Raw genomic sequence first — 115,343 nt, 5'->3', positions numbered from 1 at the left:
TACCTCAAGTATTTCGCGGAGAGCCAGTGGTGTCGCGCTTCTGGCAGCCTTCAACGGTTGCAAAGTTAACTTGCGAATGGTCAGTTTACTGAGTACGCTTTCGGGAATTAAACGCTCAGCGTGTTTTTTTTCGTTGAGCGTTCACTAAATCAACCAGCGAAGAACTTTTGGCTGACCAGTTTCACATGGAGTCCAGGATGACGACTGCTGCTCGAGCACGTGCAGAGAAGCCGATTGTTTCGATTAATCATCAAGTAAGACATGTGCCCAAGCGCATGCCGCTGTCCGCGATAAAAGCCATCGCCGACAACGCCAGCGGCATGTTGGTCGACGTGCGCGAAAGCATGCTCGCGCCGCACCCGCGAAAAAATCCGCCTGTCTTCACGACTGCCCAAGTCGGAACTCTTTGCAGAATCGACCGTCAACGAGCCAATTATTTTCTCCGCGCTGAATCCGAACTTCCGCAAGGAACTTTGCATGGAAGCGGCCGTAGCCGCGAGTTTTCGCTAGCCGAGGCACGCGTCTGGATTGATAAGGTTGCGCCGTTCACAAAACGACCGACGGGAGTCAAAGGGAAAAAGATTGCAATCGGAAACTTCAAAGGTGGCGTGAGCAAGACTACTACCGCTATGACTCTTGCGCAGGGACTTTCGCTTTTCGGGCGTCGAGTGCTAATTATCGACTTGGATCCGCAGGCCTCTTTGTCTGCACTGAACGGGATCCTTGCAGATAGTGAAGTGTCCGACGAACAAACGGTCCTGCCACTTATCTACGGTGACGTTAGTAATTTAGAGTACGCGGTTCAGGCGACTTACTGGGACGGTATTGACCTAATTCCAGCAAGCGCGGCCTTGTTTGGCGCAGAATTTTTCCTTCCATTTAAGCAATCCAAGGATTCTTCATTCCAGTTTTGGGATGTGCTTAATAAAGGAATGGAATCTTTGTTGGATACCTACGATGTAATCATCATCGACACGCCCCCAGCTTTGTCCTACATGACTATAAATGCGTTCATGGCTGCGGACGGCTTGATTGTGCCTACGCCGCCAAGCGCGCTGGATTACGCATCTTCAACACAGTTTTGGAGTTTGCTGTCCGATCTATCCGAGAGCATGAAACAGGTTGCCCCTCACTTGGATAAAAGCTTCGATTTCATTCATGTCCTTCTTGCGAAAGTGGATCACAGCCAAGCTGCAACCCACATTGTTAGGGAATGGATAAACAAGACGTATGAAGGGCTGGTTCTGCCGGTGGAAATTCCCACCACGACGGTTACACAAAGCGCAGCAGCTGAGTTCGGCACGGTCTATGACATCTCAAGATATGAAGGAAGTCTGAAGACGTATCAGCGTGCCCGGGAGGCGTATGACCGTCTGGCTGAGCTGATTGACCAGGAGTTGGTAGCGTTGTGGCTGTCAGATGCGGAGGTCGCATGAGCATTAAGGATAGGTTGGCTGCCAAATCTGCCACGATTGGGTCGAATCCAAAAGTCCTCAAAACATCTGATGAAGGACCGGCCCGCCCAAAGACGGCACCCGGTCAACTGATGTCATCGATTCCCTTCCTCGCGGAGAAGGAGCGTGAACTGAGCGCAATGTCTCAAGAGAACGAAAAGCTTCGCGAACAATTGCGGAGCGGGGGTGTTAGCGAAGTAGCCATTTCGGAACTGCACGAAGTACAGGGACGCCGGCGCAGGCTGACAATGGAGCAGTATTCGGAACTCCGAGAAAATCTCCGCCAAAACGCGCTCGTGCAAGCCATCACCGTTCGCGCAAGGGACACGGGCGGGTATGAAATAGTTTCTGGTCATAACCGGGTCGCGATATTCCGCGAGTTGGGAAGAGAGCGCATCCCGGCTGTCTTCTTCAAGGAACCGGATGACACAGCAACCGAAGCGAGCGCGCTGTACGCCAATCTTTTTCAGCCAGATCTCACCGACTACGAAAAGTATTTGGGATTTAAGAAGTTGCTTGAACAAACCGGAAAGCAACAGAAAGACCTAGCTCGTGAGTCCGGAGCGGACGAAGGTTCGGTCTCTCGGTGGATGTCATTTGGGGACCTTCCGCCCGACGCTATTGCAATCATCGAAACAAAGCCGTCGTGTATTGGGGGGAGGGCCGCGATGGCGCTAGCTTCCCTTTCGCGAGAAGGGAAATCCGACGCGGTCGTGCAAGCGGTAAAAGCCCTCTCTGCAGGGAACATTACTCAGGAAGCGGCGGTTCGACTTGCCAAGGAAAATAAGACCACGCCAGCCAAGCCGGTTCGAGCAGCGCCAGTGACCTTTCGTCAGGGTGCAAAAGTTTATTGCAAAGTAATCGGGGCGAAGGAGACGATTCGAATCGACTTTCATTCGGAAGAGGCGCGAGTTGCAGCAGAAGAGGCAATTCACGCTGTGCTGGCGAATTTCTCAGGGTTGAAGCGATAGTCTCACGGTGAGACTTATTTAAATTCAATCACTTACCGTTTAGAACAAGAGATCGAAATGATTTAACCAGACCTAGAAAAACAGAAGCCTTCGGTTGGCGCCGAAGGCTTCTGAATATGGGCTTGCTGTTGCTCACCCCTGCTGCTTCACTTCCCCGACGGCAAATCGGGTAAGGACTCACATCTCGAAGTGTAGCGGATAGCGATCGGCAGTCAAGCGTTTGCCCTCCATTTTTTCAAATGGATGCATGACTATGCTTATCGCGCAACAATTCGTTGCTGGCGAGGGTTACGATCGCCCCTCCCCTCTCGAAATAGATTCTCCAAACCTCGACAATGAAGCACGAGGGGACTTTGCCTGTGATCGCTCCAACTTGCCCTGGATAGTCTTCCGGGCAGCGCACCGTGCTAATCACATTGCAGCCATCCCTTCACGCTCGCGCGCCCTCCTCGCGGCACTCGCCCGTACCGTTGACGCTCAAAAGCCGTACGCCGCTATTTTCGCCCGTCGAGAGCTACTCACCGGTCGTGCGTTGCAGTCCATGCGCACGTTTTATCGCAGTCTTGATGATCTCGCCGAAGTCGGCCTCATCGTGCGAGCGCCCCAGAGACGTCATGGTGATGCCGGACTCTTCGGACGTGCCTATATCCATCTCACGGAAAAAGCAGCCGAACTGCTCGGATTCGTGGAACAAAAAAATCCACCGGCTTTGGCCGAAACATCAAAACTCACAAGCGAAAGGCCAGCCAATTCAGAAGCTGACGCCCAACACTATCCTTTGCTCATACCTCCGTCTGCCACGGTGGCAGACGGAGGTATATATAAGGATCTATTCCCTAAGAATCAAAAGAGACAACCAGGAACGCTCCCGCTGGACCTTCAACGTTTGCTGAGTTTGGGTTTTCATAAATTTTTGGTTTTCAAACTCATGCGAGAAGCAAAGCAGCACGGCAAGCTTTTGACGGACGTGGTCGAGGTAACTTGGGAACACCTGAGGGCGGCAAAACGTCCCATCAGCTATCTCCGGTCTTTGCTCCGCTCGCCGGTCGATTTTGGACACCAACTTCGCTGTCAACACGCGAAGATTCAAGAACGACGCACACGATTGAATGAGATCAAAGCTATCGACCATCTGGCAGCACATCACGCCGGACAAATCTTTTTCGACGAAGCCATCAACCGCCGCTTTGAAATTTCTGCCGACGGTAGCGAGATCTCTATTCGCGATTACCGTGAGCCCTGCGCTCGCGTGTCCACGGCTGGTTGGAAACTGGATTTCGCTTCGGCCGTTAGAGCCGGTCGCCTTTTAAGCGCTTTGCCGTCTCACGATGCTGCGTTTGCCGAGAAATGCAAGTCTGGACATTCGGTCGCCAGCGCCACTAATCGCGCGGGAAGCAGTCCGAAGGAGGGCGCAAGGGCAATCATTGAACAGGCCCCCGTTGCTGCTATTTCTGCTCGCCTCGCGGACATGAAACAGCTCCTCCGGGCCACATGCGCTGGCGTTCGAAAAGATTTGGCCGCAATCTAATTCCACGAACTGACGGCCGAACCATAGCTTCGAGAAGTTACGCTGAAACTGCTTGCTGCGCCTGTTCGCCATCAAGGCAGTCTTCAAATCGGTCTATCTTTGTACGCCGCCTTGAGGAGATGGCAGAGAAGGCGGGGAGCGAGCAAACACCAACACGAACACTCCGCATCTGCAGGTAACACGTAATCGTAGCTGCTGCCAATAGTCGTGAAGGTCGGACGAAAGAGACGTGGCGTGCACTTCGCTAGTTAAGGCTGCAGATCTGTGATCCCTAGGCTGGACCATTGACATGCAACCCAATACTGTAGGTTCTTGATACCCGTAATGAAAAATAATTGGTCGATAGCATACGATCATGAGCCTCGTTCGGGAGGAAGCACGCAGAGGCGATGGTCCCGGCGGCCCTGTCCGAAGTCAACGCCCGACACTAACGCATTCCCTCACGGAATGAGTACCAACGACAGCAGAAAACAGACCCTGCTGTATGTGCCGTTACCGCAATCAGCAGCAAGTCAGTAGCCGATTCGAATAGCTAGGGTCAAAGGCAATAAATTAGTACCACTAACGATATACGGAGCAACTCCGTCTTAAACAGGATGGAGCTCTCGGCAGGGTATGCCCCTTCAAGACGGCGGAGTTGATAGATTCACGGCGCCTTGCCCGCATTAAAGCGCGACCTGTTCAGAGAGGTCCCCAACGATGAAATGATCAGAATGAGCCGCCGTTCGAGGTCAAGGTCAGGCTACCCGGGCGGGCTCAAAACTGAAGCGCAACACCAAAGCGTATAAGGTGTTGTAATGCACAAAGCGAATCAGTACGAGCAGTTGCAAGCCGAGGAACGTCTAGAGATCGCGAGCCTGCGTCAACGGGGCTCGAGTATCCGGGCCATGGCCCGCATACTCGGACGCTCAGCCTCTACCCTCAGCCGTGAACTGAGGCGCAATAGCTCTGTGCTCGGTTATTTCCCAGCGGCGGCGCACGCGCTCAGTTCGGCCCGACGAGCGGACACGGTCACCACGCCCAAGCTTGGGCCTCACAGCGCCTGCTGGAGGGTCGTCCTCACGCTGCTCGAGTGGCGTTGGTCACCTCAGCAAATCTCTGGAGTTCTCAAGCGTATGTTTCCGACCGATCCAACTTTGCAGGTCTCGCACGAAACGATTTACACGACCATCTACGCTCACCCAGGCGGAGAATTACGGCGCCAACTCATTGCTTGTTTGCGTCGTGCTCACCGCGCCCGTATGTCGCGCACGCGGGTAATGATCGCCGCTGGCAAATTCCCAATATGGTCAGCATTCACGTGCGCCCACCTGAAGTCGAGGATCGCGTTATGCCCGGGCACTGGGAGGGCGACTTCATCAAAGGCGAAGGCAATCGCTCCTCAGTTGGCGTGTTGGTGGAGAGGACCAGCCGTCTGGTACTGCTGGCCAAGATGCACGATGCCACAGCCGAATCTGCACTGGCCGGCTTCTCGGCCAAGCTCAACTCGATTCCCGAACACTTGCGTCAAAGCTTCACTTACGACCAGGGGCGTGAACTCTCACGACATCAAGAACTTGCCGCTCAAACTGGCGTGAACGTCTATTTTTGCGGTGTGTCACGAACATGAGCGAGAGCTTGTGATGCTGTATCGAAGATGGGAGAAGGCCTCCCGAAGTCGGCTTGCAGGAGCAGGCTTCAAACCGCCCGGTGCTGCTGCGTTTAAGAGGCGTGGTGGTGAGCGACCGTGGAAAAGGCGTCCGGTCAGGACGTCAGGTAAGTGTTGAGAAGATGAGCGAAAGCGAACCGTCCGATGACGCATCGTTATAGACATAAAGTATTGCCAAAACTGGGGTCGCACAGAAGCTCCAGGATCAGTCGGGACGATACCTGTTTACGGACCCGTCGGCATTCGGTGTATAGGCGGCATGAGCTCAACACAGGCTTTGATACGGAACGTGAGAACCTCGCGCTGGATGTAAAGGGAAATGACAAATGGCAAACACCATGAGGAAGAATACCGATGCCAGCGCGAGGGACGGAGTCGCCCGTAGTAGTGATGAAGCCCTTGTAATGAGGGTGGAGCGAAGGGGCGGCGTTAGCCTGTTGACAAGTGTCGCCAACTCGCGATGCGAGGATGAGTGACATGGCATCAGCAAAACCATATTGCATTGCAAAGCGTACGGTGTGGGAAGCCTACCAACTGGTGAAGGCCAACCGAGGTTCTGCTGGGATAGACGATGAGACTATCGCGATGTTCGAGCAGGAGCGGTCCAAGAATTTGTACAAACTGTGGAACCGGATGTCGTCGGGGTCGTACTTCCCGCCGCCGGTCAAGCAGGTAGAAATTCCGAAGGCCAAGGGTGGCACGAGAAAGTTGGGAATTCCCACTGTGTCTGACCGAATTGCGCAAACTATCGTCAAGCTTCTGATCGAACCGATACTCGATCCCGTGTTTCATCCAGACTCATATGGATACCGGCCGGGCAAATCGGCTAAGCAGGCAGTTGCTGTCACGCGAAAGCGGTGTTGGCAATATGACTGGGTCGTGGAATTTGACATCAAGGCGGCATTTGATTAGATCGATCATGCGTTGTTGATGAAGGCGGTGCGACGCCACATCAAGGATGACTGGATCTTGCTATATATCGAGCGGTGGTTAACTGCGCCGTTCGAAACTGCAGACGGTACCCGCTTGCCTCGGCAGAGGGGGACTCCGCAGGGCGGGGTTGTTAGTCCCATCTTGATGAATCTGTTCATGCATTATGCGTTTGACTGCTGGATGTCGCGGACTTACCAACAACTCCCTTTTGCTCGCTATGCCGATGACGCGGTAGTTCACTGCCGAAGTCGCGAGCAGGCGGAAGAAGTGATGCGGGCCATTGCATCGCGGCTGGATGAGTGTGGTTTGACGATGCATCCGGAGAAGTCAAAGATCGTGTATTGCAAGGACGGTAACCGCACCTTAGCTTATCCGAACGTGCAATTTACCTTTCTCGGTTTTACGTTTAGGCCCCGAGAGGCAAGGAGCAGGTACAACCGGCTATTTACCAGTTTCTTGCCGGCAGCGAGTAACGATGCGCTGAAGCGGATGCGGCAAACGGCGCGGAGTTGGCGGATACATCGTCGGACTCCAGCCACGCTCGATGACCTCGCGCAGCAGTGCAATCCAACGATACAAGGGTGGTGGAATTACTATGGGGCGTTCTATCGAACGGCAATGCATGCGATCTTTCAATTTGTGGATCGGAAGCTCGAGTGCTGGGCCCGACGGAAGTTCAAGACACTGTCGCGACACAAACGGCGTAGCGCTGAATGGCTCCGCAAAATGGCGGCTGTCTATCCACGGTTGTTCGTTCACTGGCGTATCGTTGGGGCACCGGTTGGCTGACGGGAGCCGTATGAGGCGAGAGTCTCACGTACGGTTCTGCGAGAGGCTTGAGGTGAAACCCCTCGGGCCTACTTACCATCCACATAGCCTGTGGCAGCGCGGAACTTGTGAAAATACCAATGGCCTGTTGCGCGAGTATTTACCCAAAGGCACCGATCTTTCCGTGCATAGTCAGGCAGACCTCGACATGATTGCCGACAGCTTGAACAATCGACCTCGTGCCACCCATGCGTTTCATTCTCCCTTCGAGGTATTCGCCGCGACGCTACAAGCAGCGGATCTAGCAACGTCATCTAAACATTAACCTAGCTGTTGCACTTCGACTTGAGACCGCCCCGCCTTGGCTTCAAACGATTGTCGCCGAAGTCTCAACTCGAAGGTTGTGCCTCCAATGTTTGGTAGGACTGCTTCGTTTACGCGTTGAGCGTTTAAGGTTGATTAAATAATTTGGGATTTGCGTCCCGACGCCAGCTTATACAGCTGCCGCTTCCGGGTTTCCTGCAAAGCAAAACTGTTAGACCGGTTTGCGAAGCTAAGCGAGTGCGGCGTAGCGATAGGGGAGGGCACTCATTCACCTGGATCTGTAGTGCCTCGCGGACATATTCTCTAACTTCAAAAGAGCAACTGTTAGTCTGGTCTTCCGGTGCGGGCTCTTAGGCCTTCCTCAACGACGGCGTGTATTATTTTGGCGAAGTCGTCGGGTGCTTCGACGCACGACGTATGGCCCGTATCGAGCACCACTAGTCTCGAGCCCAGAATGCCATTGCACAGGCTTTGCGCATGGGACAAGGTGCGAGCGGGGTCACGGTTTCCATGGACCACCGCGGTGGGAATAGCTGATAGTTCATTGAGCATGCTTGTAAGATCCGTTTGTTGCAAACTGCGCAGGCTCTGGACGGTCGCTTCAGCGGTAATGCGGCGTGGATACGTCATAAACGAGTCTACAAGCTCGGCGGGACAGACTCTTCCAAGCGAGCGTTCGGCCATGGCTTTCCACAGCGGTAGACCCCATGTCTGACGGACACGCTCAATGACTGATTCGACGTCGCCATGTCCCTTTGTATTCGCTCCGCTATTGCTTAGCACGAGACCAACCACGTTGGGTTTCGTCGAACGTAAATCAATCGAAGCGGCGAGCGCCGCGATCGGTGTACCAACCGAATGCCCGACCAACACGGTTGGTCCAAGCTCCCCTAGTAGATTAGCTACACGCGCTGCAACTGAGTGAAGGTCGTGTGGGCCCGCACCCTCGAGCCAGCCCACGCCAATCGCTCGAAGTTTCACGATTCTTGTAACGGGCGCCATAGCGTTTGGTGGAATGAGGGCGCCCGGCAAGAAGACGAGGGTCGGTCGGTTTTGGGTCTATGACTAAGATGGAACGTGGATACTGCCTGAGTCATTTATCTACGTCTGTTTTGTTATTCGATGGAGCGGCAACATCTTGACAATCCACGATCCCGCGGTTCAGTGATTCTTCAAATGATACGTCAAACGTTTTTCAGCGAGGCGGTTGCCGCGCGGGCAATCAGCACTTCCGTTGGCTGCTCACCTCCTTAAAAATAGTGTTCTACTCATTTTGATTCGACTAGCCGGCACCCGCATAAATGAGTTTGCACGACGTCGTTTCACTGTCGGTAGCACGAACCATGTACTAACACGGCATTTATGCGCTTATCATTCGCACATCCTGCAGCAGGGGGCAACGCCTATGACGTAGACGTATTCCCTTTGTTAGCGCTTTCGCAACTAACGATCTCTCCACAAACCCTCCACCGGACGGAAGCTAATTCAGTGCGCCAACAGTTTGCACGCGACCTGAACGAAGCTCATGCGGCAGGTAGTGATGTCCTATCCCGAAGCAGAAAAGACATATGGCCGATACGAACCAGATTCTGCGTTTCCGTCAGTGTCCAACACTCGCATTTTTTGCGACAGCGAAAAACGTCAGCTCAGGTAAGGTAGCATTTTGATCGACACGCCAGGAACCAGCAGTGCACAGTGACTACCTAGTTTTTGTGGATGAGAGCGGAGACCACAGTCTCACCTCGATTGACGACGCTTATCCGTTATTCGTCCTGTGCTTTTGCATCATCAAGAAAAGTGACTACGTAAATACGCTTGTTCCGCGGATCAAAACTCTCAAAATCGAGACCTTCGGTCACGACTGCGTGGTACTCCACGAGGCGGACATTCGCAGAAAGCGTGGCGCCTTCTCAATGCTAAGCAAGGAGCCGCGAGAGGCTTTCCTGGAAACCTTGACCACAATCATCGAGGACCTTCCGATGACGGTCGTTGCCGTCGTGATCGATAAGCGCAAGCTTAATGAGAAATACAGCACCCCGTCCAACCCTTACCATCTTGGAACCCAATACGGCCTTGAACGGGTATGGGAATTTCTCAAAATGAACGGGCAGCACGAAACGAAGACCCATGTAGTTTGCGAAGCGCGCGGAGCTAAGGAAGATGACGATCTTGAATTGGCTTTCCGGCGGGTTTGCGACGGTGATAACCGGACCGGCAAGCCGTATCCGTTTGAAATCGTGATTAACGACAAGAAGGCGAATACTGAGGGGTTGCAGATCTGCGATTTGATGGCCAGGCCAATCGGTCTCTCGGTGCTACGGCCCGAGCAAGGCAATAGGGCATTTGCCGTTCTTCGAGGAAAATTCTTCAGCGGAGCAAGCGGCGCGATCGAAGGAAACGGATTGAAAATCGTGCCCTAGAAAAGCGAAAGGCCCCAGTAGTACCTGGAGCCTAGCGCCGGCCGCGTAGTCGCAACCCATTTAGTCAGTGCGTCAACAACCGCTGCTTTTATCATAGTCGACTGGGGTATCTCACGCAAGATTTTTGAGGTCCCGTTAGCATAAGCGGCTGCCCTAGCCGGCAAAAAAGTGTCGATTACCGCAATTTAAATAGATGCGTGTCTCCACCAAATGCTTTGAATTTTCGACCATCAGAAGGGTTCGATCAAAGCCAAACGCTGGCTGCCAAACGTGTGGAAATATATATAATAAACAAAGACTTAGGGGTAAGCGAGGCTGCTAATTGTTATTAGCAGACAAGCGTTTAATGGTTAAAATAGCGTTATTTTGATTTGCGGCTGTGTTTTGGTCGTAAACATCTGCTTTAACCGGGTTTTTAGAGAGGGGAGGGCGCCATCGCCAATCGCGAGCAGCAGCTGGAACTGCCGACGCCGCGTACCTATACGCGAACCGATTTCACGGCGCTGCGCGCGTTCGTTCAGCGCATAGACGCAGCGACCATTGCGCGCCGGTATTTCGATCCCGATTTGACGCCGCACGCGAGGACACCGGACACACTAGACCGGTATCTGCGCACGATGCTCGATGACCTGGTGCAACTCGCGCTTCGCAATGGGTCGGCCGCGCTTGCCACGCACCTGAAAGCGTCGATCAAACAGCACGGCAGCGCCAAGCTCACGGCGGTGACCCTGCGCATGGTCGAGCAGGCGTCGACGCTCGCGGCCGCGGCCCCGTCGCTCGATCATCAGGTCGGCTTGTGGTTCCGGCCGCTCGTGACCAAAAGACTGATCGGGGAGGGGATCGACACTCTCGGTCAGCTGGTTGACTTCTGCAATTCGCACGGCGGCAGTTGGTGGCGTTCGATGCCGCGCATCGGGCCGCACCGCGCCCGCGTGCTCGTCGCCTGGCTGCGCCGTCACGAGAAGCACCTGGGTAAAGGCATCGACGCGGATGTGGATGCACGTGCCCTCACGCCGGCGGTGGGACTGGGCCATATCGTCGTGATCGGTGGGTCGATTGACGCGCCGCAACTGGCGCCGTTCGAGCGACTCGCAATTCCGACCGCGCTCTCCGGCGAGCACGGCACAAACCGCGCGCGTGACTTCGCGTTCATCCGGGCCGAGCACGACCTCGCAGCGGTTCACGCTTATCTGAATCGCTATCGCGACCGGCCGCCGACGCTGCGCGCGTACACGCGTGAGCTCGAGCGGCTGGTTTTGTGGCTCGTGATCGTTCGGGGCGTGGCGCTCTCGTCCATGGCGGTGGAAGACTGCGAGGCATATAAGGATTTTTTGAAGGCCCCGATTGCCAGTTTCGTGGGTCCGAAGCGCCCACGTTCAAGCGGCCGGTGGCGACCCTTCACGCCTGAGGGCTTGTCGTCCGAGAGTCAGGCGTACGCGGTGCGCGCGATCCGAGCGGCGTTCGCGTGGCTTACCACCGTACGGTATCTTGCCGGCAACCCGTGGAGCGCGGTCACGGATCCGGCCACCATCACGCGCGAGGTCGAAGTGCAGGTGGAGCGGGCGTTGTCGACCGATCTCTGGGCCCAGGTGCGTGCCGAGCTGGATGCCCGATGTGAGTGCGAGGACTTGGGCGGCGTTACACCGACGGAGGAAGAAGCACGCCAATGGCGTGCCGCTCGAGCGGCGGTTCTATTGATGGGTGACTCGGGCTTGCGCCGCGACGAAGCGGCCCAAGCCCGACGTGAAAACCTGAGCGTCGCCGTGGTGACGACGGGCGGATCGCGCGGATCTGCTGTCGGGGTTCCTGCGAAGTCCTTGTCGAAGACGTCGCGCAGTAAGGCGTCGCCCGAACAGACCGTGACCGTCTGGGCACTGACCCTGATCGGCAAACGCCGCAAGCAACGCACGGTGCCGGTGAGCGCAGCGACGGTCGCCGCGTTGAGGGCTCACTGGGCCGATCGGGACCGAGACTTTGATGCGCAGTCAGTGGAGGCTCCCCTGATCACGCCGCTCGTGATAAACGGCACCAATGCGTCGCTTGCAAAACACGACGGGGGCTTGGACGGAAACAGCGAGGCGCCGTATTCGGCGGACGCGCTTGCGCGACTCGTTCGCGAGTCGGTGCGACGCATCGCCGGTGATCTGCTGCGCGAAGGCGGTCTTTCGTATGAGGCGCATGCGAAGTTACTCGCGACATCGGCCCATGCCTTTCGGCATACGTTCGGTACCCGGGCAGTGGCCATGAACATGCCAATTGATGTCGTTCAGCGCATTCTTGGTCACGCGTCACTGCAGACTACGTCAATTTACGTGCGCGCGGAACGTCAGCGCATGCTTGACGCCGCCGCCCAATATTATTCAGAAGACGCCGGCTAGTCACTGTCCTCAGACAGACTCAACAAAACCTTGGCAGGCACGCGGGGTGCGTTTCTCCCGTCAATGGGAGAAATTGTGAATTCAAAAAATCGAGCGGAATGCGCAACCTGGACCGCGCGTCATGTCGCCGTGGGCGAAATCCAGCCGCGCGTTTTAGTGGTGGATGACAATGCAAATGCGGCGCAGGCGCTAGCCGCCTATTTGTCATTTGAAAATGTCGAGTGCCGCGTAGCCTTTGGGGGCGTAGAAGCGATCAGTATGGCGACGCATTGGCTCCCCCATGTCATCGTCATGGACATCTCGATGCCTGAATGCAACGGCTTCCAAGTCGCATTCGCGCTACGCAATGACGAGCGCACTTGCGGGATTGCCATCATTGCTTTCACCGCATTGGACGAAAGCGAGGTGCGCCGGCATCTCATTGATAATGAATTCGATGGATATTGCCAAAAAGGGCAACCGCCAACGAAGCTGTTCGGATTGGTCACGAACTTCATGCACTAGCTATAGTTTTCCGGGGATGGGCCGTTGTTGAGCACAATCGTGGATCTGGCATCGTCTCCTATACGGTCAACCTGGAGCGCTCCGCTGAGGCCCCTCGCGATCGCCCAGCGATGTACGACCCGATGCCAAGCCCCTTTTTTTTTCGCGGGTTCTTCGAAGAGGATCCGTTAAAGGGGACTGGTTATTGGCCCGGGTGCGAATCAGGCACCCGCTGGGATGCTGTTTGTAATCGCAATGCTCCGTTCGTCGTCACATCTGCTCGCGCTAGCGACCTCTTCAACCTCTGCAACCTCCTCGGGCGCGCCGAATCGTCCCACAGGAATAAGTTCTTTCTTGATGTTTGGATTTCCAGCGAACATTCCGTTATCAATCAACATCGGCGCGATGGCACTGCCCACGCGCGTTTGGCAGTGGTGACGCGTAGCCGTTAGTCTGGCCGGTAAGTCCAGCTTTGGAAGCAGCATCGCGGGACGACCGACACGCCCTAGCTGGGGGCAGCAGAGGAGACACAAACCTCTTTTTTAGTAAAAGGCCTGTCTTACCAAAAGTCCGTCCCAAAAAGGATTTTTGCTCGAGCGTCCTTGCCTTGTGATCTTGTGGGATGGGAATTGAATAGCTTGCGATCTGGCACAAATCGATCGCTATGAGTCATGCGCTTCGTAAGGCGGGATACTGAGACCCTGGGCTATTGTGTAGACGGTAAGACGCCGCCAAAATTGCCGCGGATCCACCGGTCCGCGCGGCGGCAAGTCTTTTTTTGTCTTATATTTATCGTCACCCACTCCCCGCCTGGCTTTCGCAAAAAAGAGGTTGCGCCGAACGGTGTCATCAATAAACTATCGAAGAATGCCGTCTTGGGAATGGGGTTTGCGGGCCCGACGTTTTAAAGTTCGCCGCTATTTTTTAAGGCAAATAGCACACCTCTAATGATTTCGAGCTGATCTAACGCAGCGCGAACAAATTCCGATGACAGAGACAACGCCGAGCGAAACTCCAGCCAGCAGGCCCATTCAGCCCCTCAAGGGAAGCTCGCTGGATTTCCCTGTGGTGGGAATCGGCGCGTCGGCAGGCGGAATCCCAGCCCTACTTCGATTGTTTGAAAACATGCCCAGCGATACCGGCATGGCCTTTGTGATCGTGCTTCACTTATCTCCAACGCACGAGAGCGTTGCAGACCAAGTTTTACAGCGTTCCACCAAGATGCGAGTTGTTCAGGTGAACGCGGAAACAAGAATTGAGAAGAATTGCATTTACCTCATATCGCCATCAAACAACTTGTCGATGATGGACGGTCATTTGGGAGTCACGCATGCCGAGCGGCCAGTCGGTCGGCCCGTTGCAATCGATTTATTTTTTCGAAGTCTAGCCGAGGCGCACGGCGCCCAGGCGATTAGCGTCATTCTTTCCGGGTCCGGAAGTGACGGTGCGGTTGGCATCGGTCGCATCAAAGAGTTCGCCGGAATCACTATCGCACAGAGTCCTGAGGACGCTGAGTACGACGACATGCCGCGCAATGCAATCGCGACCGGGATGGTGGATATCGTGCTTCCGGTGGGCGATATTCCCCAAAAACTAATTGAACTGTGGAACAACATGCGGGCAATCGAGTTGCCCCCGTCCGATACAGAGCAAGCCGCCTTAACCGTTGATGCGCCTGATCAGACTGTATCTGCTGAGGAAGCACTACATGGGATATTGGCGACCCTTCAAACGCGCACCGGCCATGACTTTCACCACTACAAACGTGCGACGGTACTGCGGCGCATTGAACGACGTCTACAAGTCAACGCCCTTGCCAGTCTCCCGTTGTATCGGAAGTTCCTGGACGATCACCCGGACGAAACGTCGTTGCTGCTCAAGGACATGTTGATCGGAGTCACAAATTTCTTCCGAGATCGCGACGCGTTCGAGGCACTCGAGCGTGAGGTAGTGCCAAAGATTGTCGCCAAAGAGCGAGAACTTGACGAGCCGGTACGTGTGTGGGTGGCGGGTTGTTCGACAGGGGAGGAGGTCTATTCATTAGCAATATTGTTGTCCGAGCGTTTGCCGGAGGACACTGCGTCGCCCGCGATTCACCTGTTCGCGACCGACATCGACCAGCATGCCATCGAAGTTGCCAGAAGAGGCAGCTATCCGGAGTCGATCCTCACGGACGTGCCACCAACTCGACTAGATCGATTTTTCACCCACGCTCGCGAGCGTTACGTGATCAACAAGTCGGTTCGCGAGAAGGTGCTATTCGCGCCTCACAATCTCTTGCGCGACCCTCCCTTCTCGCAAGTCGACCTCGTGTCATGCCGCAACCTGCTGATTTATCTGGACCGCACCGTTCAACGACAGATCTTTCAAACGTTTCACTTCGCACTCAAGCCGGGCGGCTTTTTGTTTCTGGGTAGCTCGGAATCGGCTGAAGTTGCGGATGATTTATTCGTAGCGGTCGATAAGAAAAATCGAATCTACCAAGCGAAGGTGCTCACTTTACGCCCGCGGGCGTCTGCTGTGCCCGTTAGCCGATCGCCCGTCGGCCAACTACAACTGAGCGTCGCGGCGCGGCCAGTCGTCCAACAACCTCGGTTGGCAACGGCTGACCTGCATCGGCGAGCGATTGAACACGCCTCATCCCCAAGTGTCATCGTCGACCGCGACGCCGAGGTCGTGCACATGTCAGGTGAGGTTGGACGGTTCTTTCATTACATGAATGGCGAGCCATCACATAACCTTCTCACACTCATCCACCCTGATTTACGGCTTGAACTACGCACCGCGCTGTTTGGGGCATCACAAAAGGGAGTAGACGTCGCCACACGAGCGGTGCGATTTTCGCGCGACTCAACGCCCGTGTACATAAGCATGTTGGTGCATCCGTACCATGATCGAGAAACAGGCGCAGATGTCCTGCTGATTTCGTTCGTCGAATTTGCAGACGACGCGGTGCGCGCAGGCAGCGCGACCAACCATGACACTTTCGCTATACACGATTCCGTTACCGTACAACTCGAAGCAGAACTGCAACTTGCGAAGGAAAACCTGCAGTCGTCCATTGAACAGTCGAGCGTCTCGACCGAGGAGTTGAAAGCGTCCAACGAGGAGTTACAAGCGATTGTTGAGGAACTCCGTTCAGCGAGCGAGGAGCTGGAAACGAGTAAGGAAGAGCTGCATTCAGTGAATGAAGAGCTAGTGACGGTAAACGCTGAGCTGCAAGCGAAAGTCGAAGAGACCGCCAAGGCCAACGATGATCTCGAGAATCTCATTGCCTCAACGAACATTGCAACCATCTTTGTAGACCGGGCGATGCGCATCAAAAGTTTCACCGCACCGGCAGTTGGCCTGTTTAATTTGCTCAAGTCCGATAAGGGTCGGCCTTTGCTTGATCTCACGCATCATCTGCACTACCCCGAACTTGCCGTCGATGCCGCCGCTGCTTTCGGCAGCCTGAAGATTATCGAACGTGAGGTTGAAACAGACGACGGACGTTGGTTTCTAGCTCGATTGTTGCCGTACCGCACCGCCGACGATCGCATCGACGGGGCCGTCCTCACGTTGATTGATGTCACTTCTCAACGTCAGGCCCAGTCCGAAGCGCGAAAAAGTGAAGGAAGGCTGACGCTTGCGGCGCTAAGCACCGACGACTACGGCATCATCGTGAAGGACATGGACGGCGTAATCGTCAGTTGGAACAAAGGCGCGGAGAAAGTATTCGGATACAAGGAAGCCGATGCGATCGGAAAGTCCATCGAGATGATTTTCCTGCCCGAGGACCGTGCACAAGGCATTCCACAGGCTGAGCGGATACAAGCAGCCAACACGGGGCGCGCGGAGGACGAGCGGTGGCATCTGCGCTGTGATGGTTCGCAGGTCTACTGTAGCGGCGTCGTGACATTAATCGACACGCCCAACTTCAGGGGTTATGCGAAGATCGTTCGTGATGTGACGGACAAAAAAGGGATCGAAAATAAGCAGCAGTCGCAGTTGACATTCGAGCGCGAAGTGCGTCTGCAGGCCGAAGCCGCCAACCGCTTGAAAGATGAATTCTTCGCTGTGTTGTCGCACGAACTCAAGAACCCACTGAACCTGATTCACGTGAAAGCGGAGTTGCTTACGCGTGCCGTTGAAGCCAGGGGTATCGCAATCGTTCAAGAGGCAGCCGAGGCAATCCAGCGCTCGGTCATCGGCCAGGCAAAAATCATCGACGATTTGCTTGATCTGTCGCGCGTTCGTACAGGCAAACTGGCGTTAGATCTTGGATCGGTTAACTTAGCGATGGGAGTACGCTCGGTCGTAGAGGCGAGCGCGGCTGACGCGGCGATGAGCGGCATTGATCTATCGATGTCAGGAGTTGACGACCCTATTGTTATTTGGGCAGACGCTGTCCGCGTCGAGCAGATGCTGTGGAATCTCGTGCGCAATGCGTTGAAGTTCACGCCGCGCGGGGGACAAGTCACAATTGCGCTCTCCCGGGATGACGGGCATGCATGCATCGAAGTCGCGGACACAGGTCGCGGCATAGCGCCAGATTTTCTGCCGAGAATCTTTGACATGTTCAGTCAAGCGGAAGCGGCAGGAAACCGCGAGCGCGGAGGGCTAGGAATAGGCCTCTCTCTGGTCAAGCAATTGTCAGAGATGCACGGCGGCCGGATCGAGGCCCATTCTGCCGGCGCCGGGAAGGGCGCGCGTTTCCGTCTTTGGCTACCGGAAAGCCCGACGGCGCGTCGATTAGAACCCCCGAGCGGGTCTCGCGATTCGAGCACGCTCAAGGAGTTGAGAGTTCTGTTGGTCGACGATTCGCTTGAAGCACTCGACGCATTCCAGATGCTCTTGGAACTCGAAGGGGCGCACGTGCAAGCAGCGACGAGTGCAGAGCAAGCCTTGGCAACTGCGGGCAATATTGATTTCGATTTGATTTTGTCAGATATCGGAATGCCGGAGATGAACGGCTATGAGTTCATAGCCGCTTTGCGAAAGCTTCCGAGGATGGCGAAAACACCTGCGATCGCCGTCACCGGGTTCGGACGCAAACAGGATATTGCGAAAGCGCTGCGTGTTGGCTTTGATGCCCATCTAGGAAAGCCCGTCTCTTTACCTCTTTTACTTGGTGCGATCGAACGGATTAGAAGGGCAAAATCTCTCTAGGAGCGATGGGCTTCGTCATGCTTCAGCCGGCGCCTTGAACGGAAATGGCTGACGCTATACGGCAGCTCGCTCAAGCTCCCCGATGCGTTGCAAGCATCAACGGAATGCCTCACCTCCTTCTAGGCAAGCTCTGGGGCGGCCGATCCCGACAACTTCGAAGGCTCTCTTGAGGGCCACAAATGTCGAAGTACGGAATAACTGCGAATATGAACGAATAAATTGCGGATATGCCGCTGCACGGGGCAGCACGCAGGCTTCATTACCTATTGGACAAAGCCATTGAACGACCTCCGGGCAGGATAGGCATTCGAAGCATATGGGTTCAGCCTGCAACGCATTCGCAAAATTTGAGTTCGAAATTGAGAGCCTGTTGTAGCGACGCAACTCGCAGTTATCCTGACGAGACATGCTACAAAGCCTTACCAGCGCTCAATCTGGGCACGATTGGCCGTTCGCAGGTTATTCGTTCATATTCGCAATTTATTCGTTCTTCGACATCTGATATCGGTCACGGTAAGCGAGCGTCCTCGGCGGCTCAAGCGGTAGCGCATAGCGTTCCTTCGCCACTGCCCCTAACTGTCGTGCTCGATTACAGATGCGCAGCGGCAGGTGGTCCGGAACGCCTCGAGCTGGTCCGGATCCACGGCAGGGATCCGACCGCCAGTTGAGGAGCAGATATTGCTATGCGGCCCGTTTATCTCCATGTAGAAAGCTGGACTTGGAACGATGGCCTAGATAGAGAAAGTTTAAACTGTCCGGAAGACCGAGGAAAGCGAGCGCGCTCAAACATTTACTCTGCATTCGTAGATTGTTGCCGCAATTCGAGCGCGCTTGGTTATCCAACACTATTTGATTTTTACGTAGGGTGGCGATATGCCAGTGGGAAGCGATGCATCGGAAAGCTATCTAGCTTCGGCAGAAGCTTGGTCCTGCGAAGCCGTATTGAGGAATTACCGCCTGCTTTCAGAGGCAAGCCCAACGATTTCTTGGACAGCAGGACCTGCGGGCCAAATCAATTTTATTAGCGAAGATGCACTTCGGTCTAATCCGGATGATCCGGCCAATCCAACTCTTAGCAACATCCGCTGGGAAGACCTCCTGCATCCAGATGACGTCGAAATGACTGCCGCCGCTTGGCGCCGCTCAGCTAATAGCGGACAGAATTATTGCGCCAGGCATCGCATGAAGATCGGCGGCATATATCGCTGGGTGTTGTCCCAAGCTAAAGCGGTCATAGCGCCAGACGCGAGCATTCATGGCTGGCTAGGGAGCACCGTCAATATCGACGAAACCATCGCCGAAGAGAGCGGGCAGTTGCAGGCCGAGTCACGCTACCGCTCGCTCGTGGCCGCCGCTAGCGCTGTTGTATATCAATGTAGTGCGGACGGACAGTTTGCATCGCCTCAGTCCTCGTGGCAGCGATTTACAGGGCAGCCCTGGGAGGAACATCAAGGCTTCGGGTGGAGTCGAATGATTCACCCGGACGATCGGACCAAGGTAGAAGCCGCTCTTTCAAAGTCCGTTGAGACCGACGCGCCGTACCGTGTCGATGTGAGACTGTGGTGCTCGGCCGCCGGCGATTACCATCGTTGTCGCATTAGTGCGGCAGGCACTAGTGTTCTGTCCCAGAAATAACTTTACATAGTTTCGCCACTTTCTTGAGAATGGAATCGGCTGTTGCAGTCCACACAAACGCTCGCTTGTGCTGGTTGTACTGCTGAACATAGCGCTCGATACTGGTAATCAGTTGGCGCACGTTTCTGAATGACCCGCGTCGGATCGCCTGTTGTGTAACCAGTCCAAACCAGCGCTCCACCTGATTGAGCCAGCTCGAATAGGTGGGTGTGAAATGCATGTGGTACCGCGGATGTTTGGCTAACCAGGCCTTGACCTTCGGATGCTTGTGCGTCGCATAGTTGTCGACCACCAGATGAATCTCGAGATCAGTCGGCACAGCCTGGTCGACGTGATTCAGAAAGGCCAGAAACTCCTGATGCCTATGGCGTGACTTGCATTGGGTGATGACTTCGCCCGTTGCCGTATTGAGCGCAGCGAACAGGGTAGTCGTCCCGTGCCGGATGTAGTCATGCGTTACCCCTTCGAGATAGCCTAACCCCATCGGCAGCACGGGCTGCGTACGCTCCAGTGCCTGACACTGGGTCTTCTCATCGACGCACAGCACGAGTGCATGGGTCGGAGGGCTTAGGTATAGCCCGACAATGTCGCGCACCTTCTCAACAAAGTACGGATCGGTAGACAGCTTGAAGCTCTTTGAACGATGGGGCTGTACGCCGAATAGCGACAGATACCGGGCCACCGAACTCTTAGAAATCCCTGTCTGCGTAGCGGCAGAGCGCACGCTCCAGTGTGTCGCCCCGTCCGGCTTCTCGTGCAGCACCCTGGCCAACAGTTCTGCCACCGCTTCATCGTCATGTGTGCGCGGACGGCCCGGGCGGGCTTCATCATGCAGACCGGCAAGCCCCTGTGCGACAAATCGCTTCTTCCAATGCGTGATCGCCGGCGGGGTCACCTCGCACCGCAAAGCGATTTCCTGGCTCGTATGACCGTCAGCGGCCATCAAAATAATCTTTGCTCGACGGACCAAAGAATGAGGCAGAGAACGCGAGCGACTCATTGTTAGCAATTGCTCCCGCTCCAGCGTCGACACCGAAATCTCGATTCCCTTGCGTCCCATGATCGCCTCCCTGTCGGTCATGGCTTTATCGTAGAACAACAAATATTTATGTAAAGTTATTTCTGGGACAGAACACTAGGGATGAGCGCGGCAGTGTATTTGAGTGGGTAGGCATGATCGCAGACGTTGAAGATAGCCTTCAACAGGCAGAGCGCCTGCGCGAGGACCAGGAGCGCCTCGCGCTTTCGATTGAAGCTGCGGAGATCGGTACGTTTCATTGTCCGATGCCATTGGGCAAGATCATTTGGGACGCGCGTTGCAGGCAACATTTTTGGCTTGCACAGGATGAGGAGGTCGACTTCGACCGCTTTTATTCGATAGTTCACCCAGATGACCGAAAAACCATTCGCGAGGCGGTGACACGAGCCGTTTCGAATACGGAACCGTACGACATCGAATATAGAACCGTGTCGCCGCAGGGCGCGATCCGATGGATCCGCGCCAAGGGGAGTAGCTATCTCGACGCCAGTGGCCGACCGGTTCGATTTGATGGCATTACCATAGACATCTCAGCTCAAAAAGCGCTGCAGGCGCAACGCGACATGCTGTTGGAGCGCGAGCGCATAGAGAAGGCAGCGGCGCAAAACGCCAGCCGCCTGAAAGACTCTTTTCTCGCGACCATTTCCCACGAATTGCGCACGCCATTAAACGCGATGCAGGCATGGATTTATCTTTTGCGTCAAAACCATCGAGATTTTGACCTCGTGTTCAGAGCACTCGATTCTATCGAGCGCAATGTCCGAGTGCAGTCGAAACTCGTCGATGATCTGCTCGACATTAGCAGCATAACCTCGGGCAAGCTGTTTTTAGAAATAGAGACTGTCTCGCTTAAAGACGTTGTCAACGCTGCGATTAGCGACGTCAAAGCGGCCGGCTTGATAAAGGATGTTCAAATCGCCACTGCAACGGAGTATGACGTCTCGGTGGGGGCCGACGTATTACGACTTCGACAAGTTTTCGTAAATGTTTTGGACAACGCAATAAAGCATTCTAAGCCGGGCGGTTTTGTGAAAGTTTCGCTCGATATTCGAGCGAAACATGTCAAGGTCTTGTTTGCCGACAATGGGAGCGGAATCGCGCCCGATTTTATGCAACGTCTCTTCGAGCCGTTCACACAGGCCGACGACGCGATAGGTCGTCACCATGAAGGTCTTGGCATAGGCCTCGCGATCGCTGCAAATATTGTGGACCTTCACGGGGGATCCATTACTGCTCGAAGCGAGGGTATAGGTCGTGGCAGCGAATTTATTGTGACCCTCCCACGTCTGGAATCGGCTGACGTCTTGGAGACAGACTCTATCGGCGAAAACTCGCTACGGGCAATCGAGGCTCCTCGCTTTGATGGGGTTCGGGTTTTAATTATCGAAGACAATCTCGATGCGCTTGAAGCAATGGCGGCGGTTTTCAAGATGGAAGGCGCGCAAGTGTCGACAGCCGAATCGGCCAGCGCAGCTCGTCATCTACTGTCTTCTGGAACCTACGACGCCATTACATCGGACATAGGGATGCCAGGTGAGGATGGCTATTCGTTAATGCGCTGGATCCGTGAACAGAACATTTCCACGCCAGCCGTCGCACTCACCGCTTTCACACGTCCTGAAGATGAAGCCCGGGCTTACCACGCGGGATTTGACCGTTTCCACCCTAAGCCGGTCCATCCGCCTCAACTACTCGCGCTGGTAAGCGATATGCTGTTAAAAAACGCAGGCACGGGGCCACGCGACACGGGCGCAAGCTCAGACGTTGAGGTTTGACGATCAGCACTCATCTCTCTCGCTCAGTTTGAATCTCCAATGTGCTCCGCCATATTGCTCAACAGTGATGCGCCCGGCTTGGTGTGGCTAATTGGCGGGCGCATCCTGGCATTTTTAGCCGGTACAGTTCGACGGTTATTGCCAAAAGGGAAAATCGCCCACGACGCTCGTCGCCTTGATCAATCACTTCCTAGACTGAATCGGCACCTGCCGGAAAACAGGTGCGAAAGCGCGTACCGCCCATCGTTTCGTCGGCGTCGTAAGTTAATGTTCCATTGAGCCCTCGAACCAGCGACACGATCACTTTCATTCCCAGTCCAGACATTTTCTCTGGTGCGAAATCTGCCGGCAGCCCCGGACCATTGTCCGAAACCGACAAACAAAATTCATTCGAATCCAGCCGCGTCAAGCTCACTTTTATCTGAGTGGCGCCGTATTTTCGTGCGTTCGTTGCGAGCTCGTTGACGATTAATCCGATACGCCCGATTTGCTCACTTAGCAGACTAACCGACACGGCCTCGACAATGATGGGGGCGCCCCCCGTTCCCAACACATCTGACAAACCGCTGCACAGCCGCCGCAAATAGTCGGCGCAATCGAGGGTGGTTACCGTCTCGTCCAGGTGCATGTGTTGGTGAACTTGCGCGACGGCGACGATTTTGCCTGCGGCTTTAGAGATCTCTAGCGCTCCTGGCGTGCCGCGTAGTTGCACGCTTTGCAATGTGAGCATGTTTGCAATCAACTGCAAACTATTCATCACGCGATGATCGATCTCCTTCGCCAACAAAGCCGCTTGCCGGTAAGCCGCCTCTTTTTGTTCGATCGCGGCAGATAGATCGGCGATCGCCAGTCGAGCGGAGAGGCGGAGCTCAAGTTGGTCCATCACGACGCTTGCAAGGTCGCTCAAGTGGTCGATCTGATCCTGACTAACCGTGCGAGGTTGAAAGTCGAGAACACACAGGGTCCCCAAGTTGAACCCGTCGTTGGTTTGCAGCGGAATCCCGAGATAGAAGCCAAGGCCAAATTCGCCCGCAACCAGAGGGTTGGTGAGGGTCCGTGGATCGCGCGGAGCGTCGTTCACTAACCATGGGCCATCCTGCATGACCGCCGATGCGCACAGGCCCATATCTCGCGTGATTTGCTGCACATCTAAGCCGTGATGCGATTTGAACCAGATCCGGTCCGTATCGACGATGCTCACAATGGCGACCGGCGTACCCAGCATGCGTGCGGCTACCGCCGTCACGTGGTCGAAAGACCCGTCTGGAGGCGTATCTAAAATATCGTATCGGCGTACCGCCGCCATACGACGGTTTTCATGCGCTTGCGCAGGCGTAGGGGTAATCGGAAAAACATTGGAACTCATAGCCGAGCCCTTTGGTGTGAAGTTCACATGGGCGATGGATATCGTCACATGTCTTGACGCGCATTAAAAAGGAGGGCGAAGGAAGGAGTATACGCGCTTCACTGAGCCTTACTGTGAACCCAAGCACCGCGCGTTGGACATGCATAGCAACTCCTGATACTTCCTCGGAGCACCCCTCATGCCTATTTCAGCACTTTTACGCCCGCGTCGAACTTCTCGACCGCCCGGCAGCGCTTCCGGTGATTAACTCACGAGCTCTCAACTGGTACGCCGGACGATACGTCTGAAGTCACTTAGGTTGCGTAAAAAATATTGCTTTGTCGTGATTCTGTCGTCGAAAACTGTCTTCGAAAACAAACCAAAATCGCGCCAAAAATTTGCACGAGTCCAAAATCCGCGCGGTGGTTCTTCGTACCTAGACGGGCTTAAACATTGTCATTTAAACTATGACCACGAATCATCCAAGGGGAGTTCGTAGCAAATTATTCAATTGAGGATCGAATCCGTGAAAAAGCCTACACGCTATGGCTGGTTGATGGGGCTATGGAAGGATGCGCGGACGAATATTGGCGGCAGGCCCGCGAAGCTGTTGAAAACGAGATCGCGTGCGAGCAGTTAAACGACGGTGGAAGCGGGGTGCAAAGAGACTGACGGGCGTCCGCTGTCAAACGACACAAAGTCGTCCAAAAAGTGTACTAAAGTCGTCCATTTTTCGGTTTTCGCGACGCTACGGCAAAGATTTTCTTTGAAAATCAATGCATTAGAAAATTGACGGAAAGTCGTCCTGTTTGGTTGATACGTAGGCTGCGGAATTTCGCGAGGTTGGCTGAACGTTTTGCAATCCGAACATAGAGTTACGTGGTCACCGATGAATCGCGCGATACGCACCACACGCGCTAAGGCTCGGTTCCAAACGTGCCATCGAGGTGCCCCGGGCTTATTGCACCAGGAGCAACGGCGTCTCTGACAAGAGCGTGCGGAGCAGGCGTGTGGGCGATTGGGACGTCGAGACCAAGCATTCTAAGAAGATATTTTGCAATGCGAACAATCATCGATTGAAGTGTATCGATCCATCTCGAGGGTTAGGCCGCTCGCGATAGGTTGCGGCAGCGAGGGTCGGCGCCCAGCATGAAGGTGAGCAGCACCCGATAGGGAGAAGTCAATACCACTGGACGTAGGAGATGCAGGAGACCGTGCGTGTGCGGCCGCGACATAGCAAAATTTCCGGTTCGCTTCTCGCGCCGATCATTTCGCGCGCCAAACCAGCGGCGCCTCGTAACTAATCTATCGTGTGTCGAAGGAGCTTTCGTGGGGCGAGGGTATTTGCTTGAACGCGGGTTTGGCGAAAAAATATCCCTGCATCAGTGCGACCCCGTATGCAGCGAAGAAGTCGCGCTCGCCGCGCGTCTCGATTCCTTCGGCGATTACCCTGATTCCCAGCGCGTTGCACATTGCAAGCACGCTGCGAACGATAGTCTGCCTGACGCTGTCCGTATCAATGTTCCGTACGAGCTCCATGTCGAGCTTGATGAAGTCCGGCTGAAAATCCGCCAGTAAAGTCAGCCCCGAATATCCCGCGCCGAAATCATCGATCGCAGTCTGGAAGCCGAACGCTTTATACGCCTTGAATATACTAACAAGATGCGGTCGACTTATGATGTTTTCACCCTCGACAGTCTCGAAGATGATTCGCTCGATCGGAAACCCATGCTTCTCTGCTGCGGCAAGGGTGCTTCGAATACATGCTTCAGGCCGGTATACCGCGTTGGGCATAAAATTAATCGAGAGCAGCGACTTCATCTGAAGGCTTGCTGCCTGTCCGATCGCGGTGGTTCGGCAAAGCTGATCAAATTGGTAGCGATTGGTGTCGCTGACCCTCGACAACACCGATGCTGCTGATTCTCCGTTGGGGCCCCGGACCAACGCCTCGCACGCGAAAATCATTTTCGATTCGATGTCGACGATCGGTTGAAATGCGAAAGCGAGTTCGATAGGATCCGCAACTTTGGAGCCGCACCCAGAACAAGAGGATAGCTGTATCGATATCGGAAATGCGGATTTTTCTTCGGGTGACATAGTAATTTTATTCTCGACGCGCGGCTAAATTGAGCCGGGCGTGTGACACGAGCGCGGCAGCATACTTCGCTTAACGGCGGTTTAGAACAAAGGCTTTAGCGTTCTCGCAAACTGAATCAGCCCCTTTTTACAATCTGGAACGGTGGCTGGTGCGCCAAGTCAACAACCGGCCACCCAAGACAGCGCACAGACACACCGTCTCCGTGGAGCAACAAATACCGATGTCGTGTTTGAGTAACGTAAAAAATGCATATTTCGATGGCTTTGGTCTCATGAACTAGGTAAGCTGGTCTCCTCTCAATCGATCTCTTGCCCTCGGTTTCAGGTCGATTTAAGCCGGCTCATGCCGGCTTCTTTTTGAACGTGTTCCGGACTTGGTTCACCCGCCGTCATAGATTTACCATGAACGCTTTCGAACAACCAGCCGTCGAAATCCATGTACGCGAATCTGCCGGGCTCTGGATATGGCATATCCTCGCCACTCAGAGCCATACGTTGTCGGTAATGCAGTCGGGATCGACGGCATATCGTTCATCAGCCGAAGCAAAACGAGACGCCGATCTTGCTCTTACGGCTTTGAGGCGCAGTCGCATCTGTCGCTCTTGATTTGAGGTGTGATCACGAATGGCTCAAATTGCTGCGGCGAATCGGTGGAAGCTCTACTTTTCAACCGCACTGACATCTACTCCGTGAACACCTGCCGTGCGGAGGTTAAGTTATCAACCGGCGTTCCCGCCAAGATTCGCTGCACCCGGTCGAAATCAACCGGCTTGACCAAATGGTGATCAAATCCAGCTTGCGTCGCCAGTTGTCGGTCCGACTCCTGCCCATATCCAGTGATGGCCACCAATACCATTCCTTCAAGACCTGCTTGTTTCCGGATGCGGGTCGCAACCTCATAGCCGTCGATTCCTGGCAAACCGATGTCCAGCAGTGCGACATTGGGTCGATATTGGATAGCGATATCCAGCGCGGTCAGGCCATCGTATGCGGTTCGAACATCATGGTCTAGTAGCTCTACGAGCAACGTCAAACTGTCGGCCGTGTCAACATTGTCATCGACGACCAGCACCTTCAGGCCGCGTGGTGCTACGTCCGCCGTTTGGCCGTGAAGCAGAGGCGGCTTAAGCAAGGGATCTGCAGGCTGCGCTGCCACGGGAAGCCGTACGACGAACTCACTGCCCTTTCCCAAAGCACTGTGAACTTCCACGCGCCCGCCATGCATTTCTACCAAACGCTGAACCAGCGCTAACCCGATCCCTAAGCCACCGCGCGAACGGGCTAACGATCGTTCCGCTTGAGTGAACAGATCGAACACATGCGGTAGAAGTTCTGGGGCAATGCCAACACCGGTATCGCGCAGTCGCATGACGCATTCATCGCCCTCGCGCTTGACGCTCAACCCAATATGACCACCTTCGTCGGTGTACTTGGCGGCGTTAGCGAGCAGATTCACGGCCACCTGTTCCATCCGGTCCGCGTCGGCATATAGCCAGATGGGTTCTAAGGGCACCGACACCTCAAGTTCCTGCTTGCGTTGGTCCATCAGAGGGCGCGTTGTCTCCACCGCATGCTCTACGATGGCGCTCATGGCGACGATTTCACAACGAAGCTGGATCCTTCCGGTAGTGATACGGGAGACCTCCATGAGGTCATCCACCAGACGTGTCAGTTGAATGACCTGACGCTCGATGATGATGCGGGCACGCTGCTGAACGGGATCCTCGTTCCTGTACAGACGAAGCAGACGCACTGCGTTTGAGATGGGCGCGAGCGGGTTACGAAGTTCATGGCTAAGCATCGCTAAAAACTCGTCCTTCCTGTGGTGAAGATCCGCCAACGATTCGGTCTGTGCCTGTAACGTTTGCTCTAGTTTGGACCGCTCACTAATATCGCGGATATTGCATTGCGCAACGGCGCGATTGTCTGCTAGATAGACATTACTGATGAATTCAACGTCGGCCGTTTTTCCATCTTTTGTTTCGAGTGGCAAATGGTCGTAGCGAACATAGCCCTGCTCTTGTAGCTCTTGGTAGACGGCTTGACTACCGCGTTTATCGCGAAAAAATCCTATCTGCCACAGCTCCTTTCCCAGGAGTTCGTCCTGCGAATAACCAAGCAAATCCGTGATGAACCGGTTAGCGTCGATAATCTTCAAGGTGATCGCGTCAAGGATGAGAATCCCGTCCATGGCGCTTTGAAACAATCGCCGGTACTGGACCTCCGAGGCACGCAAAGCACTTTCCGCCTGTCTGCGTTCGGTGATGTCTTCAATCTCGACCAGGATTAAGCCCGGATGGCTGTTGCCTGGCTCCAATCGCCGAGCATTCACACGCATGGTCTTGTCGCCGATTGTCGGAAAATTATGCTTCACGTAACAGTCGCCGATCGCTTGACTACCCGATTTCACATCGTCAAGGAGGGCTCGGAAGTCGGGCTGGTTCCATTGACCATCACCAAGGTCATAAATCGAAACCTTTTCCGTCTCGCCTTGTGTGACGCGAAAGGTTTGATAAAAGGACCGATTAGCCATCTTGACTTGAAGGCTCTCGTTAAGGACGAGAAATGGTTCCCTTATCGTCACGATGATCCGCTCCGCATAGGAAAGCAAATCCCGCGCACGCAGCCCTTGCCTGCTACGGACTGCTTGGAAACTTCTTAGGAGGCGGTTCGGTCGCATGTTAGATATCCAGGTAATCGACGCAGTAATCGTCCCACTCGGGGGTCTTGCGCAATACCCAACCGGCACGATACTGCTGAGCTTCATTGTCGTGATCCCAGTTCAGAGTCCACGCAGGCCAGTGACCATAGCGCAACACCCAGGCCGGTCCTTGTGCAATCAGACTTTGACGAGAAACGAACTGCGACAGCACCCCTCCGGCGAGCAGGCGATTGACCTCCTGAGCTGCTTCATTGTCGTCGACACATGCATAAAGACAGTCGTTCACCGAGAACCAATATTTTCCGTGAGCGCCCCCGGCACGCGCGGCCAGGCCACCAAGCGGGATAGGGCCTCGTACAACGACGCCAATTGGCCCTGGGTCTTCGATCAGGATGTAGTGCGGATAGCTAAACATTGTGGGTTGAGCATGCCGTAAGGGCCGCTTCACCATGAGAAGGCGCAGTAACAGCGCAGATCTTTCGGGGGCAGCCGGATCCACATGCGCCCCCGAAAACATGCGAAGCTCCATGTCACCGTTGGCCTGGCTCACCGCTTCATACCGGGCCAGGGCTGCGCCTACGGCCCTGGCCGAGAGATATACACCCTCGAGAAATCGTGGATTGTCTGATCTCAAATCATGGAGCGCCTGGAACACGCGCTCAATATCGGCATTGTTCATCGCCCACCTTTTCATTTCGTTATGTTTATGGGCCGGGCCTAAATGTACGGCCAAGTTTTTAAAGTATCGGTGCTGACATTTCTGCAACAGATCGCGACATGAGCGCATTGATTTGATTGTGGCGCCTTGTACTAGGAGTTGCTAGCGGTGTTGATAGGTCACATCGTGAGCGCGTGTGGCAGCACATTCGGCGGCATGCTCTGCGAGCAGACGGCGCATCGTCCCCAGCAGTATCGGTACATCGATGGGCTTGCGCAGAAATCCGTCGTATCGTACAAAAGCGGGCGGGCTAGGCTCAGCCGACACCAGGATAAAAATAATTCCGGCCAAACCAGGCGCGTTTCGGATATGGCGGCAAAGCGCACTGCCGGACATCCTCGGCATGCGCCAATCAGCCACCACGATATCGACAGGATGGTCACTCAAAACCTCAAGGGCCGCCTGGCCATCACCTGCGGCTTGTACTTCGTACCCATCGTCTTTGCAGCACATTTCCCAGGCTGCCAAGGCCTCCGGCTCATCGTCCACCAACAATACCGTCGTCATACACCGCTCCTACCTAACACAATGTTCGTCGGGCGCACGGCCCAAGGTGAACATCGAAGGTGATTGGCTGCTTTACCTATGTCCCGCTCTTCGCATCGGTTCGATGTCTATTTGCACCTAACTTTCGCGGTTTCTTAGAGCGCCGCCAGCGGCAAAGACTTGAGGGATAGAGTGGACCGCCAACAAGCCCGACTGACCCGCGCGGGACGATGCCGTAAAACAGCACATCAACGTAGCGCAGATCAATGCATTGCTACATATTAATCAATTTTACGTACGTTTGACGAATTAATTACAATATGGTATTCGATATATGGTTTCGGGAATCGGCGACTCAGCGATTGACTGACTCAATCCCCGTTCCGCAAGGAACATGGTCTAGCTTTTGCGCCGTGAGGTCGCTCTCCGGGAGGAAACATGCTGGTCTTAGCATCCTGACCGACGGCGCCGCCCGGTAACCGGATTTCTTCGTCGATGAATCTTGAGGCACTGATCGAGCCCAATTTCGATGCCTTGTCGATACCATCACCCCGTCGAATCTCGCGTGCGGGAAAACTTAGAACGATCCACCGAAGAACTAGACCGCACTTAATTTTTGATAAACGTTGAAATCAAGGCGTGTTCGCTGCCGGCGCTGTCATCTTTGACAGTTTGTCTCAACCGCTGCCGCCGATATAGTTGGGCGCAATGCGTTGCGTTGCGGCATATCGATTCAACCGAGGTACGTTCAACGATTCTCCTTCCAATAAGGTCCAATGGCGTTGAGACTTACGGGATATCCGATAATCCAGCTAGTAGCCCGATGCGGGAACAAAGTTTCTAGCGCAGCTGGCCTGCGGCCTTCGCCTCACACGATCCACTGAAGGAGCGCGTCTTTCAGGCGAGTGCAGTGTGTCTGATGTGTTGATGTTCGATCAAAGCTGCGGTAGGCGAACGAATGACGTATCGAATCGCGGCATTGTCAAGCTGTCAAGGTGGTCGCTTAGTTGTCGCTGCATTTCTTGCAACATCCCGTCAACGTGACAGTATCGCTTGCCCCAATCGCCGTTAGGCAGTTCATTACTCAAGGTCGAACAATGCTCGATCGGCCCCGCGCGTTAACGACTCATCCATCATGTTTCGGAATTCTACTGTAAGCGCCCGGCAAAGTCAGGGGTGAGCTCAATCATGGGACGGGTGGTACCCAGTTATGCGGAAGCAATTCGGCGATCTGGTCGGCCCGCTGTGTCGGCAGTCGCGTAAGGACGTCTTTTAAGTATGCGTATGGGTCGTGCCCATTGAGCTGAGCGGAACGCACCAGACTCATGATGGCAGCGGCACGTTGACCAGCGCGTAGTGAACCCGCGAATAACCAGTTGGCCCGTCCAATGGCCCACGGCCGAATCAGGTTTTCGATTCGGTTGTTATCAATGGGCACATGAGGATCGTCGAGATAGCGCGTGAGCGCCTGCCAACGCTTGAGGTTGTAGTCCAGTGCTTTGGCGATCGGCGAGCCCTCGGAGACAAGCTTGCGCTGAGCGAGCATCCAGACGTGCAACGCCTGTGCAATTGGCCGGCCTCGTTCCTCACGAATCGCTCGTCGTTGCTCAGGGTCTAAGTCGGCGGCTTCGCGCTCGACGTCGTAGAGCGCCACGAAGAATTTCAATGCCTGCTCGGCGATCTGGCTCTTCTTGCTCGCGTGCAGATCGAAGAATTTTCTCCGCGCGTGCGCCATGCAGCCAATTTCCGTGATGCCCAGTTTGAATCCTGCTTTATAGCCGCTGTAATCGTCGACGACCAGCTTGCCACGCCAGTTGCCCAAGAAGGCGCGGGCATGTTCGCCAGATCTGCCGTCGGCGAACTCGTACACGACAGCGCGCACCTCTGCAAACTGAGTCGACGTGTAGGCCCATAAATAGGCGCTATGCGTCCTCCCTTTGCCGGGGCTCAACATCCGCACCGGCGTTTCGTCTGCATGTAAGACGCTATGGCGCAGCAGTTCCTCCTGAAGTGCGTCGACCAAGGGCTGCAAACGTACACCGCATACGCCCACCCAGCCGCCGAGCGTCGATTGTGGAATTGCTAGGCCAGCCCGGGCGAAGATGCGTTCCTGCCGGTACAGAGGAAGGTGGTCGCCGTATTTGGCAACCAACACCTGCGCGAGCAAGCCATTCGTCGGAATCCCTTTGTCGATTACATGCGGTGGCACCGGCGCCTGGATCAACGTCTCGCACGCTTTACATGCCCACTTCCCACGGATGTGGCGCTCAACAGTGAACACGCCCGGAGTGTAGTCAAGCTTCTCGCTGATATCCTCGCCGATGCGTACGCGCTGGCAGCCACAGGAGCAGCTTAACTCAGTCGGTTCGTGATGGATGTCGGTGCGGGGCAACTGGGGCGGCAACGGCAAGCGTTTGGCCCGCTTGCGAGGTTTCTCCTGCGGCGCGTCCGAGCGCAGTTCATCCAGCTCGGCCTCAAGCGCTGCCAAATCCTCATCAATGGCCTCGTCCAGCAAGCTTAACTGCTCGGCAGTGAACTGTTCGCTACGTCTGCCGAATTGCAGGCGTTTGATGACCGAGAGCTCATGGGTAAGCTGGTCAATGCGCGTTTGGCGGTAGTGCGATTCACGCGTCTTCTCGTCGACCTGGGTCATCAACTGCCGCGCGAGCGCGCGCAGTTGATCGGGGTCCAGGGCATCGAGATCGGTGGGTGAATTCATGCCCCCAAGTTTGCCAGCACCTGCACGCCGGGGGAATCGAAACTGTTTACGTCATTTGCTATACCACCGCGATTACGTGGTCGTGCGCCAACGTCTGCCAGGGCAGCCCGATCACGAGTGCGCGCAGTTGCTCGAGATTCAATGTCTCAGCGATCTCACTATGGCCATTGGCCCAAACGAAATGACCTTTGTTCAAGCGTCGTGCAGCGAGCCAGACGCCAAAACCGTCGTACACCAGGACCTTCATGCGCGTCGAGCGCTGATTGGCAAACAGATATGCATGATGTGGCCTTGCGGACCCAAATACCTTCACCACGCGAGCAAGGATGGTATCGGCGCCGGCACGCATATCGAGGGGTTCGGTCGCAAGCCAAATGGCGTCGATGCGGATCATCGAAGCACCTCCCGAACCCAAGCTGCGCTGTCACTCAAACAAAGCAGCGGCCACAGCACTGACACGGTTGTGCCATTGCGCTGAATGTCGATACGCACGTTCGCGTGCGCCGCATCGGGCGCTTGTGGTGTCGGCACGGTCATTGGCAACGCGACGAAGGCAGGCTTTACGTCGACAACAACCGATTTCGGTGCAGGCGGCGCAGCGTCGCTCGAATCCGCGGCGTCTTTAATCCAACGCCGCAGCACATTGGGGTTCAGACCATGCGAAATCGCCACGGCTGAACATGAGACGCCGACCTGGCGACATTGTTCGATAAGCTCTGACTTGAACGAGGTGCTGTAGGTGCGCCGTGTGCGCCCGGTCGGAATGTCTTGGGAAATAGTGTGCACGTGTCCGCTTCCTGATCGTGGAAACGTATGCTCTTACGCCGAAGAATAGAAAACCAGATGAGATTGCCGGGTGCTTACATTCTACTTCGTCCCATTGACCTTGTTCGACACGTCGCAGAACGGCTTCGCCAACTAAGATCACTTTTCTCTCTCGATCGGCTTTGCTTTGCTTATATGCTTGGCGCCGCACTTTGTCTGCTGCCTTGCGGGCTTCCTTGATAGCGTTCAGCTTTTCGTCCGTTGCCGCGATACGTTTTCTGAGCAGGCTCATTCTGAGGTGCCTCATGGGGTGATCGGTGGTGCCCGAGGCCGGAGTCGAACCGGCATATCATTTTTTGTGGCGACGGATTTTAAGTCCGTTGTGTCTACCTGTTTCACCACTCGGGCTGGTGGGCCTCCCGTGAGTCGAACACGGCACCAATGGATTATGAGTCCACTGCTCTAACCATGCATAAGCTAGAGTCCCTACGGAAGAGTTCAGCAGTCTAACGCAACTGCCATCTCGGACGACCATTCTCGCAGCGGATTATCTTCGTCATTAATGCCGCGTGACCGTTGAGGCAGGCGAGCCGATGACCGACGTAATTCCCTCGCTATCTATGACGTTAAGCGCTTCAGCAAGAGCTTCAACGTCGGTCGCGAACGATTCGTCCCACACGGTTGAGTTGCCAAATTCGTCAACGATTTCCAGCAACCATCCTCCGGTACTGCCACGGTAGATTTCCAGATCGACCCCTGTTGCAACTCGCTCAATGCGCTGACTGAGCGGGGAGTGAATCAACGTCGGTTCCTCGCCCTCACTAGAACGAGGAAATGTCGCAGTCTTACGCCCGGTCGCTTCGAATTCGTTCGATTCAAGCAGCCCGTGGCAGCGTTTATATTTCTTCCCTGAGCCGCATGGACAAGCTTCGTTGCGTCCGGCCTTGGGAGGACGTTTAAGTGGTTCGCGCTTGCCGGTTGGGCCGATTGCCACAGGCATCTCATCGCGCTCGATTCTTAGTTTCCGGTCTTCCACCCAGTATCGGTGAATACGCCTGGCGGAGTCGGCGAGAGAATTGGCAAACGCCTCATGTTGATCAACGCTGTCTTTTCTCGCTTTCAGCTCATCCCACCCGCTTTCCGTGCCGTACAGGGTGATCGCCGTGAACCATTCAGGGTGTTCCGCAAGAAGGGGCGTCCATCCGGCCGCATCGATCGAGAGTCCCTTGTGATAGCCCTCGCACCATTCGTCAATGACAGGCATGGTACGCCCTTCCCACCGGCTTTCCATAATCAACGGCTCGTAGTCGTTAGCCGACGCGTTCAACGTATCATTGATATCGTTCCAGTGTCTCAGGATCAATCCGACAATGCGTTGGTATTCAAGGGCGTCGGAAAACTGAGGGGCTTCGCGTCCGTTGTCCGCATCCCATATCCAGTTGAGCATGGTGCTTGGCATCACCAGATTGGGTCCCGACACGAGCGCGGTTATAAACCCGTCGATCATCGAGACGTCCATCGAACTGTCCGGTACGTGGTCGCTCATCAGGAATTCATCGAGTTCCTCAATCTCAGCCTCGGACAACGGCGGAGCGAAAGGTGCCGCATCGTTCATAAAAAAACTCCAAGTGTGGATTTGGACCACACTGCTCGCACCTCGATGCGTTGACCAAGGGGTATCGGTTGTATCTCGATCATTGCAGTCATGGCGATGTCGAAGCGGTGCTTGATTTGACGCGCGCCTGGACCCTCGTGCATTTGCCGGCCAACTTCGCCGCGGATCCATTCGGCTAGCGCGGCCCCAAGGATCTCAAGCGCGCCTTGGCTCAAGAGCGCATAAAATTCCACCACAGCTTGAACCTGCGCGTTGTCCGCGGACAAGCTGGGGTGTACGAGTTGGCCGCCTTACGCTAATAAAATGCGCAAAAATTGTTGAAGTTCTAGGCTGTATCGACGCTCGAGGGCGGCGAAAGGCTCGTCTTTAGCAGACGAGCGCACAACGAGCTGAAATGCGTCGGGTTTCATTGGGCGGCCCTTCTCGTCGATGAGCGATTTATTAGGCTTACTTTCTCATACCCAACAATCGTGGCCACAGTTAGTGCAGCGCGCGCGTGCCACGACGCAGATTGGCGGTCTCGACTTGCGCGAGGATGTTGGCGCGACATTCCGCTTTGAGCTCGGCGATGGTCGATTCAACCAGCGCATGGCCGCGATACGCTGCCATGCGCTTGTCAATCACGGCGTCGGTCGCCTGAAGGGCGGCTTTCACACTGAGGGGGTTGTCGCAGTCGAACTCCATCGTGAGCACCACCTCTTCGAGCCACTGCAGTGTGGTAAGAACCTCGTCGAGCGATGCGAGCGGGTCTTTCGGGGCGTCGGTCATCGGCTACTCTGCTATATTTGATAGAGGACATTATCGTATATAAACGGAGGAGTAAGTCATCAACGAAACCTCGGCAGGCACGTGCGGTGCTGCATTTAGCTAAAGAGTCTTCCATGCACTTACCTTTTACTAAATCCCGCGCTCATCCCTGGACTCTACGCCGCATCGAACTCGGGGAAGCCACCCTGCGTATCTTGGTCGTCGACGACAATCGCAATGCAGCCGAAGCAATAGCGGCCTACTTATCGTTTGAGAAGATGGACTGTCAGACGGCGTTTGGAGGTGCTCAGGCGATCTCGATGGCCGTTGCCTGGAGTCCGCACGTAATCATCATGGATATTTCAATGCCGGAGTGCAACGGGTTTGAAGCCGCCCCTGCATTGCGTCAGGATCAACGCACTCACGCAATCGCCATCATCGCATTCACCGCACTTGATGAAACAGGAGTGCTCCGGCATCTCACTGATCATGAATTCGATGGATATTGTCAGAAGGGTCAGCCGCCTACGCACCTGCTCGCCTTGATTTCAAAATTTGCCACGTAAGACAGGTTAAGAGTGTCGAGGAAATTTTTGTCGCACCACATTTCGGCGAAATTGCGGGCATAACCGATTGCCTTTAATTCAGTCGCAAACGCTGGGGAACAACTCGTCTCGTGCGAGGTTTGTGGTCCTCTGCTCAACGACACTCGCGAAATCGCCGCGCGACCGACGAGGTTTGTGCCGATCTGTTCGACAATGCATTTGATATTGAAGTCTCGGTAGACAAACTGCATACGCCTCCTTCGTGCAACCTCAGCATGCAGGTACGGTCTTCGGGGATGGTGAGTTAGGAACCTCATTGAATCGACAACTCACTGACGATGGTGCGTTCGTGCGGGCGTCCTGTATGCCTAACCAACTGGTGAGGGCGGGGGCAACAATCTCTCCCCATGAAATTCAAATTCTGATCAAGCATCTGGATCAGATTCTTAATCTCAACCCAACCGAAAAAACAGTAGTTTTTCTCGCGCGTGAAGATTTATTTTTTTGGGCGTTACCGCGAGGCGGCAACGCGCATTAGCGACTTGTTGCTGATTCCTCGACGCTTATAGAACTGGCATTGCATACCGGGGAAGGTCGATCGTAAAAATGCACCCAACGCCCGGTTTGTCCAGGGCGGTGAGCGTGCCGCCATAGGATTCGACACCTTGCCGGGCGATCGATAGGCCCAGTCCCAAGCCGCTCTCGTCGGTCGAGTACCGCTTGAACGGTTGAAACAACAAGGCAACGCTTCCTGGCTGCAACCCCCCACAATGGTCTTCTACGTCGATCAAAATACGGTCCGCAACAGCATGGACCCGCAACATCACTTCGCTATGGGCATACGTAAATTTGAATGCGTTTTGCAGCAGGTTGCCCAGCGCGGCATAGAGCAGATCCCGATCACCCTTAACGGCAAGCTGGGGCTCGACATGGGATACCGAGAACTTGCATCCTCTCACGCGAGCTGCGAGTTCCGCCGCATGCCGCACTTCGACAATAAACTCCGCTATCGAAAACACGTCCGCAAAAGCTGGATTCCCCGTCTTTTCTCGAACCTCATTTAGGGATTGATCAATGAGGTCGCGCAATCCGGTCAAGCTTCGTTTTAACAGCGTTCCCGTCGCGCCTGAGAGAGTTAAATTTCCGGCGTGAGCGGCATCGAAAGCGAGCGAGGCCGTGTTGAGATAATTTTTGAGCTCGTGGGCGAAGAAACCGGCCTGCTCATTGGCTTCTAGGGTTTGTCTCTCAGCAGCCATATTATCGCGTTGGTAACCAAATTCGGTGACTGCGTCGGCAATCGCATTATCCAGGCACCGGTTGAGTGTTCTGAACTCGTCTACCGCAAAGGGCGCATCACGCTCGTAGGCGAGGTCGGTGATGGCTTGGCAAAGGTCGCCGTAGTCGTGCACCACTTGGCTGACGTTAAAGCCCAGGTCAAGCAGCGCGCGACCATGCAGCGCCGCCGACGTACCCATTTCTGAGGCTACGCCGCCGCCTGCCGGTCCGGAAATTGTACGGCTGTCCAGCGGTTCGGTCGTCTGCTCCACGCGCAGCGTTCTAATAAGCTGATCCAAAAATAGCGGCACACCATTTCTGATTTGATCGATGGTCGCCGCTCGCGCCGGTCTTAACGCCACTTTCGCGCGACACCGTGTAATGAGCTCAACGCGGTTATTGAACAAAAAATCATGCATCATTGGCAACACCTCAGTTTTTTGCGGCTGTTCGGCGTAAGGCCGGTCTTCTAGCAAAAAAGGCGCACTGCGGTCGCTGGGCGGCGCAGGAACAGTGCACGCTCAGCTGTCGAATGCTGACGGTAATTGAACGCGCATCCATTCAGTATGAGGCTTCTCAGCGCACACCCTTTGTATTCGTCGTCGATCGCGTGCCTGTAGGAAGAGTATGCTCGTTGCTATGAGGTGCAGCACAGCCGGCAAAAGCAACGCTTACATCTTTCAATGAGATACTCGTCGATATCTCATTACGATACGAACGGACCTCCGCCATGCCGCGCATTTTGATTGCGGACGATCACCCAATCGTAAGAGACGGAATACGGTTTGCGTTGCGAAATGTAAATGGGTGCACCATCGTGGGTGAGGCAAGCGATGGCCCCAGCGCGCTCGCCTTAATCCGTACAGTGAGTGCCGATTTGCTCCTCCTTGATCTTTCAATGCCCGGCCGCAGCGGCATCGAACTAATCACGCAAGTCAAGCTCGCCATGCCGACCCTACGGATTCTCATCGTGACGGCCCATGCAGAGCAACAGTACGCTGTTCGCTCTTTCAAGGCGGGCGCCTCGGGATATGTGACGAAAGATTGCATGGGCGCTGAACTTGTCGCGGCGGTGGCCAAGGTTGCGTCTGGTGGCGTTTACGTCAGCCTTTCGTTGGCGGAAGCTTTAGCGACCAATCTTCATGAGCCATTGGAGCCGCTCGCGCACGATCGACTCTCGGACCGAGAGTTTGACGTTTTCCGGCGTTTGTCAGAAGGGCAGACGCTCACGCAAATTGCTGAAGCGCTTTGCGTGAGCGCAAAGACAGTCAGCACTTACAAGGCACGGATTCTCGAAAAACTGCATTTACCTCATGAGGTTGCGCTCATTCGGTACGCGATTCGTCACGAACTCTTCGATCATAACGAATGATGCGCCCGCAGGCAGTTATGCGCGCGTTGTTGGACACTGCTTGCCGCTAAACATGGTGGTTTAAACGCCACCGGCGCCGTGCGGCTGGCCTTGAAGATATCTTGACATAACACATGTGAGCGCATGTCCGTTATCAGTGTTTTATAATAAAAAAACCTCGCATTTCGAGAGGCTTTTGTTAATTTACCGTTTTTCACTCAAGTTAGTATAAAAATGGGAGGGGTTCGCCACGAGCAATTTATGGAGTTAAGCTACGAGTTGCATAAACCGCCGACTGGCCTACCCCGATCATGTCAAGAAGCCCGTTTCCGTCAATATCACCAAATACTACTGCGTTACGCTGTTTACTCCAGTTAGCATCGTTTTTGTCGACGACGAACTGCGTCCAATTATTTTGGATTTCCGGCAAGCGATCTCCAAAAAACAGCCCTGTGACGGCGTTATTGGCGTTATTTCCCGGTTTCTGATTTAGCGTTGAATAATTGGTCGTTCCCAAATATTCGAAACTGTGTCCCGTTGAGAGCGCAATTCTTAAAGCATAGTCTGCAACAACGACTAAATCGGCCCGACCATTTCCTGTCATATCCAGCACTGTGCGAACGAATTTGCTGTTTGGAAAATTCGGACCGTAATAGGCAAAGCTGTCGCCCTCAGCGCCTGCGCTGGCATCAATCCATTTTGTGAGCGCACCAAAATGGTTGCCCGTGGCATCCGGAGCCTTGGTTTGTAGCGCCACATAAACGCCAGTATCTCCGAACACAACTACGTCTGTTAATCCGTCCCCGTCTACATCTGCCATCACTCTCAGGGCATAACTGTTACTACCCAACGCGAGATCATCAGAAAATGTTCTCGTAGAACCGGGGTCAATGGGTGAATTTAAGCCAAAGCGTAAATCGATCTTTTGCAACGGTCCGAATTTGACTCCGTCGGAATATGCGACATACGTGCCGTCATCTCCGAAGGCAACCAGGTCGGCTTTTTTATCTCCATTAACATCGATCAACTGAAATTGGTGCTTCGTAGCATCCCATCCTTTCGTCGTTGAAAAATCGGTTGACCATAAAGCGTTTGGATTGAACTTACCGTTCCCGGCGGTGGAAACAATTGCGCCTGTATCAGTAAGGCCAACCAAGTCTGCTTTTCCGTCTCCATCAACATCACCGAGGAGCTCGATCATCTGTGGTGTCCACGCACCCCCTTGCGGCAAGAAAGTATTTGTCCACGCAACCGGCGCGTTAAAGGTCTGGCCAGTCGAAGTCGCTACTTCAACTTCGCCGCCTCTAAACGCCACCAAATCAGCTTTTTGATCACCGTTCACATCGGCAGTTTTAACGAATCCGTTCACGTTATCCCAACCACTGCTGACACTGACATCGTGGGACCAGATTTCATCCGGTCCGAAAGCGCTAGAGCTAAAACTGTTCTTTGTTGTAAACGTGCCAGCTCCGAATACTGTATTGTACGAAGTCATCGCTGACGCATCAGCTCCGGTAGTATTCGTTTGACGGTAGACGTGGTACTGACTGGTCACTAACTGTTCGCTATTGACCGTCTTGCCTTGCTGCTTAAGCGCATTTAAGATGATTAACGCTTGCTGGGCATTCTCATTAGTTGTTGTTGAGTTTTGCTCTAAAATAATGCGGTTTTCCGGAATTTTGTAGTCGGTCATTAAAATTTTTGCAATTGTCGCAGCCTCGGTAGGCCCCCCTTTCGCAACACAGGTATTGACCGTCGTCGGGTTTCCTTTGCCCTGTGCAAGGAAAATAGGGTTCTTCAGTGTTTTCGAGATATCGACAGCTCGCTTGATCCGATAACGCAGCAGGTCGCGAGGCGTGCACGAAACATAATTCACTTGCAGGCCGGGCATGAAGATGACATCCATTGCAGAATCCTGCGGGTTCGCGTTGTGTCCCCCGCCGCAAGCGGATAAAACAATCAATGCAGCGGTGGCGGTCAGCGATCCAAATTTGATATTCAATTTCGTCTCCAACATAGAGAAAGCGTTGATATTCGAGATACTTAAAAATCTCGCCGTTAATTACGGAGCATTGACATCGGCTTTACTTGCGCCTTATGAGCTCGACCGGTAACGACAAAGTCGCAATGGGATGTTTTTCCAGTAAATCAACATTAGTTACTTTTATATCAAGCGACCTAATTAACAGGATTTGATTTCATCGTATTAGCTACCGTCCGATTGATTTAATTTCAGATGGATTTTGGGTGTTCTCATTTAATTCGTAAAGCTAAGTAATAGCGATTCGGTTTGTTGCGCTCGACTTCAATACGTAATTTGATAGCCATAGATTGCAAAGCTAGCTCAGTCAAATTGCGTAACGATGACGAAATCAATTATTCGTTAAAGCAAGGCTAGCTTGGCCCACGCAAAAAACAGCATGCACGAAAGCGCTAAGTCTGCGCCCTTAGGCCTTTTGGAAAGCTAACGCCGTCAGCTCGACATCGCCGTTTGAAACCGCTTTTGGAAATGGAAGCCGTGAAGACTTGGAGCCCATTATATAACCACAATAATACCAGTCAACCAGATCTTTTTATGTGCCTGCGAGCTATCGAAAGCTATGCGCAGCAAGCGTCCGGAGGATGGCCATGGGCTTTTCGAGGACTTTTCCAAGACCAAGGGCTTTCCCTGATGAACTTAGGAAAAGCGGAGGTCGCGAAACTGTTTTTTCGAAGAAAAGGTTCATCATCTCTTGACCCGAGTCTCGCCATCGGCAATAACGGCTGGAAGGCTAAACCCATCCAAGGGAGCGGGTTGGCGCATTACCGACAATAATGTTGAGCCCTGCGCTTCACCCTTGTTCAGTTGGCGACTCGACCAGATCGGTGTTCAACTGCGGTGGCCGATTTCGAAGGTTGGGCTCCACGTCAGGTTCGGGTACCGGGCCAATGTCCTCACCGAACCAGGGCACATCTCGCCGCAAAACGCTTATGTATTCGTTCCAACCCGACTGATGGTTTGCAAACAAGTCATGTTGCACAACATGTGCGAGGACCTTACGGTTTAGGTCTTCATCAAGCAACTCTTTGGGCCAAAGGAAAAAAGCGCTTGCTGCGCGCTTGGCAAAGTCATACGGTGTCATTTCGGCATCGATCTGGCGGAGAAAAGTGAAGCTCGCAAGCGTTTCCTCTTGAGCAAAGGCCTCGCCAATGGTGTTGTACCGATGTCCACACTTCATTACGCACGAGATTGCTTCTAGCATATCGCCCAGGTGCAATAGCAAAGCCCGGCGCTGCATTCCATCATCGGTCATCGTCATCTCCTGGATTGTGTCCTGCCGTGATTGGCTTGATAAGCCGAAATGTACAGTAAGACCTAACTCCAATACCTGGCGACACCGCTAAGACTTTGCAAAGCCGGATCCCATTGGCCTTGGTTACCGAAAATCATTGAACGACCTGTCGAGTATTCAAGATGCAATCATCCGCCCAAGCGGCGATACGCGTTGAGGTGTCGTAGAAGCCCCTGCTTGTCCCCGCGGATTTCGCTTAGACGCGCGAGATTGAAATGAGCGTCGGCGTGCGTGTCGTCCAGCGCGAGACTTGTCTCATATGCAGCGGTCGCAGCCTCATACCGTTTCAGCTCTTCAAGTACAACCGCGCGATTGAAATGAAGCAGTGCGTCATTGGGGAAATTTCGCAAAGCTTCATCGAATACGGAAAGCGCGTCCTCGCAACGAGTCTCGGCTTCGCACAGCAAGACACCTAGATTGATATAGGCGAGGTAGTGCGGATCCGGAGACAATTCCAATGCTTTGCGATATGCCTGCTCGGCGCCGAGAACGTCGGTGCTTGTCAATTGTTCCGCAAGCGCTACCCACTCGTTAGCCTGCTGTGCCCGGCTTTTTAAAGTTCGCGGCGTTGCGTCGAGAAACGCTACGTCGCCTTTGACAGGTGCGACCTCGAAATCTAGAAGATGTTGTCCCGATGTCGCATCCCATTGATCGTCGCCTGTTTTGACAGCGATCGCGTCACCGACCGCGGTAATGCGAATCCCCGATAGCGGGAGTTCGTCAGGCAACTCCGCCTTTAATTTTCCAAGCGCGCGCAGTATTTTGCGCGACGGAATTTTGGATGATTGCAGCTGAAAAGCCGTGCGCAGCAGCACTACGTCCTGAAACGTAAATCGCAGCTCGTTGCGTTTGCCGCGCGTGGGCTGAACGAAGCCAGCGTCGATCAATCCCGACAACACGCGTCTCGAGACGCCAAGGATCGATTGCAGGCTGCGTAGCGTGTAGTCATGACCGGCATTGCGTTTAATCACTTGCGAGCCCGCACCTTTGCTGGAGTCGCTTCTTCGACCTTCGGTGCTGCACGCTTGACCGGTCGACGAGGTTTAGCTGCCAACGATTCCACTTCGGCGGGAGGCGCTTTGCGTGCAGTGGACGGTTTCGCCGGTGGAGTTTTCTTGGATTTGTTCGCAGTGAGACTCGCGCGAAGCGCTTCCATGAGATCGATCACCTGGCCACCCGACTGGCCGGCAGGTGCCTCGGGCGACACAATCTGTTTGCCGGCAATCTTTTGATCGATGGCTTCGAGGATCCGCTTTTTTTCCTCGTCCTCGTACGCGGTCGGGTTGTAGGCGTCTTCCGAGACCTGATCGATGATTTGCAGGGCGAGCTGCAGCTCCTTGTCCGTCACGGCCTCGTCTTCGATATGCAAATCGCTCAATGCGCGCACCTCGTCGGCGAATAGCAGCTGCTGGAAAACCATACCGTCTTCGGCAGGGCGTACCTGCACCACTCGGGTTTTCCCCTTATACGACCATTTGGCGAGCGCACAACGCCCGCTTTCACGCATGGCCCGTCGCAGCAGGCTGTACGGTTTGCCGCCGCGTTTGTCCGGAGCGATGAAATACGCCTTGTCGTAAAAGAGCGGGTCGACTGATTTTTCAGGTACGAAGGAAACGATTTCGACCACGTGAGTGGCGCCTTCCTCGAGCGCCTTCAGCTCCTCGGGCGCGAAGACCACGAAGTTGCCTTTTTCAAACTCATAGCCTTTTTTCATATCGGCACGGGCGACGACCTCGCCGGTCGCCTCAGAGATGTATTGCTGCTTAACCCTTCCGCCTTCCGGCGTCAGAAGGTTAAAGCCGACCCCGGAGGCGCTCTCGGTCGCTGAATACAGCTTGACCGGGATGGAAACCAGGCCGAAAGAAAGCGTCAACGAAGCAATCGAGCGCGCTGCCATGGTTTTCTCTCCTGGTCGCCGGCGACAGAGCGCGCGGCTGCGGCATACGAGGGACGGGCGAGCGGCCGAGCCCGTTGGCTGTTTAGTTTCAATTTCCTTGATTATTAGCCGCAACCTGAGAGCATGCAATATGCCCGGCAACGGTCCTGCGCCCTGACGGGCACGGACCGTGCACTTCCCCCGGACCGAGGAGAGCCGCCATGCCAGGACGATGGAGCACGACGCAAAAGCGCGAACGCCCGGTCGCAAACGATCCGCCCGGCTCGATGCCTTCAATCATCGAACCTGAGCTCGCTACGCTGGCGAATCGTCCGCCTGCGTCCGGCGACTGGTCGTACGAAATCAAGTACGACGGTTACAGGATGCTGATCCGCATCGAAGGCGGTTCCGCCAAACTCTTCACCCGGAACGGACACGACTGGACCGATCGGATGCCGAAGCTACGGGCGGCGGTTGAATCGCTTCCTGTTGAAAACGCGTGGCTCGATGGAGAGGCGGTAGTGCTGAACGCGAGCGGAATGCCAGACTTCAATGCGCTGCAAAACGCGTTCGACCGGAGAAGCACCGCCAAAATCATTATTTTCCTCTTCGACATCCTTTGGCTCAATGGGGAAGATGTCCGCAGCGAGCCCTTGCGCGCAAGGCGCCAGTTACTCCACGACCTGCTCGAAGAGGTTCACAATCCGCTTATACGATACTCCGCGGACTTCGCTGAGGACCCGCAGTCTCTGGTCGCATCCGCTTGCAAAATGAACCTTGAAGGAATCATTGGCAAGCGCGGTGATGCGCCGTATCGCTCTGGACGCTCAAACAACTGGGTCAAACTCAAATGCAATCTTCGCCAGGAGTTTGTGATCGCTGGCATCTCGCGCAACAAGGGTGCGAAATCCGGGGTCCGCTCGCTTCTGCTGGGTGTCTATGATTCCAGTGGCGTACTGCACTACGCAGGCAACGTCGCGCCTTCAGTCAAAGCATCGCGTAACGACGCAATCTCGAAGCGTATCGAGCCGTTAAAACAGAAAAAGGCCGCGTTTGCCGTTGCTCCCGAGCCTGACCAGGACCGTGACTACATATGGTTGAAACCCGAGCTCGTATGCGAAGTATCGTTCCTGGAATGGACACCGAGCGGCGAGATCCGGCACGCAGTTTTCTATGCAATGCGCGAGGACAAACCTGCTCGCGCAGTCGTGAAAGAGCAGGGCGCGGTGATACCCGGCGAAGAAGTAGCTCCCGACGACGTGAGATCGTCTCGAGAGCGGGCGGGGCCGAGAGGAGCCGTCTTCATCGCGGATATCAAAGTAACGAACCCGACCCGGATTGTCGACGGCACGTCCGGCAAAACAAAGGTCGAGCTGGCGCGCTACTACGACGACATCTCAGAGTGGGCGCTACCCTATCTTCACAACCGGCCACTCACATTGGTACGGGCGCCCGACGGCATCAATGGCGAGCTGTTCTTCCAAAAGCATTCGGAGCGCGTGCGCATACCGGGTGTCGAAGAACTTCCGGTCGAGCTCCATCCTCGCCATCCGCCGTTGCTCGTTGCAAACAATGCAGAATCGCTTGTGGGACTCGCTCAAATGAGCGTCGTCGAGCTGCATTCTTGGAACGCCGTCGCACCAGACCTAACCCATCCGGATCGCGTCATCTTCGATCTGGATCCTGACCCGTCGCTGCCCTGGTCGGCGATGCTCGACGCCGCCTCGCTCACCAAGCTCGTGCTTGACGAGATCGGACTCAAGTCGTTCGCCAAGACGAGCGGCGGCAAAGGGTTTCATATTGTCGTTCCGCTCACACGTAAGCAGAGCTGGGCGGAAGTTAAGGGGTTCTCGCAAGCGCTTGCGCAACACATGGCGAAGGTCTTGCCCGATCACTTCTCAGCAGTCTTGGGGCCGCGAAACCGGGTTGGCAAAATCTTCATCGACTATCTGCGAAACAGCCGCGGGGCAAGTACGGTTGCGCCGTTCTCTGTTCGCGCGCGGCCCGGTCTGGCGGTGTCGATGCCCATTGCCTGGGACGAGTTAAAAGACGTCACTGGTGGCGATCAATGGTCGATGAGCTCAGCACTTGCCCGGCAACGCTCGCTCAACGCGGACCCTTGGGAAGGTTATTGGAAAACCCGTCAGGGCATCACGGTAGCGATGCGCCGCGCCATCGGCATGCAGCGTTGATGTGTTTGGTCACACTCTTCGGTAAGCAGTTGCGTACGGCTACGAGCGCTGCGCGATCGCGTCCGCGCAGATGGCCAAGACACGCTGAACCATGGTGCTTGATAAGTTCAGCGCCCTATCTCCCGTGAATAACGCTTGAACGTGCGCCTGCCGGACCAAACGCGTGCTCTTAGTTCATAGCAATGCGCTACGGGCCGCTCAAGACGATGCGGAGGTCCCGTCGTCCGGGGCGTCAAGCGCCAGATAGTTGCGAAGCGGCGTTCCGCCGGGTCTGGAGATGTCAATTAAAACGCGTTCTCCCGCCGTTACCGCTTCTGCTTCGGTCTGAAAAGCGGTGTCGCACGAGTGGACCTTAAACACCTGGCCATTAGCGATGTCCACGAGCTTAATGCTCCAGATCCACCCGCCGGATTGATGGCGAATAACAAGCTGAGGTTCGAGACGGGCGCTCATGGTATTTGCGATTTTTACCGGATTTGGAAAGCATATCAATAAGTCTTGCATCATTTTTTGTCCTACTCAACGCTCATGCTTTGTCTAAGTCAGTTAATAACAACCTCGTCAATACCGTGCACCAATATTGCTATTATGAGTGTTGTCTAGGCACAAGCTAGACAGATCTCTCTGCAAGGGTAATGAAACGAACTGGAACACATGTATGAAAGCGACCATCGTTTCTCATGAGGCGTTGCCTGACGGGCACGAAGAGATCCATCGATTTCGTTTTGTCCTTCAAGAAGGTGCAATCACACCGCCGGTTGTAGAAGCCATATCGCTCCGGACGGCCCGTGCCATCGTGTCTCACCTCGATGATGGAAACGCGTTTATCTCGATGCTCCGGGCTATCGTTGCTGCCGACCCGTCCGGATACGGTGCATTAGTCAACACCAGCTATGTAGACCAGTTCGTTATGGACGGTCCAGGCGACCGTTCGCCTGAAGTCGGCATGGGCTTTCAGAATGCTCATCCCTTGGAACCGACCGAAGGGAAACCGGATGAAGAGCCACCCCTGCTCGACGGTGTAAGCCCTGGCTCACCATAACTGACGTCTCTACCTCAAGCGCCTGATATCGCTGAGGCGCTGCCTCTCGTTAGCGAGGAGTAGCGCACTTCATCTACGCAGCTTCCCGCCCGAGATTCGATCGCGCAACCACCTTGCGCGCGATATCTTACGGCCCTCGGCCGGTCATTCGCTGACTGCACCTGATAGCGGTTCCGATGCAACTTCCGTCACACCCGTCGCAGTAGTGACGATCGCGAACGTCCTCGGACGCCTTCCACACGTTGTAGTGGTCGCTTGGCGGCGTTCCGACCGTGCGCCCGTTTTCGCGCGCGTAAAACGTCGGCTCGCCGCTCTTCCCGCGAGACACCGCTTCGTCCACCGAGTCGCCAAAGGCCGCTCGCAGTTCCGCAACGAAGGCTGCCATCTCCGGCATCGGATGCTTTCGCCGAACAAACATATCCATAACAGCCTCCGTAATCGACTAAAAAGGGGCAATTCAGCGTTTCAAAACCCGTTATAGAATACTGTACATCCATACAGTGTTGTCTGTCCATGAGCCGCCCGATCCCGATTACCGACGCCGCCGCAGGCTCATTTCTCATCGAAGTGCTAGCAAAGGTGCCGGCAGGGTTTCCCAGCCCGGCGCAGGATCACACGCAAAAGCGTATTGATCTCAATGACGTGCTGGTGCTCAACCCGATCGCAACGTTCCTGTTCCAGGTTGAAGGGGACTCGATGATTGATGCGAGGATCTTTGACGGCGACCGGCTGATCGTTGACCGCTCGATTGAGCCGGTCCATGGTCGTGTGGTCCTTGCCTGCGTCGACGACGAGTTCACGGTCAAGCGCTTGTACAAACGCTCGGGTGTCGTCCGTTTGCATGCGGCGAACCCCCTCTATCCCCCGATCACGTTTGTCGAAGGGCAGGCGATTAGCGTGTGGGGCGTGGTCACGTGGAATTTGCGTCAGCTGCTGCATCCGCAGAAACGTCGATGACCACCTTTGCCCTTATCGACGGCAATAACTTTTATGTCTCCTGCGAACGATGTTTCAAGCCGTCGCTCGTCGGAAAACCTGTCGTCGTACTCAGCAACAATGATGGGTGCGCAGTCGCGAGATCACAAGAAGCCAAAGATTTGAAAGTGGGAATGGGGCAGCCGTATTTTCAGATTCGCGACCTCGAGCGCACCAACGGCCTTATCGCACTCAGCTCTAACTACGCCCTGTATGCTGATCTCAGCGACCGCATGATGTCATTGATCGGCCAGTATTCGCCCGTCCAAGAGATCTATTCGATCGATGAATGTTTTCTCGACCTGGGCGGATTTCGCTGTGACCTGACGACCTATGGCCTTCAGATACGCGCCCAGGTGCTGCAGTGGATCGGTATTCCCACGCGCATTGGCATCGGTCCCACGAAAACGCTCGCGAAAATGGCGAACCACATCGCGAAGAAGAATGTGGGGCGCCTCTGGCATGGTGTATGTGACATCGGCGTGCTGACGCCCGACGAGCGCGACAACATCTTTGCGAGCGTAGACGTTGGCGAGGTCTGGGGCGTAGGCCGCAAGATCGGCGCGCGTCTGCATGAGATGGGTGTCGAAACGGTGCTGCAATTTAAACGCGTGAGCCCATCGTTCATCCGCAAGCAGTTTTCTGTCGTGCTCGAGCGGACTTTGCTCGAGCTGAACGGCATCGCCTGCTATGGATTTGAAGATGCGGGGCAACCGCAGAAGCAAGTGCTTTGCTCACGCAGCTTCGGTCATGTCGTCTATACACTCGATGAGCTGACGCAGGCCGTCACGCAATTTGTCGCGACCGCGGCCGAGCGATTGCGTCGCCAAGCGTTGCACGCCAATCAGGTTCAGGTTTTCATTCGCACGAGTCCGTTCAAGCGCGACGACCCGCAATACAGCCGTGCCATCAATGTTCCGCTCGTTTCACCGACGTCGGACACCCTGACGCTGGTCGACTCGGCATTGTTCGGGCTGCGTCAGATATATCGGGAGGGTTTTCGGTATGCAAAGGCCGGGGTGCTGCTTCACGAGTTGCAATCGATCTCAATTGAGCAAGGTGAGCTCTTCGGTCGTGATGCCAGCCGGCAGGCGAAGATGATGGTTGCACTTGATGCGATCAACGACAAGTACGGACGTGGGACATTGAAGGTCGGCGCCGTTGAGCAGCGCAGAACATGGCACATGAATCAGGACAGGCGCAGTCCCGCCTACACGTCCGACTGGGCAGCACTTCCGATTGTGCGATAGGTCTTGTCGGTGGAGAAGGGTGATCACCTCTTCGACCAGCGCTGGCCACGCGGGTATCATGGTTCACGAACAAGAGATGGAGAGCATTCGTCATGTGTTACTCGGCTCAGATCACCGCGGACTATCGCAAGTATGTGCACGTGTATGGCGCGGACATCGACATCGATGAATTCTTTCGACTGTTTTGGGACCGTCGAAGCGGCAGCAAGTCGAAAATCCCGAAGGCCATGGAAGCGCCTTTCCTGATGCCGCAAACGGATGCAGAGGCGCGCATCAAAGAAGCGATCGTCGAGTTCTCTGCCGAGCAAACGGCGAAGCTCGAAGAGGACCTGTTCAAACAGCGCACGCGCTTAGCCGACGCCGAGCGTACGCTGCTGACAAAGACCACCAAAGCGGCGACCGAAAGCCAGCGGATTGCGACCGATAAGATCGCTTGGATCCGTGGCAAGCTGGAGGACTTCAACCGGACTGAGCTGAAGGACCGTGACTCACGGATCTTTCCTGGCCAATACGCGCCGGTGATGGTTGTCGAAAATGGTCAGCTTGTGGTGAAGCCAATGCGTTATCAATGTCGTCCCGCCGGCAAGCCGGCGTTCTACGACACCAAGTACCCCGGAACGTACAACGCGAGACGAGACAACCTCGAAGGGTTCTGGAAGGGGCTCTTCGGATACACACATGGCGTGATGCTAGTGAGCGCGTTTTATGAAAACGTACCGCGTCACCGTGTCGAGGCTCGTGAGTTGGCTGAAGGCGAGAAAGAAGAAAACCTCGTCCTCGAGTTCAAGCCAATCCGCCGCAGGACATGTTGATCGCGTGCCTGTGGTCGAACTGGACAGGCAAGGGTAAGCCGGACCTGTTGTCGTTTGCTGCCGTCACCGACGATCCCCCTGCGGAAATCGCGCTCGCTGGACACGACCGCTGTATCGTGCCGATCAAGCCCGATAACATTAAACGCATGGCTCAATCCAGACCCGGCCAACCTGGCGGCTCAGTACGCCATTCTCGACGATCGTCATCAGCCGTATTACGAGTATCGGCTCGCAGCTTGAGCCGAGGAGAACCGCGAATACGTTCGGTGATCGTAGACGCTCTGACCGCCGCCCGAACCTCCATTCAGAAGGCCGACTAGGTTCACCGAGTGAAGTTAACAGCAGCGTGGCTGCGGGATAAGTTCAAGAACGAGCGCGTCTGATTGCTTCCACTGCCGTCGCGCTGGCGAGGTCCGCGTAGAGTTCGGCCCACTTGCCAAGGAGCGATGAATCGTCGGTGAGGAACAGGGGGTGTTCAGCCCATACACTGACCATGGGTCCCTTCCAACCCAGTTCGAAAATACGAAGGTCTTCGTCGTCGCTCACGCCCGAATCGACCAGGTCGACGAAGGACGCGAGGTTGTACAGATAGACTTCGAGCGGCTCGATGTCAAAGAGCGCCGCAAGTACAGATGTTGCCCGCTTGGACGCAGCTTCTCGGCTGCCGGCCATCAGGAAGACGATGCGTTCGTCGTTACTGTTGGGCTTACCGAATATCACACGGTATAGGGATGTCCTGCACCGATTGCTTAGTTGCGTGCTCATTTTAATTTTTGTCCTGACCTAATGTCGAATCGTCCAAGGGTCGATTGCGCTTCGCCGTCACACGGCCTGGTCAAAGTACAATCGGCACAGAGCGGCGCACGTAACTGCTTTGCCGTATCTTCGTTTTTGGAACGGCCGGAGCCATGATCGGTCGAACTCACATCACTAATCATAGAAGAAAACACGACCCACATGACGAACACTGGCTACCGCGCCCTGCTTGCGCAGCGTGAAGCACTGGAAAAGCAGATTGAAGAATTGAGAAACGCGGAGCGGGTGACGCGATCGAATGGATCCGCGAGCAAATGGCCCTATACGAAGTCAAGCCCGAAGACCTCGAGCCACGCAGTAGCCGCGGCCCGCGGAAGCAATCGGCGCCTGTCGCTGCGAAATACCGTGATCCCGTATCAGGCGCGACCTGGAGCGGTCGCGGCAAGCCCCCTCGCTGGATCGCGGGCCAGGATCGCGACACGTACGCAATCACTGACTGACTCTCGCCACGATACCGAGCCCACGATGTTGTCCACACAATTTGTGGACAGCGTTGTGGACAACATCACTTGAAAGCCCATAAGTCGTTGTAGTTCCAACATTTATCGAACCCGCCTCGATGTGCGTCATGGGCCCCCGTCAGTCGACCAATGCAGGTTCGGGCTCGGGTGGCTCAGATGGCTTCGTTCCCTTGGGCGCCGGCTTGATCTCGGCGAGGACGGTCTGCCGCAGGTGCTGCTTGACCAACAAAAGCCGTAATTTTTCGAGCGCGACCAATTCACCTAGATTCTCTTGCCGCCATGCCTGATGAATTGATTTGAAATAACTGTCGACTTCGTTGATCACACCCCGGCTGAACTGAACTTCCAACACGAGCCGCTCGATATCTTCGTTGCCTCGGTACTTCTTCCAAAGCGAACGTAGTTCCTTCAGGCTCAGTGGCGCAAACTCAGGGAGGGCTTTGGCCATGGCATCGATCCCCATCGCGTTATTCAGTGACCGCGGCGTGCTCGACCGCAGGCACGGGCAGTTCGACCGTGCGCCGTTGAACGCGACGATGCTCGCTGATCAAGTTGGGCGACGGAGAGAGTTTGACCATAATCGGCGCCGGCGCAGCGGGGCCTTTCCGCTTAATCAGTTCGACGGCGATGCCTTCAGCGACGCCCCGAACAGCAAGTCTAAGGGGCGCCGGCGACGAGTCCTGGGCACGCGCCAGCGGTCGCATGACGACAAACAGCATCTCGGAACTCTGTGCCGCCAGCAGCAGGCGCCTGAGCGACTCGGCGCGAATATGTTGCTGCCAGAGCACGAGTGCACCGCAGCTGCCTGCTCTCAGGATCTGCTCCGCGCTCCACAGCGCATCGGATGATTTAGCTGCCTTCAGCCACATGAGCTTGCCTGGATCAATGCCCATAAAGGCGTAACCGTGCGCATTGGGGATCTGCTGCGGGGCGATCAGTGCAATCGAGCGCTTATCCGATACCGCCGCCATGGCAGGACCCAGCAGGCGCATTTCGCCGATCCCCGGCTGCTGTAAAAGCAGCTCGGTCATGGTTCCCAACGGCCAGCCGCCGCCAGGCAGCTCGGCTGATAGCGCTGCGTAACCCGTGTCCACGGTACGCCCATGGGCACGCGCCAATTGCGTCCCTCGCCAAAGACTTGGGTGTAGCGATTCGATGTCTTTCGGTAGGGCGTTCATAGCAAGCACTGTATATCCATACAGTATCGTACACCGGATCGCGGATGCCAGAACGCGAAATTTGAAAACGCGAAAATTAGGCTGACGCGGGACCGACCCAGTTACAAACCAATCGCTTTCCGCTCACCCACCCTTGAACAGTGGCGCGATGCGCCAAGTGTGCGAGAGCCTGGCGGCTCCCGCACGCGAGGTTGCATGTGTGGGAACCACGTCGCCGCGCTCCATTTTTTGCCTGTCGTTCAAAGTGAACCGCCCCGGATTTTGAGGAGGCTCCAACCTCTGAGAAGATGGAGCCATGAACAAGTCGAACAAGTTTTCACCTGAGTCCCGTGAGCGCGCCGTGCGCATGGTGCAGGAGCACCGCGGAGAGTACCCGCCGCTTTGGGCTGCGGTGGAGTCAATTGCGCCCAAGATCGGGTGCGTGCCGCAGACCCTGTTGGTAAGGGTCAAGCGCCAGGAGGTTGATACCGGGGTGCGTGAACCTGTTTGCATTCTGTGTGGCTTCGACGCTCGATAGCGTCACCGGCACCGAAGCCGCGCACCCCGTCAACGCACTCGCTGACTTGCTCGAAGTCGATATGACCAAGTGCTGGGCGCCGACGCAGAGTAGCTATTTGAACCACGTATCGAAGGCGCGAATTGCGGAAGTCGTATCGACGGCGGTTTCCCCTGAAGCCGCTACGCTGCTCGCTGCGATGAAGAAGGGCGATGCCGCAGCGACCGCCGAGCTTCACCTTGCCGGTACCGGCAGGCTTCCGGAAGTGCTGGTGAAGCGGGATACGTCGGACGGTGCTCCCGACGAGTACCAGAGCGATGAACTAACGGCCCCGGAAGATGAAGAAATTCTGGATTGAGCGGGGAGTCCAAGCGTAGGGATCACGGGGCGCATCCGAAGAAATTCGGATGCGTCTTATTTTTCGTCAGCCGAGCGTCGATGAGCTTGTGATTTATACCCATTTGTATATAATGAACGGTATGGAAAACATCAAGACTCTGCGCTGGATCGCGTCTTCCAAGAAAGACCTGAAAGCGATGCCCGAAGTCGTACAAGACACTTTTGGATTCGCGCTGCATCAGGCCCAGATAGGTCTTAAACACGTGGACGCGAAGGCGCTCAAGGGATTTGGTTCTGCGGGAGTACTTGAAGTGGTCGAATCGGCGGAAGGCGGGACTTACCGGGCGGTCTACACGGTGCGTTTTGCCGACGCGGTGTATGTGCTGCATTGCTTTCAAAAGAAAGCGACCCACGGAATCGCGACACCGAAGCCGGATATGGACCTGATCAGAGATAGACTCAAGATCGCGGAAGAACTTGCCAAGGAAAGGAAATGACCGACTACGAAGAAAGCAGCGGCAATGTCTATACAGACTTAGGATTGGCCGATGCGGAGGAAATGCTAGTCAAGGCGCAACTCGCCTCAAAGATTGGCGAGATCATCAAGGGCCGCCGATGGACGCAACAGCAAGCAGCGGAAGTGCTGGGCATGACACAACCCAAGCTGTCCAATTTGCTGCGCGGTCAATTCCGTGGTGTTAGTGAAGCGAAGATGCTCGAATGTCTCGCCAAACTTGGGCGTGACGTAAAAATCGTTGTCGGCCCGGCACGCCGTTCGACCAAACCGGGCCATGTTGAAGTGGTGTTTGCTGCATAGCATTAGCTTGACGCTGCAAGTGAATGCAACAAAAAGCGCTGAACCACAAGAGGGTCAGCGCTTTTTTAATTGGCAAAATATTTAAATCCATACTCCATGTTTATACAAGCTTCCATTGCAGACCGCTTTTTAGCGTAGTTATGGGCGCACTGCAATGATGGATTAAGAATCGCCAGCGTTTGGCTTAAATCGATTTGGAAAAAATTGTGCAGTTTCAGCGTCGATTTTTGCTCTACTTTGTTTAGGCGAGAGCAGACGAAACTGAGCAGGCGTCAACTTAGCGGTCATCCAGTCCTCCGGTAGCGTTTCAACGCTAGTTTTGTTTGGCGAAGCGAAGCGTCGCTTTGTTCTTGCGATGTTGTGTGAGCCATGCTTTTTAATTCGGACGTTCTTGTGGCTGTGTATAGAGGAATGGGATCTTTCTTCTCCGTCGGATTAGCAGCCTGTTTTTTTCGAAGTCGGTAAAGGATGTTATCGAAGTTTTTTAGGCTTAACGCAATGCCGTAACGGGTTAGCGTTTCGAGCACGGCGGTTCTCTGAACGCCTGCGCTCAGGGCTCCCTCAATTTCAACGAAATGCTCGGCCACACGCGCGGTGACGGAGCGCTTATCCGACTCGCGCGAGAGTGCGAGAAGTGCGGTTTTCAGGTCGTCTGTCATATCGGCTCTGGATGTTGTCGTTTGAAGCACGAGATAGCGTTATTGCGGTAATTTTGCAGTACTTTTGAGGATAAGAAAAGTAGATGCGCAGTAGTTTGAAGGACTTTGGAGTGCTATTGCGGAATTATGAGTATTAGTTGAAATTTCAGGATTAACGGAGGCACGTTGCATATGTTCGACAAAAAATGCTTCGCACTTTTTCCCGAACATATGGTGCCAAAAGGGGTGTCCCCTTTTGAAACCCCGACGGCTATGCCGTCAGGGTCGCGCCCACTAGGCGCTCCTTGTGCACGATTCATCCCTCCATTGCTCAAACGCATGTGGAGGGCACGCCAGACCGAAAATAGGTTAATACTGGACCGAGCCACGTCCGCGTAACATCCCGCCGGGTTCAGTGCCAAAATTGTCTAATATGGAAACACGCTCGACGAGATCGCCACCGTTCGATCCACGAGTACGAGCAAGTGCATTTAGGCTCTTGTCGACTTGAACGCGAATCACAGTACACGTATTGGCTGAAATTAAAGTCCCAAGAAACGTAAATTTACGTTGTTGCTAGCCGTATTACGAGGAAATAGTCATGCACTTGGATTGGAATGTCATACCAACATTGATACCCGCATTATCGGGACTAGGCGGAGTTTGGTTAGGAGGATCGCTAACTTCCAAACGGGAGCGAATGAAAGAGGTTGCTTTATCGGAAAAAGAAACTACCTATTTGGCAATTCTTGTCGTTTCACATCTAGATCGGTTTGTCGATGGTTGTGTTGCAGTCGTAGGTGATGACGGCACAAGTTATGGGCAACCCGCTGGAGAGGGCGGAATTTATCAAACAACCGTCAAGACGCCTGACTTCGATCCCCTCACGCTTAATGTTAATTGGAAGTCGCTACCATCCAATTTAATGTATGAAATCTTGAGTTTGCCATATCAAATTGAAACACTAAATCGCAAGATCTCAAACGCGGGCGATTATGACGACCCGCCTGAATATGCAAGCTTTTTTTGGGAACGACGGCACGGGTATGCTGCAATGGGTTTGGAATTCGTGCGAATAGCGAAACTACTTCGGCAGCACGCGAACCTTCCTCCGCTACCGTCAATCAACGGTGAATGGAGTCGCGATAAATTTTTGAGTGACCAAAAAATTCGGTTTGAGAAACTGCGGGACGATCACCAGCGAACAATGCAGCCAGTGCCGCTGGCAAGCGCGACGGTAAACGTACCAGGAGCGCCAGCCGGGTAATCTAGTGTGCCAACCAAACCCTTATAACGATGGCGCAAAGGGACTGGGCGGACGTAAGTCGCCATCCGGCACCGGATCCGGGTCTTGAATGGGACCTGGGGCACGATCAGGCGCTACCGGCTGCGATGCTACCGGGATATCGCGCACGCGTGACCGATCTTGCGTTCGCGTCTCAACAGCCGCCGCGCGATCGCCGATCAGCTCGACACGCCGTGCTTGCATGATGTCGTTAAGAGAATTGTCGGAGAACTCGACATACAAGCCCGCTTCTGCCGCGACTTTCGCGGCTTCCCGTTGCATTTCGACCGGCCCTTGCAGCTTGAGTGCCGGTCCGAACTTGGCGTGCGCGAGGCGCAAAGCCGCTTCAACTGCAGCACGATCCGTTTGCAGCACGCGTACCGCGAGGCCGTGATCCCGAACCACGCTGCGCCCGTCGTGCCGATAGGTCACGGCGCCGTCCCGATGCACTTCGTAGCTCAAGTACGGCGCCCGGTAAATGATTTGGTTGTCGTAGCCTGATCCGCTCGGATCTTCTGCGTCCTCTCCTGTGGACGCTTGACGCTTCGGGCGCGCGTGCTCTTCGCCAGCCGATATGATCCAATTCTCTTCAGGTTGAGGTGCTTCCGAGATCGTGGGACGCATCCGGCGCAGCTCGACCAATGCGCGGGTGTCGCCGGCTTGCGCGCGCGCCTGCAGGAACTCACCAAAGGTCGCGCCGTGACGCTGACCATACTTCGCTTTCAACCCTTCGCGCTCGAGTTGGATCTGACCGCGCAACGTCTGTTCTGCGTCTGCCTTGGTCATTCGGGCGATCGACGCCAGCGCGCGCCGGCCGGACGGCCGCAAATCAAGATGGTTGCGTGCCGCGTCGCGAGCGACATTGAAAGTCTGCTTGATTTGAGCGCGGCGTGATTGTTCGCTGGATTGCTGCGTCGCCATGGCGTCCTGGCGCGCGCGCCGGAAAACGTCCCGGTCGATCGTGTACTCGCGCCAGAGTGCGGCACGTGGAAGCTCGCGGGCTAAGGGGAGGGCAGCGCCCGACATCTGACGCTGATACGAACCGCTAAGGATCTCGGATGCGTCGCGCCAGGGCAGGTGCAGTTCCTTGGTCAAGAAATCCGAGACGTTCAAACGCCGGGCACCAGCGCGGATTCGACTCGCACCATCGTGGCCCACCGTGATTCCGTATTTCTCCGGCCGCACGCCGTGGGAGTGCGACAGCTCAGCAAGCAGTCGACGTGGTTCCAGGTTCGCGCGAATGACCGAGTATTCGTCGCCGGCGGAACGCTGCGCGGCCCGTTCGCGCTCGTCGCGCATACGCTGCGACAGCACGCTATCGGCGCGTCGACCGGTTGCCCTTACGCCTGGTCGCTCGCGATGGCGATTCCGTCGCATGCTATCCGTTGGTACGGTGCGTTCGTGCTCCAGCTCGTGAAGTGCATGATCCGGCACCAGCACTGCACGTCGTGGGGCGAAGCGGTCCACAGGGACCCGGACATACCTCGCATACCGTTGAAGGCCGGGGACGGCGTTCCTTCGGAATCTGGGAGAGCGCCATGCTGCCGGTGTTCGGGAATAGTTCCGCGGGATCCGCCGGGGATGTCGCGCCGGGAATCGGGCGGGAGGCCGCCGAGGCTTCCCGATCCGGGGCCGCGTGGGAATCTGGCGTCGAGCCGTGGATCGACTCGAGATCCGACTCCGGCGCTTCTGTCGAATTCATGTAGTCGTCCATCGCCGCGAACACGTCCGTCGCCGGCGTCGCGTTCGCCGAGTGCTCGTGCTTTGCCCGGTGCATATCCACCGGATGCGCCATCTGGTTGTCCGCTTGGTTGTCGTCCTGATCCTGAATCATAATAATCATCCAAATGTTTTGAATAGAACGCGTCACGCCGCTGTTCAAGCATGGCCAGGCGTCCACGCGGTTCGACCGACGCGGATGACACAAGCCCCTCTGTGTCAGCGACATCGTCGAGGATGGACTTGCAACGGGCGTAAAGCGTCTCGCCGCCCTCGGTCAGGGACAGCGTGCGTGACGTGCGATTCAAGAGGCGCGTGCCCAGATGCGCTTCCAGTTCGTTCACGTAACGGGTCACGTTGGCGGGCGAGGTGCCGAGCGCATCCGCTGCGCGCGCAAAGCCACTTCGGCTCACCACCGTGACGAAAACCTCGAAGGCGCGCAGGCGGTCCATGCCACCCTCCAATCATTCGCAAAAACTGACTGATAGGACCATGTTTTAGGCCTTTCCGCCATCAGGACTGAAGCCTATATTGCTTTCACGGCCAAGGCATAGGGCACTGGCCGACCCAATGCATCAGGAGATAAAACATGCAACGCTTGACGGGAAAAGTCGCCATCGTGACGGGTGCCAGTTCGGGAATTGGCCGCGCGACTGCAAAGCTGTTCGCGAAGGAAGGCGCCAAGGTGGTCATTGCGGCGCGCCGCGCGGCGGAACTTGAAACGCTCGCCGCGGAGATAGTCAGCGAAGGCGGCGAAGCCGCATATCTGGCCGGCGATGTGCAATCAGAGGACTTCGCGAAGGCGCTGGTCGCACTCGCCGTAAGCCGCTTCGGCCGTCTGGACATCGCCTACAACAACGCCGGTACCCTGGGCGAGATGGGCCCGACCACCGGCATTTCCGAAGCTGGCTGGAACGCCGCGCTTGCGACCAATCTGACCAGTGCCTTTCTGGGAGCGAAGCATCAGATTCCCGAAATGCTGAAGCACGGTGGCGGATCGATCATCTTCACGTCGACGTTCGTCGGTTATTCGTTCGCGTTCCCTGGCACCGCGGCCTACGCGGCGAGTAAGGCCGGACTCATCGGCTTGACGCAGGCCCTCGCCGCCGAATACGGCGCGCAAGGCGTGCGCGTCAACGCGGTGTTGCCGGGCGCGGTGGACACAGAGATGTATCGCGGCATGAACGACAGCAGCGAATCGCAGGCGTTTGTCACCGGGCTGCATGCACTCAAGCGCGTCGCAAAGCCAGAAGAACTGGCGCGTTCGGTGCTGTATCTCGCATCGGACGATTCGTCTTTCGTGACCGGCACCGCCTCACTGGTCGATGGTGGCGCATCGATTACACGTACGTGAACCTCCTGGCGGCATCCGACGTTCAAGATCCGATGTTGCCATTTTTCATTCATCTATTGAAAGGAAATCACTTGTGGACCTGAATCTGACAGGCAAACTTGCACTGGTGAGCGGAAGCACCGCCGGCATCGGTTTCGCTATCGCCAGCACGTTGGCTCAGGAGGGCGCTCGTGTGATCGTGAACGGCCGCTCCCAGTCATCTGTGAATGACGTGGTCGCGCAGCTGAAAGCGGAGACGGGCAACGACGTGCAGGGATTTGCGGGCGACCTCAGTACGGCAGCTTCAGCAGAAGAGCTCGCGCGACGCTATCCCGACGTTGAAATTCTGGTGAACAACCTAGGCATTTTCGAGCCCAAGCCATTTGAAGAGATCCCCGACGCGGACTGGAAGCGGTTCTTCGACGTCAATGTCTTGAGCGGAGTACGTCTCGCCCGCCTGTTTTTGCCGGCGATGAGGCAGGCCAACTGGGGGCGCATCATATTCATTTCGAGCGAAAGCGGGGTGCAGATTCCAGCTGAAATGATCCACTACGGGATGACCAAAACCGCGCAACTGGCAGTCTCGCGCGGCCTCGCCGAAGCCGTCGCCGGCACGGGCATCACAGTCAATAGCGTGCTGCCGGGGCCAACGAAATCGCGGGGAGTGGGCGAATTCGTGGAGACCCTCGCAAAGGCCGACGGCAAATCGTTTGAAGCGTTCGAAAAGGAGTTCTTCGAGAAGGTCCGTCCGACATCGCTCATCAAGCGATTTGGTTCGCCGCAGGAAATCGCGTCGCTCGTGGCCTATATCGCCAGTCCGCTTTCGTCGGCCACGACGGGAGCTGCGTTGCGTGCCGACGGAGGCGTTATAAAGAGCGCCTTCTAGGCCCACGCCAGCATTGGGCCGGGCTCTTCACATGTTTCCTCGATCGATATTTCGACGCAAGCGGCCCGGCTAATGCGCTTCTTTTGCGAGCCACGTGCCGATCAGCCATGGGCCTGGCTGATCGGCATTCTCACGCTGGTGTGGTATTTGCAGCCTATTGGTAGCCCGGAAAGTCGGGTAGTCAGCCGGGCCCGAATGATGGACTTGGCCCGTGCTGCGTGATTGAGCGAGTGCCCGCTGTACCTCGGAAACTGCCCTTGATGTGGCGTTGAACCAAAGGGCCGAAGAGGGGCGGTTGCGGCAGTCACGGCCGATCGCATACTTTGCATGTGCTTTGTGGAACCTGTCGCGCGAATCGATTTGCCAGTCAAGACCAGGACGGTTTTGGGGTAAATTGGACAGCGTGGAATGCGACGAACGCCGCAAAATTCGCATTACGTGCGGTGGCGGTCGCTCAAGGACGACGTCAGATGGGAGCAAGGATGAAAGGCAAACGCACTGCCGCCGTGCTGCTTTTCGGTCTCGCATGGATAAGTCACGCGTTTGGGCAAGGGGAACGTCTGACCGATGGACAAATTGCCGGCGTCGTTTTCGTGGCGAATCAGGCGGAAATTTCGGCAGGAGAGTTTGCGTTGCGCAGAACCCAGTCCAGGAGCGTGCAGGCCTTAGCAACGCGGATCGTTACGGAACATGCGCAGGTCAATCAGGAGATCATCGCACTGACGCAGAGACTGGCGGCAAACCTGCAACGAAGTGCGACGAGCGAAGCACTAATGAAACAGAGCGTTGACGACCTTGCGAGGCTTAACGAAGTCGAGACGAGTGGATTCGACGAAGCGTACCTTGATCGGGAGGTCGTCTGCCTTCAGCATTTGGTCAAAAACGTGGATACGTTCATTCGGTCTACGACGAGCGTGGAACTGAAGATGCTCCTGGTCCGATTTCGCCCGTCCTTCATCTTTCATCTGGACCAAGCTCAACGATTGAAGTTGGCGATAGGCACTCCGGAAATCGGGCGATAAGTCTGGGCAAGCGCAAACTTCCTTGAGTTGTTTTTTTGAACATACGCGGTGATCCCTGCCGCGCTGTGAATCTAACGTGCCGTGAGCGACCCGGTTCAGCGGCGGGCGGAGGACGGTCAAGAAGCGACGTTCACTGGAAGACGCAGTTGGACATTCGAGCGTCCGTAGCACTCGGGAAAGCAGTCAGTCGCTTGTCATGACTTTGATTAGACGATCAAATTGTTGTTATCGTTCCACGGTCGCACACAAGCAGCTAAGCGCATCGGATGTTCTACAGAAACACGCGTCAAGCGCTACGGTTTTGCGCACTGAAGACCGCCAGAAAGCTGCATCAAGCAATCCACCGATGGTGTCTCATGCATTGCGGAAGCGCCTTTATCCGGGTATGGGGCAGCGTAAGCACGAGTACATTCGCGCCGCCCGGTGCATGAACAAGCGGCCCGACGAACGGCGGATTCACTTGGTCGGGAAGTGTCGGCGCCATGTCAGCGGCCCAGGTAGACACCTGACTCGCGATCGTGAGCATTCGTCCCAGATGACACAAGCCCTTCCCTCACGATCGTATTCCTTCGTGATTGTCTGTAAGCACCCGGCAAAGTGAGGGGTAGGCTAGATCAGGGGTGCCCTCGTGTGCGATGACGAAAAAGGCTTTCAATTGCGGGCGTTGAAGCAACGCCATGTTGGATGTAGTCACCAAAAGTGCGAGGAAATGCCCGCCGCCGCAGTGAAAACCGCCTGTAGGTTTGGCCAACAAGCCAGAAGACCCTGACAGGATGACCGCGCCTCCGAGAATGGCTCTTACTCCGTCGCTGGAACCTACAACACTTACAACTGTGCTCGGTTCATCTTTGCGCGGCCCCTATATCAGGTCCGTCCACCGCAGCGGCTCGTGGCGGAGTGCGGCGGTGTAATAGTGCTGCACGACGAAGGTGCAATCTTTGCTCGGGTTCCTACCATAAGCGCCACGCCGGCAAGAGTGATGCTGGCGGCGATCAGCTTACCCAAGCCCACGGGCTCTTTCAGAAAACAGGCGGACAGGACCAGTGCAATCACGGGAGCGACGTAGTTGAAGCTGTTGGCCAGCAATGACGATGCGCTTCGGCTCAGTGCGAGAAACACGGCATATCCGATCAGCGTGCTTGCGACGACGAGAAAGGCGAGGACGCCCCATGCGCGAAGCGGTACCGTCGACGGATGCAACGACGCACTTATACCGGTGAACCAGACGATCAGCGCTAGTATGATGCCCGTCGGCAGGAGTTGAGCAGCCAGTCCGATCGCCGGGTCGCTGGGCAGCTGCAAGCGCGATGTTCCGAGCGACCCCGCAGCCCACAGCGCTGAAGCGGTGAGCGTCATCACGGCACCGATCGGGCGGAAGCCATTCCCGGACGACGACAGTAAGCCCATCGCGGCCAGACCGATCAGGCCCAATCCAATACCCATAAGCTGTCTCGCGCCAGGTGTCTCTCGAAAGAAAACCCATGCGAAGAGCGCGAGAAATACCGGCGCAGCGGATCCGAAAACCGATGCGACGCCAGCGGGCAGGAAATGCGTTCCCCAGATCGCAAGCGTCTGGCTGCCGATCAGCATGACCGGGCCCAACACCGCGGCGCCTGCGAGTTCCGGAGCCGATGCCGGGCGACGACGCCACCGCCACGCCGCGAATGGCGAAATTAGGATCGCTGCAATACCGAACCGCAGCGCAGCTAGCATCAACGGGTGAAACGCTTCGCCGCCCACCTTGAACGCCAGGAAATTGAGGCCGTTGTACAGCCATTGATAGCCAACGCCGATTATGACGAGCCCTTTACCGAGCGTCTGGGGCGATCCATGGCTCCTCGCCGCTGTCAAAGCTTCTTGCTTTGAAGCCATGCTTGGATCTCCCGAACGAGTTCCTGCTTGCGTTCTATCGGCAGCCAATGCGCACCGCGCAGATTTGTTATGGTCAGGTCTGCGCAGGCTGCGCGCATCGGGTCGCCCGAACGATTTCCGTTGATGGTGTTGATCGTATCGAGATCGCCGTTGATGAATAGAACTGGCTGCGAGATGTGCCCGTTATTCGGTGCCTTGTGGGCGTATGCAATATTGGCGTCGTCGTTCAGGTACCACGCACAGGGGGCGCGGAAGCCGTGAGCCTCGAACGTGCTCACCAGCACGGCGAAGTCTGCTGCCGGCCAGAGGGCAACATCAGGTTCTGTCGGAGGTGCTTGGTGTGCGGCGCCGAAACGACCTCCCTTGCTAGTGACCAGCGCATTTGGCGTGGGCTTGCCCATGCTGGCGGGGTCGCCGCGTCGGTAAATCGACGCAAGGGATGCGGCCTTGTCGGCATCCAGATCGGCGACAGCCGAGTCGAAGTGTTTTGTGTAATAGCGGTAATAGTCCCATTGACCATCAGGATACTTATCGGCCGGATAGATCGTTCGGTCGACCAGCGGGACGAGCGTTGGCAAGGCGTTCGCGTCGGGGAAATACGGCACCGAGACCAACACGGCGCCACGGCTTCGCTGAGGCTCATGCGCGACCATCGAACTAACAATGACACTGCCCCAGTCGTGACCTACCCAGATTGCGGGCTTGCCGCCGAGGTGGTCATGCAACTCCGCCATGTCCGCGACGACCTGCTCGTTAGTGTAGGCGTCGCTGGCTGACGGCGCGGAAGAACCGCCGTAGCCGCGCATGTCGGGCGCAACGCAGTACCAACCCTCGGCGGCGAACGCGGCCATCTGAGCGCGCCATATCAGGCTGAGCTGAGGCCAACCGTGGAGGAACATCATCAGCGGTCCGTTGGCAGGCCCGGACTCGAGATAGTGCGTACTGTGGCGCGGCGTGCTGAACGTGCGCGAAGCCAGCGTAGAGGAAGGCGCGCTCCATGCCGCGCCCGACATCGAAACAACGCCTACAATTGAGGCGACCCCCATCCTAGCGAGGACGGACCGGCGGCTCAGCGTCGGCCCGGCAGCGGACATGATCTGCATAAGCGGAGCGGTGGCGGAGTGTTTAATTTTAGGCATGCGCAATCATATGGCGATCGTATTTATGCCATTAGCCCTCTGATCGTGCATAAGGCTTGAAGCGAAACTTAAAGGTGGTTCAGTGCGACAAAAGGATACTTTTGAAGGTGTGGCCGTATTCGTCGCGGTGGCGGAGGCTGGCAGCTTTTCCGCAGCAGCTAGGCGCCTTGGCATTTCGCCATCTGCGATCAGCCAGGCGATCAGGAATCTTGAAGAGCGGCTGGGCACACCGCTCTTCCGCCGTTCGACCCGAAGCTTATCTTTGACTGACGTAGGCAACGACTATCTGCGCGCGGCAGGACCCGCCCTGTCGGAATTGAGGCGAGCCGCGGAGGAGGCATCGGGCCGGGGCGGCCGGCCGTCTGGCCCTTTGCGCCTCACGATGCCGCGCGCGCCCTTCGACCTGCACATCGCTCCCGTGCTGATGTCTTTCCAGAATGCTTATCCAGATGTGGATCTTGAGATCGCAGTCGAAGCGCGCCTGATCGACATCGTCAAACAGGGCTATGACGCAGGATTGCGCTATGGCAACTGCCTTGAGAAGGACATGGTGGCCGTCCCGGTCGCGCCCGGGTCGGAAGCGGTTCTCGTCGCCTCACCTGCATATTTTCGTGGCCGAGAAAGGCCGAATCTTCCCAATGATTTGCTCGATCATCGCGCCGTGATGTGTCGCAGTCAGATTACCGGATTAACCATACCGTGGACGATACAATCCGCTGGAGAGATCGTGCAAATCGTCCCGCCAATGGCGACAATCGTTCACGATCTCTCCTCGCAGATCGCGCTAACGCTAAGGGGGATGGGAATCGTCAATGCGCCGGCTGCATGCGTGTCCGGCTTCCTTAATGCAGGAACCCTGTCGCGGGTCCTGCCAGCATGGTCGTCCCCGATGGACGCGCTTTATATCTACTTTCCGAGCCGTCGTCACCAATCTGCGGCATTGCGAGCATTCGTTGCGTTTTTAAAGGGGCGCCCTTTTCTTTCTCCTCCCTTAGGTGGCGGGCACTTGAACAACATAGGAATTCCAACAGAATCCGTCTGAGTTGTGGATGCAGCAACCCCCTTCCGGCGCGATAGAACGAATGTCCGTTGTACCTGGAAAGCTGCCCTATACGTCGTGCTGAGACGATCGGCCGCAGTGGGTCGTGAAGGAGCATTCAATCTGCTCGAAAGCGGCTATGCGTTAAGCGAATTTACGAGGCCCCAGGTTTTTGACCAACTATGAAATCGGAAGGAACGCACGCTTATGCGAGGCGACGAATTGGGCGCCAGAAACTCCCACAGAGCGTGACCGCCCAGCGCCCCAACTAAAATAGAAAACAATGTTCGACCGAATGGAGCTACCTCTGTCGCGATGTGACGTCCCTGACCACCGTCAATATTATTAGGATAACTAAGTGATAACTTCTTTTATGTATAATGAGCAACCAGTTCCTCTCTTCGGTCACGTGGATTCGCCAGCCCGCAGCGATGCGAGCCCAAGTAACGGCGTTCTAATCGAGAGGCGTGGGTAGGCAATTTGACCGGGGAAAATGCGCCAATCACGTTCTTTCAGATCCCCACGCCCAATGTTATCGAGTCGGCACAGCCTGGCGTCGATCTTGTCGGTTGCGTTCCGCTTACTGTCGGTGGCCGCTTCGGTCACTATGGTTTGAAGTGTGCGCTCCACGCCCGACAGCCGTGCGCGGTGTTCGAACAGTTCACGGCAGCACAGTCGCCCGACGCGAGACCGCCAGCGCCGCCGTTCCGGATGACCATAGGTAGCCGCCGTAGAGGTTGCCCAGTCCCGCCCCAGCCCTGATCTAGCGCTACGTCAGATTTTCAGCGGGCGCGGAAGGGATGCCACGAGCGACGGTCTCATGCTGGAAGAGTGCTCGATCTGCTTGAAAACATCCCAAAGTGGGATATAGTACTGTCATGCACATAATTTCCAAACCACCACTCATAGCTTTCTGGACGAAGCACCCGGACGCTGAGCCGCCGCTACGGGCTTGGCTCAGGGTCATGCAGGATAGGAATTTTAAGGATCTTAACGACCTGAAGGCGACCTTCGGCGCGGCGGACTACGTGAAGCCGCATACGGTCTTCGACATCGGCGGGAACAAGTATCGACTGATCGCCGCGATTCACTACAACACGCACAAGGTGTTTGTTCGAAACGTCTTGACGCATGCCGAATACGACACAGACAAATGGAAGGAGAAAAAGTGATGAACGCCATTGCAGAACCAAGCGCCATCCTGAAGGCATGGCTTCCGTTCAAGGAGCTGATCGGCAGCGCCACGGCCGTGCGCACCGAGGCCGATTACGTTAAGGCCATCGAGTACATCGACGAGCTGCTAAACGAAGTCGGCGACGACGAAGCGCATCCGCTCGCCGAGGTACTCGACCTGATCGCCACTCAGGTGAAAGCGTATGAAGACGAACACATTGAGATTCCTGACGCGGAGCCGCGCGAAGTGCTGCGATTCCTCATGGAACAGCGAAATCTGACGCAAGCCGACCTCGACGACTGCGCACCGCAAAACCGTATCTCGGAGATCCTGAGCGGCAAGCGCGTAATCAGTAAGGACGTAGCCAAGCGACTCGCGAAGCGCTTTCATGTCCACGCAGACATTTTCCTGTGATCTGCTGCGGTTTACGGGGGTAGTCCAGTCAGCGAGCTGCCAATCCCACCAGTATCGAAGAAAGCGGGACGGACTACCTAATGTGGGTCGATTTGCGACGGTCGTTTTGTCGCTATCGTGCTTCGTTTTTCGTTTCCTGAAGCAACCCCAGTGGACGCTGTTTGAACCGCGGTATTGGTGAAGGTATGGCCGTGGCGCTCACCACAGCAGCACAAAACGACGGCATTGAGAGCCACGCTGGCGCGGAGCATGCCGGTGTGTTCACCGACGCGAGTTGAACAGCCGTAAAAGCTCTTCGCGCAGCTCGGAGATGTCCAGCACATGCTGTGCGCGGGTCACGGCTACGTATAGCAGGCGCATCTCGTCCTCGTCTAACGTCAAGTGCCCGTCAACGGTCTTGAAGCGAAAATCGTTGGCGACCTTCACCCGTTTCCATTGCAGCCCCTTGGCGCGGTGCACGGTCGATATAACGTAGTCGGCGTCTGCCTCGGGCGTAACCCGTCGTGCCAACGCACGCAGATAGTCGGTGCCACACTCGTCGACGATTCGTACGATCGGTTGTAAGTCGCGCCCGACCGCGGTTTGAGCAAACGATTGAGCGTCCTTCCACGTTTCGAACAGCGAAAATGCCGCTGGCCGGAAAGCTCGCTTGCCGGCCAGCAACTGGTCAGCGCCGTCAGCGAACGCCACGATCTCGGTCGGGCTCATACGGATTGCGGGCTTGTGACCCGCTTCGATGCCCGCGGCCAATTGCCAGATCGCCGTCACATTCTTGCGACACAAAATGGCATCGACGGGCGGTGAGACACTCGGATCCTCCACCATGATCGACCCGATGACATCCTGGCCGAGAATGGGCGTGCGCTCGCCAAGCAGCGACAGAATACGGCGAGCGAGTGCTGCGAACGTAGGCCCGAACCGGAAGGATTCGGTTAGCGCACACTCGGGCGCGTCGATCTGAGCCATTGCATTGACCGCGCCACGCCATTCATAAATTTGCTGGTAGGGATCACCGACGTAGATGATCTGCGCATGGCGCTGGAGGCCAAGCACCGAGAGCATTACGCCATCGCTGTCCTGTGCCTCGTCGAACAGGATGAAATCCGCATCGATACGCGGTTTTGTCTGCGCCCAGACTTTTAGATAGACGTCCGGTGCAATGGCGCTACGGCCGCGTGGATCGGTGCTTTCATTCCACAGCCGTACGACGCAGGGAAGCAACGATTCGCGCAGCCAGTCGGCCGCCGTTTCATGAACCTTTTCATCAACAGGGATGTGGGAAGCCTCGGGTCGCAGCTGCGCCGAGCGGCAAAACCTGCCCAGGCCGTCGGCGACCATTCGACCAAGTTCGAACGGTGTGACTTCGACGGTTTTGCCGGTGATGGTGGGCACCTGTATCGCTCCGATCCCATAGCGAGCAGCCAATTCGTGCGGAGGTTCAGTCGGGAGATTCGCGCGCGCGGTCAAGGCGGGCGCTACGGATGCATACGCGAGCGAATGCACCGTGCGTGCGCTGACATTCGACGGAAAGCTGCGGCGAGCGTGCTGGGCAATTTCCTTGTTGAAGGCGAGATAGCTGCCGCGCCTATCCGCGAGATGATCGGCGACCAGCCGTAGCGTCGAAGTCTTTCCCGCGCCGGCATAGGCCTTGATCTTCAGGTCGCCTCCGCCAAGGACCGCATCTACGACCGCGTGTTGCTCGGCGGTAGGCTTAAACGAATGGGGCATGGAATGTGAGGCTGAGCGAAGATGCCCGTAGTGTGCCGGAAAATTGCCTATGGGCAGGCTGCCGCGCGGCAACCGATCTCCGAGCTGCTGTGGAAACGCGACGGTTGAATCGAAGTCGAAATCGTCCCTGGCCAGTCGATTTATGCGCCATCGCACGAGACTTTTCGGCCTACGGGCATTTTACCGTGCTCTCAGGCGGACATTCGAACGCCGGCTTCAGTGAGGTAACGGACCTTCTCGCGACTATCATGTTCGTCGCTTGATCGGCCAATATAGCCATTCGGACAGCCGCGAAATCTTATCGCTCGCGAGTAGCGCCTTAAGAGAGGACTGAATGATCTGATCGATGTCGAATGCCGTAGAGGAGTCTTCGAGCGATCGCTTACAGGTGCCGGCACTGTCGTTGTCCCAACGCGGTCTGATCTATGACGCGGGCCAACGCGCGTGACGGAACCCATTGGCCTCCTTGTGCAATGAATCGGGAGGTCGCGTCGACGACTGTTTGGTTGCTCTCATCAGCGAATACGGCAAAGACCGGTGCGAAGACCGACTCCGCGAGGGCGAATTGCTGCTTTTCGAATTTACTCGGGTCGATGCGACCTTCGGCATCGAAAGTAAGAATGAAAAACGTGTTCCGAACGACGCGCATTGGGTTTCTGGCCACAAGCTCGACCACGACGCTGGCCATTCGCGCTCGTTGCCCTGCAAAATCGGGCAGATAGTGTCCTGCCGGATCTCGCAGCATCCGGTCGAGCTTGGTGCTTGACAGCCGCCAGAGGGTGTCGTCACGAGCGATCAGGAAGGTTCGGCAAGAAAAACCCATGGTTCTGCACCTTGCATTAACAGTGATTCTCACTTTGCTCAGGAAGATCCCACAACGCGCCTTCCCCAGCAGGAACTTTGCCCCTGTACCTATTTGCCCCTGAACCTTTCATTGCGCGCGTGACCACGCTTCGCGCCGCATCGGTGGATGTCCGGCTCCGCGGAGCCTTTCCGGCGCCTGAGGCTCATCGCAATCGTCGAGTCGAAACCAGTCGCGTAGGCGCTCACGATTGCGTGGACCCCGCCACGGGCTTGGCCCCCCGCACCGTGTTGAGCCACATGCGACCTTCTCGTCGAGGCGAGTCACGAATGCCGCAGCGCGAGGATGGAGCGCTTGCCTCTTGACGTCTCACTTCACGATCTCGCCGCTCCATCGATCACGGTGCGCCCAGAACGGACACTGCTTACATTTTTCGCCTTCCGGATAGTCAATGCCTTCCTCATGCGGGCAGCCGATGATGCGATCAGCGGCCGCCACCGATTTGGCACCATGATGATCGATGAATCGAACGATTGCTTCAGCGATTTCTGGATCGTTTCTCGCATCGGTTGTTTCGCAAAACCACCGCTCAAGAGGGTCCGCGTCAGCATCTTCGTACGCGACAATGCCAACAGAGACCTTCGTCGCTCTCGTGTCGTCTGGCCCGTAGAAGGCAACCGTTGCCACTGGATAGCCGCAGAAGCCTTTGCCTCGTTTTTTTGCAAACTTGTCTCGGTACCACTGAGCCTTGAATGGCATGATCCCTCCCTCGCATGCCTGCCGAGTGACGTAAGCGGCGGCACGGAAGTGAACACAAAGAGTAGCAAGTTTCTTGCACCTTGACCGTACGCCGCTTCAAGCGAATTTGCGAAGTATTGGCTGGTGGGCTGAGCAAGGGGCGTTCGCGGCATAGACGCGAACGAACTCGATGGCGCGAATCACACCGGTCGGTGATCGGCGGAAGTCGAAGTGCAACGGTCATTCCAGCTTCGAGTCGGTCGTCATATCCTCGACCGAAGGAGACATTCTGCCTTTTGCTTGTTTATACGTTAGCGCCAACTATTTTTCGCCTGCGCGGGATCGAGCCGCCATCGGCATTGCATCTCGTGTGCCTCAGGTTTTGGTACCCTTTCATCATGAGTCTTGTTTCTCGCAGAATTCGGAAATTCAACGGGACCGCCGTAACGGTGAGGGTTGGTCCGCCGGCGGCAGTGCCGGGGGCGAACTTCTGTGAGTTGATATAGCAATCAGGTCGTCCTACAGCAGATGAAAAGACAGTTCATGAGACATGCACGACACAGCGGCCGCGCATACCCCGGCAGCTTAGTTCACCCCGCAATTCGGTCGGACCGGGCGCAAACGGAGCTTCGCCCAGTTCGCACTGGGCCGGTGCGCATGCTAGTTGATTACGAAACCACTTTCCGTGAACACAGGCGGCTTCAGCGCTTCCTAAAGCAGTGCGACGGGGACGGGCGTTCTTGACCGCTCCCGACATGTTCGCGCCACACCTGACGCCCGGCGGTCACCTGCTTGCGGTGCCGGAGGACGCCGCGCCACTATTGGTGGAGGAGATACGACTGCGGCTTGGCAGTTCTTTTGCGCTTGGCGCGGGGCATGGTCTGCTGCATCTGGGAACGGTCGAAATCGGCCGCATTTTGCCGCCCGTATGGGCTTGGTGGCGTGATTTTGCCGCGCGCTACGTCACCGCCTTGTGTGCCACGCCCGAAGGCGGCGAGATCGCGGTCGTCACGCCTGCTACCAAGGATTTCAATGCTCTGATTGCCGACGCGCCACCGATGACGGGCGGGGAGTATCTAACGCCCGATGTGCTGGTCACGCTGTGGGGCGAGATCGATACCGCCTTGCACCAGGAACTGGCCATCGAAAAAGTCTCGCTTCAGGATTTCCTCAAGTCGCGCCATCCGGCCTGGAATCTTGTCGGCCGCGTGCATTTCAACCTCGCTGAGAACCGCAAGGACCCGGAGTCACCGTTTGCTTTCCTTGCGACTTACACCTCGCGCCTGTCAGCCCATGGCAAAGCGCAACACCAGCCGCTGTCGCAAGCCCTTGCAGAATTTTCGGGGGCCAGGAGCCGGGTGCAACTCTTGTCGCTGCTACTGCCGGTTCAGCGCGCCGCGCAAGACTGCGATTGGCTTCGCGACATGGTGGGCACCGGCGAGATATACCATCCGCTGCGCTGGACGCCGCTTGACGCCCACCGCTTTCTCAAAGACCTGCCCAAACTCGAAACCGCCGGCATTGTCGTTCGCACGCCAGGCGTCTGGCAGGCGGGTCGTCCTGCTCGTCCCGTTGTGAAAGCCAGCGTCGGCGCACGACCGCCTTCGCTCTTGGGCAAGGATGCGTTGCTCGATTTCAGCATCGAGGTGTCCCTCGACGGCGAGCATCTCAGCGCCTCCGAGGTCAGGGACCTGCTCCATCGCGCCGACGGCTTGCAACTCATCCGCGGTCGCTGGGTCGAGGTGGACCAAAAAAGGCTCGCTCGCCTCCTGAAGCGATTCGAGGCCATGGAAACGGCGGCAAAAGCCGGTCTGCCCTTTAACGAAGCCCTCCGTCTTCTGGCAGGTGTTTCGCTCGACGATAGCGGCGACCCCGCTGATCGCGACTGGTCGCAGCTTGTTGCTGGGCCTTGGCTGGCCGACATCCTGCAGGAGCTGCGTCAGCCGGAAGGGTTGGCGCAGATCAGCCCGGGTGCGGAACTCAAGGCGAGCCTACGGCCCTACCAGCACGCTGGCGTGCGGTGGTTGTATCTGCTCAGCCGGCTAGGCCTGGGCGCGTGCCTGGCGGACGATATGGGCCTGGGCAAGACCATGCAGGTGCTCTCCCTGCTGCTGGTGCTCAAGCGCGAAAGCGCCGAGGTGCGCCCCAGCCTGCTGGTCGCTCCAGCATCGCTGCTGGCCAACTGGGCAGCAGAGGCCGAGCGCTTCGCCCCCGGCTTGGCGCTGCTGATCGCCCATCCGTCGGTCATGTCGGCGGCCGATTTGCGTGCGCTGGATGCCGCGCGGGTGGCGGAGATCGATCTCGTCATCACCAGCTTCGGCTCGCTTCTTCGCCAGCCGGTCTTGGCGACCATCCAATGGCGCGTTGCCGTCGTCGATGAAGCGCAGGCGATCAAGAATCCGAGCGCCAAGCAGACGCGACAGGTCAAGCAGCTCCAGGCACAATCGCGCATCGCGTTGACCGGAACCCCCGTGGAAAACCGTCTGTCCGATCTATGGTCCATTTTCGATTTCACCCACCCGGGTTTGCTGGGCTCGGACAAAGTCTTCGCCAAATTTACCAAGCGGCTAGCGAAGGAGGAGCACTTCGGCCCGCTGCGCACGCTGGTACGACCCTACATCCTGCGCCGCCTGAAGACCGACAAGCGGGTCATCGATGACCTTCCGGACAAAACGGAACTCAAGGCCTGGTGCCACCTGAGCCCGAGCCAAGCGGCGCTTTATCAGCGAGCGGTGAAGGAACTGGCCGCCGCGCTTGAGGACGCCGAAGGCATCGGTCGCAAGGGTGTGGTGCTGAGCTTTCTGATGCGCTTCAAACAGATCTGCAACCACCCATCGCAATGGCTGGGCGACGCAGCGTGGAAGGCGGAAGACAGCGGCAAGTTCGCCCGCCTGCGGCAACTCGCCGAAGTGATCGCAGCCAAGCAGGAAAAGGTGCTGGTATTCACTCAGTTCCGCGAGACCACTGAGCCGCTGGCGGCATTTCTGGGTTCGATCTTTGGTCGCGAAGGTCTGGTGCTCCATGGCGGCACCCCGGTGGCCAAGCGCCGCGAACTGGTCAAGCGATTCCAGGAGGATGAGTTGACACCCTTCTTCGTGCTCTCGCTAAAGGCGGGTGGGACGGGGTTGAATCTCACCGCCGCTTCCCACGTGATCCACTACGACCGCTGGTGGAATCCGGCCGTGGAAAATCAGGCGACCGACCGCGCGTTTCGTATTGGTCAGCAGAGAAACGTCCTGGTGCATAAGTTTATCTGCCGTGGCACGATTGAGGACCGTATCGACCAGTTGATCGAAGCGAAACAGCAATTGGTGAAGGATGTGCTGGAGGGCGGTGCAGAACTCCTGCTCACCGAGATGAGCGATCGCGAATTGCTCGATCTCGTGAAGCTCGACGTTCATGCCGCGCAAGAAAACTGATCGTCAAGAGGCAAGCGCAATGGATTATGGGGGGTGGAAGCCGTATGTCTCGGTCGCCGCGCGCAGGAAAAAGGCTGAACTGGCCGCCGCCAAGGCGACAAAGGCTGGGGCGGTCCTGTCACCCATCGCGTCGTATCGCGGTGCCATCGCCAAGACCTTCTGGGGCAAGGCCTGGTGCGACAATCTGGAACGCTACAGCGACTATGCCAACCGCTTGCCGCGCGGCCGTACCTATGTGCGCAACGGTTCCGTGATCGACCTCCAGATTACGGCAGGCGAAGTGCGAGCTCAAGTAATGGGTTCGAGCCTCTACACGGTCGCCATGACCGTGGCGGCGTGTCCTGAAAAACAATGGCGAGCAATCGGAGCCGATTGTTCGGGGTCGATCGATTCGATCGTGGAACTCTTGCAGGGCAAGCTCTCGACAGCCGTGATGGAGCGCATCTGCAAACCTGGCACCGGTCTTTTTCCGGCACCCAAGGAAATCACGTTCAATTGCAGTTGCCCGGACTGGGCATCGATGTGCAAGCACGTCGCTGCCGTGCTCTACGGCGTCGGCGCACGGTTCGATCAGCAGCCGGAATTTCTCTTTGCCTTGCGCCGGGTCGATGCCAATGATCTCATCGGCCAGGTCGATACCGGTCTGCCTGAATCGAGAAAACGCCCGGCTACGCGCAAAGTGCTCGACGACGCGCTAGTGGCCGATGTGTTCGGCATCGAGATGGCCGAAGCTTACCTACCGGCCAACCCTGCTGCCGGAAGTAACAAGCCATCGGCAGATAAGGTCACAGCGAAGAAGGCGGCTAAGCCGGCTGTCTCGACAGCTGGCAAGCCAACCGCGAGCGCGAAGACCGCGGCGGACAAGAAAGCGGTAACAAAGAAATTGCCGGTCAAGCCATCTGCTGCGCCCCGTAATTCAACATCTGGCAACGTCGTTGCCGGTAAAGCAAAGGTAACGAACTTGCCTGCAACGCCGCAAGAGGCTGCAACAAGAAAGCGTGCCACTGTTCGACCGGCGAAAGCTGAGTCCCGCTGAACTCAGTTCCCATCTCGCATGGCTACGCAGGAAGTGAGTGACGTCGACGAATTGGATTATTCTCAGCTGGCGGACTCGGCGTCTAGTGAATTCTCCGGATCATGTCGAGCGTCAGCGGACATATCAGGTTCGGGATTTCATAGACCAGACTGAACCCGCTGATCATTCGAGTTCGACCTCAACCTTGCGTTGAAGACACTGGATGGTTGAAGGTATTTGAATAATTAAACGACCGCTTCGTGAACATTGAGAGCGGCCGTAATGGCCGAAGCGCGCCCCGCTCAGACAAGTTTCGACAATCGGCCGCCTGTCAGCGCGGTACTGGGCCGCTCGAGCGGTTTCAAGGGACTGCGAGAGGGACTTGCCAGGTTCGACGCTGATATATTCTGCTCAACGGAGATTGGCTCTTAACGGCAGCCGAACTTGCCATGATTCACGAAATAAGACGCGTGATCCCGCCAAGAGTTCGACCGGAGATACCACAGTTGCCATGCGGGATCAGGTCAGAGCGATACGGCTTGCTGTAACAGCTCCAGGGCTTTCATTTCGTCTAGGCGACCAGTACGTGCTTTGCCAGCGAGTGTCTTTATCAGAGCCTCCGCTATCGGTTCAATACCTAGCAAATCGTCCAAGCTGGTTGCCGAAGTGAGACGGCGCGAATCCGTGATGACCTGCGTTACGGAGGTTGACGGATACTGCTGACCGGCGGCGGAGTACAAGGCATCGTTATCAACCGGTTGCCTGATCGTCGGATCGGCAGCGAACGGGACCGCTTGGTCTAATTGCACGGTGACCGCATTCGTCCCAACGGCGACGCCTGTTGGACCGCCTGTGCCATCCGCATTAGGGGCTATGGCAGGTCGAGCACTCGTATTTTTCGCCTTCGTACGCACAGACTTCTTCGCCACGATCGCTTTTGGTGCAATCGAAGGTGGCAGTTCTTGCTGATCGGATGCAGGGCGGCGCGACGGGGGAGCCAGCAACCCCGACACCGAATCAGGGATGTCCGTTACTGAACGCGGAACGTCCAACCAGCCAGTCGGCAAAACAAGGCGTTCGGTGAACCGGTTTGCTTCGGCATCGTCCATCCGTTTCTGCCCATAAAACCGATTTGCCATGTTGGAGTCGCTAATTCCCATCACCGCGCCGAGCCGCACCTTCGATCCTTTGCGGGACGTAAGCACGTGCAGGGTTAGCGCGGCGAATGTTTTCCAAAGCTGCGACGTCGTTCAACGGCAAGGCTTGCTGAGCCGCCGACTTTGAAGACGCTCTAACTTTCGCAGGTGCCAATTTTAGTGGGGTTGCCGTGGCAGGCTTCGCCGCCGTAGTGTTGTTTTTCGCGACGTCCCGTTGCGACCCGTCTTTTGTCTTCTTTGGCATTTCTGGTTCTCTGGGCAAACGATCGGTGAGGGTAGGGTGATGGTTGGCCTGCGTGGCAGGCGCCGGCTTCACCACTTGCTCGTACGTAGATTCTGGTTCGGCGTTCGCATGAATGAAGTCTAGTGGTGACCTCAAGCGCTTAATGGTTTCGGGCATGAGGACAGGATTGGGTTGATCGAAGAACCCATCGGGTAGCCCAAGCGTTGTTTCGATATGAAAGGCTGTCTCAGGTGTGAATCTCTCGCCGTTCACCAACTCGGCCACGCGCGTTAAGTTAGAGTCGAGTCCCAGTGCGACGTTCTCCGCGCCCACCGCGTCTACCAACAATTTAAACGAACGCGTTTTGAAAATGGACGCCGTCTGTGCCAGGTCTCGAGTAGATGGAGCTTTTACGTATGGCTTGTTCTGTCGGTGGGATGTCGTGTTTGAAAGTTGGCGCGATTGATGCTGGCCATTGTCTCGAGATCCCGAGTATCGCCCGTGTGTTTGACTCATAAAGTAGGGCTCCCCGCCGTGAAATCACTATCAGTTTTAGCATTATAGGCGAGGGTGTTGACACACGACTCGCCGCAAGACATTGAGCCATTCTCGTAACCCGGATGCTGACTGTCTTGTGTCGGTGACCTCTATGTCAGGATCAAGGGACAGCGTTCGCTAAATAATGCGTAGATGGCGAATCTTGCCAATGCGCATGGAGCGTTTCAGGATGAGATCAGTGATGTACTCGGGAAGCAGGGCGCGTGGAATGTTCGCGGGCACGCCTTCGACAACTTGCGACGGAACCTTGGCGACGTAGTCGTCGGGCGCGCTTGCCAGACTGTGCTCGTAGCTGACGCGATAGTCCATGATGGGGGAGAGTCCGGGGAAGGTCGTTGTCACACCCGATTTTATCAGCGAGGACCGTTTGCCGGCTCCTTTTACGGTGACGTTCCGGCTTACGTTTTCGGCGTCCACATGAAGCCGCCGTTCATTAGGCGCTTCACCCACGCTCCACGGTTCCCGTGTTTCGCCGTCAAACGAACGAGGCCTCTGCGAAATACGGCTTCGTTTTTGACGCACGCGTAGGCCTCTGCAAGATCCAGAAGAAGTTGGAACGCCTGACCGTATGCGTGGCCGGACCCGCGCTGTAGTGTGGTGTCGATACGCTCCCATGTCGTGCTTTCGTGCTCGATCAGCGAATCCAGGTAGCGACGACGTTCGGCAATACGGCGCACCTCTGCAGCGTCATTTGCTGCCCGTTCGCGACGTAGTCGAAGCGCGCGGGCAGCATCGCGTCGAGCGTCTATTTCAGCAACCGTCCGACGCGTCCCTGCTCGGCCCTGTTGGGATTACGAGTGCGATCCCAGTTTAGAAACCGAGTGCGCAAACCTCGTTCGGTTTCCTGAGGGTTTCCACAAAGCAGTTGGCGCAAGGCCTCACGCATTTCAACTGCGGTGAGTTCAAGCAGCCATGGCTCGAAGCGCGCGTCGTCGTCGACGTCTGCCAATCGAGGCGGGCTGGCTTCGGCTGCTGCTGCGAGTTAGTCTGGATCGAGCATCAAGAACTCTGCCAGTGACGCCTGCGCAGGCGTCAGTGCTCGGAGCCCGTTCGGCAACGGCGGTTCTTGCCCGGCGAATTGGAGGAAGCGCAGGTCTTCGATGACGTTGCGTCGGCACGGGAGGTCATTGAGCGGGTAATGCCAAATCTACAAGACATGCTTCAGTTTCGGCGAATTAACGTTCACTGCTTTGCCACGTCCGCGACGAAGGAAGATTGCGTCGCAGCAGGATTGCCAACGTGGGACTCTACTGACGAGCCTGATGACAGTGAAGGTCAGTTGGACCGTTGTTCATAGCAAAACTATCGTCGGGGGTCTTATTTAAGCGCCCCGGAAATGTAGGAGACTTTGGATCTTGGCTGTAATGGGAGATTTGAAGTATGGAAAACGCAAGCAAAGTAAAGAAGCCGACAGGGGCGAGGTATTCCGATGAGGTTCGGGAGCGCGCGGTAAGGATGGTGTTGGAACACCAGCACGAATACGAGACGCAGGGCGCGGCGATGCGCTCGATTGCCGCGAAGATGGGAATGTCGCGTGAGACGCTGCGCAACTGGGTTAATCAAGCTGAGCGTGATCGCGGACAGCGGGCTGGCACAACGACGGCGGATCTGGCTCGGCTCAAAGAGCTTGAGCGTGAGGTTCGGGAACTGCGCACAGCCAACGAGATCCTGCGCAAGGCGTCCGCGTATTTCGCGCAGGCGGAGCTCGACCGCCGACCGAAGTCATGATCACGTTTATCGACGATCATCGTGCGCTCTGCGGGGTCGAGTCGATCTGCCGGTTGTTGCCGATCGCCCCGTCGACATACTATCGGCATACGGCTCGCCGGCACGACCCGCAGCAATGGTCGACACGAGCTCGCCGCGACGCGGTATTGAAGGCCCAGATTAGACAGATCTGGGAGGAAAATTTCGCCGTGTATGGGGCCCGCAAGGTGTGGCGACAGCTGTTGCGTGACGGGGTGAAGGTTGCGCGCTGCACGGTCGAGCGCCTGATGAAAACGATGGGCATCCAGGGTGTGCGGCGCGGCCGCGTGATCAGGACCACTCAGCGAGATGATGCGGTGCCGTGCCCATCGGATTTGGTGAAGCGGCAGTTCCGGGCCGACCGACCTGACGCGCTGTGGGTCGCGGATTTTACATACATTTCGACGTGGTCAGGCTTCGTGTACGTGGCGTTCGTGACCGATGTGTTCGCTCGACGCATCGTTGGCTGGCGGGTGTCGTCCTCGATGCGCACAGACTTCGTACTGAATGCGTTGAATCAGGCGCTGTACGAACGCCAGCCGGTCGAGGGGCTCATACATCACTCGGACCACGGGTCGCAATATTTGAGCATTCGCTATACAGATCGCTTGCTCGATACAGGTGTGCAACCATCAGCGGGTAGCGTCGGCGATTCGTACGACAACGCATTGGCCGAAACCATCAATGGTTTATACAAAGCGGAGGTCATCCATCGGCGCTCATGGCCTGACCTAAAGGCGGTTGAGCTGGCAACACTCGAATGGGTCCATTGGTATAACCATCGGCGGCTGCTCGGCCCACTCGGTTACGTGTCGCCTACTGAAGCAGAGGACGCTTACAATCGGAATCAGGCGTTGCCCGCACGCGCGGCGTAGCGCCAACTCGACGGTCTCCGACGAACCCGGAGCGCTTCATATCACTGACTCGCTTACCTATCAGCGGCAGAGCTATTATGGGTCGCTGCCGTCCACGTGGGTGTTTTCCATATCCCCAAGCAGGAAACGCTGACGCTGCCTGAGGTCGGAAGCAGCCTTGGCGCTGCGCTTGATGCAAACCAAAATCGATGCAGCGTTCAATGACGAAACGAGCGTGGCTCTCCCAGTGCGGAGCCTTGAAGTGAGCCCAGTCGACCGGCGACCACTGTCGAGATGTAAAGGCAGGGCCCAAGCGAGATGAAGCAACCAGCGGTCATGATTCCCTCAATGCAGAAAATTTGCGAAATACACAGCCGTTCAAGTTCTATTTGATGAGGCGTTTTCGTAGATCTTCCAGGAGCCAGCTTCCGGCCCGACCCAAAGGCCGGTTGCGGACATGCACTGCGTAGACTGGCAGCGTTCCCGTCGGGGATATACCCTCGTCAGAGATATCCAGCTTCACCAATCGGCCACCCTTTAGATAGGGCTCGATGACGAAGGGCGGCATCTTGCACCAGCCAAAACCCGCAAGCAGGAAATCGAGCCTGCGCCCTAAATCAACGAAGCGCCAAATCCGGCTGCCGATGACCCCGTAGCTCGGACCATCGTTGCCGTGGGCATCCGATAGCACCAGTTGCACGTGGGCATCGAGATCAGCCCTGTGCAGTTTGCGGCCGAAGCGCACGAGCGGGTGGTCTGCGGCAGCGACGGGCATAAGCTTCAGATCCATGAGTGGGTACGCCATCAAGTCGTCAGGCACGGACGGCAGCAAAAGACAGAATGCCAGGGACGCAGAGCGGTCCCGCAAGCGTCGCTCGGCTCCGCCCACCCCTTCTGTGGAAAAAGAGACGGGAAGGTCTGGGAAGGTGTCGCGAAGAGCGCGCAGGCTATCTATGAGCGGCGCGGTCGGAACAAGAGGATCGATCGCCAAGGTCAGCGCCGGTTCAAGCCCCATCCGCGTTCCGGCCGCGATGGCCTCAAAACGATCCGCGCTCGCGAGGATCGCGCGGGCTTGGTCGACGAGCACGCGCCCAACTGCGGTCAGGGTCGGTTTTTGGCTGGTCCGATCAAACAAATCAATCCCCTGGGTCTCCTCGAGTGTTTTCACAGCTTGGCTGATCGCCGACTGAACGCGCCCGAGCGACCGTCCTGCCGCCGAAAAACTCCCCGCGTCGCTGACGGTCACTAATACCCGTAATTGATCCAACGTGAGATTGCCTATCAACGCTATCTCTCCAGATGATGGAAACCATCACAATTTAATCGGTTCCGCCGAGAGAATTCAACCGTTATATTGCTTCCATGCAACCTACATTCTTTATCAATCACGGTGGTGGTCCATGCTTTTTTCTGCGGCCGGGACCTATGCGCGCAACGTGGCAAGAGCTTGAGGACTACCTTGGCGACTTTGCCTCTGCACTCTGCGAGCCGCCGCTTGCCATGGTCGTGATCTCGGGGCACTGGGAAGAGTCGGTGCCGACAGTTAACATTTCGGCGGCGCCGCCGCTGCTGTTCGATTACCACGGGTTTCCTGACTACACGTATGAAATTACGTGGCCTGCGTCGGGGTCGCCCGAGTTCGCCGCGCATGTGCGCACATTGCTGAAAGACGCAGGGCTCCCGAGCGCCGCAAACGATCGACGGGGCTACGACCACGGTGTCTTTGTCCCGCTGAAGGTCGCCTTTCCCGACGCTGAGATTCCTGTTGTGCAGCTCTCATTGCAAAGGGGGCTCGATCCGGCGACACACCTGGAAATCGTTCGGGCTCTAAAGCCATTGCGCAAGCAAGGCGTGCTGATCATCGGGAGCGGTCAGACGTACCACAACATGCGCGGCTTCGGCGGTGCAGGTCCAGACTTAAAAGCTGAAGCCTTCGATGCGTGGCTGCGGCAGGCTATCACCGAGACGGACACGCGTGATCAATCGCTGATCGACTGGGAACGTGCCCCTGGTGCACGCGATGCGCAACCGCATGAGGACCACATGTTGCCGCTGATGGTCGCCGCTGGTGCCGCCTCGGGTGAAAAGGCAATTGTCGACTTCCATGGCCACGCACTTGGCAAACCAATTTCCGGATTCCGCTTCGGCTGAGCCGTTGCTTCTTAGCAAACTGTTCAGTTCGAAAACCCAATCCCACTAAGGAGCTTCTTCATGCCCACCCTGCTCGTAGTAGAGTCCAGCCCACGTGGCGAACACTCAATGTCCCGCGGACTCACCAAGCTGTTCGTCGAGAATTGGCTGGAAAACCATCCGGGCGGCCGCGTGGTCGAGCGTGATTTGATGGAAAGCAATCTGCCTTTCGTAACCATGCCGTGGCTCGGGGCATATTTCACGCCGCCAGAACAACAAACGCCAGAAATGAAGGACATTTTGCGCTTGTCCGACGAACTCGTGAGCGAAATCCTGGAGGCCGATCATATCGCCATCGGCGCGCCGGTCTACAACTACAACGTTCCTGCCGTTTTAAAGGCCTACATCGACCATATCGTGCGCAAGGGCAAAACACTCGGCTTCTCCGGTGAGGGTTTGGTCCACGGCAAAGCGTGCACCATCCTGATGGCATCGGGTGGCGTCTACACGCAGGGCTCTCCTATTCAAGACCGAGATATCGCGACCAACTACTTGCGACTTATCCTCAAGGCGATCGGCATCGTAGACGTCAAGGTGGTTGCAGGCGGAAACGCAAAGTCAGTCGATATGGGGCAGGTAACCCGCGACAAGTTTCTGCAGACGTTCGCCTCAGAGGTGGCGGCCGCGGCTCGGAACTGACGGCTGCTGGACTGTCTTGGGCACGACCCGGACTCGGCCCTTTCGCCATGAGGTCCCTGTAGCGGCGGAACCGTTACGTCGAAACGCCATCGGAGCACCGCTTGAACGCAGGAGAGCGAACGCAGCCTCCAGCTCCGTTCAAGCAAATGGCAAAGATGGGAAAACCCACGAGCTAAGCAGCTCGCGTGCGTAGTCGCAGCGAGCTCCGCCTGCGCACTTGGATCGTCGGGATAGCAGGTGAGACTTGGCCATCGGAACCGGCCAAAAAGAACAGACCGACGTGTGACTCATCTGTTGGCAACAGGCGTCTGAACTCATTTGCGGGAACAGCAGTGCTGCCTCTAAGCGCGGCACCTAACCCTGCGCCGTGGGACGGACGACTATTTCTCCCACATCCACGCCAGCCGGCTGCTCAATTGCGAACGCGATCGAGCGAGCAATTGCCTCTGGCGGCATCGCCATTCTGTCGCGAGCCAAAACGAGTTGAGCGCGTAGATGCTGGTCGGCAATGGCGTTCACGAATTCAGTTTGGACGAAGCCGGGTGAAATGATCGTGACACGGAGGTGTTCCCCCGCTTCCTGACGCAATCCCTCGGAGATCGCGCGTACCGCAAACTTCGTTGCAGAATAGACGGATTGGTTCGCAACGGTTTTGTGCCCTGCCGTGGATGCAATGTTGATAAAATGTCCGAAGCCTTGCTTTCGAAACACCGGCAGCGCAGCCGCAATGCCGTAGAGCACGCCTTTGATGTTGATGTCGATCATCTCCTCCCACTCTTCAACACGCAGATCGTCCAGAGGAGAGATCGGCCCGATGCCCGCGTTGTTCACGAGAACATCCAGTTGGCCGTGCCGTTTGCATGCCAGCGCGACGAGCGCCGATACGTCGGCGTTTCGCTTCACGTCTATCGGCGCATAGATCGCGTCGCCACCCGCATTTTTGATACGTGTCGCGATTGCCTCGAGGCGGTTCAGCCGACGCGATCCGAGCACAAGTTTCGCGCCGCGCTCGGCGAGCAAGAGCGCGGTGGCTTCGCCAATACCACTGCTCGCACCGGTAATAACGACGACCTTTCCTTCGATACCTTGCATTAGGTTTTCCTTTTGAACTCCGTGAGCACCATCTCATTTTCGCTTTAGCGAGCTCGGCGATCCATGCGAGATACTCTATGTAATCGTCGCAAGCGTCCAAAAAACCATGGATCCGTTATCAGAAGTTTTTTCTCTGTTGGATATACAGAGTGCGGCAACCTCGCGCCTTGAGACAGCGGGCGCCTGGGCCGTACGTTTTCCTCCAAAGCCTTCTTTGAAGTTCCATGCTGTCCTCCGCGGGGGTTGCTGGATTACGCTTCCTGGCGAGAGTCCGTGCCGGCTCGAAGCGGGGGATACCTTCCTACTGGCCAACTCGCCAGCTTTTGTACTTGCAAGCGATCCGCAGCAGGAAGTAGAGGAAGCATCGCAAGTTTTTGCGCAGTTACAGTCGAACGTGTATCGGCTTGGTGGCGATGAAAACATACTGCTTGGCGGAGGCTTCGTTTTCGAAAGCGGCGACGCGCAGCTCCTGCTCGATGCTTTGCCTCCCTTTTTGCTTATCCCGGTGAAGGAGCCGGAGGCAGTGATTCTACGCAGCACATTAAACATGCTCGATAAGGAGCTGGAAAACACTCAAATGGGATCGTCGCTGATGACCCGTCGCCTTGCCGATATCTTGCTCGTGCAGGTGCTTCGTGCTTACGTGAACTTACAGGGAGCAACCAAGGCGGGATGGATTGGGGCGCTGAGCGACCGGCGGATTGGCGCTGCCCTGAATTCGATCCACGCCGACGTCGCCCACCACTGGAAAGTGAGCGAACTCGCGTCTATAGCCACGATGTCTCGCTCCGGCTTCGCGGTCCGTTTCAAGGAGCTGGTCGGTTTGTCACCGCTTGATTACGTCTTGCGCTGGCGCATGCGGCTGGCCTACGACGCTTTGCGCAAAAACGAAAGTTCAATAGCGAGCCTCGCCGGTCGGTTCGGATACGCGTCGGAGAGTGCGTTCAGTCATGCATTCAAACGTGTGTTTGGACAGGCGCCAACGCGATACCGTCCCGGGAGGTAACCGCAGCAACACTTGCGATGGCGGCTGCTACGACGGGTGGCTGACCGAAAACTTGCGCGCCGCTATCAGCACGGGCAGCAGCTGTCTGCCCATTTCTGACAATTGATATTCAACTCGCAAGGGCGTCTCGCCGAAATCGACTCTGTCGACTAGCTGATCAATCGCTAGCTCGCGAAGATGCTGCGTCAGCATTTTTTGCGAGATGCCCGGCAAATCCCGCTTTAACTGCAACGTGCGCATTGAGGGATCGGCGTAGAGCCTGAAGAGAATTGCTAACTTCCAGCGCCCTTGCACCATCCGTATCACTCTCGTTACGTGAGCGACCGAGCCCTCGGGCCCAAGGCAGACTTCGCGCTTCTCTTGCCCGATGGGTACATAAAGGTGCGTACTTGTTTCATCCATCATCACACTCTAACCTCGACAAATATCAGCAACTCAAAAGTGGGGCTCTTACAATGGATTTACAATTGTATGGCAAGAAGGCGCTGATCACCGGCAGCAGCAAGGGAATAGGCGAAGCCATTGCCAAGAAACTCGCTGTGGAGAAGGCGTTCGTCGTTGTTCACGGTCGCGATAAAGCGCTTAGTGCGGCTGCAAAGCCGATGAAAGATAGTTGATGAAAGTTCAATACGGAGAAGAAGTGGCGAATCACTCTGGCCCCGAGTCATGCGGCATGCATCGCGAGGTACATGTCGAAGCGTTGACAGGGGAAACCGACAGGCCAGCCATTGAGCCGCGAAATATTTCTTCTGGGATGCCGACGCTGTTAAGCGAAGCGGAAGGCAACACGGAGCACGACGATAATCGCAAGTCGTGCGCTGATCCTGCGCGGTCGGAGACCCTGAGCATGTCGGGAAGTCTTTCATACGGAAGCAGCGAGATCTCATCGGTGTCCGGCGTAGTGTGGCCGGACAGGGCTGGGAAGGTCCATGACCGTAATCCAGCCATTGACGCCGGTGAGAAGTCGGATACGCCCATACTACCGAGGAAGTTGCCGAACAAAGGGGATGACCCGGCGGAGGTGATGGAGGGAAGGGGTGTAACCAAAGGGAACGCCGACGAGGACCCCGCGCCCCGGACTCAGAGCCGGGATATAAGCGCGTCGACGGGACTCGAAGGCGTACGTGAAGCAGCTCGACGGAATCGGAAGTCGCGTTTCACGGCACTGCTGCACCACGTTACGCCGTCACTGTTGGTGGAAAGCTTTTATGCTCTTCGCAAGCAGGCTGCGGCAGGCGTGGACGGAGTAACGTGGCACGACTACGAGAGCCAGCTTTATGGGCGCGTACACGAACTGCACCGGGAGATTCATTCGGGTGCCTACCGTGCACAAGCGTCCAGACGGGTTTGCATTCCGAAAGCGGACGGCAAGTTGCGTGCGTTGGGGATTGCAGCGCTGGAAGATAAGATTGTGCAGCAGGCCGTAGCCACGGTACTGAGCGCAATCTATGAGCAGGACTTCCTCGGGTTCTCGTACGGGTTTCGACAGGGACGCGGTCAGCACGACGCGCTCGATGCCTTATCGGTAGGGATTTCGGATCGGAAAGTAAACTGGATTTTAGATGCGGACATTCGTTCGTTCTTTGATGAAATTGATCACGAATGGATGCTCCGCTTTCTAGAACATCGGATTGCTGATCGACGAGTAATTCGCATAATCCGAAAGTGGCTGAAGGCAGGCACTCTCGAGGACGGACGCCGCATTGCTTCTGTGCGGGGAACACCTCAGGGTTCTGTGATTTCGCCCCTGCTCTCAAATATCTACTTGCACTATGTGCTGGATTTATGGGCGCAGCAGTGGCGCCAACGATATGCGGCTGGCGATGTCATCCTCGTACGCTACGCCGACGACAGTGTGGTGGGCTTCCAATACGAAGGCGATGCAAAACGCTTCCTGGCAGCACTGCGGGAACGTCTTGCCAAATTCAAACTGGAATTGCACCCGGACAAAACGCGGCTGATTCGCTTCGGGCGATTCGCCGCGCAACAACGTCAAGAGCGTGGGACCGGAAAGCCGGAGACATTCGACTTCCTAGGCTTCACGCACTGCTGTGGCACGGCTCGGTCGAATGGCCAATTCAAGATCATTCGGTTGACGAGCAAGAAGCGGATGCGTGCATCGCTGGCGCGCATTCGGCAAACGCTGATGCGGCGTCGCCATGAACCGGTACCTGTGGTAGGTAGATGGCTGAGGCGGGTGATTCAAGGGTATTTTAACTATCATGCAGTGCCGGGCAACCTTCGCCGCTTATCGGGCTTCCTTTACGCAGTGCGCCGCTCTTGGCGTCACGCACTGATGCGAAGAAGTCAGCGGCATCGGCTGCCTTGGTCACGGTTCAGTCGTGTGGTCAGCAAATACCTGCCTCCTTGCAAGATACTCCACCCGCATCCGTCGGAGCGGTTTTACGTCAACACCTTTGGTAGGAGCCGTATGCAGTAGTTCTGCACGTACGGATCTGTGCGGGGGGCGGTGGGTAACCACCGTCCCTACCGCGACCGGAAAAGGTAGCCAAGGACATCATCAAGCAGGGCGGCCGCGCCTGTACTGTGCTTGGAGACCTGACGTGCGATGACGATGTACAGCGACTAGTCGAGGAGGCCGAAAAGCTCGCTGGCCCTATCGATATTTTGGTGAACAATGCCGGAGGGTCGGGTGGCGGGAAGCAGGGCTGGGCGGATACACAGCCCGCTTCGTGGGCGTCCGCTTATGATCGAAATGTTCTGGCCGCCCTTCGGGTCACGACGCGGCTGTTGCCGAACATGCGGCAAGCCAAATGGGGACGCGTGATCAACATTTCCAGCCTCGCAGCAACGATGCCGCCAGCCACTGGACCGGACTACTCGGCGTGCAAGGCAGCGATCAACGCGATGACGGCTTCAATGGCTAAGGAGGTCGCACCGGACGGAATCACGGTCAACGCTGTCTCTCCCGGCACGATACACAGCGCCACGCTCGATACCCGTTTCCGAGAAGTCGCAGCCGAGCGTGGTATAGCGGATATAGACGCGCCTTGGGAAGTTATCGAGCGCGCTGTCCTGCCGATGTTTGCTCAGGTTCCTGTCGGTCGAGTTGGTCGCCTGGATGAAATCGCCGATGCCATCGCTTTTCTCGCAAGCCCGATCGCAGGGTACATTACCGGAATCAACCTGCGAATCGATGGCGGCCTGTCCCCCAGCCTATAGAAGCATCGAAGGAAACAACCGAGGGGTGTGCCGCACGTCGTTCCCGTTTTCGCGATACCCGACTGCCTTCTGCATTGGCCTTCGCAATAGGCCCCCGCGGTGCTTTTCACGAATTCTTGCTATTCGCTACATGCCCGCCATCCTGTTTTGGCCGGTAGAAAGGTCGCACGCTGCGGCCTTCTCATTTCCTACGATTTGCATCGTTGCTCTCAATGGTGACGTTGGAACTAACGATCAAGGTACAGAAACTTTGTGCGTGGCAATCGCCGATATCTCGCTCACCGATGCTGCACTTAGCTGCAACAAGTCCGACTCGACCCATCCCCAGGAATGCAACTACGAAGGACAGCTCCTTCTCTTACGCGGTCTAGTTGTCAACGAATCGATGGCACGAATGATTCATACGGACATACGCTTTAATCCTTGTTTCCGCCATCAATCAAATTACGCGCCTCGCGGGCACAGTGGTTCAATGCGCGCGCCGCTGTCATTTGCTCCTCGCCCAGCGCTTTCACCGCCCGGTTTTTGTTGAGAAGAACTTGTCCCGTGGAGATGTGTTCGATCGCCATTGCAACATCGAAATAGACATGCTCGGATCAACATCATTTCTCACTGCGTTCATCGTGGCGGCGAAGACTTTGTGCAAAAAGAAGTTTTTCATCGGCTGTCAGCTTGATTGGGCATCATAGTATGAACCCAATTATCTGCGCCCGTCGTTCCTACAGACATTCCGTCAAACATGGGCGCAGGAAGCAGACGTCTCTATTCCTAAAAAGCACGAATTGACAAAATTACGAACGACGATACGAGGCCGCCATGGCCGAATGCGACAGCCTCCACTGCGTCGGCAAAGCAAAGCAAAGCAAAGCATGACTATGCTCACGCAGGCAGCAACATCCGCAGGCAATTCGCACGCGATGCAGCGCGTCGCCGCCTGGGCGTCGGTGGAAGCCACAAGGCCGTGCACCTTGTCGGAAGAACGGTTTTATACCCGCACGACATGTCCTGCTTCGACGAGGCGTCGCGCCATCGGGAGACCCATCTTGCCCAGCCCGCAAAAGCCAAGTGCTGGCGCGCTCATGCGGCTGTTCCATCGTCGCCGTGCGTGGGCGCGTCGTACGGCCAGTCGAGATTGCCCGAATGCGTGACCGCACCCAGATGTGCGGTCGCACGAGCGCCTCGTATTTTTCCAGTACGCCGGCGAGCCGACGCTTTGGCCGCTCGGGCATGGCAGCACGGCGCAGCGCAAGTTCTTCGTCGCTCAGCTCGACGCGCAGGACGCCTTCGCGCGCGTTGATCAGCACCACACAACGATTTTCGGAAGGGAAAAGTCGCCCGGCAAGAACCGTTTTCGCTCGACGCCGGGCTTTTCCGGTAGTGGAAAAAATGCTAGGTTCACTTCCCTGATATCGCTACACTAACGATTTGTCAGGATCGCGCTGGCAATGACATCAAATAGATGAACAGCTCGCGGCGCAAACGAGGGCTGGTCGCCGAGCCACCCCAGTGCGCCGATCAAGGCAAACAGGTCGGTCCCATCAATGTCGGCTCGCGCCATTCCCTCAGCCTGTGAACGCAGAAGTAGTCGCGCGCCTGCGGAACGCACCGTGACGCATGAAGCGTGAAGAGCGGACTCCGGGTCCGCGATGGAGGCCGCCATCAAAGCTACAACGCCGCTATAACTCCGTACAAACGCCACCCCCTCCCGAAACCAGTACACCAGGGCGTCATCAGGTGAACTTGAAGTTTCGAGTTCGGCTGCCTTTTGCGTGAGTGCGTCCAAACTTGCGCGGAGCAATGCATCAAGCAATGCTTCTCGCGTGGGGAAGTGACGGTACAGCGTGCCGAGCCCGACATCAGCTCTGCGGGCGATGTCGCGTAATGATGCGTCGGCACCTTGCTCGGTGACGACGCTGCGCGCGACGTTGAGTAGGTGATCGTAGTTCTTTCTAGCGTCTGCTCGCATAGGCTCGTCTTGACAATCGGATCGGTGCTCCTTTAATATGGAGCAGTGCTCCATTACGGATAACACATTCCCGCCGGAGTGTACACACAAGCCGGCGAACACAACGAGGCGATTCGGCAGCACGAGTACGTGTCCCCTAGATGCTGCGCTTCGAAGTTGCGCCGGTGCCTGGACTGACGACGCCTGTTGCCGTCTATAACGGAAGGAGCGGTTATGAGAAAGCTTGATGGCAAGGTTGCGGTGATAACGGGTGGAACCAGCGGAATGGCGCTGGCCACGGCCAAGTTGTTTGTCGAGCAAGGCGCGTATGTTTTTATCTCGGGCCGGAGGCAAGAAGCTCTGGATGAGGCCGTCAAACTGATTGGCCGGAACGTGACCGGCGTGCAGGGCGATGCGGCCAACCTGGACGATCTGGACCGCTTGTTCGATACGGTCAAGCGGGAAAAGGGCAAGATCGACGTGCTGTTCTCGAGCGCCGGATCGGGGGAATCCGGCAAGCTCGGCGAGATTACGGAAAAGCACTTCGACACGGTTTTCGGTTTGAACACGCGTGGCACGCTTTTCACGGTGCAAAAGGCGTTGCCGCTGTTTAACGATGGCGGGTCGATCGTTTTGAACGGATCGATGGCCGGGGTCAAGGGCTTTCCTGCTTTCGGTGTTTATTCGGCGAGCAAGGCCGCGTTGCGCTCCTTCGCCCGAACGTGGCTGAACGAGCTGAAGGACAGGAAGATCCGGGTGAACGTGCTGAGTCCGGGGCAGATCCAGACACCGATTCAGGAGCGTTTGTTCGACGCGGAGACGATCAAGCAGTTTGAATCCTTGATCCCGCGGGGGAAAATGGGACGCCCTGAGGAGATTGCGACTGTGGCGCTGTTTCTTGCTTCGGACGACTCGAGCTATGTGAACGGGGTGGAGTTGTTTGTCGATGGTGGCACCTCGGCAATCTGAAATCGCCCAGCGATAGAGCGAGTGGATCAGTCTCTGTACGAAGGCGTCCTTCGCTCGAATCGTTGTCGGTAGACGGCGAGACAGTCATCGAAACGGGGATAGTTGGTAAAACAAACGCTAGATAACATCTACTTAGGACACCGAACAAAAAGGTGTTAAACATTATTATGTAAAATTAAATCTCATTCTGCGTCACCGAAGCCCACAACTTGAGCGCGACATGGTCCGTTATTAACCTTTCGTCAATCAGCGCTCCGGTTGACGGCTGTGCTTTCGATCGGTAAAGGCCTTTCAAGCAGGACCGAATGGATCGACCTCCATCGGAAGCGGCATCCTAGTACAACATCCCGGAAATATCTTGATTAAATGATTGCCTCGGCTATCATTTCGGGATGAGCCGAGGTCGTCATGCAACGCCAGTGAAGTTGGCGAAGAAAGAACGAGAAGAACTCCTGTCGCTGATCGAGCGGAAGACCGCGACTCAGCGAGATGTGATGCGGGCACGCATCGCGCTGTGGGCGCATGAAGGACACTCGAATACGGTGATTGCTCGAGAGTTGCGCATATCGGTACAGACGGTCTGCATGTGGCGCAAGCGCATCGTACAGCATGGTGCGCAGGGCCTGCGCGAGGGTGAGCGCAGCGGCCGTCGTCCTCGCATCACGCAAGAAACGCGACTGCAGTTGATTGCGTTGGCATGTGAAGCACAAGAACCCGAAGGACGGGTTACGCCGACGCTGGACGAGATCGTAGCGCGGGCGATCGAGCGCGGCATTGTCGAACAGATTAGCCGCAGTCATGTGCAGCGCATTTTGCAGGCTGGTGACGTTCGACCGCACCGGGTCAAGCAATGGCTACACAGTCCCGACCCGGCCTTTCGTGAGAAGGTCAATGTGATTTGCAAGTTATACCGCAAAGTCCCTCGCAACGCGGTGGTACTGAGCATCGACGAGAAGACTGGCATTCAAGCGATCGAGCGTAAGCATCCGGGGCGTGCGCCGGCGCCGGGACGGCTGCGTCGTCGGGAGTTCGAATATATTCGCCACGGCACCCAGGCGCTGATTGCTGCGCTGGATGTACATACCGGGCGGGTGCTTGCAGATTGTCGCGAACGGCGCACCCAGAATGACTTGGTCGCCTTCATGGAGCGCGTGGCGGCTGCGTACCCGAGCAAGCAGGTGCATGTGATTTGGGACAACCTCAATACGCATCGCGCCCAGGCCGTCTGGCAAGCGTTCAATACACGGCACGACGAGCGATTTCACTTCCACTTCACCCCGCTGCACGCGAGCTGGGTCAATCAGATCGAACTTTGGTTTGCCCGCTATACGCGTCGGGTGCTACGCAATGCCAGTCATACCAGCACCGCGCACCTACGCGAGCGTACCGAACTGTTTACCCGCGATCATAATCGGGCAGCACGCCCCTTCAAATGGACTTTCCGGGGCTATCCGCTGCAAACGGGCACATCGTAATCGAGAGACAGACATGCCAGCCATCCCCACTAAACATTACGCGGCCGAACTTCAGCGTCAACTGCGCAGCTTGCTTGGCCACGAGCAGATCGTCACACAAGCGTATGGTCGGCACCTCCTGATCAAACGTCTCGATGATGAGAAGCCGACGGTTGTGGCGCGCCTCACCGAGCTCGGCCGCAATAGCTATAGCGCCGCCTTTCGCAGTCACACCGGGCGATGGGAACCGCTGCCCGGCACAGGTCCGCTCGACGAGATGGCGGAGGTCGTGGTCACGCTTCTACAGGCGTACTTGCAGCCAGATAATTATTAAAGCTATTTGAGGGATGTTGTACTAGTGGTAGCTGCCCGACCATGACCAACCACCCCGTGGAGTCACGAATTCCTCGCCGGAATAGACGTTCAAGGCACATGTTTGGGCAAACCTAACATCGAGCTCAAATGAGGGCGCGGCGCTGCTGATGGAGCTGCACTACCCGTCAGTCGCCCCCAAGCGTGGCGCTTTCTAGCCATCCCGGCGAGCTGCTTCGCATAAACCCAAACGCGTCTCCGTACGGCAATAATGCGCGGGCGGTGCTTCGCAACGAGTGCCTAGCATCTGCGAAGCACTTAAGTTAATGACGCATAGCGAACCAAACTGCGTTGATTGATTCTGTTTTACATGATGCAGCGCTTGCCGCTTCTGCGCCGCTTAACGTTTGCCTAGTGGCCGCCAGCGCCAGCGCCAGCCGCCACCGCTTCTCCGCTTTTACTTGGCCGGGTCAACCAAATAAGCGGGATGATTGCGATGAAAATCACCGCCGAGAGCCAGAAGATATCGTTTATGCCGAGCATGGCAGCCTGGGTGTTAAGTGCACGTTCAAAGGCGGCATACGCCTGATCTGTGCTTCCGCCAAGCGTGTGCTGCAAAGCTTCAATGCCCGCGGTAAAGCTCGAATTATTCACGCTGGTTTGTTCTGCAAGTCGCGCGTGGTGCAAAACCGTGCGGTCATTCCAGCCGGTGGCGACGAGCGACGTTCCAACCGCCCCGGCAAACACCCGGGCAAAGTTCGACAACCCTGCGGCAGCCGGAATCTTTTCAGGGGCCAGGCCCGACAAGATAATGGCCGTGAGCGGCACGAAGAACAGCGCGGTCGGGATACCTTGCAGCAAGGTCGGCAACACGAGCGTAAAAGTGTCGACACCAGTGGTGTAGTGCGAACGCATAAAAAACACCGCTGCGAATCCGACAAACGCCAAGGTAGCAAGCACGCGTGCGTCGCTTTTTGGCATGATCTTCGCCATGACCGGCGCCAGCAGTACGGCGAATATCCCCAACGGCGCGGTCGCAAGGCCCGCATCAACCGACCGATAATTCAGGTATTGCTGCATCCACTGCGGAAGGATCACGAGGTTTGAAAAGAACACCGCATACGCCACCGAGATCGCGACGGTGCCGCCGAGAAAGTTACGCCCTTTGAACAAGCGCAGATCGATGATCGGGTTCTTCTCCGTCAATTCCCAGATCAGGAAGAACACAAAACTGATCAACGCAAAGACGCCGAGTCCTACGATCACCGGGGACGTGAACCAGTCGAGATCCTTGCCTTTATCGAGCATGATTTGCAGCGATGCAACCCAGGCGATCAGCGAGATCAGACCGACTGAGTCAATGGGAATCTTCTTTGCCGGCGATTCCCGGGTTTTGTAGATTGCCCACGTGACACCAGCGGCGAAAAGACCAACCGGAATGTTGATATAGAAAATCCAGGACCACGAATAGCTATCGGTGATCCACCCGCCAAGCGCAGGTCCGACAATTGGGTCGACTGTCGCGGTCATCGCCCACAAGGCCAGCGCAAGCGAACTCTTCTCCTTCGGATAGGAACCGAGAAGGATGGCTTGAGACAGCGGAATAAGCGGACCGGCAACCGCGCCTTGCAGTATGCGCGCCGCCAGCAAAACAGTCAGGTTCGGCGCGATGCCGCAGAGAAAAGAGGAAACCACGAACAGCAGGATTGCCCCGACAAACAGCTTGACCTGCCCTACGCGTTGCACGAGCCATCCGGTGAGAGGAATGGACACTGCATTCGCGGCGGCAAACAACGTGATCACCCAGGTGCCCTCATCAACCGATACGCCGAGATTGCCTGAGATAGTAGGAATCGCCACATTCGCGATCGATGAATCCAGCACGTTCATGAACGTGGCAAGCGCGACCGCGAGCGTAGCCAGGAACAGGCGGCCGCCCGTGAGCGGTGGCAGTGGCGCGGCGGACGCACCGGCTATGGGTTTAGAGGGATTTGCCATGGTTGCTCCGCTGATGATCGATTTACTTTGTTAATACTCACAAACTCAGAATTCACATCGAAGCGCTTCAGCCAGCGGCCAGAGACTGCTTCGCACGCTTCGAAACGTCTTTGCTTGAAACCGTTGTTGACGCCGCCAGCGGGATATTTGCCGCGATGATCTTCGCGATCTCGGCGTCCGCCTGGATGCCGTACTGTGCAAAAACATCCGTGCGATATGACGTATTCGTGGCAGCGGCCAATTGCGTACCGCTCTCGTCCCGGGTCTCGACTTCCACTTGCATCGACAAGCCGATCCGCAACGGATGCTTGTTCAATTCGGCCTGATCGAGTTGAATACGCGCGGGCAAGCGTTGCACGACCTTGATCCAGTTGCCGGTCGCATTTTGCGCAGGCAAGACCGCAAAGGCACTGCCCGTTCCGGCGGAAAAACCAACGACTCTTCCGTGATACTTGGTTGCGGAGCCGTACACGTCCGCCGTGAGCATGACGGGCTGGCCAATGCGCATGTGCCGCAACTGACCTTCTTTGAAGTTCGCGTCGACCCATACACCGTCGAGCGGCACAATCGCCATCAGGGGATTGCCGGGCGCCACGCGTTGTCCGACTTGCACAGAGCGACGGGCGACATAACCTGTGACTGGCGCCGGCAGCGTGTTGCGCGCGTAGCTCAGATAGGCGTCGCGCACCTTGCTGGCGGCAGCCTGGACGTTCGGGTGTTGTTCGATCGACGTGCGGTCTGTCAAGGCACGATTCGCTTGCGCCTGCTGACGCGCCGCATCGAGTGCAGCTTGCGCACTGGCTACAGCGTCGCGAGCGTGGGAAACGTCTTCCGCCGAAACCGCTCCGGTATTGGCTACCGCCTGGCGCCGTTGGAGGTCGGAGTGGGCACGCGTCAGATCGGACTGCCGTTGCACAACGGTCGCCGCATAAAAGTCGTTGTTCACATAAAGGCTGCTGACCTGCCGTACGGCTTGACCCAGGCTTGCTTCCGCGTCGTCGAGCGCGACCTTCGAATCCGCCGAGTCGAGGGTGACGACCGGGTCTCCGGCTTTCACGATTTGCGTGTCGTCCGCGTTGACCGCGACGACTGTTCCACTTACCTGCGGCGTAAGTTGAATCAGGTTGCCGCTGACGTAGGCGTCGTCAGTCGACTGGAAGAATCGCGCGTCGGTGTAGTAGTAGGCACCGTATGCCGCAGCCGATACAACGACGGCCACACCCAGCAGCGTCAGCAACAACTTGCGCTTTGTCTTCGGGGCAGCCTCATCTTTCAGATCAACGCTCGCACGGCCGGATTGGATGGAATCGCTCATTTCAGATACTCCCGTTGAGTTCGTAGTGGTTACCGGCTTAGCGCGCGACAACTGCTTGTGCAGAGGAAACATTCGCAGCGACACCGTTTTGATTTTGCGTATCGACGTAACCTCCGCCGAGAGCCGCGCCAAGTTCTATTTGCTGATCGCGCCGATTCAATTTCAGGTCGACGATTGCCTGGTCGGCAGCCAGCGCATTCATGTCGGCGTTCAGTACGGTCAGCTGATTGGTGAGTCCGGCCTTGTACTGCGTCAAGGCGATCTGGTCGGCGCTATGAGCGGCTTGCTGAGCATTGATTGCGTCAACGAGTTGGGCGTCGGTTGAACGGATCTCGCCCAATCGTGTGGCGACTTCGCTCAACGCTGTGACCAGCGTCTGGTTGTAGGTTGCGACGGCGTAATCGAAATCTGCATAACGACCTTTGAGCTGAGCGCGCAATGCGCCGGCATCGAATATGGGGAGATGCACTGCCGGCCCCGCCGAAGCCGTCCTGCTCGCAGCAGTGAGCAATCGGCCAAAGCCGAAAGCATCGAGCCCGATCGCCGCGCTCAAATTGATGTCGGGATAAAACTCGGCCTTGGCTTCCTTCACGTCGTGGGTGAGTGCGTCGACGCGCCAGCGTGCCGCAACGAGGTCGGGACGACGGCTCACAAGGTCGGCCGGAAGGTTGTCGGGGAGAACGACTTCATCGCTTCCTGTCATTGTCGGAGGCGCGATGCTCAAGCCTCGATCCGGGCCCGCACCGACCAGCGCCGCAAGCTGATAACGCGTGGTGAGGATCTGGCCATCGAGCGATGAAAGCGCCGAGCGACTCGACGCCACGTTTGCCTGCGCCGTCTTCAACTCGACGGCGGTATCGAGCCCGCTTGCAATGCGGCCCGCCGCGATGCGTTCGATCTGGCTGCGCTGCGCCACCTGCTGCAAGGCGATGGCGCGCAAGTCGTACAGCCGGGCAAGCTGGTTGTAGGTGCGTGCAATCGATGTCGTGAGCGTCAGCTTGACAACTTCCGCGTCCGCCTCGGACGCTTGTTCTTGCGAGACCGACGCCTTCAACGCTTCGCGATTCTTGCCCCAAAGGTCGAGGTCATATGAAAGCGTGGCGGAGAGCTTGTTTTCCGTTTGCCATGAACCCGCATACGGCGGCGGCACGAGCGCAGTGCCGGAATATTGCTGGCGAGTGAGCGAGTAATCCGCGCCGATCTTCGGCATGGTGTTCGACTTCGCTGTCTCCGTGTAGGCGCTGGCAGCGTTTATACGGGCACGCGCTTGATCGAGCGTTGGACTGTTTTTTAAAGCTTCACTAAGCAAAGACTTCAGTTGCGGGTCGCCAAATTGATTTGCCCAGTCGGCGGCCGGCCAATGGCCGCCTTCTGCCGGAATGCTTTGCGTAGCGACGTAAGCCTGCGCAGGCGCCATGTGCTGTTCACTCTGAATACCTGCGTAGTTTGCACACGCTGATAGCACGGCGGCACAGATTAGCGACACTCCCGAAGTCGCAAGTCGCAAACCTGACGCAAATCGTTTTAACTGAGTACACATTTTCTGACCTGTCAGATAAATAATTAAATAAAAGCGGAGGCTAACTTTCTGCATCCGAAAACTTGCGAAGCAGCCGCCGCAAGTCCTGAAATTCTTGGGCTGTAAAATTTTCGAGCCGTGCGTTGAGTACGGCTGGTGCAATCTCCGGAATCCGACCTGCAACTTCTTCGCCCTTCTCAGTCAACGTCAGGTTGACCACGCGGCGATCTTCCTGGCTGCGTGCGCGCTGGAGCAGGCCCTTGCCTTCCAGCTTGTCGAGCATGCGCGTCATCAGGCCCGTGTCAATTCCCAGCAGCTTCGATAATTCGAACGGCGTAGCGGCCACACCGCGGGTGAGCGACAGTAGGATTCCCATTTGTTGACTCGAGATTTCCAGTTCTTTCAGCGCCAGGTCCATCTCCATGACCATCAAGTTTCGGGCCTTGTTCAGAAGAAAGCCGATGCTTTGCTCCAGGTTGAACTTGTCCTTCGAATAGTGTTTCATACCGGCCTCGTGTCGTTGAAAAGAACAATACCTGCTTAGTCAGATATTGTCAAGACAAAGGAATGTTTTTTCTGCTGAGCCTATTTTTCATTCGCGCTGGCCATCAACCGTTGCAGCGCAAGCCGGACCAAGTCGCCCGCGGTGGGGCCGCTATGAATATGCATTGCAGTGCAGTTCCGAAGGTCAACTCCATCACCATCGCACCAATTTCGAGCCGTGTCGCCGGTGCTTTGCCGTTCGGGAAAATTTTCTGGATAAGCGTGCCCTTGCTTATCCAGTTGGCCGTGAACAACTCAGTGTGGCGCTTTGTAAGCGCAGCGTCGCGTCGAGCGTGCGCACGAGGTCTAAAATCAGCGCCCGCCTGTCCGCCTCCTGCGAATTGATTGTCGCCCACTCGCTCACCGCCTCGACGATAGCCTCGGGGTCATCGAGCCCCAGCAGCTTCGCTTCCAATTCGTGCTCGGTGTGCAGCGCCGCTCCCTCGACCAGTTGCAGGAAGATCTCTTCCTTCGACGCGAAGTTGGAATAAAAAGCACCCTTGCTGAAGCCGGCTTCATCGACGATGCGGTCGATCGACGAACCGCCGAAGCCTTGTTCAGCGAAGACCTTCGCCGCCGCAAGCAGCTTTTGGCGCGTCATCTCCGCAAACTCGCATTTGGGGACCTGCCGGTGCCCAACTATACGACGCAAAGCCGCCGTTCACAGGAGCTTCAGGTCACGTTGCCCGAGATGTCGAGCGGCGACCCGATTCATCTGGTTATCGATAGTACGGGCGTGAAGGTCTATGGTGAAGGCGAACGGAAAGTGCGCAAGCACGGCTACTCCAAGCGGCGGACCTGGCAAAAGGTCCATCTCGGACTGGACGTGAAGACGGGCCAGATACGCGCGGCGCTGATGACGCATCAGGACGTCGACGACGCAAGTGCATTGCCGGGTTTGTTAGCGCAGATTCCTGCCGATGAACCCATCGATACGGTAGGCGGTGACGGTGCATACGATACAAAGCAGTGCCATAAGGTAATTGACGGGCGCAGCGCTACGCCGTCGATTCCGCCGCACGAGGGGGCGAAGCCTTGGCCTGAGGGTACGCCCGGAGCAAGCTGGCGAAATGAACCGATCAACGGAATTGCGCGAGACGGCCGGGACGAATGGAAGATGCACAGTGGCTACAATCGACGTTCGCTGATCGAGAATACGATGTACCGGTTTAAAACGCTCACGGGGAATTGTCTTTCGGCGCGCTGCATTGGTTCACAAGCGACGGAGGTCGCCATCCGTGTTGGCATCATCAACCACATGGTCACACTTGCACGCCCGCGGTCCGTGCGTATTTAATGAATTTAGAATCGCAGGTGTACGGGCGCGTGAACTGTCGATTTTAGCGACAAAGCCGACGCCATGCGCAATCAATTAACACTTTCGGTTGCACGAATTAAAGAACGCCGACTCTCTTGAAGGTATCTGCTGTTCAGGTGGCGCCATCAGTACTTGGACGGGGTCTTCGGTTTGCCCACGGTGAAGGCAGCCGCGCCGGTTACTGAGAGTCAGCCACCTGCGCTTTTGCCTGTTTCAATTGTCGAGGATGCGCCGGAGACGACGCAAGCCACACGCCCATCGGTAACGGAGAATACGCGCGCCGAATCTGGCGTGTGCGAGGTCGACTTCGTGCATGCCGTCCTGCGTCGTGCTGCGCCTGTTGATCCGCGAGTTGTCTTGCCTTCCAGAGATGGCGCAAAGATCGGCCTTCCGACGGGCACGCGGATTTGGGTTGCTGCAGGTGTGACTGATATGCGCAACGGCTTCCAGGGCTTGGCCGCAAAGGTCGAGGCAGCGCTTCAGGATGACCCATTCTCAGGCCATGTCTTAATCTTCCGAGGCAGACGGCGCAACGTCGTTAAACTTTAGTGGAGGTCACCCGATTTACGGTGGTTTCCGCTCTCTTGAACTTCTCCCGCCTGACGCGCTGAGTTGCACGCGGGAGTACGCGGGAAACGCCCGTCGTCTAGGTGCGACGGCGCCTTTTGGGTTTTATAGAGTCTGACATCTCGACCAACTCGCTTAATGGACGCTTGATGAAGCCGTCGGCCTTCAACATGACAAGTCCGTGAAGTCGAGCCCAAACGCCATACGCATCGTCACCCAAGGTCTCCACCAGCGAGGCACTGGACAACACATGCCTCAAAAGCCCTAAGGCATTGTCGGCAGCTGCGCTTAAGGCGCTTTCAGGCTGTGCTTCCGGGACGAGGCGAGAGGCAAACATCAATCTATAAATTTCGGTATTTGCTTCTCCGTAAGTCACATAGGCGAGCGAAATCGCCCGTAGCCGTTCAGCAGGCGCGCATGTCGCCAATGCGCCGTTGAGCGCGCTCACCAAATCCTCAAATCCTTCAACCGCAACGCCCTCAAGGAGCGCCTCGCGATCGGCAAAATGGCGATACGGCGCCGGCTGGCTTACACCCGCAAGCCGCGCCAGCGAAGTCAGGGACACGGCCTGTGCGCCGTTGCGGGAAATCTCTTCGCGCGCGACCCGAAGCAGGTCGCGGCGGAGATCTCCGTGGTGATAGCCATTCCGCTTTTTCTCGACAGTCATGTGATACCCCATAACTTTTGCTTGACAATAAAGTTTTGCGCCTTTATGTTATGAATCATAACATCTTGTGTAGAAGATTGTCGATGCGAATCCGTCGAGTGAGAATCAGGCTGTGTCCGGGCGGCGATTGAACAGCAGAGAGGCTGATTTTTGCTTGGTCGGGTCGAAGACCGAACGGCCTAAGGGCCTGCGGAAAAGGGAGAAACCAATCGTGGAACAAATGAGAGCAGCACGCTACAGCAGTTACGGTCCACCAGATGTACTTTACGAATGCACGACTTCGACGCCGACTCCCGGGCCAGGAGAATTTTTGGTTCGGGTGCATGCGTCCAGCGTTAACGGAATCGATCTGATCGTTCGCGCAGGCATACTGCGCCGCTTCACTGGACGCAAATTTCCCCGTGGTATCGGACTCGACTTTGCCGGCGAAATCGTTGGAATGAGTTCAGACGCGGTTTCCTTCAAGGTAGGCGATCGCGTATGGGGCGTAATGTCCCACGGCCAAGCCGGAAGTACCGCGGAGTTCGTCTGTGTGCAGGCAAAATATCTTTCCCAAAGCCCCGCAAACCTCGATTTGGTTTCCGCTGCGGCGCTCCCGGCGGTGGGCGTGACTGCCATTACAGCACTGCGGGATATCGGTCAGCTCAAGGCAGGTGACAGGCTGTTGGTTCGAGGCGCTAGTGGCGGAGTTGGCAGCGTTGCAGTGCAGCTCGGCCGTCACATCGGCGCGCATGTCACTGCGTTGGCACGATCAGCCAACCTCGATTTTGTTCGGGATCTCGGCGCCGACCTCGCGTTTGACTATGCGACAACCAGTCCGCGCGAGCTCGGCACCTTCGACGTAATCCTTTGCACGGCGGGTAGCCACGCAGGCGCATATCGGCGGCTACTCGCGCCGGGCGGACGCATGACCGTGATTTGCCCCGACCCGAATCGCCCTCTTACGTCCCTGTTGTACGTGCTGATGTCCTTCCTTTACGGGCCGCGCCGTGTCCGGTTGTTCAGCGCCAAACCGCGAACCCCGATGCTCGCGGATCTTGCAACTTACGTCGAGATTGGAGCGATCCGCCCCCTGGTAGACGGCATTCATCCGCTTTCTGGCATCGCCGACGCTCACCGCGCCGTGGAGGAAGGAGGACGTAAAGGCAAGCAGATTGTCTTACTCCACAACCCGACTGCCAGCTGATCAACAAAAAGCACCAGACTGAACTCAACTTGCCGGCGGCAGCTTGAGAAAACGACTGCAGTCGACGACGAAGCCCTGTAATCTCGCGTTCAAATATTCAGGATTATGACTAGATTCACCTATCTTGCCGCTTTCACTTTAAGCATGTTGTCCGCTTGCTGTAGGCGGTGCGTATCCCGCTGAGAGCAACGGATCGGACGGGGGTCAGCGAATAATCGATCGTTCCACGCTAGTTTCAACGCCCGAGGCCCATAACAGGGCGATTGTGGAATCCGTGCGAAATTTTTAGCACGAGACGATGATGCTCTCAGTCCGACACCGACGACGCGGCCATTCGGTCCATGACAGTTGCCCGCACATTCGCATGCGCAGGTTTTCCCGTGCACGTCGTTGCTGCGGCCACCGCCATTCGGCCGGTCGCATGTGACATCTCGATGCCATGGGGAGGGAATTGGAATTCTCAAATCGCTATCTTTGCCGGAAGCGTAGCTCACGATTAGGTCAACCATGCTGATTGATAGCCACGTCAAGCTTGCGATCACCAGGTTAGGCGGGCGGAACCTCGTATGCGCTGGGAAACGATGCAGTGTCGCTCAAATTGCGTTCTATGACGCGACGCTATTCTCTCGCCGCTGTCGCAACGGCGCGTTCGCCGGTCAGCGTGGCTCGCGGAACCGGAAGCCGCGCACCGGTCATAAGGTCGTTGTTGTGTAAGCGCCCGGCAAAGTCAGGGGTGAGCTCAATCAAGGGACAGGTGGTACCCAGTTATGCGGAAGCAATTCGGCGATCTTATCGGCCCGCTGTGTCGGCAGCCGCGTGAGGACGTCTTTTAAGTATGCGTACGGGTCGTGCCCGTTGAGCTGTGCGGAACGCACCAGACTCATAATGGCCGCAGCTCGTTGACCTGCGCGTAGAGAACCTGCGAGCAACCAGTTTGCCCGTTTATGGAGAACTCTGCATAACCGGCGCAACTATATGTTCGCCGGCTCCGACAGTGGAGGAGAACGGGCCGCGGCGATGTATTCATTGCTCGGCTCGTGCAAGCTCAATGGCATCAAGCCACGTGCTTATCTTGACTACGTGCTGACCCGCATCGCGGACCACAAAATGAACGTCATCGACGAACTACTGCCTTGGAACGTCGCCAGACTTCTGCCCCCGTTCCCACCGGCATCAAACTGATCCGCTCGTCTACGAAAATCTGAAGGGCCCCCACGAGACGCTGATATGACTTTCCATGTCAATCGCGATGCCCAGGTTTTCTGGTTTTTCCATAAGCGTATAAATTTCCTGAGGGCGACGTAGCAGTAAAGCCGACGGTGAATCACGCTGATATCCGCGGGTTGGGTACCGCATTACAGAGGTCCGTCATTTGAGCCTGCCGCTTTCTTACGCCGCGAATCGGCCTGCTGTCTGCCGTCGCGAAGCGTCAACGCGGGTTGCTCTTGTACCGGGCTACGCCGCCTTCAGGAAACTCTCAAGGGTGCTGTTGTGGTTGGTCCGCCTGTACGATTACACCGGTTGTACGGCATGTCGCGGCAGTGCCAACGACATCGCCAATCTGCTGATATCCCAAATGAAGCCGGCCAGCTCTCGGGCAACCGCTACCACGGCAACGTTGACATTCTTGCCCCGCGCCGCGAGCTTGCGGTACTTCTTGCATAACCGCAGCTGCGCATCCCATGCACGGTCAATGATCGGCTTCGGGATGCCTTCGTGTCGAGGCTGCAGGGTTTTGCCTACCCGTGCTGGATGCCGGTAGCTCCATGCTGCTTCGACCAGCAGCTTTCTTGCATAGCTGTTACCGGTCTTGGTAATAGCACCCTGGCGTCGCGTACCTCCGGACGAGTGCTCCGACGGTGTGATGCCCAACCATGCCATCAGTTGGCGGGGATGTTCAAAGCGTGACAGATCGCCAAGCTCGGACATCATGCCGATCGCCGTGATGAACTGGATCCCGCGCATTGCTTGCAACGCCAGTACTGCCGGATAAAAACTCCATTCGACTACCGCTTCGCGCAGCGCAGTTTCCAGTCGATCACATTGCGCCAGGCGGTCCTCGATCGTGCGGCGATGTTCGTCAAACGCAAGTTGCCGCCACGCACTTTCGAATGAATATTTGCTTAACCAGCGACGATGGGCAGCTCCCCAGTCGGCGCGCCCGATGTAGTGCACGCCGTGCGAGAGCAGGAAGGACTTCAGTCGCTGCCGTGCATGCCGTAGGTCGTCCCGGGCAGATGCCCAGGTCCGTGCGAGATCCCTGAACGCCTCGTCTTCAATGCTCGGCACATGCACCGCTGACAGGTCTCCTGCCCGGAGAGAGCGCGCCAGTTTGATCGCGTCACGTCGGTCCGTCTTGACTCGTTCCCCTGGTTTCTTTGGGATGAGCGACGGCGCGCATACCATGCAAACGAAGCCCTGTTTCACCAGACGCCGGTAAAGGCCATAACCGCACGGACCTGCTTCGTAGACGACACGCACCTGCGAAGCCTTCGACTGTAGCCGTTTGCACATCCGATCGATTTCTGTCGGTGTTGTGCCGGTCTTGCCCATCGATTCAACGTCGCCTGCGTCGATTGCATAAGCGATCGTAATCGATTCCTTATGCACATCCAGTCCAACGTACACCGTGCTATCGTTTCCCATGCTGGCCTCCGTGGGGGAATTTACCGGGTGTGGCCCGTCCACACCGTGCGGCTCTGGCAGAGATGCTAACCCGCGTTTCATTCCCCACGCCAGGCCAGCCTTATGCCTCACGGAAAGTCATACTGACTTACCTTAGGAGCGGCGTACGCAAACATGAAATCATCTGCGCATTCGTATGTTTGGCATTCAATTCACACGTGCGCATTGAAACCTGTCGGTACACCACTCCTCTTCTGGGTTAGCCGAGCCAGCCCTTAATCGTCGCGACCATTGCGTCGGTCGAAATGCCGTAACGGTCATGAAGGGTTGGGAGCGCCCCGGCGGCCAAGAACGCATCCGGCAAGGCAATCTGGCGAAACACGGGTGTCACGCCTGCGGTAAGCAGCGTCGTTGCGACCGCTTCACCCAAGCCGCCGATTGTTGTGTGATTTTCCGCAACAACGACCATCCGGCCCGTGCGCTTTGCTTCGCGCAGGATGGTTTCAGTGTCGAGCGGCTTGATGGTCGGAACGTGCAACACCCCTACCCCAACATTGTCGGCCCCGAGCGCCTTCGCTGTCTCGAGCGCACGCATGGTCATAATGCCGGACGAAATGATCAACACTTCAGCGCCATCGCGTAACAGCTTCGCCTTACCAATCTCAAATTGATAGTCGTATTCATCAAGAACCGCGGGCACGTTCCCTCTGAGCAAGCGCGCATAGACGGGGCCATTGTGAGCGGCAATGGCCGGCACCATTTGTTCCAGATCCAGCGCGTCGCACGGGTCAATAACTGTCATATTCGGCATCGCGCGCATGAGAGCAAGGTCTTCTGCCGCCTGATGGCTCGGCCCGTACCCCGTTGTGAGACCCGGCAACGCGCAGATCATCTTCACATCCAGGTTGTCTTCGGCGATTGCCTGATGGATAAAGTCATACGCGCGCCGGGTCGCGAACACGGCGTAGGTCGTCACAAAAGGCTGCGCGCCTTCGTGGGCCATACCGGCGGCCGCGCCCATCAGCAACTGCTCCGCCATGCCCATCTGGTAATACCGCTCGGGAAACTCCTTCGCAAAGATGTGGAGGTCCGTGTATTTTCCAAGGTCCGCAGTCATCCCGACCACGTTCTGCTTGGTACGGGCCAACTCCACGAGCGCGTGACCGAAAGGCGCCGAGCGCGTCACCTGGCCTTCGCCGGCGATCGAAGCGATCATTGCGGACGTTTTAAGGCGCGGCTTTTGTATCGTCGTATCGCTCATGCTTGTCTCCCTTCCTCAAGTGCTGCGAGTGCCAGTTGCCACTCATGGGCATCGACACGGATAAAGTGGTTCTTCTCTCGTTCTTCAAGAAACGGCACGCCGCACCCCATACGGGTGTCGCAGACGATCATGCGCGGTTGTGCTACCGGATGATTTCTTGCCGCATCAAACGCAGCCTTGACGGCCTCAATGTCATTGCCGACCACGCGCTGCGTGAACCACCCGAATGCTTCGAGCTTTTCGACAAGCGGCTCGAACGCCATGATCTGAGAAGACGGCCCGTCGGCTTGCTGATTATTGACGTCGATGATCGCGATCAGGTTGTCCAGCTTCCAGTGAGCGGCCGACATGATGCCTTCCCAGATGGCGCCCTCATCGAGCTCGCCGTCGGAGAACAGCGTATAGACGAAGGCGTCCGAGCCCTTGCGTTTGAGGCCCAGGCAACGGCCAACCGCGATGGCGAGACCCTGGCCCAGTGAGCCGCCCGACATTTCCATGCCCGGTGTATAACTGGCCATCCCGGACATCGGCAGACGGCTGTCGTCGCTTCCATAGGTTTCCAGTTCTTCGGCCGGCAAGATGCCGGCTTCAAGGAGCGCCGCGTAAAGCGCGATGGCGTAGTGGCCATTTGAAAGCAAGAAGCGGTCACGACCTTCCCAGTGCGGATCGTCCGCGCGGTAGCGCATCGCGCCGAAGTAAGCGACGGCTAATGCGTCCGCGATGTCGAGTGCCTGGCCGATGTAGCCCTGCCCCTGCACTTCGCCCATCAGCAAGGCATTTCTACGGATTTTGTAAGCGCGCTCGGCGAGCGTAACCACTTCCGACGATGGTTTATTCATGGTATCTCCTTCAAATAGGGGTATGGAGCAACACGTGTCAGCGATTGACGGTCTTGGCCGGTACCAAGAAGACAAGTCCCGCCCCGATCACGACAGCGACAGAAATGAAAATGAGTCCCGCAGTCGATTTACCGGTCAGGTCGTTTAACCACCCGACGATGGCGGGAGAAAAGAAGCCAGCAAGGTTGGCGAAGCAGTTGACTGCCGCGATCCCTGCCGCTGCCGACATGCCACCCAGCACGGCTGTTGGCAAAGACCAGAACTGCGAGGACGAAGCCAGGATGCCGGCTGCCGCAACGCTGACACACACCAGCGAGGCTGCAACGCCGCCGAGCATCGGCAAGGTTGCAAAGCCCGCCGCTGCCACGAGCATGGGAATCGCAAGATGCAGCCTGCGTTCACGATGCCGGTCAGCGCTCGCACCAATCAGTGGCAGCGCCACGATTGCGCAGATGTACGGGATCGCTGTAAACAAGCCCACCCACAACGGATCGGCAACACCAGACTTGCGAATAATCGTGGGAAGCCAGAATGTCAGCCCGTACTGGCCGAGGACGACGCAGAAATAAATCGCAGCCATGACCCACAGACGCCGGTCGCGAACGAAAGAGAGGATGGAGACGTGTGCAACCTTGTGCGCGTTGTCCTTCTCCACGTTTTTCGCAAGCAACGCCTTTTCTGGGTCAGTCAGCCATTTGGCTGATGCAATACCATTGTCCAGATAGAAAAGGATTGAAATGCCGAGGATCAACGAAGGCAGCGCTTCAAGGATGAACAGCCACTTCCAACCCGCCAGGTTGTGCACGCCCTGGAGGGAATGCATGATGTATCCCGACAACGGGCCACCCACAATTCCAGCGAGCGGGATCGCCATAAAGAAAACGGAGAGCGCTTTGGCGCGCCTTGTCGAGGGAAACCAATAGGTCAGGTAGAGGATGACGCCCGGCGCGAACCCCGCTTCGGCGACGCCCAGCAAAAAGCGCAAAATATAGAACGTCGTTGGAGTCTGAATAAAAACAAAGCACGCCGAAATGACGGCCCAGGTCAGCATGATCCGCGCGAGCCAGTTACGTGCGCCCACTTTGTGCAGGATGATGTTGCTCGGGATCTCGAAGAGGAAATATCCGAGGAAGAACACGCCCGCGCCCAACCCGTAGATGGTTTCGCTGAACCGCAAGTCGTTGAGCATTTGCAGTTTGGCAAAGCCTACATTGACTCGATCTAGGTAAGCGCCCAGATAACACACCATCAAAAATGGGATGATACGGCGGCCGACCTTCGCATATGTTCGGGCTTCAAATTCAGTTGTGCTGATGGGCACATCGAGGTCCGCCATGTCTGACGGCGCCACGGTTTTCGGTTTCATGCTTGTCTCCTGCTAATGCGCCTCGGGTTTCTCCCCGAGTGCGTTGGACTCAGCGGCTGCGAGCGCAGCGGCTGTACGTCTTAATGGATCAACATTCCGCCGTTGACGTCCAGCGTGATGCCGGTAAGGTAAGAAGACAGGTCGCTCGAAAGGAAGAGACAGGCGTTGGCGACGTCGGCTGCATCACCCAGACGCCCGAGCGGAATACCTTTGATGATGTCGGTGCGCATTTCCGGCGTCAGTTTGTCGCCGGTAATGTCGGTCTGGATCAAGCCAGGCGTGATTGAGTTGACACGGATGTGATCGGGACCCAGCTCACGTGCCATCGCACGCGCCAGTCCGAGTACGCCGGCCTTTGCCGCGCTATAGTGCGGACCACCGAAAATACCGCCGCCGCGCTGAGCTGATACCGACGACATACATACAATGCTTCCGCTCTTCTGCTCTCGCATTTGCGGGATCACGGCTTGAGACATGTACAACGTCCCGCGCAAGTTCACGCCAATGACGGCGTCGAAATTCTCGGCCTTGATGTCCAAGGTTTTAAGCGGTTGTGTAATGCCTGCGTTGTTGATCAGGCCGTCGATACGCCCGTATCTCTCGACCACGTCTCTGGCTGCCTGGAGACATGCGTCCTTATCTGTCACATCGCATTGGAGCCCCAAATGTCCCTGCCCCAAGTCTCGTGCTGCGCTTTCGGCATCTTCGCGGCGAAGGTCGAGAATCACGATTTTTGCGCCTTGATCGGCCATCGCCTTGGCCGTCGCTTTACCAATGCCGCGTGGTGAGGCAGCGCCTGTGACAATCACTACTTTGTTTTCGAGCAACATCTTTGTCTCCATCGGGTCGTCTGAGTTAGTGAACGCAGTTTCCGCGTCCGCCTCGATTCGATCAATGGAGTTACGCTCAGCTATTGCTGAAATATTTTCAGGTGTTGAAGTTCTTTCATAGGGTTTACGCCAGCAGTTGACGTGGTGCTTACTTAACGCCTAACTTGCTCGGTTAGCGGTGTCGCGGCCAATTTCCTGCTGCGTCCATGTCAGGAAGGTTGCTAACCGCGGGAGCGTTGCGGTTTGGGCTGGGTACACAATGTGGTGTGCGCCTACGGCCACTTCGAAGGACCGCCCGAACACCGGAACCAATGTCCCCTTGCGAAGGTAGCCGGCGGCCAGCATTGTGCTTTCCAGGGCGATCCCATGACCCAAGGCTGCAGCCTCGATCGACATATAGGATCGGTCGAACGAGAAATCGTACGCTTTGCGAGAAAGCGGAACACCAAACTTCCCAAACCACTGCTTCCATTGCACAAGCGGCGTTTGCGAAAGAATCAAGCGCCGCTCAAGCAGATCGGCAGGGCTTTGCACTGGATTACGTTTGAGGTACTCGGGTGACGCGAGCGGCGTCACGCATTCATCGCGTAGCGTCAAAACCTCACCATCGGACCAATGCGCATAGCCATGTCGGATGTCGAGATCGTAGTAGCCGGACGTGAACGATACGTCTTCGTAGGAGCAGTCAAGATTGAGCTGAATGTTCCCATTTGCCTCATGAAAAGACGCGAGGCGCGGCAGAAGCCACATCAGCGCGAAGCTGGGGCTGGAATGGATGCGGAGAATCTCGACACTGGAATCGCTGGATGCGCGTTCGGTTGCCCGACTCAGATCGGCGAGTGAGCCGGTGACGTCGATCAGATATTGCTGACCCGTCGCAGTCAACACGAGGCCTCGGCCCAAGCGGGCAAATAACGGCCGCCCAACCATGGCTTCAAGGTTCGCGAGCTGGTGGCTGACAGCAGACGGTGTCAAACCAAGCTCATCGGCCGCGCGATTGACACTTTTCGTTCGCGCAACGCTTTCAAAGGCGACGATGGCTTTTAACGGCGGAATGCGCATATCGTGAGGGAAGGCACCGAGTTCAAGGATTGTACGGCATCCGCTCTCATGAACGACCGACCGAGGCAGCGTAAGCGAACCAAGATTTGCCGACAAGTGCTCAGAAGGCGAAGCTTGGAAACCCTTCGTCGTGGGCGAGAAGCTTTTCCAGTCTGTGCTTGGCTTTCTCCAGCCGGTGTACTGGCATCAACCTCAACTGATCATCGTGAAGCTGCAGCAGTACTGCGATGTAGAGCGCGTCGGCATCGCTGACTTCCCACGCCTGCGTATCTGCTGCCCGGGTGATACATGCTTTGAGGATCTGCTCCGCCCCGATGAAGTTTTCCTTCTGTTCTTTAATCGTCTCCTCATCGCTCAGGTAGAACGTCCAGTACAGCGTCTTCAGAAGCTCTCCAGCCAGGTGAACGTTGCCCTGGGCACTTTTCAACGCCGCAAGTGCCATGTGATTCTTGAGCGAAATCGAGCGCGCGATTGCCGGCGATGTAGGCAGCAAAACACTGCGACTCAGCCGCGGCGTTTGCTTGATCGATTTCCGCTTTTTCGTGTTTGATGCCATGCCGAATATCGAATTTAAGCGTTGGTTGAAACCGGCTGGATGCAAACGGGGTCGGTCCGCACTCAACGCGCTGATCTCCTACAACATCACCACCTGCTGAAGGAGCCTCAGGGCGGTACCTTCGTCTAGACGACCGGTCCGCGCTTTGCCCGCCAGCGTTTTTAATAACGCTTCAGCAATGGGCGCAATACCCCGAAGCGTGTCCAGATCAGTCATCGTTGTAGACGGATAGGTGTCAGCCGCATGCGCAGGAAATGCGGCCGGTTCCGTTGAAGACATAGTCGCGTCAGAAGCGTTCTCATGGTTTTTTTCAAGCGCGCCGGATACCGCGGTCTCGAATCGGCTTTGTGCTTCGGGTTCTGCAGCCTTTGCCTCCTCGAGAGCGCGCGCGGCCTGATCGACGCCTTCATCGGCCCCGTGAACATTGCCGTGATCGGTGGCGATTGGCGAGGTGTCTCGGGCGCTCTCTGCGGATTGTAACGATGAGCGACGTCGACCTGAAGGCATAAGCGTCTGCCCAACAGCCGCTGGCACTTCGGCCGGCTCACGCGGTATGTCCAGCCATCCCGGGGGCAAGCCTAATACAGCGGTGATCCGCTCGGCTTCCGCATCGTCCAGGCGCTTCTTTCCGTGCAGGCGGTGGGCCATGTTCGACTGACTAAGATTTAATAAACGGCTGAGCAATGCCTTTGAACCGTTGCGTGCTGTCAAGACGTGCAGATTGGTGTTGTTGTCCGTTAATCTTGCTAGCGGCGTCCACAGAAGCGCTAATGGTGTCCAGTAATTCCGCTAGCGCGGCTGCCAGAGGCCGCGTCGCTCGCATTTTGCACGGTAACGGTTTATCGCCCGAAGCGCTCCGGCAAAGTTCGATGAGTTATTCAGCACATTTGCCGGAACCGTCTCCAGCTCCGACTGATGAACGCCACAGTATTCTTTTCCGGGACGCAACCACTCACGCTTCCATCGAGGCGCCGTAACGTCCGCGTCGTTCAACACCAGACATTTGAAGCAATACGGAAGACGATGCCGCGGCGAGATCCACCCCGGTGGAGTCTGAATTCGATCTAGTCGATCGCCATCCAGTCTTGCGAGCGAGGACAGTCGATCTCGGGCACTTTGGTCGATGCAAGGGAAGAGAATCCACCCTACGTTCCCAAGGGGCGGATACGGCTGATCAACACTCGCTTCCCACAGGGCGGCGACGCTTATTCCTTTTATGTCAAATAATGCTGCCGAATCTTAAAACCGCGGCCGAATTTATTTCGTTCCGGCGGGAAGCCAAAAACGGGGACAACTCCAGGCGATTCGTACTTTACTCGTTATGAGGCCAGCATTCCATGCGCACGCATGTCCCGGGCAATTCACGCGATACATTCACCGTAAATCCATGCAGGCGCGACACGGCCATCACCAGACTGATGCCAAGACCGGAACCCGGAATGGCAGCAACCGAAGCACCACGATAAAACCGCCGGCCGATCATGCTCAGTTCGCTCTCCGGAATGCCGACCCCGTGGTCGCGCACGCAGAACGCGTGACCGTGCGGCGTGACGACGAGGCTAAGCTTGATGACGTCGCCGGGCCGTGAAAACTTGATGGCGTTATCGAGCACGTTATAGAACGCTTCGAACAGGAGCTCGCCGTCACCGTTCACCATGGCGGTATCGGCAAGTTCGCATTCAAGGGCAATCTGCTGCTCTTCCAGCAACGGCTCGAGCACTTCGAGAACCTGGTCGATCACCGCTTTCAAGTCGATCGTTCTGAACCCGTCCCGTCGTCCGCGCGCTTCGATCTCCGATATCCGCAAAAGCGCACTGAAACGCGCGAGCGTGATGTCCGTTTCGGCAATAGCCTGATCGACGAACTCCCGAGCGTGGGCGGCATCTGCATCGGCGGCCCGTCCCAATGCAAGACGTGCCCGGGCAAGCGGCGAACGCAAATCATGAGCAATGTTGTCGCATGCACTCTTGACCTCGCCCATCAAGTGTTCAACGCGGCCCAGCATCTGGTTGATCACGCGCGACAACACGTCGATTTCATCGCGATTCCGATCGGGGAAACGCTTGCCGAGATCGCCGTTCGCAATCTGCCCGGCAATCTCGACCACGCTTCTGACTCGCCTAACCTGCCGGATCGACAGCGCGATACCGCCGCCGACACAAAGCGCGAGCGCAAGCAGATCGCCCCACAACAGCGTATTCATGATGGAGCGCCGCAATTGCATGACGTCACCCAGGTCACGTGCAATCACAAGGCGTCCACCGTCGGATAAACGCTCGACCAGCATGCGCGAAAGCGGTCGGTCCAGACGGCCTTCTACGGAAAGTATCTCGTTGAAACTGCGAGTTTCCTGTCCACTCGCGGCTCCTTGGGGAAGCGCCGCGATATTGCCCGCAAGACGCGACCCGTTTGCGTTGAACAACCCATAGAAGTTGCCAAGACGTTGATGCGTGATCCGATAATTAATTTGCCTCGCGAGCTCGGCGTCCTTGAACGATTCGAAATAGCGCGCCTCCCAAAGCAGGATGGAATCGGCTTGCACGAACATGGCCTGCGACGACCGCAAGTAGACCAGCGCGAACAGCAACGAAGTCGAAATGATAAACAGCAGGAGGAAGGAGACAAGCAGCCTGACGACCGACGACCGCAACCACGAAGAACTAAACGGCCGCATGTCATGCTCCAAGGCAATAGCCTTTGTTGCGAATGGTGTGGAACAAAGGCTCCTCGCCTTCAATATCGATCTTCTTGCGCAAGCGCCCGATATGCACCTCGATCAGGTTCGTGCCCGGATCAAAGCGATATCCCCACACCGCTTCGAAAATCATCGGCCGGCTTAGTACTGAATGACTCTGCTCCATCATGTACACCAGCAACCGGTATTCAGCCTGACTGAGTTCGATCACCGTGCCCGATCGCCTGACCACCTGCCGGATTAGATCGACTTCGAGCGTTCCGACTTTCAGCGTCGTGTTACTGGCGGCTTGCGCCGAGTCCTTGCGGCGAATCATGACTTCCAGACGCACCATCAACTCGTCCGGATGATATGGCTTGGTGAGATAGTCGTCGCCGCCCGCTCGCAGGCCCCGCACTTTTTCATCGATATCGGACAGCGCGCTGATCATCAGCACAGGGAGGTCCACGGCATTTTCCCTGAGGAGGCGCACGACCATGATTCCGTCGGCGTCGGGCAGCATGCGATCGAGCGTCATGGCGTCGTAACCGCCGGCTAGGGCCTTGCGCAATGCCTCGCCGCCCGTCGTCACGAGGTCGGCTTCAAAGGCATGCTCATGCAGCGTCCGCGCGATATCGGCTGCAGTGCCGGGATCGTCCTCGACAACCAGAATTCGACGCGGCGCATTCGTTTTTTCAGCCACTTTATTGATTCGATTTCGACGGCAGGAGTATTCCATATCTTAGCGAATAATCCTTGTACTGACGATTAAAAAATAAAATCGGGCGCCGACATTACAAGCGCATCGCTATGATGAAAAAACTTTAATTTTTGACTCATCCTTGTAAGCCGATTCAGCGATAGCATTATTTCCGAAGCAAGAAATCATTAAATCCACTCGATCATCCGAAACGAGTTTTTATCTATCTCGACGGCTTGATCCGTTTATAAAGGAAGAGAATCATGCTTGTTAAAACGCTTGTCGAAGCGAGTAAATGTGTCGCGTTCGCCATCGCAGTTAGTGGCGTCGTCGCCTTGCCGGCGCAAGCACAACAAGTCCAGCCGGCATCGCACTCCGGCGTGACGCGCGCTCAGGTGCGGAAAGAACTGGCCGACCTGGAATCCGTTGGATACGACGCTACAGCCGATGACAACCATTATCCAAGGAACCTTCAGGCGGCTGAGAAATGGCTTGCTCAAAAGAATGCGGCCCAGCGTATGGTTTCAGCGAGCGTAGCGGCTACGAACTGATTTTCCTGTGAATCAAATCAGCGAACGCAATTCGACTCGCGCTTCGTATTTAAAATAGTTTTGATCAAGGCAACATTCAAATGCAAATCGAAAACAAACAAAGACGTAACATCCTGACAGCGGGACTTGCGACTGTCGGCGCGGTCGGAATCGGACTGGCTGGCAATAGCTTCGCTGCTTCCGCCGCGGCGACCGGCGCGTCCTCTTCGGGAGTGACGTTGTCGGCCGCTGCGCGAGGTGCAAACAAGCGCTTTTTTCCGGGCTTCTCGCAACGCTTTATCAAGACTTCCGGTGCGACCATCAATACGCTGGTCGGCGGCGAAGGCCCCCTTTGCTGCTGATTCACGGCCATCCGGCCACGCATATGGAATGGCATAAAGTCGCGACACAACTTGCACAAAAGTACACGGTGGTGCTCGTCGATCTGCGCGGTTATGGCGATTCGAGCAAACCGGATGGCGGCGTGAACCATGTCAATTATTCGAAGAAAAATATGGGGCTGGATCTCGTCGAAGTCATGAAGACGCTTGGACATGACACGTTCCAGGCAGTCGGCCACGATCGCGGCGGCCGGGTCCTTCATGCAATGATGATGTATTACCCAGAGACGATCGAACGTGCAGTGACACTCGACATTGCTCCCGCCGACGAGATGTACGCGCACACCGACGAATCATTCGCGACCAAGTACTTCTGGTGGTTCTTCCACATTCAGGCCGCCCCGCTTCCGGAGCGCATGGTGGGGGCCGAGCCGGAGCTATACCTGCGTGCGCATCTCGATGTTCAGAGCAAGACGCCCGGCGCCGTCACGCCAGAAGCGTTTGCTGAATACTTCCGCTGTTATGCCCACCCCGATTGCATCCACGCGGTCTGCGAGGACTACCGGGCAACCGTTACGATCGACCGGGAGCACGTGACTTCTTTTAACGGCAAGGCGACGCCCCCGCTGCTCGCATTGTGGGGTGGTAAAGGCACTGTGGGACAGACGTTCGATGTGCTTGCGTTATGGCGCAACGAGGTTGAGAACGTCACCGGATTTGCGCTGCCGAGTGGTCACTTGATTCCGGAAGAAGTACCCGGCCCGCTGCTGGATGCGCTTAACGGCTACCTTGTTGCCTAAGGCTCCATTTAGATTGGGGGGCTTTTGTGGCGTGAAGCTAAGCTTGGGAGCTGTCCGCAGTAGCAAGGCAGTTCCGTAGCGCGCACTACCACCGCTCGGACAACGCATGGTGCGGCGCCTCCGGTTTTTTTGGACACAGATTTAATGGGATGGACGTCCCCACCCGAAACGGCACCGATGTGCCAAAGTGGAAGTGGCGAAGCAACCACTTGAACGATAGGAGCGCTCATTATGAATATTACGACAATTGGCATCGATCTGGCGAAGACTGTTTTTGCCGTACATGGCGTGAATGAACATGGCAGAGCGGTCCTGAAAAAAACATTGAAACGCGATCAGGTTACGGCGTTCTTCGCAAACCTATCGCCCTGTCTGAATGAAATGAACGCGTCCCACCCCGTGAGCCAGTAAGCGGAGGAAGGTGGATCCTCATGGGCTAATGGCATCGATACGCCCAAGGTGCAAAATGCGAGTTTTCACAAGCAACCGGAGGATCCAATCATGAACTGTACGGCAGTGGGTGTGGATATCGCCAAGCACGTGTTCCAGGTGCATTACATCGATCAGGAAACTGGAGAGATAGTGAACAAGCCGATCAAGCGGGCGCAGTTTCTCGAGCACTTTGCAAACCGTGCTCGTTGCCTCATCGGAATGGAAGCGTGCGGTGGTGCGCACCA

At 56.5% G+C, this 115,343-nt stretch carries 98 protein-coding genes, 2 tRNA genes, 15 pseudogenes and 1 other annotated feature (1 of these 116 only partly in view); of the genes and pseudogenes, 56 read left to right on the top strand and 59 right to left on the bottom strand.

From position 1 onward, the window contains the following. Positions 1-197: 197 nt before the first annotated feature. From AXG89_RS31305 to AXG89_RS31280, 6 genes and pseudogenes are all read left to right on the top strand, one after another. Positions 198-1,436 (top strand): ParA family protein, encoded by a 1,239-nt coding sequence (locus AXG89_RS31305; protein WP_082771676.1) that lies wholly within the window; start codon positions 198-200, stop codon positions 1,434-1,436. Further along, positions 1,433-2,425, top strand: coding sequence for a ParB/RepB/Spo0J family partition protein (locus AXG89_RS31300; protein ID WP_062174424.1), 993 nt, complete (start codon positions 1,433-1,435; stop codon positions 2,423-2,425). The genes AXG89_RS31305 and AXG89_RS31300 overlap by 4 nt, the downstream gene beginning before the upstream one ends. A 253-nt stretch (positions 2,426-2,678) precedes the next feature. After that, positions 2,679-3,953, top strand: coding sequence for a hypothetical protein (locus AXG89_RS31295; RefSeq protein WP_062174422.1), 1,275 nt, complete (start codon positions 2,679-2,681; stop codon positions 3,951-3,953). Between the two features lie 797 nt (positions 3,954-4,750). Then, positions 4,751-5,544: pseudogene (locus tag AXG89_RS31290) on the top strand (IS30 family transposase); the annotation flags it as partial. 525 nt (positions 5,545-6,069) lie between these two features. Next, a pseudogene (gene ltrA / locus AXG89_RS31285) lies at positions 6,070-7,337 on the top strand (group II intron reverse transcriptase/maturase). A gap of 65 nt (positions 7,338-7,402) precedes the next feature. Then, a pseudogene (locus tag AXG89_RS31280) lies at positions 7,403-7,627 on the top strand (transposase); the annotation flags it as partial. A 323-nt stretch (positions 7,628-7,950) separates the two neighbouring features. On the opposite strand, the gene AXG89_RS45050 reads toward AXG89_RS31280, so the two are convergent. Next, the gene (locus AXG89_RS45050; RefSeq protein WP_062174420.1) at positions 7,951-8,628 is read right to left on the bottom strand and encodes an alpha/beta fold hydrolase; all 678 of its coding nucleotides are present in this window, start codon (positions 8,626-8,628) and stop codon (positions 7,951-7,953) included. 686 nt (positions 8,629-9,314) lie between these two features. On the opposite strand from AXG89_RS45050, the gene AXG89_RS31270 reads away from it, so the two are divergent. The 5 genes from AXG89_RS31270 (at position 9,315) to AXG89_RS31250 (ending at position 19,693) form a co-directional block, all read left to right on the top strand. Next, positions 9,315-10,046 carry a DUF3800 domain-containing protein gene (locus tag AXG89_RS31270; protein ID WP_062174418.1) on the top strand — a complete coding sequence of 244 codons (732 nt, stop codon included), beginning with the start codon at positions 9,315-9,317 and terminating at the stop codon, positions 10,044-10,046. A 566-nt stretch (positions 10,047-10,612) separates the two neighbouring features. Beyond that, positions 10,613-12,424: a phage integrase family protein gene (locus AXG89_RS31265; protein ID WP_335672006.1), complete on the top strand. Its 1,812-nt coding sequence runs from the start codon at positions 10,613-10,615 to the stop codon at positions 12,422-12,424. A 75-nt stretch (positions 12,425-12,499) separates the two neighbouring features. Next, positions 12,500-12,928, top strand: coding sequence for a response regulator (locus AXG89_RS31260; protein WP_236873592.1), 429 nt, complete (start codon positions 12,500-12,502; stop codon positions 12,926-12,928). Between the two features lie 966 nt (positions 12,929-13,894). Beyond that, positions 13,895-18,058, top strand: a complete 4,164-nt coding sequence (locus tag AXG89_RS31255) for a CheR family methyltransferase (RefSeq protein WP_062174413.1) — start codon at positions 13,895-13,897, stop codon at positions 18,056-18,058. 879 nt (positions 18,059-18,937) lie between these two features. Then, complete coding sequence (locus AXG89_RS31250) at positions 18,938-19,693, top strand: PAS domain-containing protein (RefSeq protein ID WP_162916165.1); 756 nt, start codon at positions 18,938-18,940, stop codon at positions 19,691-19,693. Here AXG89_RS31250 and AXG89_RS31245 read toward each other — a convergent pair. After that, the gene (locus AXG89_RS31245; protein WP_062174886.1) at positions 19,671-20,753 is read right to left on the bottom strand and encodes an IS630 family transposase; all 1,083 of its coding nucleotides are present in this window, start codon (positions 20,751-20,753) and stop codon (positions 19,671-19,673) included. The two genes, AXG89_RS31250 and AXG89_RS31245, sit on opposite strands and share 23 nt — an antisense overlap. Before the next feature lie 113 nt (positions 20,754-20,866). Between AXG89_RS31245 and AXG89_RS31240 the strand changes: the two genes are divergently transcribed. After that, positions 20,867-22,507, top strand: coding sequence for a hybrid sensor histidine kinase/response regulator (locus tag AXG89_RS31240; protein ID WP_062174410.1), 1,641 nt, complete (start codon positions 20,867-20,869; stop codon positions 22,505-22,507). Positions 22,508-22,697: 190 nt separating this feature from the next. On the opposite strand, the gene AXG89_RS31235 is transcribed toward AXG89_RS31240, so the two are convergent. Beyond that, on the bottom strand, positions 22,698-23,921 hold the full coding sequence (locus AXG89_RS31235) for a histidine kinase dimerization/phosphoacceptor domain -containing protein (protein ID WP_205583102.1): 1,224 nt from the start codon (positions 23,919-23,921) through the stop codon (positions 22,698-22,700). Between the two features lie 408 nt (positions 23,922-24,329). Between AXG89_RS31235 and AXG89_RS45045 the strand changes: the two genes are divergently transcribed. Beyond that, complete coding sequence (locus AXG89_RS45045; protein WP_082771674.1) at positions 24,330-24,524, top strand: DUF2934 domain-containing protein; 195 nt, start codon at positions 24,330-24,332, stop codon at positions 24,522-24,524. A 633-nt stretch (positions 24,525-25,157) separates the two neighbouring features. Here AXG89_RS45045 and AXG89_RS31225 read toward each other — a convergent pair. The 10 genes from AXG89_RS31225 to AXG89_RS31175 form a co-directional block, all read right to left on the bottom strand. After that, positions 25,158-25,949, bottom strand: a complete 792-nt coding sequence (locus AXG89_RS31225; protein ID WP_062174406.1) for an EAL domain-containing protein — start codon at positions 25,947-25,949, stop codon at positions 25,158-25,160. Between the two features lie 682 nt (positions 25,950-26,631). Next, entirely contained in the window at positions 26,632-28,629 is a 1,998-nt protein-coding gene (locus AXG89_RS31220) for a hybrid sensor histidine kinase/response regulator (protein WP_062174404.1), read from the bottom strand. A gap of 1 nt (position 28,630) precedes the next feature. Further along, entirely contained in the window at positions 28,631-29,290 is a 660-nt protein-coding gene (locus AXG89_RS31215) for a hypothetical protein (protein WP_162916164.1), read from the bottom strand. 141 nt (positions 29,291-29,431) lie between these two features. Beyond that, positions 29,432-29,836, bottom strand: coding sequence for a response regulator (locus AXG89_RS31210; protein WP_062174400.1), 405 nt, complete (start codon positions 29,834-29,836; stop codon positions 29,432-29,434). A 1,165-nt stretch (positions 29,837-31,001) separates the two neighbouring features. Continuing rightward, complete coding sequence (tnpC, locus tag AXG89_RS31205) at positions 31,002-32,534, bottom strand: IS66 family transposase (protein WP_062174398.1); 1,533 nt, start codon at positions 32,532-32,534, stop codon at positions 31,002-31,004. A 58-nt stretch (positions 32,535-32,592) separates the two neighbouring features. Beyond that, on the bottom strand, positions 32,593-32,928 hold the full coding sequence (gene tnpB, locus AXG89_RS31200) for an IS66 family insertion sequence element accessory protein TnpB (protein WP_062174396.1): 336 nt from the start codon (positions 32,926-32,928) through the stop codon (positions 32,593-32,595). After that, positions 32,925-33,320, bottom strand: a complete 396-nt coding sequence (locus AXG89_RS31195; RefSeq protein WP_082771672.1) for a transposase — start codon at positions 33,318-33,320, stop codon at positions 32,925-32,927. The genes tnpB (AXG89_RS31200) and AXG89_RS31195 overlap by 4 nt, the downstream gene beginning before the upstream one ends. 297 nt (positions 33,321-33,617) lie before the next feature. Beyond that, a tRNA-Leu gene (locus AXG89_RS31185) sits at positions 33,618-33,707 on the bottom strand. Next, a tRNA-Ile gene (locus tag AXG89_RS31180) sits at positions 33,708-33,786 on the bottom strand. Between the two features lie 72 nt (positions 33,787-33,858). Continuing rightward, complete coding sequence (locus AXG89_RS31175) at positions 33,859-34,914, bottom strand: UPF0149 family protein (protein ID WP_062174392.1); 1,056 nt, start codon at positions 34,912-34,914, stop codon at positions 33,859-33,861. 32 nt (positions 34,915-34,946) lie between these two features. Here AXG89_RS31175 and AXG89_RS31170 point away from each other — a divergent pair. Further along, a pseudogene (locus AXG89_RS31170) lies at positions 34,947-35,054 on the top strand (FlhC family transcriptional regulator); the annotation flags it as partial. 340 nt (positions 35,055-35,394) lie between these two features. Here the strand turns inward: AXG89_RS31170 and AXG89_RS31165 are convergent. Further along, positions 35,395-35,682 carry a hypothetical protein gene (locus AXG89_RS31165; protein WP_062174388.1) on the bottom strand — a complete coding sequence of 96 codons (288 nt, stop codon included), beginning with the start codon at positions 35,680-35,682 and terminating at the stop codon, positions 35,395-35,397. 113 nt (positions 35,683-35,795) lie between these two features. Here AXG89_RS31165 and AXG89_RS31160 point away from each other — a divergent pair, with 113 nt between their 5' ends. Both AXG89_RS31160 and AXG89_RS42510 read left to right on the top strand, forming a co-directional pair. Further along, positions 35,796-36,227, top strand: coding sequence for a response regulator (locus tag AXG89_RS31160; RefSeq protein WP_062174386.1), 432 nt, complete (start codon positions 35,796-35,798; stop codon positions 36,225-36,227). A gap of 295 nt (positions 36,228-36,522) precedes the next feature. Further along, a complete protein-coding gene (locus AXG89_RS42510) occupies positions 36,523-36,744 on the top strand; it encodes a hypothetical protein (protein ID WP_144029381.1) in 222 nt (73 codons plus the stop codon). Between the two features lie 25 nt (positions 36,745-36,769). On the opposite strand, the gene AXG89_RS31155 is transcribed toward AXG89_RS42510, so the two are convergent. After that, a complete protein-coding gene (locus AXG89_RS31155) occupies positions 36,770-37,903 on the bottom strand; it encodes a sensor histidine kinase (protein WP_205583101.1) in 1,134 nt (377 codons plus the stop codon). Between the two features lie 308 nt (positions 37,904-38,211). Between AXG89_RS31155 and AXG89_RS31150 the strand changes: the two genes are divergently transcribed. Next, the gene (locus AXG89_RS31150) at positions 38,212-38,853 is read left to right on the top strand and encodes a response regulator (RefSeq protein ID WP_062174384.1); all 642 of its coding nucleotides are present in this window, start codon (positions 38,212-38,214) and stop codon (positions 38,851-38,853) included. 238 nt (positions 38,854-39,091) lie between these two features. On the opposite strand, the gene AXG89_RS31145 is transcribed toward AXG89_RS31150, so the two are convergent. Further along, the gene (locus AXG89_RS31145; protein WP_162916163.1) at positions 39,092-40,834 is read right to left on the bottom strand and encodes an FG-GAP-like repeat-containing protein; all 1,743 of its coding nucleotides are present in this window, start codon (positions 40,832-40,834) and stop codon (positions 39,092-39,094) included. A 489-nt stretch (positions 40,835-41,323) separates the two neighbouring features. Between AXG89_RS31145 and AXG89_RS42505 the strand changes: the two genes are divergently transcribed. After that, positions 41,324-41,647, top strand: coding sequence for a hypothetical protein (locus AXG89_RS42505; RefSeq protein ID WP_162916162.1), 324 nt, complete (start codon positions 41,324-41,326; stop codon positions 41,645-41,647). 16 nt (positions 41,648-41,663) lie between these two features. On the opposite strand, the gene AXG89_RS31140 is transcribed toward AXG89_RS42505, so the two are convergent. The 3 genes from AXG89_RS31140 to ku form a co-directional block, all read right to left on the bottom strand. Beyond that, positions 41,664-42,125, bottom strand: coding sequence for a hypothetical protein (locus tag AXG89_RS31140; protein ID WP_062174380.1), 462 nt, complete (start codon positions 42,123-42,125; stop codon positions 41,664-41,666). A 167-nt stretch (positions 42,126-42,292) separates the two neighbouring features. Next, positions 42,293-43,135 (bottom strand): tetratricopeptide repeat protein, encoded by an 843-nt coding sequence (locus AXG89_RS31135; protein WP_062174378.1) that lies wholly within the window; start codon positions 43,133-43,135, stop codon positions 42,293-42,295. Continuing rightward, positions 43,132-44,061, bottom strand: coding sequence for a non-homologous end joining protein Ku (gene ku, locus AXG89_RS31130; protein ID WP_062174376.1), 930 nt, complete (start codon positions 44,059-44,061; stop codon positions 43,132-43,134). Before ku ends, AXG89_RS31135 begins: the two co-directional genes overlap by 4 nt. Before the next feature lie 200 nt (positions 44,062-44,261). Between ku and ligD the strand changes: the two genes are divergently transcribed. After that, positions 44,262-46,232, top strand: coding sequence for a DNA ligase D (gene ligD, locus AXG89_RS31125; protein WP_062174375.1), 1,971 nt, complete (start codon positions 44,262-44,264; stop codon positions 46,230-46,232). 198 nt (positions 46,233-46,430) lie between these two features. On the opposite strand, the gene AXG89_RS31120 is transcribed toward ligD, so the two are convergent. Next, positions 46,431-46,739 (bottom strand): hypothetical protein, encoded by a 309-nt coding sequence (locus AXG89_RS31120; protein ID WP_062174372.1) that lies wholly within the window; start codon positions 46,737-46,739, stop codon positions 46,431-46,433. A gap of 151 nt (positions 46,740-46,890) precedes the next feature. Between AXG89_RS31120 and AXG89_RS31115 the strand changes: the two genes are divergently transcribed. Further along, entirely contained in the window at positions 46,891-47,274 is a 384-nt protein-coding gene (locus AXG89_RS31115; RefSeq protein WP_062174371.1) for a hypothetical protein, read from the top strand. A 127-nt stretch (positions 47,275-47,401) separates the two neighbouring features. Here the strand turns inward: AXG89_RS31115 and AXG89_RS43735 are convergent, their stop codons facing one another. Further along, entirely contained in the window at positions 47,402-47,698 is a 297-nt protein-coding gene (locus tag AXG89_RS43735) for a hypothetical protein (RefSeq protein WP_062174369.1), read from the bottom strand. A gap of 89 nt (positions 47,699-47,787) precedes the next feature. Between AXG89_RS43735 and AXG89_RS31105 the strand changes: the two genes are divergently transcribed. The 3 genes and pseudogenes from AXG89_RS31105 (at position 47,788) to AXG89_RS31095 (ending at position 50,551) form a co-directional block, all read left to right on the top strand. Next, the gene (locus AXG89_RS31105; protein ID WP_062174367.1) at positions 47,788-48,231 is read left to right on the top strand and encodes a LexA family protein; all 444 of its coding nucleotides are present in this window, start codon (positions 47,788-47,790) and stop codon (positions 48,229-48,231) included. Then, positions 48,228-49,499 carry a Y-family DNA polymerase gene (locus AXG89_RS31100; RefSeq protein WP_062174364.1) on the top strand — a complete coding sequence of 424 codons (1,272 nt, stop codon included), beginning with the start codon at positions 48,228-48,230 and terminating at the stop codon, positions 49,497-49,499. The genes AXG89_RS31105 and AXG89_RS31100 overlap by 4 nt, the downstream gene beginning before the upstream one ends. Before the next feature lie 92 nt (positions 49,500-49,591). Continuing rightward, positions 49,592-50,551: pseudogene (locus AXG89_RS31095) on the top strand (SOS response-associated peptidase family protein). Between the two features lie 123 nt (positions 50,552-50,674). On the opposite strand, the gene AXG89_RS31090 reads toward AXG89_RS31095, so the two are convergent. After that, complete coding sequence (locus AXG89_RS31090) at positions 50,675-51,076, bottom strand: hypothetical protein (RefSeq protein ID WP_069638450.1); 402 nt, start codon at positions 51,074-51,076, stop codon at positions 50,675-50,677. A 305-nt stretch (positions 51,077-51,381) separates the two neighbouring features. On the opposite strand from AXG89_RS31090, the gene AXG89_RS43730 reads away from it, so the two are divergent. Further along, a complete protein-coding gene (locus AXG89_RS43730; protein WP_119024728.1) occupies positions 51,382-51,567 on the top strand; it encodes an H-NS histone family protein in 186 nt (61 codons plus the stop codon). A gap of 139 nt (positions 51,568-51,706) precedes the next feature. Here AXG89_RS43730 and AXG89_RS31080 read toward each other — a convergent pair whose 3' ends face one another. Together AXG89_RS31080 and imuA are read right to left on the bottom strand one after the other, a co-directional pair. Next, the gene (locus AXG89_RS31080) at positions 51,707-52,036 is read right to left on the bottom strand and encodes a hypothetical protein (RefSeq protein ID WP_144029410.1); all 330 of its coding nucleotides are present in this window, start codon (positions 52,034-52,036) and stop codon (positions 51,707-51,709) included. A gap of 19 nt (positions 52,037-52,055) precedes the next feature. After that, entirely contained in the window at positions 52,056-52,766 is a 711-nt protein-coding gene (imuA, locus tag AXG89_RS31075; protein ID WP_062174358.1) for a translesion DNA synthesis-associated protein ImuA, read from the bottom strand. A gap of 295 nt (positions 52,767-53,061) precedes the next feature. Between imuA and AXG89_RS31070 the strand changes: the two are divergent. The 4 genes and pseudogenes from AXG89_RS31070 to AXG89_RS31055 form a co-directional block, all read left to right on the top strand. Further along, positions 53,062-53,253, top strand: a pseudogene (locus AXG89_RS31070) (IS3 family transposase); the annotation flags it as partial. Further along, the gene (locus AXG89_RS31065) at positions 53,243-53,620 is read left to right on the top strand and encodes a hypothetical protein (RefSeq protein ID WP_144029411.1); all 378 of its coding nucleotides are present in this window, start codon (positions 53,243-53,245) and stop codon (positions 53,618-53,620) included. The pseudogene AXG89_RS31070 and the gene AXG89_RS31065, both read left to right, overlap by 11 nt. Before the next feature lie 121 nt (positions 53,621-53,741). Beyond that, positions 53,742-54,098 (top strand): type II toxin-antitoxin system RelE/ParE family toxin, encoded by a 357-nt coding sequence (locus tag AXG89_RS31060; RefSeq protein WP_062174144.1) that lies wholly within the window; start codon positions 53,742-53,744, stop codon positions 54,096-54,098. After that, complete coding sequence (locus AXG89_RS31055; RefSeq protein ID WP_062174010.1) at positions 54,095-54,418, top strand: helix-turn-helix domain-containing protein; 324 nt, start codon at positions 54,095-54,097, stop codon at positions 54,416-54,418. Before AXG89_RS31060 ends, AXG89_RS31055 begins: the two co-directional genes overlap by 4 nt. A 284-nt stretch (positions 54,419-54,702) precedes the next feature. Here AXG89_RS31055 and AXG89_RS31050 read toward each other — a convergent pair whose 3' ends face one another. Further along, on the bottom strand, positions 54,703-55,077 hold the full coding sequence (locus tag AXG89_RS31050; protein ID WP_062174354.1) for a hypothetical protein: 375 nt from the start codon (positions 55,075-55,077) through the stop codon (positions 54,703-54,705). Positions 55,078-55,756: 679 nt separating this feature from the next. Here AXG89_RS31050 and AXG89_RS31045 point away from each other — a divergent pair. Beyond that, entirely contained in the window at positions 55,757-56,323 is a 567-nt protein-coding gene (locus tag AXG89_RS31045) for a hypothetical protein (RefSeq protein WP_062174013.1), read from the top strand. A 21-nt stretch (positions 56,324-56,344) separates the two neighbouring features. Here the strand turns inward: AXG89_RS31045 and AXG89_RS31040 are convergent, their stop codons facing one another. Further along, the gene (locus AXG89_RS31040; protein ID WP_162916161.1) at positions 56,345-57,718 is read right to left on the bottom strand and encodes an LPD7 domain-containing protein; all 1,374 of its coding nucleotides are present in this window, start codon (positions 57,716-57,718) and stop codon (positions 56,345-56,347) included. Then, the gene (locus AXG89_RS43725; protein ID WP_062174350.1) at positions 57,682-58,512 is read right to left on the bottom strand and encodes a LysR family transcriptional regulator; all 831 of its coding nucleotides are present in this window, start codon (positions 58,510-58,512) and stop codon (positions 57,682-57,684) included. The genes AXG89_RS31040 and AXG89_RS43725 overlap by 37 nt, the downstream gene beginning before the upstream one ends. A 137-nt stretch (positions 58,513-58,649) precedes the next feature. Between AXG89_RS43725 and AXG89_RS31030 the strand changes: the two genes are divergently transcribed. The 3 genes from AXG89_RS31030 to AXG89_RS31020 all read left to right on the top strand — a co-directional run bounded on the left by AXG89_RS31030 (position 58,650) and on the right by AXG89_RS31020 (position 61,301). Continuing rightward, positions 58,650-59,414 carry an SDR family oxidoreductase gene (locus AXG89_RS31030; RefSeq protein WP_062174348.1) on the top strand — a complete coding sequence of 255 codons (765 nt, stop codon included), beginning with the start codon at positions 58,650-58,652 and terminating at the stop codon, positions 59,412-59,414. 73 nt (positions 59,415-59,487) lie between these two features. Further along, positions 59,488-60,279 (top strand): SDR family NAD(P)-dependent oxidoreductase, encoded by a 792-nt coding sequence (locus tag AXG89_RS31025; RefSeq protein WP_062174346.1) that lies wholly within the window; start codon positions 59,488-59,490, stop codon positions 60,277-60,279. A gap of 443 nt (positions 60,280-60,722) precedes the next feature. Further along, complete coding sequence (locus AXG89_RS31020; RefSeq protein ID WP_335672005.1) at positions 60,723-61,301, top strand: DUF4142 domain-containing protein; 579 nt, start codon at positions 60,723-60,725, stop codon at positions 61,299-61,301. 864 nt (positions 61,302-62,165) lie between these two features. Here the strand turns inward: AXG89_RS31020 and AXG89_RS31015 are convergent. Then, on the bottom strand, positions 62,166-63,173 hold the full coding sequence (locus AXG89_RS31015) for a DMT family transporter (RefSeq protein ID WP_062174344.1): 1,008 nt from the start codon (positions 63,171-63,173) through the stop codon (positions 62,166-62,168). After that, positions 63,149-64,186, bottom strand: a complete 1,038-nt coding sequence (locus tag AXG89_RS31010) for an alpha/beta hydrolase (RefSeq protein WP_062174342.1) — start codon at positions 64,184-64,186, stop codon at positions 63,149-63,151. The genes AXG89_RS31015 and AXG89_RS31010 overlap by 25 nt, the downstream gene beginning before the upstream one ends. Positions 64,187-64,394: 208 nt before the next feature. Between AXG89_RS31010 and AXG89_RS31005 the strand changes: the two genes are divergently transcribed. The 3 genes from AXG89_RS31005 (at position 64,395) to AXG89_RS30995 (ending at position 66,939) form a co-directional block, all read left to right on the top strand. After that, on the top strand, positions 64,395-65,354 hold the full coding sequence (locus tag AXG89_RS31005; protein WP_069638474.1) for a LysR family transcriptional regulator: 960 nt from the start codon (positions 64,395-64,397) through the stop codon (positions 65,352-65,354). Positions 65,355-66,316: 962 nt separating this feature from the next. Continuing rightward, on the top strand, positions 66,317-66,523 hold the full coding sequence (locus AXG89_RS31000) for a type II toxin-antitoxin system HigB family toxin (RefSeq protein ID WP_335672004.1): 207 nt from the start codon (positions 66,317-66,319) through the stop codon (positions 66,521-66,523). Continuing rightward, complete coding sequence (locus AXG89_RS30995) at positions 66,523-66,939, top strand: helix-turn-helix domain-containing protein (RefSeq protein WP_062174337.1); 417 nt, start codon at positions 66,523-66,525, stop codon at positions 66,937-66,939. The genes AXG89_RS31000 and AXG89_RS30995 overlap by 1 nt, the downstream gene beginning before the upstream one ends. 261 nt (positions 66,940-67,200) lie before the next feature. Here the strand turns inward: AXG89_RS30995 and AXG89_RS30990 are convergent, their stop codons facing one another. From AXG89_RS30990 to AXG89_RS30980, 3 genes are all read right to left on the bottom strand, one after another. Next, complete coding sequence (locus AXG89_RS30990) at positions 67,201-68,667, bottom strand: AAA family ATPase (protein WP_062174335.1); 1,467 nt, start codon at positions 68,665-68,667, stop codon at positions 67,201-67,203. A 382-nt stretch (positions 68,668-69,049) separates the two neighbouring features. Continuing rightward, a complete protein-coding gene (locus AXG89_RS30985) occupies positions 69,050-69,490 on the bottom strand; it encodes a hypothetical protein (protein ID WP_069638473.1) in 441 nt (146 codons plus the stop codon). 348 nt (positions 69,491-69,838) lie between these two features. Beyond that, on the bottom strand, positions 69,839-70,228 hold the full coding sequence (locus AXG89_RS30980; protein WP_062174331.1) for a hypothetical protein: 390 nt from the start codon (positions 70,226-70,228) through the stop codon (positions 69,839-69,841). A gap of 734 nt (positions 70,229-70,962) precedes the next feature. On the opposite strand from AXG89_RS30980, the gene AXG89_RS30975 reads away from it, so the two are divergent. Next, positions 70,963-73,626 carry a DEAD/DEAH box helicase gene (locus AXG89_RS30975; protein WP_062174329.1) on the top strand — a complete coding sequence of 888 codons (2,664 nt, stop codon included), beginning with the start codon at positions 70,963-70,965 and terminating at the stop codon, positions 73,624-73,626. Next, on the top strand, positions 73,607-74,662 hold the full coding sequence (locus AXG89_RS30970; protein WP_442861779.1) for a hypothetical protein: 1,056 nt from the start codon (positions 73,607-73,609) through the stop codon (positions 74,660-74,662). The genes AXG89_RS30975 and AXG89_RS30970 overlap by 20 nt, the downstream gene beginning before the upstream one ends. A 503-nt stretch (positions 74,663-75,165) precedes the next feature. On the opposite strand, the gene AXG89_RS44465 is transcribed toward AXG89_RS30970, so the two are convergent. The 3 genes from AXG89_RS44465 to AXG89_RS30960 form a co-directional block, all read right to left on the bottom strand. Next, entirely contained in the window at positions 75,166-75,801 is a 636-nt protein-coding gene (locus AXG89_RS44465; RefSeq protein ID WP_335672003.1) for a hypothetical protein, read from the bottom strand. After that, on the bottom strand, positions 75,791-76,537 hold the full coding sequence (locus AXG89_RS44460; RefSeq protein ID WP_335672002.1) for a hypothetical protein: 747 nt from the start codon (positions 76,535-76,537) through the stop codon (positions 75,791-75,793). The genes AXG89_RS44465 and AXG89_RS44460 overlap by 11 nt, the downstream gene beginning before the upstream one ends. Before the next feature lie 159 nt (positions 76,538-76,696). Then, positions 76,697-76,888 (bottom strand): hypothetical protein, encoded by a 192-nt coding sequence (locus AXG89_RS30960; protein WP_062174328.1) that lies wholly within the window; start codon positions 76,886-76,888, stop codon positions 76,697-76,699. Between the two features lie 1,071 nt (positions 76,889-77,959). Here AXG89_RS30960 and AXG89_RS30950 point away from each other — a divergent pair. Beyond that, a protein-coding gene (locus AXG89_RS30950; RefSeq protein ID WP_205583100.1) for an IS3 family transposase occupies positions 77,960-79,200 on the top strand; the annotation gives its coding sequence in 2 pieces (ribosomal slippage) (positions 77,960-78,275 and positions 78,275-79,200; 1,242 coding nt in all). After that, positions 78,262-78,378 (top strand) — a sequence feature (AL1L pseudoknot). Its footprint overlaps the gene before it by 117 nt. 364 nt (positions 79,201-79,564) lie before the next feature. Here the strand turns inward: AXG89_RS30950 and AXG89_RS30945 are convergent. Further along, positions 79,565-80,464 (bottom strand): LysR family transcriptional regulator, encoded by a 900-nt coding sequence (locus AXG89_RS30945; protein ID WP_062174319.1) that lies wholly within the window; start codon positions 80,462-80,464, stop codon positions 79,565-79,567. Between the two features lie 77 nt (positions 80,465-80,541). Here AXG89_RS30945 and AXG89_RS30940 point away from each other — a divergent pair, with 77 nt between their 5' ends. Next, entirely contained in the window at positions 80,542-81,330 is a 789-nt protein-coding gene (locus AXG89_RS30940; RefSeq protein WP_062174317.1) for a DODA-type extradiol aromatic ring-opening family dioxygenase, read from the top strand. Between the two features lie 60 nt (positions 81,331-81,390). Further along, the gene (locus AXG89_RS30935; RefSeq protein WP_062174315.1) at positions 81,391-82,008 is read left to right on the top strand and encodes an FMN-dependent NADH-azoreductase; all 618 of its coding nucleotides are present in this window, start codon (positions 81,391-81,393) and stop codon (positions 82,006-82,008) included. Positions 82,009-82,362: 354 nt separating this feature from the next. Here the strand turns inward: AXG89_RS30935 and AXG89_RS30930 are convergent, their stop codons facing one another. Further along, positions 82,363-83,100 (bottom strand): SDR family oxidoreductase, encoded by a 738-nt coding sequence (locus tag AXG89_RS30930; RefSeq protein ID WP_062174313.1) that lies wholly within the window; start codon positions 83,098-83,100, stop codon positions 82,363-82,365. Between the two features lie 106 nt (positions 83,101-83,206). Here AXG89_RS30930 and AXG89_RS30925 point away from each other — a divergent pair, with 106 nt between their 5' ends. Further along, positions 83,207-84,106, top strand: coding sequence for an AraC family transcriptional regulator (locus tag AXG89_RS30925; RefSeq protein ID WP_062174311.1), 900 nt, complete (start codon positions 83,207-83,209; stop codon positions 84,104-84,106). 27 nt (positions 84,107-84,133) lie between these two features. On the opposite strand, the gene AXG89_RS30920 is transcribed toward AXG89_RS30925, so the two are convergent. Further along, positions 84,134-84,511, bottom strand: coding sequence for a winged helix-turn-helix transcriptional regulator (locus AXG89_RS30920; protein WP_062174309.1), 378 nt, complete (start codon positions 84,509-84,511; stop codon positions 84,134-84,136). A 50-nt stretch (positions 84,512-84,561) separates the two neighbouring features. Between AXG89_RS30920 and AXG89_RS30915 the strand changes: the two are divergent. The 3 genes and pseudogenes from AXG89_RS30915 to AXG89_RS30905 all read left to right on the top strand — a co-directional run. Further along, positions 84,562-84,687 (top strand): annotated as a pseudogene (locus AXG89_RS30915) (SDR family NAD(P)-dependent oxidoreductase); the annotation flags it as partial. Positions 84,688-84,722: 35 nt separating this feature from the next. After that, entirely contained in the window at positions 84,723-86,546 is a 1,824-nt protein-coding gene (gene ltrA / locus AXG89_RS30910) for a group II intron reverse transcriptase/maturase (protein ID WP_082771669.1), read from the top strand. Positions 86,547-86,599: 53 nt separating this feature from the next. Beyond that, positions 86,600-87,289, top strand: a pseudogene (locus AXG89_RS30905) (SDR family NAD(P)-dependent oxidoreductase); the annotation flags it as partial. 416 nt (positions 87,290-87,705) lie between these two features. Here the strand turns inward: AXG89_RS30905 and AXG89_RS42495 are convergent. The 4 genes and pseudogenes from AXG89_RS42495 to AXG89_RS30890 all read right to left on the bottom strand — a co-directional run bounded on the left by AXG89_RS42495 (position 87,706) and on the right by AXG89_RS30890 (position 89,255). Beyond that, positions 87,706-87,858: a hypothetical protein gene (locus AXG89_RS42495; RefSeq protein ID WP_162916160.1), complete on the bottom strand. Its 153-nt coding sequence runs from the start codon at positions 87,856-87,858 to the stop codon at positions 87,706-87,708. A 416-nt stretch (positions 87,859-88,274) separates the two neighbouring features. Then, positions 88,275-88,370 carry an NAD(P)-binding domain-containing protein gene (locus AXG89_RS44455; RefSeq protein WP_335672000.1) on the bottom strand — a complete coding sequence of 32 codons (96 nt, stop codon included), beginning with the start codon at positions 88,368-88,370 and terminating at the stop codon, positions 88,275-88,277. Continuing rightward, a pseudogene (locus AXG89_RS43720) lies at positions 88,367-88,566 on the bottom strand (dihydroxy-acid dehydratase); the annotation flags it as partial. The gene AXG89_RS44455 and the pseudogene AXG89_RS43720, both read right to left, overlap by 4 nt. A gap of 140 nt (positions 88,567-88,706) precedes the next feature. After that, positions 88,707-89,255: a TetR/AcrR family transcriptional regulator gene (locus AXG89_RS30890; protein ID WP_062174305.1), complete on the bottom strand. Its 549-nt coding sequence runs from the start codon at positions 89,253-89,255 to the stop codon at positions 88,707-88,709. Positions 89,256-89,468: 213 nt separating this feature from the next. Here AXG89_RS30890 and AXG89_RS30885 point away from each other — a divergent pair, with 213 nt between their 5' ends. From AXG89_RS30885 to AXG89_RS30875, 3 genes are all read left to right on the top strand, one after another. Next, positions 89,469-90,203, top strand: coding sequence for an SDR family NAD(P)-dependent oxidoreductase (locus AXG89_RS30885; RefSeq protein WP_062174303.1), 735 nt, complete (start codon positions 89,469-89,471; stop codon positions 90,201-90,203). Positions 90,204-90,595: 392 nt separating this feature from the next. After that, on the top strand, positions 90,596-91,678 hold the full coding sequence (locus AXG89_RS30880) for an IS630 family transposase (RefSeq protein ID WP_062174301.1): 1,083 nt from the start codon (positions 90,596-90,598) through the stop codon (positions 91,676-91,678). Positions 91,679-91,691: 13 nt separating this feature from the next. Next, on the top strand, positions 91,692-91,991 hold the full coding sequence (locus AXG89_RS30875; RefSeq protein WP_062174299.1) for a hypothetical protein: 300 nt from the start codon (positions 91,692-91,694) through the stop codon (positions 91,989-91,991). 389 nt (positions 91,992-92,380) lie between these two features. Here AXG89_RS30875 and AXG89_RS30870 read toward each other — a convergent pair whose 3' ends face one another. The 5 genes from AXG89_RS30870 to AXG89_RS30850 form a co-directional block, all read right to left on the bottom strand. Then, complete coding sequence (locus AXG89_RS30870; RefSeq protein WP_062174298.1) at positions 92,381-93,967, bottom strand: DHA2 family efflux MFS transporter permease subunit; 1,587 nt, start codon at positions 93,965-93,967, stop codon at positions 92,381-92,383. A gap of 67 nt (positions 93,968-94,034) precedes the next feature. Beyond that, positions 94,035-95,282, bottom strand: coding sequence for an HlyD family secretion protein (locus tag AXG89_RS30865; RefSeq protein ID WP_062174296.1), 1,248 nt, complete (start codon positions 95,280-95,282; stop codon positions 94,035-94,037). A 37-nt stretch (positions 95,283-95,319) separates the two neighbouring features. Continuing rightward, the gene (locus AXG89_RS30860; protein ID WP_062174880.1) at positions 95,320-96,822 is read right to left on the bottom strand and encodes an efflux transporter outer membrane subunit; all 1,503 of its coding nucleotides are present in this window, start codon (positions 96,820-96,822) and stop codon (positions 95,320-95,322) included. Between the two features lie 40 nt (positions 96,823-96,862). Next, complete coding sequence (locus tag AXG89_RS30855; protein WP_062174293.1) at positions 96,863-97,306, bottom strand: MarR family winged helix-turn-helix transcriptional regulator; 444 nt, start codon at positions 97,304-97,306, stop codon at positions 96,863-96,865. A 270-nt stretch (positions 97,307-97,576) separates the two neighbouring features. Beyond that, positions 97,577-97,945: a TetR/AcrR family transcriptional regulator gene (locus AXG89_RS30850; protein ID WP_082771722.1), complete on the bottom strand. Its 369-nt coding sequence runs from the start codon at positions 97,943-97,945 to the stop codon at positions 97,577-97,579. Here AXG89_RS30850 and AXG89_RS30845 point away from each other — a divergent pair. Further along, positions 97,919-98,641 (top strand): annotated as a pseudogene (locus AXG89_RS30845) (IS5 family transposase); the annotation flags it as partial. The gene AXG89_RS30850 and the pseudogene AXG89_RS30845 overlap by 27 nt on opposite strands. Positions 98,642-99,094: 453 nt before the next feature. Next, a pseudogene (tnpB, locus tag AXG89_RS30840) lies at positions 99,095-99,208 on the top strand (IS66 family insertion sequence element accessory protein TnpB); the annotation flags it as partial. Between the two features lie 100 nt (positions 99,209-99,308). On the opposite strand, the gene AXG89_RS30835 reads toward tnpB (AXG89_RS30840), so the two are convergent. Beyond that, positions 99,309-99,896 carry a TetR/AcrR family transcriptional regulator gene (locus AXG89_RS30835; protein ID WP_062174879.1) on the bottom strand — a complete coding sequence of 196 codons (588 nt, stop codon included), beginning with the start codon at positions 99,894-99,896 and terminating at the stop codon, positions 99,309-99,311. Between the two features lie 220 nt (positions 99,897-100,116). On the opposite strand from AXG89_RS30835, the gene AXG89_RS30830 reads away from it, so the two are divergent. Then, entirely contained in the window at positions 100,117-101,082 is a 966-nt protein-coding gene (locus AXG89_RS30830; protein WP_062174289.1) for an NAD(P)-dependent alcohol dehydrogenase, read from the top strand. Positions 101,083-101,825: 743 nt separating this feature from the next. On the opposite strand, the pseudogene AXG89_RS30825 reads toward AXG89_RS30830, so the two are convergent. Then, positions 101,826-102,023, bottom strand: a pseudogene (locus AXG89_RS30825) (transposase domain-containing protein); the annotation flags it as partial. A 22-nt stretch (positions 102,024-102,045) separates the two neighbouring features. Here AXG89_RS30825 and AXG89_RS30820 point away from each other — a divergent pair. Continuing rightward, a pseudogene (locus tag AXG89_RS30820) lies at positions 102,046-102,264 on the top strand (transposase domain-containing protein); the annotation flags it as partial. Between the two features lie 330 nt (positions 102,265-102,594). On the opposite strand, the gene AXG89_RS30815 reads toward AXG89_RS30820, so the two are convergent. From AXG89_RS30815 to AXG89_RS30770, 10 genes are all read right to left on the bottom strand, one after another. Next, a complete protein-coding gene (locus AXG89_RS30815) occupies positions 102,595-103,728 on the bottom strand; it encodes an IS110 family transposase (protein ID WP_062174285.1) in 1,134 nt (377 codons plus the stop codon). 238 nt (positions 103,729-103,966) lie between these two features. Further along, entirely contained in the window at positions 103,967-104,968 is a 1,002-nt protein-coding gene (locus AXG89_RS30810) for a transketolase family protein (protein WP_062174282.1), read from the bottom strand. Further along, on the bottom strand, positions 104,965-105,807 hold the full coding sequence (locus AXG89_RS30805) for a transketolase (RefSeq protein WP_062174281.1): 843 nt from the start codon (positions 105,805-105,807) through the stop codon (positions 104,965-104,967). Before AXG89_RS30805 ends, AXG89_RS30810 begins: the two co-directional genes overlap by 4 nt. Before the next feature lie 37 nt (positions 105,808-105,844). Next, positions 105,845-107,143 (bottom strand): MFS transporter, encoded by a 1,299-nt coding sequence (locus tag AXG89_RS30800; protein WP_062174878.1) that lies wholly within the window; start codon positions 107,141-107,143, stop codon positions 105,845-105,847. A 110-nt stretch (positions 107,144-107,253) separates the two neighbouring features. After that, positions 107,254-108,003: an SDR family NAD(P)-dependent oxidoreductase gene (locus tag AXG89_RS30795; protein WP_062174278.1), complete on the bottom strand. Its 750-nt coding sequence runs from the start codon at positions 108,001-108,003 to the stop codon at positions 107,254-107,256. A 159-nt stretch (positions 108,004-108,162) separates the two neighbouring features. Next, positions 108,163-109,065 (bottom strand): LysR substrate-binding domain-containing protein, encoded by a 903-nt coding sequence (locus AXG89_RS30790; protein ID WP_062174276.1) that lies wholly within the window; start codon positions 109,063-109,065, stop codon positions 108,163-108,165. Positions 109,066-109,165: 100 nt separating this feature from the next. Next, complete coding sequence (locus AXG89_RS30785; protein ID WP_062174275.1) at positions 109,166-109,621, bottom strand: hypothetical protein; 456 nt, start codon at positions 109,619-109,621, stop codon at positions 109,166-109,168. A gap of 78 nt (positions 109,622-109,699) precedes the next feature. After that, on the bottom strand, positions 109,700-110,332 hold the full coding sequence (locus AXG89_RS30780; protein WP_162916159.1) for a hypothetical protein: 633 nt from the start codon (positions 110,330-110,332) through the stop codon (positions 109,700-109,702). A gap of 601 nt (positions 110,333-110,933) precedes the next feature. After that, positions 110,934-112,295: a sensor histidine kinase gene (locus AXG89_RS30775; RefSeq protein WP_062174270.1), complete on the bottom strand. Its 1,362-nt coding sequence runs from the start codon at positions 112,293-112,295 to the stop codon at positions 110,934-110,936. A gap of 1 nt (position 112,296) precedes the next feature. Then, positions 112,297-112,998 carry a response regulator transcription factor gene (locus AXG89_RS30770; protein ID WP_062174268.1) on the bottom strand — a complete coding sequence of 234 codons (702 nt, stop codon included), beginning with the start codon at positions 112,996-112,998 and terminating at the stop codon, positions 112,297-112,299. A 260-nt stretch (positions 112,999-113,258) separates the two neighbouring features. On the opposite strand from AXG89_RS30770, the gene AXG89_RS30765 reads away from it, so the two are divergent. From AXG89_RS30765 to AXG89_RS30750, 5 genes and pseudogenes are all read left to right on the top strand, one after another. After that, positions 113,259-113,546 carry a DUF4148 domain-containing protein gene (locus AXG89_RS30765; RefSeq protein WP_062174266.1) on the top strand — a complete coding sequence of 96 codons (288 nt, stop codon included), beginning with the start codon at positions 113,259-113,261 and terminating at the stop codon, positions 113,544-113,546. Positions 113,547-113,626: 80 nt separating this feature from the next. Next, the gene (locus AXG89_RS43715; RefSeq protein WP_236873591.1) at positions 113,627-113,887 is read left to right on the top strand and encodes a hypothetical protein; all 261 of its coding nucleotides are present in this window, start codon (positions 113,627-113,629) and stop codon (positions 113,885-113,887) included. A 23-nt stretch (positions 113,888-113,910) separates the two neighbouring features. After that, positions 113,911-114,666: an alpha/beta fold hydrolase gene (locus tag AXG89_RS30760; protein WP_236873590.1), complete on the top strand. Its 756-nt coding sequence runs from the start codon at positions 113,911-113,913 to the stop codon at positions 114,664-114,666. Positions 114,667-114,897: 231 nt separating this feature from the next. Further along, positions 114,898-115,056 (top strand): annotated as a pseudogene (locus AXG89_RS30755) (IS110 family transposase); the annotation flags it as partial. A gap of 111 nt (positions 115,057-115,167) precedes the next feature. Next, positions 115,168-115,343: pseudogene (locus AXG89_RS30750) on the top strand (IS110 family transposase) (its annotated part continues 139 nt past the right edge of the window); the annotation flags it as partial.

The sequence above is a fragment of the Burkholderia sp. PAMC 26561 genome, from assembly GCF_001557535.2.
GTDB lineage: Bacteria > Pseudomonadota > Gammaproteobacteria > Burkholderiales > Burkholderiaceae > Caballeronia.
The sequence above is the reverse complement of the archived record's forward strand: the minus strand, read 5'-3'. Positions and strand labels throughout refer to the sequence as shown.

Excerpts from the sequence above, each read along its gene's own strand:
- AXG89_RS31305 (WP_082771676.1), top strand. The coding sequence starts at position 198 with ATGACGACTGCTGCTCGAGCACGTGCAGAGAAGCCGATTGTTTCGATT.
- AXG89_RS31300 (WP_062174424.1), top strand. The coding sequence starts at position 1,433 with ATGAGCATTAAGGATAGGTTGGCTGCCAAATCTGCCACGATTGGGTCG.
- AXG89_RS31295 (WP_062174422.1), top strand. The coding sequence starts at position 2,679 with ATGCTTATCGCGCAACAATTCGTTGCTGGCGAGGGTTACGATCGCCCC.
- AXG89_RS45050 (WP_062174420.1), bottom strand. The coding sequence starts at position 8,628 with ATGGCGCCCGTTACAAGAATCGTGAAACTTCGAGCGATTGGCGTGGGC.
- AXG89_RS31255 (WP_062174413.1), top strand. The coding sequence starts at position 13,895 with ATGACAGAGACAACGCCGAGCGAAACTCCAGCCAGCAGGCCCATTCAG.
- AXG89_RS31245 (WP_062174886.1), bottom strand. The coding sequence starts at position 20,753 with ATGGGACGCAAGGGAATCGAGATTTCGGTGTCGACGCTGGAGCGGGAG.
- AXG89_RS31240 (WP_062174410.1), top strand. The coding sequence starts at position 20,867 with ATGATCGCAGACGTTGAAGATAGCCTTCAACAGGCAGAGCGCCTGCGC.
- AXG89_RS31225 (WP_062174406.1), bottom strand. The coding sequence starts at position 25,949 with ATGTCACCCGAAGAAAAATCCGCATTTCCGATATCGATACAGCTATCC.
- AXG89_RS31220 (WP_062174404.1), bottom strand. The coding sequence starts at position 28,629 with ATGCGACCGAACCGCCTCCTAAGAAGTTTCCAAGCAGTCCGTAGCAGG.
- AXG89_RS31215 (WP_162916164.1), bottom strand. The coding sequence starts at position 29,290 with ATGAACAATGCCGATATTGAGCGCGTGTTCCAGGCGCTCCATGATTTG.
- AXG89_RS31210 (WP_062174400.1), bottom strand. The coding sequence starts at position 29,836 with ATGACGACGGTATTGTTGGTGGACGATGAGCCGGAGGCCTTGGCAGCC.
- tnpC (WP_062174398.1), bottom strand. The coding sequence starts at position 32,534 with ATGAATTCACCCACCGATCTCGATGCCCTGGACCCCGATCAACTGCGC.
- tnpB (WP_062174396.1), bottom strand. The coding sequence starts at position 32,928 with ATGATCCGCATCGACGCCATTTGGCTTGCGACCGAACCCCTCGATATG.
- AXG89_RS31175 (WP_062174392.1), bottom strand. The coding sequence starts at position 34,914 with ATGAACGATGCGGCACCTTTCGCTCCGCCGTTGTCCGAGGCTGAGATT.
- AXG89_RS31165 (WP_062174388.1), bottom strand. The coding sequence starts at position 35,682 with ATGACCGACGCCCCGAAAGACCCGCTCGCATCGCTCGACGAGGTTCTT.
- AXG89_RS31160 (WP_062174386.1), top strand. The coding sequence starts at position 35,796 with ATGCACTTACCTTTTACTAAATCCCGCGCTCATCCCTGGACTCTACGC.
- AXG89_RS31155 (WP_205583101.1), bottom strand. The coding sequence starts at position 37,903 with ATGATGCATGATTTTTTGTTCAATAACCGCGTTGAGCTCATTACACGG.
- AXG89_RS31150 (WP_062174384.1), top strand. The coding sequence starts at position 38,212 with ATGCCGCGCATTTTGATTGCGGACGATCACCCAATCGTAAGAGACGGA.
- AXG89_RS31140 (WP_062174380.1), bottom strand. The coding sequence starts at position 42,125 with ATGACCGATGATGGAATGCAGCGCCGGGCTTTGCTATTGCACCTGGGC.
- ku (WP_062174376.1), bottom strand. The coding sequence starts at position 44,061 with ATGGCAGCGCGCTCGATTGCTTCGTTGACGCTTTCTTTCGGCCTGGTT.
- ligD (WP_062174375.1), top strand. The coding sequence starts at position 44,262 with ATGCCAGGACGATGGAGCACGACGCAAAAGCGCGAACGCCCGGTCGCA.
- AXG89_RS31120 (WP_062174372.1), bottom strand. The coding sequence starts at position 46,739 with ATGATGCAAGACTTATTGATATGCTTTCCAAATCCGGTAAAAATCGCA.
- AXG89_RS31115 (WP_062174371.1), top strand. The coding sequence starts at position 46,891 with ATGAAAGCGACCATCGTTTCTCATGAGGCGTTGCCTGACGGGCACGAA.
- AXG89_RS43735 (WP_062174369.1), bottom strand. The coding sequence starts at position 47,698 with ATGGATATGTTTGTTCGGCGAAAGCATCCGATGCCGGAGATGGCAGCC.
- AXG89_RS31105 (WP_062174367.1), top strand. The coding sequence starts at position 47,788 with ATGAGCCGCCCGATCCCGATTACCGACGCCGCCGCAGGCTCATTTCTC.
- AXG89_RS31100 (WP_062174364.1), top strand. The coding sequence starts at position 48,228 with ATGACCACCTTTGCCCTTATCGACGGCAATAACTTTTATGTCTCCTGC.
- AXG89_RS31090 (WP_069638450.1), bottom strand. The coding sequence starts at position 51,076 with ATGAGCACGCAACTAAGCAATCGGTGCAGGACATCCCTATACCGTGTG.
- AXG89_RS43730 (WP_119024728.1), top strand. The coding sequence starts at position 51,382 with ATGGCCCTATACGAAGTCAAGCCCGAAGACCTCGAGCCACGCAGTAGC.
- AXG89_RS31080 (WP_144029410.1), bottom strand. The coding sequence starts at position 52,036 with ATGGCCAAAGCCCTCCCTGAGTTTGCGCCACTGAGCCTGAAGGAACTA.
- imuA (WP_062174358.1), bottom strand. The coding sequence starts at position 52,766 with ATGAACGCCCTACCGAAAGACATCGAATCGCTACACCCAAGTCTTTGG.
- AXG89_RS31060 (WP_062174144.1), top strand. The coding sequence starts at position 53,742 with ATGGAAAACATCAAGACTCTGCGCTGGATCGCGTCTTCCAAGAAAGAC.
- AXG89_RS31055 (WP_062174010.1), top strand. The coding sequence starts at position 54,095 with ATGACCGACTACGAAGAAAGCAGCGGCAATGTCTATACAGACTTAGGA.
- AXG89_RS31050 (WP_062174354.1), bottom strand. The coding sequence starts at position 55,077 with ATGACAGACGACCTGAAAACCGCACTTCTCGCACTCTCGCGCGAGTCG.
- AXG89_RS31045 (WP_062174013.1), top strand. The coding sequence starts at position 55,757 with ATGAAAGAGGTTGCTTTATCGGAAAAAGAAACTACCTATTTGGCAATT.
- AXG89_RS31040 (WP_162916161.1), bottom strand. The coding sequence starts at position 57,718 with ATGCGACGGAATCGCCATCGCGAGCGACCAGGCGTAAGGGCAACCGGT.
- AXG89_RS43725 (WP_062174350.1), bottom strand. The coding sequence starts at position 58,512 with ATGGACCGCCTGCGCGCCTTCGAGGTTTTCGTCACGGTGGTGAGCCGA.
- AXG89_RS31030 (WP_062174348.1), top strand. The coding sequence starts at position 58,650 with ATGCAACGCTTGACGGGAAAAGTCGCCATCGTGACGGGTGCCAGTTCG.
- AXG89_RS31015 (WP_062174344.1), bottom strand. The coding sequence starts at position 63,173 with ATGGCTTCAAAGCAAGAAGCTTTGACAGCGGCGAGGAGCCATGGATCG.
- AXG89_RS31010 (WP_062174342.1), bottom strand. The coding sequence starts at position 64,186 with ATGTCGGGCGCGGCATGGAGCGCGCCTTCCTCTACGCTGGCTTCGCGC.
- AXG89_RS31000 (WP_335672004.1), top strand. The coding sequence starts at position 66,317 with ATGCAGGATAGGAATTTTAAGGATCTTAACGACCTGAAGGCGACCTTC.
- AXG89_RS30995 (WP_062174337.1), top strand. The coding sequence starts at position 66,523 with ATGAACGCCATTGCAGAACCAAGCGCCATCCTGAAGGCATGGCTTCCG.
- AXG89_RS30990 (WP_062174335.1), bottom strand. The coding sequence starts at position 68,667 with ATGCCCCATTCGTTTAAGCCTACCGCCGAGCAACACGCGGTCGTAGAT.
- AXG89_RS30985 (WP_069638473.1), bottom strand. The coding sequence starts at position 69,490 with ATGGGTTTTTCTTGCCGAACCTTCCTGATCGCTCGTGACGACACCCTC.
- AXG89_RS30980 (WP_062174331.1), bottom strand. The coding sequence starts at position 70,228 with ATGCCATTCAAGGCTCAGTGGTACCGAGACAAGTTTGCAAAAAAACGA.
- AXG89_RS30975 (WP_062174329.1), top strand. The coding sequence starts at position 70,963 with ATGTTCGCGCCACACCTGACGCCCGGCGGTCACCTGCTTGCGGTGCCG.
- AXG89_RS30970 (WP_442861779.1), top strand. The coding sequence starts at position 73,607 with ATGCCGCGCAAGAAAACTGATCGTCAAGAGGCAAGCGCAATGGATTAT.
- AXG89_RS44465 (WP_335672003.1), bottom strand. The coding sequence starts at position 75,801 with ATGGGAATTAGCGACTCCAACATGGCAAATCGGTTTTATGGGCAGAAA.
- AXG89_RS44460 (WP_335672002.1), bottom strand. The coding sequence starts at position 76,537 with ATGAGTCAAACACACGGGCGATACTCGGGATCTCGAGACAATGGCCAG.
- AXG89_RS30960 (WP_062174328.1), bottom strand. The coding sequence starts at position 76,888 with ATGGACTATCGCGTCAGCTACGAGCACAGTCTGGCAAGCGCGCCCGAC.
- AXG89_RS30940 (WP_062174317.1), top strand. The coding sequence starts at position 80,542 with ATGCAACCTACATTCTTTATCAATCACGGTGGTGGTCCATGCTTTTTT.
- AXG89_RS30935 (WP_062174315.1), top strand. The coding sequence starts at position 81,391 with ATGCCCACCCTGCTCGTAGTAGAGTCCAGCCCACGTGGCGAACACTCA.
- AXG89_RS30930 (WP_062174313.1), bottom strand. The coding sequence starts at position 83,100 with ATGCAAGGTATCGAAGGAAAGGTCGTCGTTATTACCGGTGCGAGCAGT.
- AXG89_RS30925 (WP_062174311.1), top strand. The coding sequence starts at position 83,207 with ATGGATCCGTTATCAGAAGTTTTTTCTCTGTTGGATATACAGAGTGCG.
- AXG89_RS30920 (WP_062174309.1), bottom strand. The coding sequence starts at position 84,511 with ATGATGGATGAAACAAGTACGCACCTTTATGTACCCATCGGGCAAGAG.
- ltrA (WP_082771669.1), top strand. The coding sequence starts at position 84,723 with ATGAAAGTTCAATACGGAGAAGAAGTGGCGAATCACTCTGGCCCCGAG.
- AXG89_RS42495 (WP_162916160.1), bottom strand. The coding sequence starts at position 87,858 with ATGGCGATCGAACACATCTCCACGGGACAAGTTCTTCTCAACAAAAAC.
- AXG89_RS44455 (WP_335672000.1), bottom strand. The coding sequence starts at position 88,370 with ATGAGCGCGCCAGCACTTGGCTTTTGCGGGCTGGGCAAGATGGGTCTC.
- AXG89_RS30890 (WP_062174305.1), bottom strand. The coding sequence starts at position 89,255 with ATGCGAGCAGACGCTAGAAAGAACTACGATCACCTACTCAACGTCGCG.
- AXG89_RS30885 (WP_062174303.1), top strand. The coding sequence starts at position 89,469 with ATGAGAAAGCTTGATGGCAAGGTTGCGGTGATAACGGGTGGAACCAGC.
- AXG89_RS30880 (WP_062174301.1), top strand. The coding sequence starts at position 90,596 with ATGAGCCGAGGTCGTCATGCAACGCCAGTGAAGTTGGCGAAGAAAGAA.
- AXG89_RS30875 (WP_062174299.1), top strand. The coding sequence starts at position 91,692 with ATGCCAGCCATCCCCACTAAACATTACGCGGCCGAACTTCAGCGTCAA.
- AXG89_RS30870 (WP_062174298.1), bottom strand. The coding sequence starts at position 93,967 with ATGGCAAATCCCTCTAAACCCATAGCCGGTGCGTCCGCCGCGCCACTG.
- AXG89_RS30865 (WP_062174296.1), bottom strand. The coding sequence starts at position 95,282 with ATGAGCGATTCCATCCAATCCGGCCGTGCGAGCGTTGATCTGAAAGAT.
- AXG89_RS30860 (WP_062174880.1), bottom strand. The coding sequence starts at position 96,822 with ATGTGTACTCAGTTAAAACGATTTGCGTCAGGTTTGCGACTTGCGACT.
- AXG89_RS30855 (WP_062174293.1), bottom strand. The coding sequence starts at position 97,306 with ATGAAACACTATTCGAAGGACAAGTTCAACCTGGAGCAAAGCATCGGC.
- AXG89_RS30850 (WP_082771722.1), bottom strand. The coding sequence starts at position 97,945 with ATGACGCGCCAAAAGCTGCTTGCGGCGGCGAAGGTCTTCGCTGAACAA.
- AXG89_RS30835 (WP_062174879.1), bottom strand. The coding sequence starts at position 99,896 with ATGACTGTCGAGAAAAAGCGGAATGGCTATCACCACGGAGATCTCCGC.
- AXG89_RS30830 (WP_062174289.1), top strand. The coding sequence starts at position 100,117 with ATGAGAGCAGCACGCTACAGCAGTTACGGTCCACCAGATGTACTTTAC.
- AXG89_RS30815 (WP_062174285.1), bottom strand. The coding sequence starts at position 103,728 with ATGGGAAACGATAGCACGGTGTACGTTGGACTGGATGTGCATAAGGAA.
- AXG89_RS30810 (WP_062174282.1), bottom strand. The coding sequence starts at position 104,968 with ATGAGCGATACGACGATACAAAAGCCGCGCCTTAAAACGTCCGCAATG.
- AXG89_RS30805 (WP_062174281.1), bottom strand. The coding sequence starts at position 105,807 with ATGAATAAACCATCGTCGGAAGTGGTTACGCTCGCCGAGCGCGCTTAC.
- AXG89_RS30800 (WP_062174878.1), bottom strand. The coding sequence starts at position 107,143 with ATGGCGGACCTCGATGTGCCCATCAGCACAACTGAATTTGAAGCCCGA.
- AXG89_RS30795 (WP_062174278.1), bottom strand. The coding sequence starts at position 108,003 with ATGTTGCTCGAAAACAAAGTAGTGATTGTCACAGGCGCTGCCTCACCA.
- AXG89_RS30790 (WP_062174276.1), bottom strand. The coding sequence starts at position 109,065 with ATGCGCATTCCGCCGTTAAAAGCCATCGTCGCCTTTGAAAGCGTTGCG.
- AXG89_RS30785 (WP_062174275.1), bottom strand. The coding sequence starts at position 109,621 with ATGGCATCAAACACGAAAAAGCGGAAATCGATCAAGCAAACGCCGCGG.
- AXG89_RS30775 (WP_062174270.1), bottom strand. The coding sequence starts at position 112,295 with ATGCGGCCGTTTAGTTCTTCGTGGTTGCGGTCGTCGGTCGTCAGGCTG.
- AXG89_RS30765 (WP_062174266.1), top strand. The coding sequence starts at position 113,259 with ATGCTTGTTAAAACGCTTGTCGAAGCGAGTAAATGTGTCGCGTTCGCC.
- AXG89_RS43715 (WP_236873591.1), top strand. The coding sequence starts at position 113,627 with ATGCAAATCGAAAACAAACAAAGACGTAACATCCTGACAGCGGGACTT.
- AXG89_RS30760 (WP_236873590.1), top strand. The coding sequence starts at position 113,911 with ATGGAATGGCATAAAGTCGCGACACAACTTGCACAAAAGTACACGGTG.